General features: G+C 66.4%; 87 protein-coding genes and 1 pseudogene (1 of these 88 cut by a window edge). 36 read left to right on the forward strand and 52 right to left on the reverse strand.

The genetic code is table 11. The annotated features are described in order from the left end of the window. Positions 1 to 82: 82 nt before the first annotated feature. From AC3ITN_RS17485 to AC3ITN_RS17500, 4 genes are all read left to right on the forward strand, one after another. Entirely contained in the window at positions 83 to 736 is a 654-nt protein-coding gene (locus AC3ITN_RS17485) for a hydrolase (protein WP_313344383.1), read from the forward strand. Between the two features lie 186 nt (positions 737 to 922). After that, the gene (locus AC3ITN_RS17490; protein WP_489391330.1) at positions 923 to 1939 is read left to right on the forward strand and encodes a helix-turn-helix domain-containing protein; all 1017 of its coding nucleotides are present in this window, start codon (positions 923 to 925) and stop codon (positions 1937 to 1939) included. Between the two features lie 90 nt (positions 1940 to 2029). Further along, complete coding sequence (locus AC3ITN_RS17495) at positions 2030 to 2848, forward strand: type 1 glutamine amidotransferase domain-containing protein (protein WP_489391331.1); 819 nt, start codon at positions 2030 to 2032, stop codon at positions 2846 to 2848. Positions 2849 to 2896: 48 nt separating this feature from the next. Next, the gene (locus tag AC3ITN_RS17500; RefSeq protein WP_489391332.1) at positions 2897 to 3346 is read left to right on the forward strand and encodes a nuclear transport factor 2 family protein; all 450 of its coding nucleotides are present in this window, start codon (positions 2897 to 2899) and stop codon (positions 3344 to 3346) included. 54 nt (positions 3347 to 3400) lie between these two features. On the opposite strand, the gene AC3ITN_RS17505 is transcribed toward AC3ITN_RS17500, so the two are convergent. The 5 genes from AC3ITN_RS17505 to AC3ITN_RS17525 form a co-directional block, all read right to left on the reverse strand. Next, the gene (locus AC3ITN_RS17505; RefSeq protein WP_489391333.1) at positions 3401 to 4576 is read right to left on the reverse strand and encodes an ATP-binding protein; all 1176 of its coding nucleotides are present in this window, start codon (positions 4574 to 4576) and stop codon (positions 3401 to 3403) included. Between the two features lie 218 nt (positions 4577 to 4794). Continuing rightward, positions 4795 to 5388 (reverse strand): TetR/AcrR family transcriptional regulator, encoded by a 594-nt coding sequence (locus AC3ITN_RS17510; RefSeq protein WP_489391334.1) that lies wholly within the window; start codon positions 5386 to 5388, stop codon positions 4795 to 4797. 14 nt (positions 5389 to 5402) lie between these two features. Next, the gene (locus tag AC3ITN_RS17515; RefSeq protein WP_489391335.1) at positions 5403 to 6002 is read right to left on the reverse strand and encodes an NAD(P)H-dependent oxidoreductase; all 600 of its coding nucleotides are present in this window, start codon (positions 6000 to 6002) and stop codon (positions 5403 to 5405) included. Between the two features lie 344 nt (positions 6003 to 6346). Next, the gene (locus AC3ITN_RS17520; protein ID WP_489391336.1) at positions 6347 to 6658 is read right to left on the reverse strand and encodes a hypothetical protein; all 312 of its coding nucleotides are present in this window, start codon (positions 6656 to 6658) and stop codon (positions 6347 to 6349) included. Between the two features lie 136 nt (positions 6659 to 6794). Continuing rightward, a complete protein-coding gene (locus AC3ITN_RS17525) occupies positions 6795 to 7208 on the reverse strand; it encodes a hypothetical protein (RefSeq protein WP_489391337.1) in 414 nt (137 codons plus the stop codon). Between the two features lie 191 nt (positions 7209 to 7399). Here AC3ITN_RS17525 and AC3ITN_RS17530 point away from each other — a divergent pair, with 191 nt between their 5' ends. Continuing rightward, positions 7400 to 7975 (forward strand): metal-dependent hydrolase, encoded by a 576-nt coding sequence (locus AC3ITN_RS17530; protein ID WP_489391338.1) that lies wholly within the window; start codon positions 7400 to 7402, stop codon positions 7973 to 7975. Here AC3ITN_RS17530 and AC3ITN_RS17535 read toward each other — a convergent pair. After that, the gene (locus AC3ITN_RS17535; protein ID WP_489391339.1) at positions 7959 to 8879 is read right to left on the reverse strand and encodes an AraC family transcriptional regulator; all 921 of its coding nucleotides are present in this window, start codon (positions 8877 to 8879) and stop codon (positions 7959 to 7961) included. The genes AC3ITN_RS17530 and AC3ITN_RS17535 overlap by 17 nt on opposite strands. Positions 8880 to 8977: 98 nt before the next feature. Here AC3ITN_RS17535 and AC3ITN_RS17540 point away from each other — a divergent pair, with 98 nt between their 5' ends. After that, positions 8978 to 9739: an SDR family oxidoreductase gene (locus AC3ITN_RS17540; RefSeq protein WP_489391340.1), complete on the forward strand. Its 762-nt coding sequence runs from the start codon at positions 8978 to 8980 to the stop codon at positions 9737 to 9739. Positions 9740 to 10108: 369 nt separating this feature from the next. Next, complete coding sequence (locus AC3ITN_RS17545) at positions 10109 to 10273, forward strand: hypothetical protein (RefSeq protein ID WP_489391341.1); 165 nt, start codon at positions 10109 to 10111, stop codon at positions 10271 to 10273. A gap of 245 nt (positions 10274 to 10518) precedes the next feature. On the opposite strand, the gene AC3ITN_RS17550 is transcribed toward AC3ITN_RS17545, so the two are convergent. Genes AC3ITN_RS17550 through AC3ITN_RS17560 form a run of 3 tightly spaced genes read right to left on the reverse strand, consistent with a single transcriptional unit; the run spans position 10519 to position 12512 of the window. Further along, positions 10519 to 10950 carry a DUF4279 domain-containing protein gene (locus AC3ITN_RS17550; protein ID WP_489391342.1) on the reverse strand — a complete coding sequence of 144 codons (432 nt, stop codon included), beginning with the start codon at positions 10948 to 10950 and terminating at the stop codon, positions 10519 to 10521. A gap of 58 nt (positions 10951 to 11008) precedes the next feature. Continuing rightward, entirely contained in the window at positions 11009 to 12001 is a 993-nt protein-coding gene (locus AC3ITN_RS17555; protein ID WP_489391343.1) for an aldo/keto reductase, read from the reverse strand. Between the two features lie 10 nt (positions 12002 to 12011). After that, entirely contained in the window at positions 12012 to 12512 is a 501-nt protein-coding gene (locus AC3ITN_RS17560; RefSeq protein WP_489391344.1) for a flavodoxin, read from the reverse strand. Between the two features lie 170 nt (positions 12513 to 12682). Here AC3ITN_RS17560 and AC3ITN_RS17565 point away from each other — a divergent pair, with 170 nt between their 5' ends. After that, positions 12683 to 13576 (forward strand): LysR family transcriptional regulator, encoded by an 894-nt coding sequence (locus AC3ITN_RS17565; RefSeq protein WP_489391345.1) that lies wholly within the window; start codon positions 12683 to 12685, stop codon positions 13574 to 13576. A 3-nt stretch (positions 13577 to 13579) separates the two neighbouring features. Here the strand turns inward: AC3ITN_RS17565 and AC3ITN_RS17570 are convergent, their stop codons facing one another. The 6 genes and pseudogenes from AC3ITN_RS17570 to AC3ITN_RS17595 form a co-directional block, all read right to left on the reverse strand. After that, entirely contained in the window at positions 13580 to 14590 is a 1011-nt protein-coding gene (locus AC3ITN_RS17570) for an aldo/keto reductase (RefSeq protein WP_489392963.1), read from the reverse strand. Between the two features lie 155 nt (positions 14591 to 14745). Next, on the reverse strand, positions 14746 to 15318 hold the full coding sequence (locus AC3ITN_RS17575) for a carboxymuconolactone decarboxylase family protein (RefSeq protein WP_489392964.1): 573 nt from the start codon (positions 15316 to 15318) through the stop codon (positions 14746 to 14748). 96 nt (positions 15319 to 15414) lie between these two features. Further along, a pseudogene (locus AC3ITN_RS17580) lies at positions 15415 to 15900 on the reverse strand ((R)-mandelonitrile lyase); the annotation flags it as partial. Continuing rightward, a complete protein-coding gene (locus AC3ITN_RS17585; RefSeq protein ID WP_489391346.1) occupies positions 15897 to 16955 on the reverse strand; it encodes an alpha/beta hydrolase in 1059 nt (352 codons plus the stop codon). The gene AC3ITN_RS17585 and the pseudogene AC3ITN_RS17580, both read right to left, overlap by 4 nt. A 214-nt stretch (positions 16956 to 17169) precedes the next feature. Then, positions 17170 to 18264, reverse strand: a complete 1095-nt coding sequence (locus AC3ITN_RS17590) for an alpha/beta hydrolase (protein ID WP_489391347.1) — start codon at positions 18262 to 18264, stop codon at positions 17170 to 17172. Between the two features lie 344 nt (positions 18265 to 18608). Beyond that, positions 18609 to 19934: a chloride channel protein gene (locus AC3ITN_RS17595; RefSeq protein ID WP_489391348.1), complete on the reverse strand. Its 1326-nt coding sequence runs from the start codon at positions 19932 to 19934 to the stop codon at positions 18609 to 18611. Between the two features lie 562 nt (positions 19935 to 20496). On the opposite strand from AC3ITN_RS17595, the gene AC3ITN_RS17600 reads away from it, so the two are divergent. Together AC3ITN_RS17600 and AC3ITN_RS17605 are read left to right on the forward strand one after the other, a co-directional pair. After that, a complete protein-coding gene (locus tag AC3ITN_RS17600) occupies positions 20497 to 21225 on the forward strand; it encodes a hypothetical protein (protein WP_489391349.1) in 729 nt (242 codons plus the stop codon). Between the two features lie 894 nt (positions 21226 to 22119). Beyond that, positions 22120 to 22287 (forward strand): hypothetical protein, encoded by a 168-nt coding sequence (locus AC3ITN_RS17605; protein WP_313346013.1) that lies wholly within the window; start codon positions 22120 to 22122, stop codon positions 22285 to 22287. A gap of 101 nt (positions 22288 to 22388) precedes the next feature. Here the strand turns inward: AC3ITN_RS17605 and AC3ITN_RS17610 are convergent, their stop codons facing one another. Genes AC3ITN_RS17610 through AC3ITN_RS17630 form a run of 5 tightly spaced genes read right to left on the reverse strand, consistent with a single transcriptional unit; the run spans position 22389 to position 25411 of the window. Then, on the reverse strand, positions 22389 to 22859 hold the full coding sequence (locus tag AC3ITN_RS17610; RefSeq protein ID WP_489391350.1) for a nuclear transport factor 2 family protein: 471 nt from the start codon (positions 22857 to 22859) through the stop codon (positions 22389 to 22391). A gap of 12 nt (positions 22860 to 22871) precedes the next feature. Continuing rightward, on the reverse strand, positions 22872 to 23879 hold the full coding sequence (locus AC3ITN_RS17615; RefSeq protein ID WP_489391351.1) for a saccharopine dehydrogenase family protein: 1008 nt from the start codon (positions 23877 to 23879) through the stop codon (positions 22872 to 22874). A gap of 18 nt (positions 23880 to 23897) precedes the next feature. Beyond that, on the reverse strand, positions 23898 to 24251 hold the full coding sequence (locus tag AC3ITN_RS17620; protein ID WP_489391352.1) for a nuclear transport factor 2 family protein: 354 nt from the start codon (positions 24249 to 24251) through the stop codon (positions 23898 to 23900). Further along, the gene (locus tag AC3ITN_RS17625) at positions 24244 to 24648 is read right to left on the reverse strand and encodes a VOC family protein (protein WP_313344321.1); all 405 of its coding nucleotides are present in this window, start codon (positions 24646 to 24648) and stop codon (positions 24244 to 24246) included. Before AC3ITN_RS17625 ends, AC3ITN_RS17620 begins: the two co-directional genes overlap by 8 nt. A 19-nt stretch (positions 24649 to 24667) precedes the next feature. Beyond that, positions 24668 to 25411: an SDR family NAD(P)-dependent oxidoreductase gene (locus tag AC3ITN_RS17630; protein WP_489391353.1), complete on the reverse strand. Its 744-nt coding sequence runs from the start codon at positions 25409 to 25411 to the stop codon at positions 24668 to 24670. 222 nt (positions 25412 to 25633) lie between these two features. Between AC3ITN_RS17630 and AC3ITN_RS17635 the strand changes: the two genes are divergently transcribed. Beyond that, positions 25634 to 26446, forward strand: coding sequence for an AraC family transcriptional regulator (locus tag AC3ITN_RS17635; protein WP_489392965.1), 813 nt, complete (start codon positions 25634 to 25636; stop codon positions 26444 to 26446). Between the two features lie 58 nt (positions 26447 to 26504). Here the strand turns inward: AC3ITN_RS17635 and AC3ITN_RS17640 are convergent, their stop codons facing one another. The 3 genes from AC3ITN_RS17640 to AC3ITN_RS17650 form a co-directional block, all read right to left on the reverse strand. Next, the gene (locus AC3ITN_RS17640) at positions 26505 to 26924 is read right to left on the reverse strand and encodes a hypothetical protein (protein ID WP_489391354.1); all 420 of its coding nucleotides are present in this window, start codon (positions 26922 to 26924) and stop codon (positions 26505 to 26507) included. Between the two features lie 214 nt (positions 26925 to 27138). After that, positions 27139 to 27504: a hypothetical protein gene (locus AC3ITN_RS17645; RefSeq protein ID WP_489391355.1), complete on the reverse strand. Its 366-nt coding sequence runs from the start codon at positions 27502 to 27504 to the stop codon at positions 27139 to 27141. Between the two features lie 247 nt (positions 27505 to 27751). After that, positions 27752 to 28621 carry an SDR family oxidoreductase gene (locus tag AC3ITN_RS17650; protein ID WP_489391356.1) on the reverse strand — a complete coding sequence of 290 codons (870 nt, stop codon included), beginning with the start codon at positions 28619 to 28621 and terminating at the stop codon, positions 27752 to 27754. Between the two features lie 97 nt (positions 28622 to 28718). Here AC3ITN_RS17650 and AC3ITN_RS17655 point away from each other — a divergent pair, with 97 nt between their 5' ends. From AC3ITN_RS17655 to accC, 4 genes are all read left to right on the forward strand, one after another. Next, complete coding sequence (locus AC3ITN_RS17655) at positions 28719 to 29651, forward strand: LysR family transcriptional regulator (protein ID WP_489391357.1); 933 nt, start codon at positions 28719 to 28721, stop codon at positions 29649 to 29651. A 77-nt stretch (positions 29652 to 29728) separates the two neighbouring features. After that, positions 29729 to 30172, forward strand: coding sequence for a type II 3-dehydroquinate dehydratase (gene aroQ / locus AC3ITN_RS17660; protein ID WP_313344304.1), 444 nt, complete (start codon positions 29729 to 29731; stop codon positions 30170 to 30172). A gap of 62 nt (positions 30173 to 30234) precedes the next feature. Further along, a complete protein-coding gene (gene accB / locus AC3ITN_RS17665; RefSeq protein WP_489391358.1) occupies positions 30235 to 30729 on the forward strand; it encodes an acetyl-CoA carboxylase biotin carboxyl carrier protein in 495 nt (164 codons plus the stop codon). A 10-nt stretch (positions 30730 to 30739) separates the two neighbouring features. Then, positions 30740 to 32107 carry an acetyl-CoA carboxylase biotin carboxylase subunit gene (gene accC, locus AC3ITN_RS17670; protein WP_313344299.1) on the forward strand — a complete coding sequence of 456 codons (1368 nt, stop codon included), beginning with the start codon at positions 30740 to 30742 and terminating at the stop codon, positions 32105 to 32107. A gap of 84 nt (positions 32108 to 32191) precedes the next feature. Here accC and AC3ITN_RS17675 read toward each other — a convergent pair whose 3' ends face one another. From AC3ITN_RS17675 to AC3ITN_RS17685, 3 genes are all read right to left on the reverse strand, one after another. After that, entirely contained in the window at positions 32192 to 33994 is a 1803-nt protein-coding gene (locus AC3ITN_RS17675; RefSeq protein WP_489391359.1) for a hypothetical protein, read from the reverse strand. A gap of 285 nt (positions 33995 to 34279) precedes the next feature. Then, complete coding sequence (locus AC3ITN_RS17680) at positions 34280 to 34651, reverse strand: hypothetical protein (protein ID WP_313344293.1); 372 nt, start codon at positions 34649 to 34651, stop codon at positions 34280 to 34282. Then, positions 34648 to 35607, reverse strand: coding sequence for a hypothetical protein (locus AC3ITN_RS17685; protein ID WP_489391360.1), 960 nt, complete (start codon positions 35605 to 35607; stop codon positions 34648 to 34650). Before AC3ITN_RS17685 ends, AC3ITN_RS17680 begins: the two co-directional genes overlap by 4 nt. Positions 35608 to 35779: 172 nt before the next feature. Between AC3ITN_RS17685 and prmA the strand changes: the two genes are divergently transcribed. The 3 genes from prmA (at position 35780) to fis (ending at position 37929) form a co-directional block, all read left to right on the forward strand. Further along, positions 35780 to 36700 carry a 50S ribosomal protein L11 methyltransferase gene (prmA, locus tag AC3ITN_RS17690; protein ID WP_313344288.1) on the forward strand — a complete coding sequence of 307 codons (921 nt, stop codon included), beginning with the start codon at positions 35780 to 35782 and terminating at the stop codon, positions 36698 to 36700. 30 nt (positions 36701 to 36730) lie between these two features. Next, on the forward strand, positions 36731 to 37540 hold the full coding sequence (locus tag AC3ITN_RS17695) for a DUF3426 domain-containing protein (RefSeq protein ID WP_489391361.1): 810 nt from the start codon (positions 36731 to 36733) through the stop codon (positions 37538 to 37540). A 113-nt stretch (positions 37541 to 37653) separates the two neighbouring features. Continuing rightward, entirely contained in the window at positions 37654 to 37929 is a 276-nt protein-coding gene (gene fis, locus AC3ITN_RS17700) for a DNA-binding transcriptional regulator Fis (protein WP_038685853.1), read from the forward strand. Positions 37930 to 37962: 33 nt separating this feature from the next. Here the strand turns inward: fis and AC3ITN_RS17705 are convergent, their stop codons facing one another. The 7 genes from AC3ITN_RS17705 to AC3ITN_RS17735 form a co-directional block, all read right to left on the reverse strand. Next, entirely contained in the window at positions 37963 to 38943 is a 981-nt protein-coding gene (locus AC3ITN_RS17705; RefSeq protein ID WP_313344283.1) for a phosphatidate cytidylyltransferase, read from the reverse strand. Next, positions 38940 to 39572, reverse strand: a complete 633-nt coding sequence (locus tag AC3ITN_RS17710; RefSeq protein ID WP_313344281.1) for a lysophospholipid acyltransferase family protein — start codon at positions 39570 to 39572, stop codon at positions 38940 to 38942. Before AC3ITN_RS17710 ends, AC3ITN_RS17705 begins: the two co-directional genes overlap by 4 nt. Before the next feature lie 21 nt (positions 39573 to 39593). Next, the gene (locus tag AC3ITN_RS17715) at positions 39594 to 40019 is read right to left on the reverse strand and encodes a hypothetical protein (protein WP_489391362.1); all 426 of its coding nucleotides are present in this window, start codon (positions 40017 to 40019) and stop codon (positions 39594 to 39596) included. Next, the gene (locus AC3ITN_RS17720) at positions 40016 to 41347 is read right to left on the reverse strand and encodes a phosphatase PAP2/dual specificity phosphatase family protein (RefSeq protein WP_489391363.1); all 1332 of its coding nucleotides are present in this window, start codon (positions 41345 to 41347) and stop codon (positions 40016 to 40018) included. The genes AC3ITN_RS17715 and AC3ITN_RS17720 overlap by 4 nt, the downstream gene beginning before the upstream one ends. After that, a complete protein-coding gene (locus tag AC3ITN_RS17725; RefSeq protein WP_489391364.1) occupies positions 41340 to 43097 on the reverse strand; it encodes a bifunctional alpha/beta hydrolase/class I SAM-dependent methyltransferase in 1758 nt (585 codons plus the stop codon). The genes AC3ITN_RS17720 and AC3ITN_RS17725 overlap by 8 nt, the downstream gene beginning before the upstream one ends. Before the next feature lie 37 nt (positions 43098 to 43134). Beyond that, positions 43135 to 43740, reverse strand: a complete 606-nt coding sequence (locus tag AC3ITN_RS17730; RefSeq protein ID WP_489391365.1) for a CDP-alcohol phosphatidyltransferase family protein — start codon at positions 43738 to 43740, stop codon at positions 43135 to 43137. Between the two features lie 76 nt (positions 43741 to 43816). After that, positions 43817 to 46357 carry a tetratricopeptide repeat protein gene (locus AC3ITN_RS17735; RefSeq protein WP_489391366.1) on the reverse strand — a complete coding sequence of 847 codons (2541 nt, stop codon included), beginning with the start codon at positions 46355 to 46357 and terminating at the stop codon, positions 43817 to 43819. 179 nt (positions 46358 to 46536) lie between these two features. Between AC3ITN_RS17735 and purH the strand changes: the two genes are divergently transcribed. From purH to purD, 3 genes are all read left to right on the forward strand, one after another. Next, the gene (purH, locus tag AC3ITN_RS17740) at positions 46537 to 48120 is read left to right on the forward strand and encodes a bifunctional phosphoribosylaminoimidazolecarboxamide formyltransferase/IMP cyclohydrolase (protein WP_489391367.1); all 1584 of its coding nucleotides are present in this window, start codon (positions 46537 to 46539) and stop codon (positions 48118 to 48120) included. 76 nt (positions 48121 to 48196) lie between these two features. Then, positions 48197 to 49222 carry a RhuM family protein gene (gene rhuM, locus AC3ITN_RS17745; RefSeq protein ID WP_489391368.1) on the forward strand — a complete coding sequence of 342 codons (1026 nt, stop codon included), beginning with the start codon at positions 48197 to 48199 and terminating at the stop codon, positions 49220 to 49222. 50 nt (positions 49223 to 49272) lie between these two features. Further along, positions 49273 to 50559 (forward strand): phosphoribosylamine--glycine ligase, encoded by a 1287-nt coding sequence (gene purD, locus AC3ITN_RS17750; protein WP_489391369.1) that lies wholly within the window; start codon positions 49273 to 49275, stop codon positions 50557 to 50559. Positions 50560 to 51007: 448 nt separating this feature from the next. Here the strand turns inward: purD and rpoH are convergent, their stop codons facing one another. From rpoH to AC3ITN_RS17770, 4 genes are all read right to left on the reverse strand, one after another. Further along, the gene (rpoH, locus tag AC3ITN_RS17755; RefSeq protein ID WP_313344523.1) at positions 51008 to 51883 is read right to left on the reverse strand and encodes an RNA polymerase sigma factor RpoH; all 876 of its coding nucleotides are present in this window, start codon (positions 51881 to 51883) and stop codon (positions 51008 to 51010) included. 843 nt (positions 51884 to 52726) lie between these two features. After that, on the reverse strand, positions 52727 to 56419 hold the full coding sequence (locus AC3ITN_RS17760) for a TonB-dependent receptor (protein WP_489391370.1): 3693 nt from the start codon (positions 56417 to 56419) through the stop codon (positions 52727 to 52729). Positions 56420 to 56423: 4 nt separating this feature from the next. After that, positions 56424 to 68702 (reverse strand): Ig-like domain-containing protein, encoded by a 12279-nt coding sequence (locus AC3ITN_RS17765; RefSeq protein WP_489391371.1) that lies wholly within the window; start codon positions 68700 to 68702, stop codon positions 56424 to 56426. 146 nt (positions 68703 to 68848) lie between these two features. Next, complete coding sequence (locus AC3ITN_RS17770; RefSeq protein WP_489391372.1) at positions 68849 to 70987, reverse strand: hypothetical protein; 2139 nt, start codon at positions 70985 to 70987, stop codon at positions 68849 to 68851. Between the two features lie 93 nt (positions 70988 to 71080). Here AC3ITN_RS17770 and AC3ITN_RS17775 point away from each other — a divergent pair, with 93 nt between their 5' ends. After that, positions 71081 to 71686, forward strand: a complete 606-nt coding sequence (locus tag AC3ITN_RS17775; protein WP_489391373.1) for a helix-turn-helix domain-containing protein — start codon at positions 71081 to 71083, stop codon at positions 71684 to 71686. Positions 71687 to 71760: 74 nt separating this feature from the next. On the opposite strand, the gene ung is transcribed toward AC3ITN_RS17775, so the two are convergent. From ung to rhlB, 5 genes are all read right to left on the reverse strand, one after another. Beyond that, positions 71761 to 72468 carry a uracil-DNA glycosylase gene (ung, locus tag AC3ITN_RS17780; RefSeq protein WP_489391374.1) on the reverse strand — a complete coding sequence of 236 codons (708 nt, stop codon included), beginning with the start codon at positions 72466 to 72468 and terminating at the stop codon, positions 71761 to 71763. Then, entirely contained in the window at positions 72465 to 73307 is an 843-nt protein-coding gene (locus tag AC3ITN_RS17785; protein ID WP_313344241.1) for a response regulator, read from the reverse strand. The genes ung and AC3ITN_RS17785 overlap by 4 nt, the downstream gene beginning before the upstream one ends. 7 nt (positions 73308 to 73314) lie before the next feature. Further along, positions 73315 to 74265 carry a permease-like cell division protein FtsX gene (gene ftsX / locus AC3ITN_RS17790; RefSeq protein ID WP_313344239.1) on the reverse strand — a complete coding sequence of 317 codons (951 nt, stop codon included), beginning with the start codon at positions 74263 to 74265 and terminating at the stop codon, positions 73315 to 73317. Beyond that, the gene (ftsE, locus tag AC3ITN_RS17795) at positions 74262 to 74948 is read right to left on the reverse strand and encodes a cell division ATP-binding protein FtsE (RefSeq protein WP_313344236.1); all 687 of its coding nucleotides are present in this window, start codon (positions 74946 to 74948) and stop codon (positions 74262 to 74264) included. The genes ftsX and ftsE overlap by 4 nt, the downstream gene beginning before the upstream one ends. Before the next feature lie 131 nt (positions 74949 to 75079). Continuing rightward, on the reverse strand, positions 75080 to 76801 hold the full coding sequence (gene rhlB / locus AC3ITN_RS17800) for an ATP-dependent RNA helicase RhlB (protein WP_489391375.1): 1722 nt from the start codon (positions 76799 to 76801) through the stop codon (positions 75080 to 75082). A gap of 577 nt (positions 76802 to 77378) precedes the next feature. On the opposite strand from rhlB, the gene trxA reads away from it, so the two are divergent. The 4 genes from trxA to AC3ITN_RS17820 all read left to right on the forward strand — a co-directional run bounded on the left by trxA (position 77379) and on the right by AC3ITN_RS17820 (position 81245). Further along, the gene (gene trxA / locus AC3ITN_RS17805; RefSeq protein ID WP_489391376.1) at positions 77379 to 77708 is read left to right on the forward strand and encodes a thioredoxin; all 330 of its coding nucleotides are present in this window, start codon (positions 77379 to 77381) and stop codon (positions 77706 to 77708) included. Between the two features lie 225 nt (positions 77709 to 77933). Then, on the forward strand, positions 77934 to 79709 hold the full coding sequence (rho, locus tag AC3ITN_RS17810; protein WP_489391377.1) for a transcription termination factor Rho: 1776 nt from the start codon (positions 77934 to 77936) through the stop codon (positions 79707 to 79709). Positions 79710 to 80218: 509 nt separating this feature from the next. Next, positions 80219 to 80680, forward strand: coding sequence for a hypothetical protein (locus AC3ITN_RS17815; RefSeq protein WP_313344224.1), 462 nt, complete (start codon positions 80219 to 80221; stop codon positions 80678 to 80680). A gap of 34 nt (positions 80681 to 80714) precedes the next feature. Then, on the forward strand, positions 80715 to 81245 hold the full coding sequence (locus AC3ITN_RS17820) for a DUF6036 family nucleotidyltransferase (RefSeq protein WP_489391378.1): 531 nt from the start codon (positions 80715 to 80717) through the stop codon (positions 81243 to 81245). Between the two features lie 238 nt (positions 81246 to 81483). Here AC3ITN_RS17820 and AC3ITN_RS17825 read toward each other — a convergent pair whose 3' ends face one another. Next, positions 81484 to 84015, reverse strand: a complete 2532-nt coding sequence (locus AC3ITN_RS17825; RefSeq protein ID WP_489391379.1) for a glycoside hydrolase family 3 protein — start codon at positions 84013 to 84015, stop codon at positions 81484 to 81486. 327 nt (positions 84016 to 84342) lie between these two features. Between AC3ITN_RS17825 and AC3ITN_RS17830 the strand changes: the two genes are divergently transcribed. The 4 genes from AC3ITN_RS17830 (at position 84343) to AC3ITN_RS17845 (ending at position 91631) form a co-directional block, all read left to right on the forward strand. Beyond that, entirely contained in the window at positions 84343 to 85350 is a 1008-nt protein-coding gene (locus AC3ITN_RS17830; RefSeq protein WP_489391380.1) for a LacI family DNA-binding transcriptional regulator, read from the forward strand. Positions 85351 to 85856: 506 nt separating this feature from the next. Continuing rightward, the gene (locus tag AC3ITN_RS17835; RefSeq protein ID WP_489391381.1) at positions 85857 to 88868 is read left to right on the forward strand and encodes a TonB-dependent receptor; all 3012 of its coding nucleotides are present in this window, start codon (positions 85857 to 85859) and stop codon (positions 88866 to 88868) included. Positions 88869 to 88929: 61 nt separating this feature from the next. Further along, entirely contained in the window at positions 88930 to 89946 is a 1017-nt protein-coding gene (locus AC3ITN_RS17840) for a cupin-like domain-containing protein (RefSeq protein WP_313344209.1), read from the forward strand. A gap of 98 nt (positions 89947 to 90044) precedes the next feature. Continuing rightward, the gene (locus tag AC3ITN_RS17845) at positions 90045 to 91631 is read left to right on the forward strand and encodes a GGDEF domain-containing protein (protein WP_489391382.1); all 1587 of its coding nucleotides are present in this window, start codon (positions 90045 to 90047) and stop codon (positions 91629 to 91631) included. 9 nt (positions 91632 to 91640) lie between these two features. Here AC3ITN_RS17845 and aceK read toward each other — a convergent pair whose 3' ends face one another. The 8 genes from aceK to AC3ITN_RS17885 all read right to left on the reverse strand — a co-directional run bounded on the left by aceK (position 91641) and on the right by AC3ITN_RS17885 (position 99983). Beyond that, positions 91641 to 93377, reverse strand: a complete 1737-nt coding sequence (gene aceK, locus AC3ITN_RS17850) for a bifunctional isocitrate dehydrogenase kinase/phosphatase (RefSeq protein WP_489391383.1) — start codon at positions 93375 to 93377, stop codon at positions 91641 to 91643. Positions 93378 to 93490: 113 nt separating this feature from the next. Further along, complete coding sequence (locus tag AC3ITN_RS17855; protein WP_313344200.1) at positions 93491 to 93850, reverse strand: hypothetical protein; 360 nt, start codon at positions 93848 to 93850, stop codon at positions 93491 to 93493. Positions 93851 to 93876: 26 nt separating this feature from the next. Next, positions 93877 to 94314: a roadblock/LC7 domain-containing protein gene (locus AC3ITN_RS17860; protein WP_489391384.1), complete on the reverse strand. Its 438-nt coding sequence runs from the start codon at positions 94312 to 94314 to the stop codon at positions 93877 to 93879. Continuing rightward, positions 94307 to 94855, reverse strand: coding sequence for a GTP-binding protein (locus AC3ITN_RS17865; protein ID WP_489391385.1), 549 nt, complete (start codon positions 94853 to 94855; stop codon positions 94307 to 94309). Before AC3ITN_RS17865 ends, AC3ITN_RS17860 begins: the two co-directional genes overlap by 8 nt. Positions 94856 to 94857: 2 nt before the next feature. Further along, entirely contained in the window at positions 94858 to 95811 is a 954-nt protein-coding gene (locus AC3ITN_RS17870; RefSeq protein ID WP_489391386.1) for a hypothetical protein, read from the reverse strand. A gap of 931 nt (positions 95812 to 96742) precedes the next feature. Next, entirely contained in the window at positions 96743 to 98968 is a 2226-nt protein-coding gene (locus tag AC3ITN_RS17875; RefSeq protein ID WP_489391387.1) for an NADP-dependent isocitrate dehydrogenase, read from the reverse strand. Between the two features lie 172 nt (positions 98969 to 99140). After that, positions 99141 to 99644: a hypothetical protein gene (locus AC3ITN_RS17880; RefSeq protein ID WP_489391388.1), complete on the reverse strand. Its 504-nt coding sequence runs from the start codon at positions 99642 to 99644 to the stop codon at positions 99141 to 99143. A gap of 42 nt (positions 99645 to 99686) precedes the next feature. Continuing rightward, complete coding sequence (locus AC3ITN_RS17885; protein WP_489391389.1) at positions 99687 to 99983, reverse strand: LysM peptidoglycan-binding domain-containing protein; 297 nt, start codon at positions 99981 to 99983, stop codon at positions 99687 to 99689. 143 nt (positions 99984 to 100126) lie between these two features. Here AC3ITN_RS17885 and queF point away from each other — a divergent pair, with 143 nt between their 5' ends. Next, positions 100127 to 100945 carry an NADPH-dependent 7-cyano-7-deazaguanine reductase QueF gene (gene queF / locus AC3ITN_RS17890; protein WP_489391390.1) on the forward strand — a complete coding sequence of 273 codons (819 nt, stop codon included), beginning with the start codon at positions 100127 to 100129 and terminating at the stop codon, positions 100943 to 100945. A 322-nt stretch (positions 100946 to 101267) separates the two neighbouring features. Here the strand turns inward: queF and AC3ITN_RS17895 are convergent, their stop codons facing one another. After that, on the reverse strand, positions 101268 to 102581 hold the full coding sequence (locus tag AC3ITN_RS17895) for a M20 family metallopeptidase (RefSeq protein ID WP_489391391.1): 1314 nt from the start codon (positions 102579 to 102581) through the stop codon (positions 101268 to 101270). Positions 102582 to 102950: 369 nt separating this feature from the next. Between AC3ITN_RS17895 and AC3ITN_RS17900 the strand changes: the two genes are divergently transcribed. The 5 genes from AC3ITN_RS17900 to yccS all read left to right on the forward strand — a co-directional run. Next, positions 102951 to 104201 carry an efflux RND transporter periplasmic adaptor subunit gene (locus AC3ITN_RS17900; RefSeq protein WP_489391392.1) on the forward strand — a complete coding sequence of 417 codons (1251 nt, stop codon included), beginning with the start codon at positions 102951 to 102953 and terminating at the stop codon, positions 104199 to 104201. A gap of 86 nt (positions 104202 to 104287) precedes the next feature. Then, complete coding sequence (locus AC3ITN_RS17905; RefSeq protein WP_489391393.1) at positions 104288 to 107518, forward strand: efflux RND transporter permease subunit; 3231 nt, start codon at positions 104288 to 104290, stop codon at positions 107516 to 107518. Next, positions 107515 to 110637 carry an efflux RND transporter permease subunit gene (locus AC3ITN_RS17910; RefSeq protein ID WP_489391394.1) on the forward strand — a complete coding sequence of 1041 codons (3123 nt, stop codon included), beginning with the start codon at positions 107515 to 107517 and terminating at the stop codon, positions 110635 to 110637. Before AC3ITN_RS17905 ends, AC3ITN_RS17910 begins: the two co-directional genes overlap by 4 nt. Positions 110638 to 110833: 196 nt before the next feature. Continuing rightward, complete coding sequence (locus AC3ITN_RS17915) at positions 110834 to 112915, forward strand: TonB-dependent siderophore receptor (protein WP_489391395.1); 2082 nt, start codon at positions 110834 to 110836, stop codon at positions 112913 to 112915. A gap of 527 nt (positions 112916 to 113442) precedes the next feature. After that, positions 113443 to 115343 carry the 5' portion of a YccS family putative transporter gene (gene yccS, locus AC3ITN_RS17920; protein WP_489391396.1) on the forward strand. Its footprint extends 277 nt past the window's final position, so only the first 1901 of its 2178 coding nucleotides appear in the window; its start codon is at positions 113443 to 113445; its stop codon lies beyond the right edge, outside the window.

Below are 115343 nucleotides of genomic sequence, written 5' to 3' on the forward strand. Positions count from 1 at the left end.
GGCGCGCGGCGCGGCTACCGCCGTACCGGGCGCGATGACAAGGTCTGTCTTCGCCTCACTCCACCCCACCCAGGATGAATTCATGACATTCCGTAACGGTCTTGACTCGCTGCTTCGCCCCGAAGATTCCGTGCTTGTCCTCATCGACCACCAGCCCTACCAGCTCACCAACCTCAACAGCCACGATCCGCAGACCGTGGTGAACAACGCCACCGCACTGGCCAAGATCGCCAAGGCCTTCAATGTGCCTACCATCCTCACCAGCGTCATCGCCGAGCGCGGCGGCCTCATTTTCCCGCACATCACCGATGTGTTCCCCGGCCAGGAGGTCATCGACCGCACCTTCATCAACACCTGGGAAGACAAGAAGGTGGTGGACGTGGTGAAAGCCACCGGCCGCAAGCAGCTCATCATCGCCGGCCTGTGGACCGAGATCTGCGTGGCCATGCCGGTCATCCAGGCGCTGGGCGAAGGCTGGGACGTCACCGTCATCACCGATGCCTGCGGCGCCGTGTCGGTGGAAGCGCACCAGGTGGCCATCCAGCGCATGATCGCGGCCGGCGCGAACGTGATGACCTGGCTCGCCCTTGCCGGCGAATGGCAGCGTGACTGGGCCCGCATGGAGCACGTGGCTGAGGTGACGGAGGTGTTCAAGCAGCACGCCGCCGGCAGCGGCATTGCCTACCTGTGGGAGCAGCAGCTGCTCAATACGCCGGTACCTGCGCCCGCTGCCTGAGTCCGCTTGAACACCGCTGTGTGGGCGTACGTCGCCCGCACAGCGTGCAGTGGAGCAGCGCCGCTGTCCCGGCGCATGGCCCGGGACAGCCGAACCACTCTGGTGGCCAGATCGGGCACGTGGGTGCATTTGCCGCATGCCAGATGCAAGAATGGCCGCAGCGCCAAGTGTTTCGATGGATCGACCATGCTGAGCCAGCATCTCCTGTTCTTCTTTGCCATGCTCGGCGCCTTCAATGGCATCGGGCTGGCGTCGTATCTCTGGTGGCGGGCCAGCGGCACACCCTCGCTGCGTTGGCTGTCGCTGCTCATCCTGGCCGTGGGCGTACGCACGGGAAAATCCGTGGCGTTCTATTTCTGGCCCGACATCCCCCTGATCGTCCTCCAGCTGGGCCTGACCGCCTGCTTCCTGATCGGGCCCTGCCTGTTCTTCCTGGTGCGTTCCTGCCAGAGCCATACGCCAGGCCCCAGCCGCGTGGACCGCTGGCATATCGCCGCGTTGCTGGCGATTGTCATCGGCGTCAATGTATTCCTGCCCTATACCGGGCACCCCGACCTGTGGCGGCACGTGATCACCCCCGGCATCAACCATGCCTGGCTGGTCTACCTGGTCCTGGCCACCGCCCTGCTGTACCGCCATCGCGCCCGGCTGGTCGGCGCACCCACCGGCCGGTTGCTGCTGGGCGTGCTGGTGGGGGTGTGGATCATCTGGACCGCGTACTTCACCGCCGGCTACACCTCTTACATCGTGGGCGCGCTGTCCTTCACCTTCATCCTCGCGCTGAGCGTGCTGGTCTACCTGCGCCAACGGTCTGGCCAGGCCACGGTTGAGCCTTACCAGGACCGCCGGATTCCCGAGACCGAGGCGGCCACCCAGCTGCAGGCGCTGGCCGACCTGATGGCGCAGGAGCGGTTGCACCTTGACCCCGGGTTGACCCTGCCCCGGGTGGCCCGCCGGCTGGGCATGCCGCAGACCCGGCTGTCGCAGCTGCTCAACGACAACAACCAGACCTCGTTCAAGCAGTACCTGGCGCAACTGCGGGTGGTGGAAGCCAGGACGTTGCTGCGGCAGGTGCCGCCCAAGCCGCTCGAGGTCGTGGCCGAGCAGGCCGGCTTCCAGTCGATGTCCACCTTCTACAGTGCCTTCAAGAAGCACGAGGGCATTACCCCGGCCGCGTTCCGGGCCGCCGCAGCGAACTCCTAGAATCGATTCCAGCAGTCCGGGAATGGCTTCCAACATATTGATTTGAAAGTGATTGGTTAGCGTACTGGCTCCTCCTGCGAGCCAGTATCCATGACCGCCTCCCGCTACCTCCTCTCTCTGCTGCTCCTGCTGGTGTCCAACCTCACCGGCGGTGTCTGCCTGGCCGGCGCCGCAGACGTGCCGGGGCGCCCCGACCCGGCGCGCGTGCTCTTCATCGTCTCCAGCGCCAAGGTCCACGGCGCCTCGTCGCTGCCCGCCAGTGTCAGCTTCGGCGAGGTCGTGCATGCCTGGGACACGTTCCACGCCGCCGGCTACGCCGTGGATTTCGTCTCGCCCGACGGCGGTGACGTGCCGATCCTGGACGCCTATGTCAGCGACGATGTGGAAGCGCGTTTGAAAGACGCGCGCATCATGACCGGCCTGCGCAACACCGCCAGGCCCGACCAGATCGATCCCTCCCGCTACCGCGCCGTGTATTACGTTGGCGGCAGCAACGCCATGTACGGCGTGCCGGAGAACCTCGCCCTGCAGCGCATTGCCCTGCATGTGTACGAGCGCAACGGCGGGGTGGTGTCGGCGGTGTGCCACGGCACGGCCGGCATCGTGAACCTCACCCTTGCCGGTGGCCAGAACCTGATGACCGGCAAGCGCATCACCGGCTTCCCCGAGCAGCACGAGGATGCCGATGCCGCCTACTTCCGCGAGTTCCCGTTCCTGATGGGCAAGACCGTCAAGGCCCGCGGCGGCCTGTTCAGTGCCATCGACAGCGAAGACCCCTATGTCCAGGTGGATGGCCGCGTGGTGACCGGGCAGAACTACGCCTCTGCCAGACCCGTCGCCGAAGCCGTCGTTGAAGTGCTTCGCAAGAGCGCTTCCAAGCAGCCGGCAGACAGCGCGGCCAGCAACTGATCCGCCACGCCACATATCCCCCCGAACCCAACCCAGACCAGGAATTCCATGAAGATCGCAATCCGAACCCTCTGCCTTTCCGCCGCCCTTGCGCTGCTTCCCGCCACCGTCATGGCGCAGACCAATGATCGAGCAGCCGTTGACCAGGTCATGCAAACGATGATGCGCGGCTTCGAAGCCGGCGACCCCACGATCATTCTGCAGGTGCTCAGGAAAGACGGCGTAGTCGTGGGCTACTCGCCGGTCACCAAGGGCATGATGCAGGTCAGCGCGGAAGAATGGGCCAAGGGCTTTCCCGGCGCACCGGCCGCCGATGAGGACAAGCGCCAACGCAAGTACGAGATCCTGGACGTGACCCCGCACGGCGCATTGGTGAAAGTCTCCCTGGACTACCCGCGCTGGGATGGCGTGGACTACCTCGGCCTGGCCAAGATCGACGGCAAGTGGATGATCATCAGCAAATCGTGGACCGGCACAAGCAAGCCGGCTGCGCCGTAAGGCGGTTGCGCACCTGAGAGGACTTGATGCTGAAGGCGCCGTCCAATGGCGCCTTCATGCTGTGGGTGGCCACTCGCCGCGCGCCGTCAACTGTTCGTACCACTCGACCTTGCCCAGGTCGTCAAGGCCATACTCCCCCCTGTTGGACTTCCACACCATGGGCGGGTCCAGCTTGCGTAGCGCCTCCAATGCGCCTTGCACCAATGTAGCGGTCGCCCTCTTTCCCACTACATCGCCAATTGCCTTCAGCGTAGTGGCCCCGTAGGGACTAAACGTTTCGCCGCTCTCCATAAGCACGGTCAGTATCGCTTTCTGCATCGCGGTGCGTGCAATGAAGCGATCCGCATACTGCTCGTACTCGGCCCGTATGATTGCCTGCGCGTGGTCAAGCACTGCCGCCTCAAAGGCCAAGCCTCCACAGGTGACGGGATTCAGGGCGTTGCTGATGGCATCGTCCATCACTTTCGGCCGATGACCGAGGACTTCAAATGCATGGCTTAGTGCGCCGATCTTGATTGATCCGAGCTTCGGATTGCTTTGCGCAAGCAGGCCACTCAGCCAACCGACGTAGTAGCCGTCGAGCAGCGGAAGCAACTTCACCTTTGAGCCGTAGAACGCAGCTGCTTTTGAATTGGTCAATCGGCCGAGTTTGTCGCGGTCAGAGCCGGACATGACAAGCATGAGAACGATGTTGTCAGGTTGATTGAGCGTATCGCGGGCAGCCTTCAGCTCTTTCAGCACATCCTCCCCACGCGGGCTGACCGTCAGATGTTGTGCCTCGTCCAGAATCAGCGCTATGGCCTTTCCCGTCACCTCCGCAAGCTCGCGCAGAGCTGCCATCAGCGACGAGCCGGGCGCCTTGCCGATTCTGGTCGGGTCGAATGCCAGCGATCCGGCGCCAGCGCCGATCTGCACGTTTGACAGCGCGGTGCGCTCGGCCATTCTGGCGACAAAGCCTGCGTTGGCAAGCAGAGCGCGGCTGATCTCGGCGTAGAGCAATTCTGCCGGGTCAAGGCGCAGGTTTGACCAGAAGTCCAGGTAGATCACTTCGGCACCGAGCGCCTCCAGGGCTGGCCGCAAATCGCCCTTGAGAAAGGTGGACTTACCGGTACGCCTCGGTGCGGCGAGGAACAGCCCGTCCGCGTCGCTGTTCCACTTCTGGCGACCTGACACGGAGGCAGCCATCTTTGCCGCAAGCTCAGGGCGCTCAAATCGCAACTTGCCGGTCATTACACACCAATTATTAGGCGGCTTTGTAAATTACAAAGCTGACTAATAATTGGGTAGTAATTCGATGCTCACGCGAAGAGCCGGAGTGACGCATTCGCCCAAATTTGGTGTTTAAGACGTTGATCTCTTTACGGAAGAATCGATGGATGCCAACGACATCCGACAGACCTTCAACCCAGGACATGGGACCGAACGCGTCAAGATGGCCCGATTGCAGGTCAGCCGCGCTTGATGATCGAGACGATCACCCGCTCCAGCTCAGCTTCTGCCACCGCCTGTTCCACCAGCCCAGCGGCAACTGCCTCGGACAGTGATTCAGCGGCGCCCAGCATCGCCCAGAACCCTGCTTCCGGCACATTGCCAGCGGTCGCAAAGTCGCCCAGCCATCCGGCGCATTTTTCAACGAACTCCTGCTGATACCGCCGCTTCACCTCCATCAACTCCGGCGACCCCGCCAGCGCGGCCAGTATTCCCTGGATCTCGCTGCCCTGTGACAGCACGCAGTCGATGTACCCGCCGGCAATCGCCCGCGCGCGGTCCCTCAGCTGCGCCTTCGCCTTGCCGATGCGCTCTTCGAACACCGCCGTCTGGCGCTGGTCGTAGTCCTGATAGAGCGCTGCCAGCAGACCGTTGCGGGTGACGAAGTGGTCGTAGGCCACCGGCTTGGTAACCCCGGCCGCCTCGGCCAGCCGCCCCAGCGAAAGCGCATCGGTGCCCTCTTCGCCCACCAGCGCCCACGCCACGTCCAGCAGTTGGCGGGTACGCTGTTCGCGCGGCATGCGGCGGCGGGGTGGTTCAGGGCGGGCAGGCATCGAAGTGGCAGCAGTCACGCGGCAGCAGAGGTCCCAATGGTACGACCGATATCACCAGCAGTGCGCAGGTTGGCGTCGGCGTTGCCGCTGGCGGACTCCAGCAGCAGCGTCGACGACTGCACGCGCGCGCCGCAGTAGTCGAAGATGCCCATGTCGATCTGCGTCTTCATCGCCGCACCATAGCCACGTCGCTCGATCATGCCGGCATCCGCGCCGCCCAAGCCAACCAGGTGCACCTGCAGGCGTTGGAGCTTCTTTTCCACTTTGCCATCGGCCCCGTCCGCATAGGCCCAGCCCTGGGTGAACACCCGGTCGATCCAGCCTTTCAGCAATGCCGGGAACGACCACCAGTACAGCGGATAGACCAGCACCAGCGTATCGGCGCGATCGATGCGGGCGTGCTCGGCCACAACGTCCGCAGGTGGTGGTGCCGTCATGCGGAACAGCGCGTTGTCGGACTGGTTGAAGCGGGGGTCGAAGCCCTCTGCGGCCAGATCGGCGATTTCGATGCTGTTGCTACCGTGGGCGGCCAGGACGGCATCGCCGATCCGGTTCGCTACCGCATGGGTCAGCGAACCGGGTTCGGGATGGGCTACTACGATCAGGCTGTGCATGGGATGACCCTTTGACTGACATTACCTACCAAAGGTAACATCACACATCCAGGTCACCAGTGCCGCCGCTGGAACGCTGTTTTCGCATCGGCGGCCGTTCAGTACTTCGGGTTCTCCGCCAACGACTCGCACCACCCGCCTTCCTTGCGTGCGACCGTCTCCTCACCGTCGTCTTCGTAGACAAACGCAGACGATTCGGGTGGTATCGCGCGGAGCACCGCGCGGGCGGTGGCGCCGGTGTGATCATCATGATGTCGATGAGACCTTCGCTGGCGTCGACGCACACCTTTGCACCTTGAGACGGCCCGCCACGTCGCGCAACGTAGCCGGGATCACAGCCTGTGCTAACGATATCCGTTACGGAAAAGCACGTGGCTGATTTCCAGCTGTTGAGAGCCTTGGTCCGGCAGCATTCCATCGGCGCCGGGAACGCCCACCTCGAACCCCTCCTCAACGTCCTCGAAGTACATGAGACCCATGGGAAGGTGCGCCACAATCCACACGTCCTCCACGCTCCCTAAGCGATGCAGGCCGACGCGCTGGAACGGGACGCGAAACCGTGAGAAATCTACCCGCTGTTGTGCCGTACAGCGCTCAAGCTGTTCCTGAACTACTTCGTTCAACTCGTCCAGGGTAATGGGCTTCCACGTATTCAATAGTGCACCTTGGATATCCTTGTATGGAGCATCTGGGCCGACTGCTTCCCGGCAACTACCGTCCGGGACGATACCAACGCAATGTAGTCGCGTGTCTATGCTTCGCCAGCCCGCGAGGAAGTCGATACAGGTGCCATCAACCGGGTCCAGTCCACCTGCCGCCAAACACGTTCACGCGCAGGGCCCTGAACTTCCTGGTCATGCACCACTGGAGAATCCGCTCGACGTCAGCGCCAGTAGGTGCGCCCTCGCGCAGTAATACGCGCAACTTTGGACGCAGCTCGATCAAGTGGCCCACCGTCGCTGCACGCTCCGCATCAGGGAACGCGGGGCCGATCACCAGGATGGACCGGAGGCAGCATCCGTGTACGGCCGGGTGTGGATCCGACTGCACTTCAATCACGATATCGAACCCGGTGTCTGGCTGCCATATACGCAGGACGTCCACCGGCTCATCGCCCACGAATTTTCGTCTGAAGGCGTTGAATTCTGTCGTGCTGGAGACAAGCGCCCATTCGAAGGCGTTGCCGCACACTGTTACACGTGCCATCCGACGCCCCTTCCGCGTAATCTGGTGCGGACCCTGAGCCCGGATCTTATGCTGCGTCCGGTCAGCGATCCAGTCCAAGCCGACAGCTGCTACCCGCCCGGCAGGTGCTTCATGCCCGCCACACAATCGCTCCTTGGTCGCCTCACCTCGCGGCAGCACGCTTGCAGCTCTGCCACTGCCGAACTTCCGCCATGTCGTCCATCGCAGGCCATGCCGCCGCAGGCATCACCGCCTACCTCTGCTGCAACAGAGGGCACAGCGCTTCCTCACGCTGGGCGCTGGCGCCGTTCGCCTTCCTGGCCGTCTGCCCGGATCTTGATTACCTTGCCGTCTGGCTGATCCATTACGACGCCACGCCACGGTTCACCCACAGCCTAGCCTTCGGGATGGGGACTGCCTTGCTTGTTCACTGGGCAGCACGCACGTCCACCAACGCACGTCTGCCACTGGGTTGGCTGATGGCGGCCAGCGTGTCGCACCCGGTCCTTGACCTGCTGGTTGGCGCACACCCGGTGCCGTTGCTCTGGCCATTCGGTGCAGAGCTCGCCGTTGCAGTGGGCGTTCTTCCCAGCGCAGGTGCGCCTTCGCTGGGAAACTACTTCCTGTGGCGAAACCTGCTCATCGAACTCGGCGTGTTGTTGCCGGTTTTCGCGTTGACGGTTGCCGTGTCGCGGCGCGTCAGCATGGGTCGGCTCGCTGCCTGGGCGGCGTGCGTCGCGCCGGTGTGGGGGCTGTTGCTTGGCTGGTCGATCAGCCTTGTCCGATGAGCACCGCGTTGGTCTCCCCACGCGCAAACCGCGCCGGTGTCATCCCCACCTGTCGCGCGAAGGCCACACCAAACGTCACTGCGCTGGCATAGCCCGCCCGTTCGGCCACCTGTTCAAGGCTGAGTTCGCGCCCACGCAGCAGGCGCTTGGCCAGCGCCATGCGCCAGGTGAGCAGGTACTCCATCGGTGCCACGCCCACCACCTTGGTGAAGCGCGCAGAGAATGCCGAGCGGGAGAGCGCGGATTCCGCCGCCAGCGTCACTACGCTCCAGCCATGTCCGGGCTGCGCATGCACCGCCCGCAGCGCGGCAGCCAGCCGCTCGTCGGCCAGGCCACGCACCAGGCCGGTGCCTTCCGCAGGACCCGCGCGGCTGCGCAGCGCCTCAATCAACAGCACTTCCAGCAGGCGCTCCAGCACCACCTCGCGCGCCGGCCGCCGGGAGCGCGCCTCCTCGCCGACCATCTGCACCAGTGCCGCCAGCCGCGGCTCGCCGCGCACATGCACCCGCTCGGGCAGCAGGGAGACCAGCAGCGCTGCATCGGGCGAGCCGAACTGGCAGTGGCCAAGCTGCACGCGCACGTCGGCTGGCCCGTCCTGGCGCCCGATGCGGAAATGGTCCTCGCCAATGCGGGTGGGAACGCTGTATTCGGTGTCGGGCGGGGCGTGCGCGCTGGCGTGCTCCAGCGTCTTCGCAGCGGGTATCAGCACGAAGTCACCGGCCTTCAGGAGCAGCGGCGGCCGCCCATCGACCGACAGCCAGCACTCGCCCTCCAGCACGGCCGCATAGAACGGCTCGCCCTGCCCTTCCCGGAAAACACGCCAGTCGCCTGCGCCTTCCACCCGTTTGGAGAACCGCGCCGCCGGCTGCAGCAGGGAAACAACCTCGGAGAGGGGATCGGCCACCACAGGACGCTCTATGAAGAAATGTGGACGTTCGAGTATATCCCGTCCTGCGCGCCGCGCCGATCATGGACGTCCGTTCCGTAGTGAAAGGTGTTGCGATGTCGACCGTATTGATTACCGGCTGTTCCTCCGGCTTCGGGCTGGAGACCGCCGAGCTGTTCCTGGCCCGTGGCTGGAACGTGGTGGCCACCATGCGCACGCCACGCGCCGACGTGCTGCCGCCGTCCGACCGGCTGCGCGTGCTGGCCCTGGATGTCACCGACCCGGACAGCATCGCCCGTGCCATTGCGGAGGCCGGCCCGATCGACGCGCTGGTGAACAATGCCGGCTTCGGTGCACCCGTACCGGTGGAGCTGACGCCGATGGACACCGCACGCGCGCTCTTCGAGACCAACACCCTGGGTACGTTGGCCGTGACGCAGGCGGTGCTGCCGCAGCTGCGCGAGCGTGGCGCAGGCGTGGTCGTCAATGTCACCTCGTCGGTGACGCTCAAGGCACTGCCGCTGGTGGGCGTGTACAGCGCGAGCAAGGCGGCGGTCAACGCGTTTACCGAGTCGCTGGCGATCGAGGTCGAATCGTTTGGCGTGCGCGTGCGGCTGGTACTGCCCGGTCGCGCGCCCACTACCCGCTTCGGCGCGAATGCCGGGGTGCATCTGGGCGGCATGGATCACCCGGCTTACGGGCCGCTGGTGAACGGTGTGATCGCAAGCTTCCGCGATACCAGTGGACCGGTCACGCATGCGCCGGACGTTGCCGAGGCGGTGTGGCGCGCAGTAACCGACCCGGCCACGCCGATGCGCATCGCTGCCGGTGCTGATGCAGAAGCGTGGATGGCCGAAGGACACCAACTCAAGCTCTGACTGAACGTAGCTGTCTGCGTCAACGTACCAGGCGATGTCGCGTATCCGACATCATCGAATCTTTCAATGGAAAATACGCTGGTGTGGCATCGCACGTATTACCGAGTGCGCGTTTCCAACTGTCGCCGCTGGCGCGGCCCACTCAGGTGGTCAGCGTGGCAGACCCGGGAACGGCCTTTTTCTGGTACTTCCGGCTCATTCAAGGCCAAAGGCCCGCCAGTGGCGGGCCCTTCGGAAACTAGATGGCCCCGCAATGCGGGGCCACAACGGACCTAGTGTCTTCACCAGTAATGGTGGCTGGGAGAGGACTGAAGCTAGGGCTGCCGAGGTAGCCTATCAGAACGGTCATTCTGGCGAAAGTGAAGGGTCATGAAGTGGGAAAAGATGGAGCAGCACTTCTCCCCCGCCCGTGTTGGACGGTACAGGGTAGCCCGAGGCGGCGATGCGACACTTGCCGCTGCTGACTACTCGCGCAACATGCTGCTGGCCGAGGCCATGTTGCCGATGCTCAATGTTCTTGGCATGCCCGCGTGATCAACGACAACGACATACGGTCTCCAGTGCACTGAACCGCGTACGTGAACTGCGGAACCGGGTTTTCCATCACGAGCCGTTGCTTTGGTTATCCCCGGACCTCTACGAGCAGCACGGCAAGGGGGTAACACTGGTCCGTTGGCTCGATCCTAACCTTGCAAGATGGCTAGGCCGCCATGATCGCTTGCCTGTGATTTGGGCAACGGAAGAGCTCGCCGCGAAGCGGCTCCCGCTGGAATGAATTGTCACGGCGCCACGATGGACTCTTCTTCACCACAATCATAGACGTCCAGCCCGAGTGCGATACCGCGCTGACCGATGGCGAGCATAGCCTTTGCCGAAATCGAGATGCCGTCATTGCTGCTGCGCATGAAAAGGCCACAGAACAGATTGGGATTGAACCGCGCCAATGACGCCCAGATGGAGAGATCCTGTGTGAGTTGCTCGAGAATCTCGAAAATCTGAGCCTCCAGGTCCTCAGGCCTACGATCAGACGCTCTAAGCCGCCAACTGCCGGTCCTGGCAATGCGCGTGACTCCGGTACGGCTGCCAACAATTTCCTGGCCCTTGTGATGCGCCACCGTTGGGTTGGCTCCCAGCAAGGCACTTATCTCGTCGGGCACGAGCTCGTCCCCGAAGAATCGTAGTGCTGCCAAGGAATGATCGAATGCCGCCATTTGCCCCCACCTACCTTTTGGACCGACGCCGGGTCCGGTGATGCGAATTATCTGAAGCTTACCTCCCCGTCATCTTCAGCGCGACTTCGGGCAGGCGCTCACCGCTGATGCGAATGTTGGCCACCTCTTCGTCGATGCGCATCAGGTCTGCGTGGTCCAGAACCAGATCCACAGCACCCAGGTTCTCATCAAGACGATGCAGCTTGGTGGTACCCGGAATCGGCGAAATCCACGACTTCTGCGCCAGCAGCCAGGCCAGCGCGACCTGCGCCGGCGTGGCGCCCTTCTCAGTCGCCATCGCCCTGACCACGTCCACCAGGGCCATGTTGGCCCGACGCGCCTCAGGTGAGAAGCGTGGCACCACATTGCGGAAGTCGCTCGCATCGAACTGCGTATGCTCATCGATCTTTCCGGTCAGAAACCCCGCGCCCAGTGGGCTGAAGGGTACGAAGCCAATGCTCAGCTCTTCAAGCAAAGGAAGCAGCGCCTTCTCCGGTTCACGCCAGAACAGCGAGTACTCGCTCTGCACCGCCGTCAGCGGCTGCACCGCGTGCGCCTTGCGGATTGTCTGCACACCTGCTTCGGACAGACCGAAATGCGCAACCTTGCCCTCTGCAATGAGGGCCTTCACCGTGTCGGCAACATCCTCGATGGGCACTGCCGGGTCAACGCGATGCTGGTACAGAAGGTCGATGCGCTCGGTGCGAAGCCGCGTCAGACTGGCCTCGACGGCGGCGCGGATGTGTACGGGCTGGCTGTTGGTACCTGTGCCGCGGGCACCGGTCACGGGGTCGATGTCAAAGCCGAACTTGGTGGCGATCACCACCTGGTCACGAACGGGCGCCAGCGCCTCGCCCACCAGTTCTTCGTTGGCAAAGGGGCCGTAGGCTTCGGCGGTGTCGAAGTGGGTGATGCCACGCTCCACCGCCGTGCGGATCAGCGCAATCATCTCCTGCTTGTCTGCGGCCGGGCCATATGCCGCGCTCATGCCCATGCAGCCCAAGCCGAGCGCGGAAACTTCAAGGCCTTGGCCAAGGGTACGGATGTTCATGGTCGAATCCTCATCGGGCAGCGTGCGGAGCGGCCAACCAGGCGTTGACGCTCTCCATGGTTTTACGTTCCTGGTCGGCCTGCATCACGAAGGCATCCAGGATGCGTGCGTTGGGTGCGTGGCTGGCGACGACGCGCAGGCTGTTGCCCACGCCGAAGCCGCCGTGGGTGATGAACGGCACGATCGTCTTGCCGCTCATGTCGTGCTGCGACAGCAGCGCTCGAATGATCGGCGGCGCGGTCTCACCCCAGATTGGAAAGCCCAGGTAGACGGTGTCGTAGCGGGCAATGTCGGCAATGGGGGTGCGCAGCGCCGGCTCGATGCCCTCGTCGCGCTCCTGCCGCGCCTGCGCCACCGTTTCCAGGTAGTCGGCCGGATAGTCCTTCGCGGGCTGGATCTCGAACAGATCGCTGGGCATGCTGCGATGGATCAACCCGGCAATCACCCGGGTATTGCCCGAGCGCGAGAAGCAGGCGACCAGCGTCCGCGCATTCGACGGTGCAACAGCCACCTGTGATCCGGGCTCCGCAGCGGAGCATCCCAGCGGCAGCGACGCCAGCGCCGCAACGACTGCCCGGCGACCGTGATTGGGGATTGGAATCGTCATGGGGCCAATCTACGCCCCCCAAACACATTCTTGCAGAGGCATAATCGGATATCGCTTATATCCGGTGCGCATCAATGAGCGTAGAGAACTACGACCAGTTGGCCATGTTCGTTCTGGTGGCGCGGGAGCGCAGTTTTACCCGTGCTGCCGCCCAGCTGGGCATGTCACAGCCTGCCCTGAGCCGATCGATGCGTCAGCTGGAAGAGCGATTGGGTGTGCGCCTGCTTGCCCGGACCACGCGCAGTGTTTCGCCCACCGAGGCCGGAGAGCAGCTGCTGCGGGTCATTTCACCGCGCTTCGAGGAGATCGACACGGAGCTCGCGCAGCTCAATGCATACCGCGACAAGCCTGCCGGTCGCCTCCGCATCACGGCGGGTGAGCATGCCGCGCTCACCGTGATGCAGCCCGTACTGGGCAAGCTGTTGCCGGCCAACCCAGACCTGAACATCGAAGTGATCGTCGACTACGGACTGACCGACATCGTGGCCGAAGGCTTCGACGCCGGTATTCGCATGGGTGAGCAGGTGGCCAAGGATATGATCGCCGTGCGCGTCGGGCCGGACCTGCGCATGGCAGTCGTCGGATCGCCTGCCTATTTCCAGCACCATCCAAAGCCGAAATCACCGCACGACCTCACCCGGCACAACTGCATCACCATCCGCCTGCCGACCCACGGTGGCATTTTCGCGTGGGAGTTCGAAAAGAAGGGCCAGGAGCTGAAGGTGCGGGTGGAAGGCCAGCTGGTGTTCAACAACATCGCCCTGCGCCTGGGCGCCGCACTGGAGGGCCTCGGGCTTGCGTACATGCCCGAGGATCTGGTGCGCCCCCATGTGCAGGCAGGCACCCTGGTCCACGTCCTGCAGGACTGGTGCCCCTCCTTCCCCGGCTACCACCTGTACTACCCCAGCCGCAGGCAGTCATCGCCGGCGTTCACCGTGCTGCGCGATGCACTGCGTTATCGGGATTGAGCGCTAACGCAACGGCGCCTCCACGCCGCTGTAGGCCTGCACCGCTGGCGGAAGGCGCTCGCCCTGCACTGCAACCGCGGCAACTGCAGCGTTGAGTTCCCGCAGCTCAGCTGCGCTGAAGATCACCTCGCCTGCGCCCAGGTTGTCCAGCAGATGCGCCATCTGCGTGGTACCGGGAATCGGCACTATCCAAGGCTGCTGCGCCATCAGCCAAGCCAATGCGGTCCGTGCAGGCGTGGCCTGCTTTCGCGCGGCCCAGTCACTGAGCAGGCGCACCAATGCCAGGTTGTGTTCGATGTTCTGCGGCGTGAAGCGCGTTTCGATGCCCCGAATGTCGCCCTCGGCAAACCGTGTCCTGGTATCGATCGCACCGGTCAGGAAGCCTACGCCCAGTGGGCTCCACGGCACGAATCCGATGCCCAGCTCGGCGCACGCAGCAAGCACGTCCTGCTCCGGTCCTCGCCAGAGCATCGAGTACTCGCTTTGCACAGCGGCAACGGGCAGGGCGGCGTGCGCGCGGCGAAGCGTCTTCAGGCCCATCTCGCATAGGCCCCAATGCAGCACCTTGCCATCGGTCATCAGGTCCTGGATCGCACCGGCCACGTCTTCGATCGGCACCTGCGGGTCCACGCGATGCTGGTACAGCAGGTCGATGCGGTCGGTACGCAGCCGCTTGAGCATGCCCTCTACCGCCCGCTTGACGTGCGCGGGCCTGCTGATCAGGCCCGGGCCACGCGCACCGGTCTCAAAGTCGATGTTCCAGCCGAACTTGGTGGCGATCACCACTTCGTTGCGGAACGAGGCAACCCCTTCTCCCAGGATCCGTTCCACTTCATGCGGACCGTAGGCCTCGGCGGCATCGTAGAACGTCATCCCGCGATCAAAGGCGGCGCGGATGATGCGGTGCATCTCGGTGCGCGAGGGGATGGTGGTCTGGTAGGTGCGGCTCATGTTCTGCACGCCCAACCCGATGCTGGAAACCTGCAGCTTTCCGAGCATGCGGCGGCCGTCCATTCTCGGCGCTGCAGCTGCGGGGGAGGCGTTTGCCGTGGAAGTGGCCAGCGCGCCGGCCAGCGGCAGCGCCGCCAGCGTAGCCGCGCCCTTCAGAAGCGAGCGGCGTTGGGCGTTGGTAGGCGGGGTGTTCATTGCGGTCTCCATGTGGGGCGCTGTCAGGGCCCGGGCGCAGGCGTCTGTGCCAGTGCCTCAACTGCGCGGTTGGACGCGGCCGCGTAGCCGCTGTACGCCAGCAGTTGGGCCAAGTGTTGCAACTGTGCGCGGCTGATGCCCACGCGCTGGCTGGCGGCCATGTGCGAGCGCAACTGCGCCTCCACGCCGGGCATCGCCGCCAGCGCGCCAACCGTGGCCAGTTCACGGCTCTGCCAGTCCAGGTTGTCGCGCTCGAAGATGTCACCGAACAGGTGCGTCTGCAGGTACTGATTGATGATGGGGGCGAAGTCCATGACCGGCCCGGTCACCGGCGCACCGGAGATCCGGGTCTGGTTGGCGGTGCCCACCGAGCGCAGCGCATCGCCCACGGGAACCTTCCTGGTGGGAGGCTGCCCGGGTACGGTGACGATGCCCTGCGCCTCACGCGCGCGCACCACGTTCATCAGCTCGCCCAGGGCATTAAGGCTCTTCGGGAACCCCGCATAGGCATACAGCTGCACGAGTACTTCCTTGGCCTCACTCAGCGTCAGGCCAGCATCCAGTCCTTGGTTCAACGCGGCATTGAGCTGCGGCATGTCACTGCTGGCGGCGGCAGCCGCAATCAGGGGGATCGCCTGCTGCCTGGCCGAGAGCGGCCCGGCAACAGGGGCGTCGATGCCTGCTGCCGCCTCGCGATACTGGTCATCACTCACCTGCTCCAGCCACGCCACCGATGTGCCGTCTGCCACCCCGGTCACTGCAAGGTGGGTCATTGCGCTGTGGGGCGCGGCGCCGTGCCAATGCTTGACCCCGGCAGGACACACCACCACATCCCCGGCATGTATCTGCTGCACCGGCTTACCCCATTCCTGGGTCAGCCCAACGCCGGAGGTAACCACCAGTCGCTGACCGGAGGGGTGCGTGTGCCAGGCCGAGCGCGCACCCGGCTCGAAGCTGACGTATGCGGAAGAGACGTGCACCTGCTCGTCCGCCGGGAACAGCGGATCTACCCGCACCTTGCCGACGAAGGTCGCTGCCGGACCGGCAACGGAGGACTGCGTTCCCGCTCGGGTGATCTGCTGCATGGGTGATTCGGCGGCGCCAGCGAACGGTGCCGCCACGCTCAATGCCGCACCCAGCAGCGCAGTCTGCGCGGTTGATTTACGAGGCGCGCTCATGGCGCAAGCGTCCGGGCGTAGAACGTGGTCAGCGAGGCGACGGCGGCATCCACGTACTTCGGCACCCAGTACGTCTCGATATGCGTGGCACCCTCCAGCAGCACCAGCTGCTTGTCGGTGGTACCGGTTGCCTTGGCGAAAGCGTCCTGGGTCATGTACAGGCTGTCCGCCTTGCTGCCGGCAATCATCAGCAGCGGCTGGTTGATCAGTTCGATCTGGTCGGTGGCGTCCCAACGCATCAGGTCCAGAAGACTGCTGGTCGTATAGCGGAAGGTAGAGTTGGGATGGGCGTGTGTCTTCCAGTAGTACGCATAACCTTGCCGATACAGATCGAAGGGCAGATTGGCGATCTGCGCGTCGGTGAGGTTGGCGTCGCCGGCGTACAGCACTTCGCCGCCGGCGGATTCCTGTGCGCGCGCATTGGAAGCCTGCTGCAGGCGCTGCTGGATCGTGTCGAGCTGCGAGTCGGCATAGCCGTTGCGGCGTACACGGCCAGAGTTGAACATGCTGATCGTGGCCACGGCCTTGAACCGCTTGTCAGTCTGCGCGGCCGCCAACGAATAGCCACCGCCGCCACAGATGCCCAGCAAGCCTAGCCGCGAGGTGTCCACCCAGGGGAATCGACTGATGAAGTCCGCCATGCCGTGGATGTCTTCGATGCGGTGGACCGGCTTGTCCACGCTGCGTGGCTGGCCGCCGCTAGCGCCCTGATAGGCCGCATCAGCGGTAATGGCGATGTAGCCCTGCTCGGCCAGACGCTGCGCGTAGAGACCGGCCACCTGCTCTTTGACCCCACCGTTGGGGTGGGCAACCACGATGGTGGGGTACTTCCGCGTGGCATCAAAGTTGGCGGGCGTGTAGAAGTTGGCCGCGATCTCGATTCCATTCAGCGGATAGGACACCGGATGAATGTTGACCTCGCTGGGCACATTGCGCGTGATCGCACCTTCGTAGGCCAACGTAAAAGGGTTGAGCGTGTAGTCGGCAGCGGAGGCGTTGCCTGCCGCCAGGCCAAGGGACATCGCCAACAGCGTGGCGTGCACGATGTGCTTCATTCAACTGCTCCCAGTCTGGAGGTTACCCCTGCCAGCGCACGCGGTGCGCCGGTGTTGGCAGAGGGTCAGAGGTAAACCTAACCCCCGTGCACTGATAGAAACAGGGCATCAGCTGGATATCACTCATGCACGTACGATATGAATGATGGGCGACGGGCAACGCGGCGCTCACAGCGCCCCTTCATGGCGCGATCAATGCACGACGGGTGTCGGCTCAACGATCCAGATTCTTCTTCGCCAGAAACTCACTCACCAGATCGGCGATCTGGACGTTGTTGAGGTCCGAGAACAGGAAGTGGCTGTTGCCGCGAATACCGATGTCCGGCAGATGGACCAGGGTGACATCCCCGCCGTGCCGATTGACGGCGTCGCGCCATGCGCGGGCCATTTCCAGGCGTGCCCGCCAGCTGTCCTGCGCCGGCTGGCGAATGGGTTTTTCGGGGATGTTGTCGCCGTACAGCACCAGAATGGGGATCCGCGTCAGTGCCTTGAACTCCTCGGGCGACACCACGACGGGCGCGACGGTATCGAAGGCGCTGGGGATCGGTGCCGGCGCATCGTCTTTGGCGAACACGAAGCTGCTGCCCGGCTCGAAGGCAACGATGGCGCGCACGTTCGGACTCTTTATCGCCGTCATCCAGCCTGGGCCGCCCGCCTGCGAATGCGTAAACAGTATCGCCGGGCCGGTCTTCTGCAACACAGCAACGACCCCGTCAGAGACTACCCCGAGGTCGTACGGCCCCGTATTCGGGGTGATAGAGCGGAAGAACTGATCCAGCACCGCCTCCCCTCTGGGGAACTGGCTGCCGCCGAAGTATTCCGGCCAGTGGCCAATCCGGAACTGGTTGAACCACATCTGATCGTCTGCGACCGGCTTCAGCGTGGACTCGACCGTGCTTCGACCGGCCTTGCCTCGCCTTGGCTGATCGATGAGGTATGTGCTGAAACGACGACGCAGGAACAGGTTCTGGAAGCCCTCGCGGCCATCTGCAGTCGTTTCCCAACTCTTGGACGACTGGCCTGCGCCGTGCCACATCACGATCGGCAGCGGGCGCGCATTTACAGGCGTCTGGTAGAAGACGTAGACATGATCCCCGTGATAGCTCTGGCCGTCCGGCTTGGCGGGATTCAACGGATCGAAGGCGCCTGGCTGCTGCTGCACCGTGCCGCCGGCGGCGAAACTTCCCTGCGACTCGATCTGCAGGGGCGCGTTGGCCAGGGCAGCCGTGGAATAGAGAAAAGCCGCAATGCAGAGCACTCTGGACGCCAGCCCCTGCAGTGGGGCTCGGGGGATGATGCGAGTCTGCATGGGCCACTCCGTGTCGGATTCTCAGGAGAATCTACCCCCGTACTCACGCGGGAAGAAGAGCACAAATGCATATGACTAATGCATGGAAGATATATATGGCTACGTACGATGGAGCGTTGACCAACACGTGTGGACCTTCACGCGCGCTCTCCGATAAGAACCGCGCGGTGCTCGAAGAAGGCGCGTGTCCGCTTCCGGCCGGAAGCGGCCACTGGCAGCCTGAGTTGGTGCTGCTGCCCGTACCAGGGACCGGCGGCTTATAGGCGAAGTGGAGATTCTGACGCGCAGCAATTGTGTACAACCTCCCGGCAGTTCTATCGGGGAGATCCCGGCAGAAAAAATAGTTACGTTCTGCTGCTCGGCTGTTGCAAACCCGGCGACAGCAGCTGCTCTGCCAGTCCCTTATAGATTGGAGTCCTGCACACCAGCCCGGACATCCCACGGGCGATCAGTACCGTTGCCAGAATGGGCAGCAGCAGGTCGCCACTGTCGGTTAGTTCCAGCGAAATGACCGCCGAGGTCAATGGCGCTTGGGTGACACCGGTGAGGTAGGCGCACATGCCCAGCAGCACGAATGCACGCGGGTCCACGCCGGGCATCATCACGGCCAGGTTGTGGCCCAGACCGGCACCGACGGCCAGCGCCGGCGAGAACAGCCCGCCGGGAATGCCGGCCACATAAGAGGCCAGGTTCGCCAGCAGCTTCATCAGCCCAAACTCATGCCCAACCGTCGGCTGACCCTGCACAAGACTGCGCGCTTGCTCATAGCCGGTGCCAAAGGCCCCATCGCCGCACAATGCCGCCAGGGCAACCACCACCAGCCCGCAGCCCGCAGCCAGCAACACCGGATGCCGCTGCCGCACGTTGCCCAGCCAGCGCGGGCGCCCCGCAGCGCTTGCCAGCACCATGCGGGCAAATACCCCGCCCAGCAGACCCGCCACCACCCCGCACAGCAGGATGGCCAACCACCCCTGCCCCAACGGCAGGCCCGCTGTCACATGGCCGAAGTAGGTGTAGTTCCCCAGAAGGCCCAGCGACACTACGCCGCCGACGATGACCGCCGTCAACAGCGTGCCCGAGAAGCGATGCTCGAAGCGCCCGCTGAGTTCTTCAATAGCGAACACGATGCCGGCCAGCGGCGTGTTGAAGGCCGCCGCGATACCGGCCGCACCGCCCGCCAACAGGAAGTGCGACAGCTCCCGCGGGTCTTTGAAACCGAACCAGCGGCCAAACAGGTACATCAGGCTCGCGCCCACATGCACCGTTGGCCCCTCGCGACCCACCGATGCACCTCCCAGCAGCGACAGCGAGGTCAGGAGCAGCTTGCCTGCCGAGACCGCCGGTGAAAGGTTGGTTTTCCGGAACGCTTCATCGGGCTTGTCCAGCGCCGCGATCACCTGGGGAATGCCACTGCCCCGGGTGGGACGAAGCACCCCGCTGGTCAGCCACGCCAGCAGGGCGAAAATTCCCGGCGTGAGCAGCAGCGCCCACCAGGGCGAGTGCTCGATCGCGCGTCGAAACAGGGCAAAAGCCGCATCGCTGGCCTTGGCAAAAAGGATCGCGACGAGCGCAACCACCACCGCGCCCGTCCAGAGGGCGGCACGGCGCCGCCATGCCTCGCTCCGCACCTGGCCGGCCAGGTGCATCTGGATTCGGCGGAAATAGGTCATGACCTTAGTATGGCCAACGTCGCCGGGGACGAAAAGCCGGCTGCTTGGCGGGTGACCTTGCCTGATGTGGCCGGCAAGGACCGGACATCTGCCCTTCACCCGATGAACATCGCCCGGCCTTTCCCCTCCCAAGGTCCGCTTTCGGCCAAATGCGGACAAACAGATGAGCAGTAGCTGTTCAGAGTCCCCTGGGCGACTCACCTATCTCTGTGGCGCTCAGAAGAATGCCTGATTCGCCGAAGCTGACTAGCGGCTCGACTCGGCCCCCTATCGAACGACGTCGGAAACGTCCCGATTCGGGAGCATGATCACAAGTCGAAAATCATCTCAGTGTTACGGTCAGCCTTCCTCATGGACGAGTGGTACTGATGAACGCATGACGCGCAGTCCAAACCTCATTCGCTGCCACGACAGCCGTTCTCTCTTCCGACTGCCAACACTGGGATCAGATGGTCCAGGTGCATTCCTTTCGCCCGAGATTGCCAGCGCTGGCGGCTGGCGGCTGGCGGCGCTAACTGGTACCGCTAGTTCGTCTGCAAGATGTTGACTACAAGGAAACGTAATGAGAAACGGAGCACTGCTACTACTCTCGATATCGCTTCTACTGGCGGCCAACGTGGCGGCCGAGCCTGCCCACCGGTCCGCTTACCTTGAGCATGAGGCATCTCTGTCTTCGATAGAGGTGAAGACGTATGCGCAGGAAACCGGTCTCAGCGCCGAAGAAGCAAGACTGGCTTTGGCAAGAGAAGATTTGGCTGATCCGCAGATCAGCGCATTGAGAGAAGAGTTCGCGGCTCGGCTTGCAGGACTCTTCTGGGCGCGCTTGCCCGCGCAGCATATCGTGGTGCGCCTTACTGGTTCCGGGCACGTACCGGACAGGAAGATCCAGACAGATGCTGGTGCCGTGCCAGTCAAGTTCATAACCGGAGCAGCCGCCACTACCAAACAGTTGGCCGCTGCTCTTTCTGAAGCTGGTCCGAATCTTCGCAGTACAATCCCGGAACTCCACGGCGCATGGGTGGATGAGACTACTGGGAAGATCGTCCTGGACATCGCGTCGTCCCCGGCTTCCAAGCGCGCTTACGAAACGGAACGCGCAGACATTGAAAGAATGATGGGCTTCCCGGTGGAGTTCAGGTTCATGCCTGCGCCTCAAGACTTGATGTCGCCGCCTGCTGCTCCCAAGCCGGCTGATCAGCCAGGCGCTTCAGCACGAGCGCTACCAAACGTGGGGGGGGGAGGCAACTATCGGGCGGAGCGGGACAGTTCTGCACCGCCGGCTTTGCAGTAAAACACGCGATCACGGGTGTCAGAGGAGTTCTGACCGCAGGGCACTGCTTCAACGATGCGACGTACACCAACTACCCAGTGCCACCAGAAATCTTGCCTACAGTTATTGCCCCAACCGAGATGGTCATGGAGGCATGGGGCGGCATTGTGGACTTCCAGTGGCATACATTCCCGCCAGGACAGCCCGTAACTTCCGCTTACTGTGTTTCATTTACTGACTGCTCCAACGTGGTGATCTATAGACCCACTCATACCGTTGGCAGAAGTGTGTGCCACATGGGGCTCACTACAGGAAGAAGCTGCGGCATTGTGACCTCTGTTGAATACACGTTTCCGGGTGTCTGTCCAAATGAAGACCAGGCGACGTGCCCGTCAGGCTTCTGGACACGTGTTGAAGGCCCGAATCTGGCTTGCGCTGGTGGCGACAGTGGCGGGCCGGTCTTCAACGGCTATAACGCGTTCGGGTTGGCGAAAGCAGCTATAGGCACAGGGACTTTTCCCGGCGGATGCAATTTCATGATCGTAATGCCGATTGGAAGAATCGCTCCGTATAGCTTGCTGCTTCTCTGAGATGGTTTCACATGCCAGCGCAGCGAGCTTGGAATGTCTGCGCTCAGGTCTACGCGAATATTGCACAGCGGCCCGTAATCGGACTGGATCGGCATTGGCTTTTTGATCGGCACGCTGGCGTGGGCGCTGCTAGCAAGTCACTGCTTCATGGCATCACATGCAGTATGTTTGATCGCGTCAGGCGTCAGCTTGATGGCACAACTGGTGCGTTGGTTAGCCTTGGGTTATGAATCGCCAAGGGTTCCGTGGACACCTCGCAGCCATAAACTATGGCTTAGGCGGAGGTGGTTATTAGTACGAAGCGGTCTACCAAAAGCTAAAGATCATGGACCAGTCACTGAGTCGTGCTTCCCGTGAGTTGAGCGAAGCCGGTTGCGATGTACCTCAATACGTGCAGCGGGACGGCACCGTCAGCGATGGAAGCGCGGAGCCACGCTGGTGGCTGGGCCAGCAGGTTCCGGCCATTGCCCAGCTTCGCGCGTCCGAAGTCTGAGCGACGTAGATGGGCCCGTCCGCCACTGGGTGGCCTTTCCTGACGATCTTTGGTCAACGTCCGCTTACGGCCAGAAGCGCACCATTGGCCGCCCAATCTGCTCAGATTCCGGCGAGCACGCTCGGATCACCCGTCCGCCAAACGTTGTCCACGATCACATGCTTGATCTCCCACCCCGCGTCGCGGCGGGCCAAGACAACGTCATAGCGGTTCTTCATCAGGTAGTGGCGTGCGCCGTCCACACTCGATACGTGCTGCGCTTCGACCAACACATCCACCCGGGCCGTATCACCGTCCACCGCCACCCTCGGGTTGCTGAACGAGTGGGAGGTATCGAGCCCGTTGAGCGAAGTGGACAGCGCCTCGACGATGGTTTCCCGCCCCTGCAGCACCGGGTATTCGAAGCCCGCCTTTGCGCCGGCTAGGCGGAAGTCGGAGGTGGCGTCCTCTGTAAAAGCCGACGAGAGCAGCTTGCGGTCGCGCAGATCGATACCTGCGGCGAAGCGGTACAGCGTGTCGACCACGGCATGTGTGTCGTGAAGCGTATCGGGAGCGTTGAGGTGCAGTGACATGAGGTGGATTCCTTAGCGAGACGTGGGAGTGGCGGGGTCAATGAAGGTGATACGGGTGTCGGCGATGGTCTCTGCGAAGCCGCTGCCGAATACCCCTACAGGCGTCTGGAAGCCTGGGCGCGCCTCCCCTGCCAGCACACGGCGCGCAGCCACGACCGCCGCCAGGGGCGTGAAGCTGTAGCCGTTTACGGTATCCAGCACTGCGCGGGTGATGGCGCCTTCTGCGCTCACTACCTCTACCGCTGCCTGGTACCGGTTGTCGGTGCGCTCTTGCGCGGTAGGTCCATCCGGCAGTGCATCGATGCCGCCTTCGGGGAACGCGTTGCCAGACACATGCACGTAGGTTTCGATATCGCCAACGCCGGTCTGCCTGGCGATGGTGATCAGGTCGGGGAGCGTCACCGGGAAGCAGCTCAAGGGGCCCTTGCCGAAATCGAGGTCGCGCAGCGCGTCCGGCGCACGCGGCGTGAGCACATCATCCTTTCGCATCAGGCATGTGGCCGTGACGTGCTGGCCGGCACTGAGCGCCGATCCGCGCGACATCGAACCCGCTACATGCAGGCCGATACGGATGGCCACCGGTGACGGCACACGCTCAACCGCACGCGCGGCCAGGCTGCCGAGCATCGCCACGCTGCCGCCGCTACCCGGCATCAGCATTACCCCGGCCTCAGTGGCGCTCAGGTCATGGCGCTCGGCCAGCTGGTAGCTGTCCAGCTCGGCGGCAATATCCAGGTAGTGGACGCCGCCCCCCAAGCATGCCTCCACCAGCGCTCCCGCGGTATGCGCGAACGGCCCGGCGCAGTTGAGCAGGACCGTGATGTCCTTCAGCCCGTAGTCCACATCGCCAGCATTATCCAGCGCAAACACGCGGTACTCCACGCCAAGGCGTGTGGCCAGCGCCTGCAGCGGAGCTTCGTCGCGCCCTGCCAATACCAGCTTCAGCCCAGCTTCCTTCGCGTGCGCCGCAGCCATGCGCCCGGTGTAGCCGGATGCACCGTAGATCATCAGTGTTTTCATGGTGTGTTCCTCGCCACCCTATTCGAGTGAGGCGTCAATGCGGGAGATGCGGCCTGCGGAATCCACGGCCACTAGAAGCAATCCGATCTCGTGACCGAAATCGCCAGTGAAATCGACCCGGGCTCGTGCACGTGCATCGCCAAGGCCTTCCAGCGAAAGCAGCCGGGTAACCGTGTGGTAACCCACGAAGTACTTTTCCAGATAGTCCCGCACGCCGGCGTGCTTGTTGAAGGTGCATCCGGTGGACGGGTCATCGATCACTGCCGTCGTGCTGAACAACGCCAGGGCCCGTTCGATATCGAAGGCGTTCGTGGCGTTGATGAACGCCACCACCGTCGCCTGCAGGGGGTGCGACTGGGCGCCGTCATTCATGGCCGTGCTGCCAGCTCTTGTAGACGAACTCCAGGCTGTAGCCATCCGGATCGCGCACCTGCGCGGCGTAGTAGCGCGGGTCGTAGTGCAGCTGCGGGCCAGGCGGATGGATCTCGCTGGCGCCGGCGGCCATCGCGGCGGCATACGCTGCATCGACCATCGCGCTGGAATCCGCCACGAAGCCAACATGTGCCGCCTGCGCCGCCGCCACGCCCTGCCGCAGCCAGAAGAAGACCCGGCCGCCCGCGCCGAAGCCCTTCAGGTCCGGGTGGCCGGGTGGGCCCTGCCGGCCGTCGTAGTCGAGCCGGTTGACGATGCCCAGCGGGGCCAGCGCGGCCGTGTAGAACGCGACCGAACGGGTGGTGTCGGTGACAGTGAGGAAAATGTGGTCGAGCATGTCGTACTCCCGTTGCGAACTAGATGTTGTAGCCGCCTGCAACTTCAAGGGTCTGCGCATTGACCCAGGCCTGCTCATCACCGAGCAGCCCGGCAATGACGCGGCCCACGTCGTCCGGCTCGCCTACCCGGCCCAGCGCCGTCTGCGCGGCCAGCAGGGCTTCGAACTCATCATTGAGGCCGCCGCCCAGTTCGGTACGGATCGCCCCGGGTGCGACGGCGTTGACGCGGATGCGGCGCTCGCCGAACTCCTTTGCCATGTAGCGGGTGAGCACCTCCAGCCCACCCTTGAAGGCGGCGTATGGCGCCACCCCGGCGGTGGCCACACGCGTGGTGGCACTGGTGACGTTGACGATGCTCGCGCCAGTACCCAGCAGCGGCAGCAGTGCCTGGGTAAGGAAGAACGGCCCCTTCAGGTGCACGTTGAACAGACCGTCGAACTGTTCCTCGGTCACGGTCTCGATGGGATTGAACAGCCCGAACCCGGCGTTGTTCACCAGGCCACCCAGCGCGGAGGCGCCCCAGGTGCCCTGCAAGGTGTCCTTCACCTTCGCGGCGAATGCCGCAAAGCTTCCGGTGTTGCCCACATCCAGCTGCAGGGCCACTGCCGTACCGCCCTCTGCCTGGATGCGCTCCACTACCTGCTGCGCAGCATGGGGCTGGGCGTTGTAGGTGAGGAGGACGCCCATGCCGCGCTGCGCGCAGTGCAACGCGGCGCTGGCGCCAATGCCACGGCTGCCGCCGGTGATCAGTACGTGTTTCATGCAGGTGATCCTGTGCAGTGAGGGGAGATGCACAGCCTAGGGTCGCCGGCCGCGGCGCGCCGATCTGATCCTCGCCAATTCCTGCCTATTCCTGCTTTCCGCCTTGCCAGCCCTCTGCGGCGGGTGTCCAATGTGGTCATGGACAACGCACTGGATGAACTGCGCCGCCTCGCGGCGCATGCCGAAAATCGCCGTACCGATACGGGCATTCCCCGCGTTGCCATGGTGCAGGGCGAGATCCCGGAGCATGCCCTGGCGGCCGTATACGAGCCGATGATCAACCTGATCCTGCAGGGAAGCAAATCCATGACGGTGGGTGATAAGACCCTCGAATACGACCCTGCCACGTACTTCATCATGTCCGTGGACCTGCCGGCGGTGGGTGCCGTGCACCCGGCCAGCACCGGCGAGCCCTACCTGGCGGTGAGCCTCACGCTGGACCTTGGCATCATCGCAGCGCTGCTGTGCGACACCACCGATACCGCCACCGGGCGCGGCGAGCCCTCCACCCAGACCGAGGCCTTCAACGTCGCTGCCGTCACCCCCGAACTGATGGATGCGTGGGTACGCATGCTGCGCCTGATGGAACGCCCCGGTGAGATTCCTGCGCTGGCCCCGGCCTACGAGCGCGAGATCCTGTACCGCGTGCTGCAGGGACCACACGGATGCATGCTGCGGCAGTTGGCCACGCCGGATTCGGCGCTGGCGCGTATCAGCAGCGCAATCCAGCGCATCCGCAGTGACTATGCCAAACCGCTTCGCATCGCCGCCTTGGCCGAACAGGTGGCAATGAGCGAGTCGGCCTTCCACCGCCACTTCAAGTCCGCCACCGCACTTAGCCCGCTTCAGTACCAGAAGCAGCTGCGCCTGCTGCAGGCCCGCCAGATTCTGGCGACGCGGGGAACAAGCGTTACGGCAGCCGCGCTCGATGTCGGCTATGAGAGTCCCACCCAGTTCACCCGCGAATACGCGCGTGCCTTCGGTTTACCACCCTCGCAGGATGCGGCGCGCATGTTCGCAAGCCGACGTGGGTAAGTGGCACGGGATTGCTGCCTTCCATGAATCAGCGCCAGGCAGAGTTTCGTTCTACGCTCTACTTGTACTTTTTGAAATCAACAACACGGAGGCTTTCCTTGGATATCTTGTACTCGCCTCCCCCACCGTAGATAGTCTCACCGTCAATCAGCAAAGGATCGATCGTAACGATATAGAGATCGGGGGTTTGACGCAGGGTGAGCTGATAGTTTTCCATCCGAGAGAGGAACGCGCCCAGCTTTGTAGTCTTATCGTCGCAAGACTGCAGTTCTTTGGAAAAATGCGCGTATGCAATTCTCCCCGCTTCGATCAAAGGGTAGTCAACTTGGCTTTCTCTTGCGGAAGCAGTTGGCATTCCGGTGGTAGCAGTGAGAAGGCCTATCATCAGGATGTTCCAAAGGCGCATCACCATGATGTTAACTCCACGATTGACAGCCACATGCGTCGCTGTTGTTGGGGCTGGGATTTGGTAGAACATTGATCTGACCTGTTGCGGGCGCGCACTTCTTGAGCGCGCCAAGTAACCAGTGAAGCCTGGTAGTGCCAAAGAGCTCTCGGACGTCATCGCGCGAATGTCTTGACCTCAGAATGTCTCATTGTTGAAACCCGGATCGTTTGCGCCGTGAGCATGGTATATCCCGACTGTGTTCCAGTGAAGCGGGCTGGGCTTGAATGAATCGTTGGGCCGAACCCTACTCGAACACGGTCAACAGATCCTTGTCTTCATGATGCCGTTCCCACGTGGAGAGCCAGCAGAAGCTCACCCCGCTGCGCATGGCAACCGCTTGGAACGCGGCGAGTTCTTCCTTCGTGACCGGGTACTCGACCGGATCAAAGTGCAGAAGCGCCCACGGCCTGAGGAATGAGAATCCGGACCTGAGTTCCGAGAAGATTGCCTTGAACTGAAGCCGGATGGTGGAGAAATCCCTGATCGAACCCGCGCGATTACCAAGGGCATGGCACTGCCGACGAATTGTTCTATCTCCACCAACAACGCGAGCGATGAGGTGGTCTTGGTGCACCTGCACGTAGATCAATTGACGGCGAAAAAATTTCATCCCTGCCTGACTCCGTAATCAATCCGAGCCGCGAAGCCCACGTGCTGCCAGCCGGTGTTCCGATTCACTAATCCCAGAGCTTGCACGGGCCGACTCAACCGTCGGCCACTGCATAGCTGCGGCGCCTTCGCCCGAGGATACCTATTTCGCCAGGAGCGCACACTGCGAGCCACGATCCAAGCGGCAAATCCTTCGAAGGCTGCAAATAACACCGGGAAGCCGCTCGACCGCTGCCATGGCTCGGCCCTCAGTCCGCTGACACATGCTCCGCCGCAAACGCGCCGTACGTACGCAACGGCCGCCCCAGCAACTGCATCAGCCGCTCCACGTCACCCGCGCCCGGCAGCATGCCGTCGCTGATGAAGCGTTCGGCCATCTGCCGCATGTCGTACGCCATCCACGCCGGCATGAACTGGCGCAGGTTCTGTTCGAAGGCGGACGTGTCATCGCCGCCGTAGGCGATCGGGCGGTTCAGCGCCTTGCTCCAGATGGCGGCCACCTGTTCGCCGGTGAGTGCTTCCGGGCCCACGAGGTTGAGGCGGGTCAACGCGCTGTTGTCCGGCGCCTGTTCGCGGTTGAGCAGTTCGAGGGCGGCAATCTCGCCGATGTCGCGGGTGTCGATCATCGCCAGCCCCTTGCTGCCGATCGGCATGGGGTACACGCCGTGGCCCTGCACCACGTCTTTGACGGTGAGATCGTTGTCGATGAAGTACGCCGGGCGCAGGATCGTGGCGCTGAAGCCCATCTGTTCGATCATGCGCTCCACGCCGAACTTGCCGGCGAAGTGCGGCACGTTGACATAGCGGTCGCTGTGGATCACCGAGAGGTACACCACGCGCTTCACCCCGGCCTCGCGGGCCACGTTGAGGGTGATGAGCGCCTGGGTGAATTCGTCGGCGACCACGGCATTGAGCAGGAACAGCGTGGAGACGCCCTGGAAGGCGTGGCGGAGAGCGTCCACATCCAGCAGGTCGCCCTGCACCAGCTCCACGGTTGCGGGCAGGTTGGCGGTGGCGGGGCTGCGGACCAGTGCGCGAACATTCGCGCCGCGCTGGGTGAGGTGCTGGACGACCTGACGGCCGATGGTGCCAGTGGCGCCGGTAACAAGAATGCTCATGGGGTACTCCGGGTGGGTGGTGAGGCCTCATGGTTGTTGATCCGCGTGCGGGCCGATAGCCCATATACTTGGACCACCCGTCTCGCTGGTGGAACACATGGACCTGCTGGCCCTGGCCGACTTCAACCTGGTGGCGCGCCACGGCGGCTTTGGCCGTGCAGCGCGCGCGGCCGACCGCCCCAAGGCGACGCTGTCGCGGCGCGTGGGTGAGCTGGAGGCCAGCCTGGGGGTGCGGCTGTTCGAGCGCGGCTCGCACACGCTGAAGCTCACCGAGGAAGGCCGAGCGCTGTTCGAGCGCACGGAGACGCTGCTTACCGAGCTGGATGAGGCGGCCACGTCCATTGCCTCGGGCGGCGACACACCCCGTGGCCGGCTGCGCGTGAGCGCACCGATGCTGTTCTCGCAGATGGCGCTGGGCAGGATCGCCGCCGAGTTCGTGAAGCGCTACCCGCAGGTGCGGCTCGATGTCACCACCGAAGACCGCGCCGTGGATATGGTGGAAGAAGGCTATGACCTGGTGATACGGGTCAATCCGGATCCGGATGAGCGGCTGGTGGGGCGGGTGCTGATCCGGGACCGGCTGGTGGCGGTGGCGCCCCCGGACCTGCCCCTGCCCGCGATGGGCGCGACGGCACCCGCCGTGTTCCGGCCGACCAGCGATGCCACCGGTTGGGACCTGGTGACGCCGCGTGGCGAGATGCGGATCGCGGTGCAACCGGTGCTGCGCCTGGGCGCATTGACCATGGTGCGCGATGCCGTACGCGCAGGCACCGGCGCGGCGATGCTGCCCTTCTCGCTGGTTGCCGACGATCTCAGGGAGGGCGCATTGGTGCTGTGGGGACATGCGAAGGCCCCGCCCATCGAGATATGGGCGTTGTACCCGTCGCGGCGCCTGCTCAGCTCACGGGTGTCGGCGCTGCTGGACCTGCTCAAGGAATCCTTCCCGGAGGGTCAGGCGGAGGAGCTGGCCGCCTTCGCCCATAAGCCTGTCACTCCAAGCCCTCGCCCCAAATTTCAAACGACCGATTGAAACGCGCGTAACTTCGCCGAACTGGACACCATCCACCGGTTCCGCCAGACTTCGCCCTTTCCCGCTCCGTGGTCCCCATGGCGAAACTGCTGGTCCTGCATGGCCCCAACCTCAACCTGCTCGGTACGCGCGAGCCGGGGGTGTATGGGCACACCACGCTGGCGCAGATCGACCAGGCCCTGCTGGCCCAGGCGCAGGGCGCCGGGCACGCGGTGGAAAGCCTGCAGTCCAACGCCGAGCATGTGCTGGTGGACCGGGTGCAGGCCGCCCGTACCGACGGTACCACCTTCATCCTGATCAACCCGGCCGCATTCACCCATACCTCGGTGGCCCTGCGCGATGCGCTGGCCGCGGTGGAGGTGCCGTTCATCGAAATCCACCTCTCGAACCCGCACGCGCGCGAGCCGTTCCGCCAGCACAGCTATTTCAGCGACAAGGCCGTGGGCGTGATCTGCGGCTTCGGCGCGGACAGCTACCGCTACGCGATGGACGCAGCGCTGGCGCGGTTGGCAACTGCCTGAACCCTATTGACCCGAGCGCTACGCGCTTCCCACCACACTGACATCAAAACCCAGAGGCCCCTATGGATCTCCGCAAAATCAAGAAGCTGATCGACCTGCTTGAAGAGTCGAACCTTGCCGAAATCGAAATCAAGGAAGGCGAAGAGTCCGTGCGCCTGTCGCGCGCCCCGGTGTCGGGCTACGGCATGATGCAGGCCCCGCAGATGATGATGGCCCCGGCACCGGCCCCCGCCGCCGCCGCCGCCGCACCGGCGATGCCGATGCAGTCGCCGACCGAAGCCTCCACCGGTGGCACCGCCAAGCCGGGCCCGGTACTGCCGGAAGGCCACGTGCTGCGCTCGCCGATGGTGGGCACCTTCTACACCTCGTCCGCGCCGGACAAGCCGGCCTTCGTGTCGGTGGGCCAGCAGGTCAAGGCCGGTGAAACGCTGGCGATCATCGAAGCGATGAAGATGTTCAACCCGATCGAAGCCGATGCTTCCGGCACCATCGTGGCCATCCTGGGTGAAAACGGCCAGCCGGTCGAATTCGACCAGCCGCTGTTCGTGATCGGCTAAGGATCCGTCCATGCTCGACAAAGTCGTTATTGCCAACCGAGGGGAGATCGCGCTGCGCATTCTGCGCGCGTGCCACACCCTGGGCATCCGCACGGTGGCCGTGCATTCCACGGTCGACCGCAACCTCAAGCACGTGGCCATGGCCGACGAGTCGGTCTGCATTGGTCCGGCACCGTCGCCGGAAAGCTACCTCAACATTCCGGCGCTGATCGCAGCGGCGGAAGTCACCGATGCCCAGGCCATCCACCCGGGCTACGGCTTCCTGTCGGAGAACGCCGACTTCGCCGAGCGCGTGGAAGAGTCCGGTTTCATCTTCATCGGCCCGAAGGCGGACACCATCCGCATGATGGGCGACAAGGTGGAAGCGATCCGCGCGATGAAGGCCGCCGGCGTGCCGTGCGTGCCCGGCTCGGGCGGTCCGCTGGGCGAAGACATCGTGGCCAACACCAAGATCGCCCGTGAGATCGGCTACCCGGTCATCATCAAGGCGGCCGGCGGTGGCGGTGGTCGCGGCATGCGCGTGGTGCATGCCGAGGCGTCGCTGAAGACCTCCATCGAAACCACCAAGAGCGAGGCCAAGGCCGCGTTCGGCAATGGTGAGGTGTACATGGAGAAGTTCCTGGAGAATCCGCGCCACGTGGAGATCCAGGTGCTGGCCGACGGCCAGGGCAACGCCATTCACCTGGGTGAGCGCGACTGCTCCATGCAGCGCCGCCACCAGAAGGTGGTGGAAGAAGCACCGGCACCGGGCATCAGCGCCGAACAGCGCGAGCAGATCGGCAAGGTATGCACCGAGGCGTGCGTGCGCATCGGCTACCGCGGCGCAGGTACGTTCGAGTTCCTCTACGAGGACGGCCACTTCTACTTCATCGAAATGAACACCCGTATCCAGGTGGAGCATCCGGTGACCGAGATGGTGACCGGCATCGATCTGGTGGTGGAGCAGCTGAAGATTGCCGCGGGCCAGAAGCTGTCGATCAAGCAGAGCGACATCGTGCTGAACGGCCACGCGATCGAATGCCGCATCAACGCCGAAGACGCTGAAACCTTCGTGCCGAGCCCGGGCCAGATCACCGCCTTCCATCCGCCGGGTGGTCCCGGCGTGCGCGTGGATACCCACATCTATGCGGGTTACCGCGTGCCGCCGAACTACGACTCGATGATCGGCAAGCTGATCGTGCACGGTCCGGACCGCGAAACGGCCATTGCGCGCATGCGCGTGGCGCTGAGCGAGATGGTGGTGGACGGCATCAAGACCAACGTGGCGCTGCAGCAGCGCATCATGCGTGACAAGGGCTTCCAGGCCGGTGGGCAGAACATCCACTACCTCGAAAAGCGCCTGGCCGAGCGCAAGACCAAGTCGATCGCGTTGACCTGATCCACCCGGCAGCCATGCATGGCTGCCCTGCCCCATCTGGACGCCCGGTGCTTTGCGCCGGGCGTTCTGGTGTGTGGCCAGCGCTCATGACAGATCGAGAATGTGCGCGCCGGCCTGCCCGAACGCCTGGCGCACCGAGCCGACCTCCTCCAGCTCCAGCTCGCCTCCGCCCACGCGCACGACCTTGAACACCCGACCGAGGTCGATCAGCACTTCCGCCTCGTCCTGCACGGTAAACAGGCCGATCGGGTGCGCGCCGCGGGTCATGCGCAGCGTCACCAGCAGCGGCACGTGGCCGGCGGGTACGGCGCGTGCGTCCAGCTGCCGCACGGCGACGTCGCGCTCGCCTGACGCGCGCACGAACGTATGGAAGTACACGGTGTGCCCGGCGCTGAGGCCCTCCAGCGCGTCGGCCTGCACCATCGCGCCCCGGTATACCGCTCCGGCATGCGGTGCTATCTGGGCCAGTCCGCTGCGGATGTCCTGGGTCTGCTGCACGAACGCCTGGCGCTGCCAGGGGTACGTTGCACCGTGGCGATGGAAGTCGTCCAGTGCCGGGTGCTCCGCAGTGGCATACCCCAGGATCGCGCGATGCTCGGCCTGGGTAAGGTGCACATTCGGCGCATTGCGCACCGCCTGTTCGTAGACCTGTGCACCGTCGAGACTGCTGAAACCGCGGAAGCGTACGTTGAATTCAGCCTGGGTCATGAACTGCGGACCGTGGGTGGCCGGCGACTCGGCGACGTCGACCAGGCGCTCGCCGCCCAAGGGACGTGCCAGGCGCACACCGGCAATGTGGGAGACGCGGGGCACGTGCACGGCCAGGCGCTCGCAGGTGCCAAGCCGGTACGGTCTGACGCGGAAGTAGCGGTCCTGGAAGCGCAGGAACGGTTTGCGCTGGCCCTCATGCACGCGCACATACCACCCTGGTCTTTCGGGATCGGGGTGGATGCCGCGCCGCAGCGCCTGTGCCGAGGAAAGTCCTTGCCCATGATGCGCCTGGAGCAGTGATTCAAGCTCGCTGGAGTACACGGATGCCGGCACCGCACAGGCAGCACCGGGGGCTCGCCGGCAACGCAGGCTGCGCGCTTCGGCCGTTTCGTCATGGACCTCTTCGGTCGTCTCCCGGCGTCGCGGCCAATAGAGGCCATCCTGGGCCTCAAGTGCGGTACCTGCCACCGTGAGGCCTGGGCCATGCAGATCCTGCACGGCGTGGAAACGTCCGGCCGACGCCAATGCAAGGCCCGTTTCACCGGTCGCCGGATCGCGGTAGCGCAGCAGGCCGCGTGCGTCGTGCAGGTCGGACTGGATCCACGCAGGGTCCAGCGCCGGTCCTTCGCCGACAGCCTGTGCCGCGCGGCTGGAGAGGCGGATCTCACCCGGTGTGCCGGCACCCCACAGGCCGCCCCCGGATGCCTCCGGCTTGAGGCCACCCTGCGCCATCAGCATCTCCTCGAGAAGGCCTTCGTCCAAGGGCTTGTCCTCAAGCGCATTGCCCAACGCGTCCAACGCGGCTGCGCCCTCATGCAACGCGACGGGGACTTCCGGCCCGAACAAGTCGATCTCCAGCTGCGTGAACGCCATGTCGACCAGTTGCAGCGCGATCTGCTCACCGCGGCTTTCCGGTGGCGGGCAACGACGGTCGGTGAGTTCGTAGTACGCGTTGCGGCCCGCTTCATAGGCGGTCTCCGCCGGTGCCCGGGCCCATTGGGCGACGTCGTGCAACACCACCGGCCACGTCAGCGGCGGCGTTGGCGGGCACGGAACGGTGGCCACAGTGTCGTTCGCCGCCGCAGGCACCGTGCGGGTCATGCGGCGTGGCGTGGCGGCGGCAGTGGTAGTGGTGGCGACATTGGTGGCGACATTGGTCACCAGCAACAGCACCACGAACAGCTGCGCCTTTGTTGCCGTCGCGCCCGTGCCGCGTGCAACGCACCGCCCTTTATTGCTGTCCAGCCGGAAGGTGCCGCAGGTCCGGCGTATCTGTTCGGGGCATTTGGGCAAGACAGGCTCCTGGTGAGTCGCCCATGAAAGGCGCACACCGCGTACCTGTCCAGTTGATGGTTGCAATGGCGCAGAACGCAACGGCTGCGCCGGTGCGAGCTGCGCCGGTTACGTCAGAAGCACGACAACGACACCACGTGCCCGGCGCCGCAGCGCCAGGCAGGCGCTTCAGCGCGGGGCATCGGCAGCGGTCACCTGCGTGTTCTTGATCGGGGCCACGCCAAGCGACGAGGTCGGGTCCACGATGACCATGGTCTCGGTCGAACCGTCCGGCCACACCACCTGGAAGGTGCTGCCGGCCGGCAGCGCGGCGAACGGCATGCCGCTCTGCGCGCGGTACACCGCGGCCACCTGGCTGGCACCGGCGCGACGCACGTCTTCCTGCGCCTTTACCGAGGTCAACTGCACCTTGGACAACTGCCGGTAACGGTCGTCGTAGGTATCGATCATGACCAGACCCACCGCACCGGCCGAGTACGCCACGAACAGCGCTACCCAGAACCAGAACTTGGCGCCATGCAGGAATCGACGGTAATTCATCGCCCGTTGCTCCGCTTGATCAACTGTTCCACCAACGTCTTCATTTTCCCCGCACCTTGCCGCGATACCGCAGCGTCATACACGAAAGTGGCAAAGTCCTGCCCACCGTCCTGCGAACAGATCCCTCCGTTCGCGCAGAAATTGTTCATCAACACACTGTCGGCGCCGCACGCCATGCCCAGCTCGCAGGCGGCCAGCCGCCACGCGAGCTCGCTGAACTGGTCGCCGGCAACCATGCCTTCCATCGCCTGGTCACCGCTGGCACGTTGACCCATGGCGGTGGACAGGGCCATGAAGGCCTCCGGATCACGCGAATCCATGACCCGTTCAACCAGCCCACGCCGGTAGTCGGGGCTGTCCTGCAAGGGCTGGCCATCGGCCAGCAATGCCGCTTCGGCCGCCAGGTTGCCGGCCTTGGCCGCCAGCAGGCGCTGGGTCAGGATCAGCTGCCGGCCCAGCCCATCGCTGGCCACGAAGCCACTGCAGCGCCGGGCCACGCGCTCGCGCGCCTGCACCATCGGCGAGGAGGCACTCATGCCCAGGCCGGTCAGCACGTTGTTGTCGAGCTGGTAGCCGCCTGGATCCATCGCGTAGATGGCGCAGTAGTCGTAGACACGGCTGACCATCCAACCCGCTTCGGCATTGCCGTTGGCCGCCTGCAGGCGCAGCCGCTGCGCGTACGCGAACAGGTCGCTGTCGCCTTCGATGTCGGCGCGGAGGTCAAGCGGCAGCCCCGAAGGCACGGCCGTGCCGGGCTCGCGCGCGAGCAGCTGGCGGGCCAGTTGCTGCGGCTGCGGCGGCGCTGCGGCAAGGGTGCCCATCGGCACCTCGTTCATCGTCGCCGCCGGATGCTCCACCTGCAGCGCGCGGCCACCGGCGCGGTAGCCCACCACCCCCAGCAACGCCAGGGCCGGTACCACCAGCAGCCAGGTTTTGACGGTAGGCACGAGCGCCATGCGCAGGACCGGAAAGGAAGGAGGGACAACAGGTGGGGCGCAGTTTATCAATGCCGGCCGCCCCTGTCTGAACAAGCGGCCGCCTGAATTCTCAACCAGCGGCGAGACCGGTGCAGCCGCGCGGCGCCACAATGGTCTAGCATTCACGTTTTTCCGCAGGTTCTTTCCGCCCATGCCGTTCCTGGAACTCACCCTCCACTGCACCGAAGCCACCCAGCCCCGCTACGAGAATGCGCTGGACGACGTCGGCGCGCTGGCGGTGACCCTGCTCGACGCCGATGCCGATACCAGCAACGAGCGCGCCATTCTGGAGCCCGGCGTGGGCGAGACCCCGCTGTGGAATGATCTGGTGCTCTCGGCGCTGTTCCCGGCCGACACCAATGCGCTGGCCCTGCTGGCGGCGCTGGAAGCCTTCGACCCCGGCCTGGAATGGAGCAACGCGAGCTTCCGCACCGTGCAGGACGAGGACTGGGAGCGCGCGTGGCTGGACCAGTTCCAGCCGATGTCGTTCGGCGAACGCACCTGGATCGTGCCGTGGAACCATGAACTGCCGGAGGCGGCGCAGGCCGCCAACGCGGCGGTGGTGCGCCTTGATCCGGGCCTGGCCTTCGGCTCGGGCACGCACCCCACCACCGCGCTGTGCCTGCGCTGGCTGGATGGCCTGTCCGCCGAAGGGCTGCTGGTCGAGCAGACCGTGCTCGATTTCGGCTGCGGCTCGGGCATCCTTGCCCTGGCTGCGGTGAAGCTGGGCGCGGCCGGTGCGGTGGGCGTGGACAATGACCCGCAGGCGCTGATCGCCACCGGCGACAACGCCGAACGCAACGGACTGCAGGACCGCGTGCAGGTCTACCTGCCGGCCGACGAACCGCAGGCCACCTACCCGGTGGTGGTGGCCAACATCCTGGCGTCGGCACTGGACGCGCTGGCCGAGGTGCTTGCCGCGCGCGTGGCGCCAGGTGGCCGCATCGCCTTGTCGGGCATTCTGCACGGACAGGAAGACGAATTGCTGGTGCGCTACGCGCCCTGGTTCGAACAGCTTGAGGTTGCCCGCGACGACGACTGGATGCGCATCACCGGCGTCCGTCGTGCTTGAATGGCGTGACCCTCGCCCGAGCGTGACGCGATGACCGAGCCGACCCCGCCACCCCGCCGCCCGCTGGCCACCTTCCTGCGCGCCTCGACCGAGGACACGCCGGCGGTGGACGATGCGCATGCATTGCCGGCGTCGGAGACGGCGGCGCGACCGGATGACGCAGGCGACGCGTTGGCAGATGTACGCGTCACTGAACCGGACGCGGCGACCGAGGCCGTGGACGCGGCCGTGACCGGGGACGCACACGTTGAAGTAAATGACGCACCGGCGCCCGTGGATGCCGTCGACCGCGACCGCGACACTCCCACGACAGCAGACGAGCCGGCCGCAACGCCTGCCCCCAGCTTCCTGCGCCTGCCGGGCGCGCGGCTGCATACCCCGCGCTGGCAGTGGGGACTGGTGGGCGGGCTGGTGGTGCTGTTGTCCCTGCAGATCGCCGTGGCCGACCGCGCCCGCCTGGCCGCCGACGCGGGCAGCCGGCCGTGGATTGCCGGGCTGTGCGGCGTCCTGCGCTGCAGCCTGCCGGCCTGGCAGGAACCCACCGCCTTCAGCATGATCAGCCGCGACGTGCGGCCGGTCCCCGGGCAACCCGGGGCGCTGCAGGTGCAGGCCAGCTTCCGCAACGATGCGCGCTGGGCACAATCCTGGCCGTCGCTGCGCCTGTCGCTGTCCGACGCCGATGGCCGCGTGATCGGCACCAGTGTGTTCGCGCCGCGCGACTATCTGGACCCGGCTGCCGATGCCGCAGCCCTGCTGGAACCGGGCCAGAGCACGCAGATCGCGTTCCGTGTCCGCGAGCCTGCCGCGTCCACCGTCGCATTCACCTTCGACTTCCTGTAACCCGGCGTCCTGTCGACGAGCGTGGCGGTCCGGCGACCCACGCGCTAGACTGGCCCCCTTCCAATTTTCAGCCAGGGCTGTGGTCCGCCCTGGCTTCCGCACCGGGAACCTCCTTGAACGCTGTCCTTTCTCGTCCTGACAATAGTCGTGGCGCGCCCAAGCCACCGCTGCGCGAACACGTGGCCCAGTCGGTCCGGCGCTACCTGCGGGACCTGGATGGATGCGATGCCGACGACGTGTACGAGATCGTCCTGCGCGAGATGGAAATTCCGCTGTTCGTGGAAGTGCTCAACCATTGCGAAGGCAACCAGAGCCGCGCCGCGGCGATGCTGGGCATCCACCGCGCCACGCTGCGCAAGAAGCTGAAAGAGTACGGCATCGCTACCTAGCGTAACGGCATTGCATCGACCAACGGTCGATGCCTACCCCCAGAAATACCGGACCAGGTGGAAGAATACCGGTGCGGCGAAACACACCGAATCCAACCGGTCGAGCATGCCGCCATGGCCCTCGATCATGTGGCCCCAATCCTTGATGCCGCGATCGCGCTTGATTGCCGACATCACCAGGCCACCCCAGAATCCCATCAGATTGATCGCCAGCGACATGCCGAACGCCTGCCACGGCGTGAACGGCGTCAGCCACCACAGCGCCGCGCCCAGCGCGCTGGCCGACAGCACCCCGCCGACGAACCCTTCCACCGTTTTCGACGGCGACAGCTTCGGCGCGATCAGGTGGCGACCCAGCAGCTTGCCCCAGATGTACTGCAGCACGTCCGAGGACTGCACCACGATCACCAGGAAGGCGAACAGCAGCAGGTTGCGCGCCGGCTCCACGCCGTCCAGCCGCAGGTTCAGCAGCGCGGGCACGTGCGAGATGCAGAACACGCAGATCATCAGCCCCCACTGCACCTTGGACGTGCGCTCCAGGTAGTCGGTGGTGTCACCGCCGATGGTGGCCAGGATGGGCAGGAACAGGAACGCGTACACCGGGATCAGCAGGGTGTACATGCCGTACCAGTCGGTCCACACCAGCCAGTACTGCCAGGGCAGCACGATGTAGAACGCCGCCAGCAGCGCGTAATAATCGCCGGCGCGGGTCGGGGTCAGGGTGATGAATTCGCGCAGCGCGAACAACGATACGCCGGCAAACAGGATGATGACGCCGGTACGACCGAAGAAGAACGCCACGGCCACCACGGCGGCCATCACCCACCACGCGCGGATGCGCGACACCAGGTTGGCCAGCACGCTGCTGGGCGCATGCCGCGAACGCCAGCGCAGTGTCTCGGCGATGACCGTGGCCACCACCAGCACGCCGGCGATGCAGGCAAACAGCAGCCGCGTCTGCGCATGCGTGGACAGTCCCGCGACCTGCGTGGCCACGCCCTGCAGCGCGTTCATGCGCGCCCCCGGCGCGGCTGCGGATCCAGCGCCAGCAGCGCGTCGCGCGCGCGTTCGAGGAAGTGCTGCTTGTCTTCATCGGCCTTGAGCCGCAGCGGCTCACCGAAGGTGGTGGTGCACAGCAGCGGCAACGGCAACCAGCGGCCCTTGGGCATGACCCGCTTGAGGTTGTCGATCCACACCGGCACGAACTCCAGTTCCGGGCGTTGCCGCGCCAGGTGGTAGATGCCGCTCTTGAACGGCAGCACGCCTTCGTCGGTATTGCGGGTGCCTTCGGGGAACAGGATCAGCGAATTGCCTTCGTCCACGGCCTGGCACAGGCATGCGATCGGATCCTGCTGGCGGGCGCTGGCGTCGCGTTCGATCAGCACGCCGTTGAACACCGCGTGGATGAGATACCGGCGCAGCCCGTCGCGCTGCCAGTAGTCGGCCGCGGCCACCGGCCGCACCTGCCTGCGCAGGCCCGCAGGCAAGGACGACCAGATCAGCACGAAGTCGCCGTGGCTGGCATGGTTGCCGTAATAGACGCGGTGCTCGCTGGACGGGGCGCAGCCCTGCCACAGCGCGCGGGCGCCGGTGAGGGTACGGATTGCACCGCTGCAGCCGCGTGCCACCAGATCAGCCAGCATGAACGTGTCTCCTGTCCTGCCTCATGCCTGCCACCGCAACCACAAGGCCAACCCAAGCAGCAGCGCCTGCACAAGCAGCGCCAGCAGCTGGCTGCGCAGCAACGCGCGCATGCCCCGCCAGCACGCCGGCCAGTCGCGGCAGGTGGCACCGGCAGGCCGCAGCGACAGCGCGTCCAGCGCGGCGTCGATCGGTGCCGGCGAGGGATCGCTCTGGGTGGCCGCGAAGGCCTCCAGCAGCGCCTGGTCGAAGCCCACCCGCACCGCGAAATACGCCTGCACGCTGCCGGCCAGCAGCGACAGCGCCGCCAGCAGCACGGACACCGCCGTCATCGGCGGCAGGCACAGCAGCGCCAGTGCGGTGGCACCCAGCACTGCCGACACTACCGACGCCACCCTGCCCTGGCGCAACAGCGCCGCCATGATGCGAACCTGCAACATCCCGCTCATGCGTTCACCTTGAACGGGCCGTTGGCGGCCTGCAGCTGCACCGCCTGCTCGATGGCGCGGCGATGCCGCGCCTTCAACACCACCCAGGGGCAGTCCTGCGCCAGCAGCGTGATCGCTTCATCTGCGCTGCCGGCATGCCCGCTGCGGCACAGCCAGGTGGCCACCGCCGCGGCACTGCGCGAATAGCCCAGCGCGCAGCACACCAGCACCGCACCCCGGCGGTGCCCGTGGGCGATGGCGTCGGCGGCCTGGCGCAGTGATTCCGGGGTGGGCGTGGCCAGGTCCAGCATCGCCACGTGGCGGTAGTGGCGCGCGCGGCCGCGGAACGGCAGCTCGGCGCAGACATCCACCACGGTGGGCATCTGCAGGGGTGCACCTGCGTCGGGCATGCGCCCCAGCCACACCCCGTCGATCACCAGCTGCGGCTGCGGCGCGCGCCGCGTCCACCAGCGCGAGTTGGCCCACGCGGCCCACAGATACGGGGCCAGCAGCCAGCTGGCGGCCATGCTCAGGCGGCCATCTTCCTGCTTCTGGAATACCGCCGTGCCCAGGCCGGCGTAGGCCAGCGCGACCAGCAGCAGCGAAAGCGCCGGCCAGGCCAGCCACAACGCCCAACCGCCGAACACCACGGCAACGGCCGCGCAGCCCGCGCTGCCCAGCGCGTACAGCAGTGCCAGCCGCCAGCGCGTGGGCTCGCGCGCCCAGTGCCACTGCGGCAGGGGCGAAGACCCCTGTGCCGGCCACAGCCACACGCACAACCAGCCCACGGCCACACCGGTGGGAACATCGATGAAGTGATGCTGCCAGGTGGTGAGCACCGACAGCCCGATCAATGCGAACCAGACGTGCAGCGCGGTACGCCACATGCCGTGCAGGTGCTGCTGGTAACGCACCCACAGCACCACCAGCAGCACGATGTGCAGCGATGGGGCCTGGTTGAACGGCTTGTCGAAGCCGAGCAGCACATCGAACAGCCAGCCGAACACGCCGCCGGTTTCCGGCCGCTCCAGGCTGAAGCGCAGCGGCCACAGCAGGAAGCAGCCCACCGACAGCAGCTGCGCACTCAACAGCCGGCGCGCATGCATGTCCAGCTCGGCGCGGTGGGCGCAGATGAAGAACGAAGCCACGTAGAACAGGTCGATGGACCAGTACGGCACGATGGTCCACGCCTGGAAGGGGATCTTCGCCTCCCAGCCGAACACGATCGAGGGCACGAACGGCAGCCGTGCGGCCAGTGCATTGGCCATGCCGTAGCTGAGGAAGAAGAACGGCCCCAGCAGCGCCAGCCACAGCAGCGCGCGCCGCCACGGACGGCCCAGCTCAGTCATGCCGCACCCGGCGTGCCAGCGACACGGTGAAGATGCCGAAGCGATCGATACGCTGGGTCACCTTCTCGAAGCCGGCCAGCCGCACCAGTTCATCCATCTCCTGCTGGGTACGGCGCCGCATCACCCACGCCGCGCCTTCGCGATGGCTGGTCAGCGCGCGGGCGATGAACTCCAGCTGCGGGTGCCACGGCTGCCCGGTGTACACCAGGTAGCCGCCGTCGCGCATGGCGGCGGCAATGCCCTGCAGCGAGCGCGATACGGCATCGTTGTCGGCGAACAATTCGTACAGGCCCGATACGATCGACAGCGTGGGCGCCACCGGCAACGCGGCCAGGGCATCGGCGTCGAACGCATCGCCCTGTTCGAAGGTGGCGATGTCGGCCGCGCCGAACGCGTTGATCAGGGCGCGACCCTGCACCACGTTGATCTCGCTGAAATCACGCAGCTGGATCGATTCGGCGCGCTGCTCGCCCTGCGCAAGCGCGTCCAGCGCATAACGCCCGTGCCCGGCCGCCACGTCGAGTACGCGCACCGCACGGCCTTCGCCATGCAGGTGCAGTGCCGCCAGCTGCAGCAGCTCGCGCACATGGCTGCGGCGTATGCGGATGCCACGCCAGCCGATCGCATCGAGATAGTTGCGATCCACCATGCGCCCGAGCGGACCACGCCCGCGTGCTTCATCACGGTAGATGTAATCCAGCGTGCTGCCGGAATCGAAACCGGTACTCAAGCCCAGCGCGATGCCCTCGGAGAGCGTGCCGCCGAAGCGCAGCCCGGCGCGGGTGAAGCGCCAGTACAGGTCCTGCAGGCTGTTGCGCTGCGGGGGCCAGGCCAGTACGTCGGCCTCGTTGAAGGTGGGGCCCTGGCGGTGTGCGTCGCGCAGGCTGGGCCGCACCAGCGGCGCGGCGAAGCGGGCGCTGATGAAACGGCGTACGGCGGCGATGGCCGGCGCGCGGTCGCGCTCGCCCAAGGTGTCGTGGAAGAAGCCGGGCAGCAGGTGGCGTTCCTTCAGCGGCGACGACAGGCGCTCGTAGAAGCGGTCCTGCGGCGCGCGGTGCACCACGAAGTCGGCACCGGACACCAGCAGCTGGGTGGGCACGGTGATGGCTTGCGCATCCCCCACCACACGCGCCGCCGCTTCGTACAACCCCAGCAGCACGCGTACCGAGATGGGCCGGGTGATCAGCGGGTCAGTGCGGTAGCTTGCGACGCGTTCGGGGTCATGCGTCAGCCACTGCGGCTTGACGTAGCTGTTGACGAAGAAGTTGCCGCGCAGTTTCTGCATCAGCTTCAGGCCGGGCACCGCAAGCGGCACATACAGCTTCACCTTGAACGCCGGCGAGGCCAGTACCAGCGCGCGCAATGGCGGCGCATAGTCGTGCACCCACGTCGCCGCCACCACTGCACCCACGCTCTGCGCGACGATGGCGATGTCCTGCACGGCAATGCCATGCTGCTGGCCGATATGCGCGATGAAGCTGTCCAGGTCGCGCACCAGCGCCTCGAACCCGGGTGCATCGCCGCGTTCGCCCGGCGACTGGCCATTGCCGCGCGCATCCCAGGCGAACATCGCGGCATCGGGCAGGTCGAGTTCGTCGACCAGGTGCGCCACGCGGCCGGAATGTTCGTGGCCACGGTGCAGCAGCACTACCGCCCGCCGGGAGGTGCCCGGGGTGGGTGCAGGCCAATGGCGGTAGAACAGCGGTTGTCCGTCGAAACCATGAAACTGCAGGTGTTCCTGTCCGCGCATGCATCACTCCGTTGTGCATCCGGCGGGGCAAGCCAGGTCAGCCGGCCTCCGCCAATCCATTCCGTACCCGCCGCCAGGCGGTCAGCACGCACAGTGCCGCTGCGGCGCATGCCACCCCGGTCACCACGCTGCCACCGATCCAGCCCGGCGCGAGTACCACCCCCAACACGCCAATCACGAAGGCGCGATCGCTCTTGCCCATCGGACCGTCGTAGCGCCGGGTCGCTCCCACCATCAACCCCAGGACGCCAGCGTACTCGCAAACGGCGGCCAACCACGCCAGCGCCCACAACGCGGCCGGGTTGACCCCGGGCACGCTGAGCAGGCTGAGGTACAGCGCGGCGTCGGCGAACAGGTCGCACAATTCATTGAGATACGCGCCCAGCCTGGACTGCTGGCCGAACTCGCGTGCCAGCATGCCGTCCACGGCGTTGAGCGCCATGCGCAGCAACATCCAGCCCGGCAGCGCCAGGTACCACAGCGGCTGCGCCGGGGCCCAGACGTAGACCGCGGCGGCGACCGCCAGCGATACCACGGCAGCCGCCACGGTCACGGTGTTGGCGGTGATCCCCATCCGGTACAGGCCGCGTACGACCGGCCGCAGCAGGTCCTGGAAACGCCCCTTCAATGCATAGATCGACATGCCGCACTGTCCTTCTGATCGTCGTTGGTCCAGCCAGCCCTGCCGTTGCAGGGCATCGCACCCGGGCGCTTCGCGCTCACCCGGCCGCCATCAGTTGCCGCCAGAGCTGCACGAAGCGATCGGAGTACCAGTAGCCTTCGGTGCGCATCAAGTGCGTGGGCAGTTCGTCGGCCAGCCGGTAGCGGCCGTTGAAGCGCTGGCCGAACTGCTGCTTCAACCGGGCCAGGTGGGTGGGGTCACTGTCCAGCATCGCGCAGGCCAGCAGCCCCATCCAGCCATCCACTTCGTCCGGCTCACGGGTGAAGGCCTGCTCGAACAGCTGCCGGGCATCCTGCGGGCGGCCCAGGTCCAGCAGCATGAAGCCGTAGTTGCGCTGCGCCTCGATGTTGTCCGGCTGCGCCTGCAGCAGCTGCTGCATGTGGGTGGTCGCCTCGCCGGTGCGCCCCAGGTGGAACAGCAGGTAGCCGGCATGCTCCAGCTGCGCCGGGTCCGGCTGCGCCTGCGGCGGTTGCGCGCGTTGCAGTGCGTCCAGGCGGGTCCACGCGGCGTCGAAGTCGGGCCTTGCCGCTGCCGGGTCGCCCGCCGACAACGCCATCCCGGCACGGTTGAACCAGGGCCGGTAGTCGTCGGGTGATTCGTCGATGGCGGCCTGCAACGCAGCGCGTGCGGCGCTTGCATCGCCGCTGTCGGCCAGGGCGCTGGCCAGGTTCAGATGGATGCTCATGCGCCGCTCGCGCTGTTCGTCGGCGTCCACCTCCGGGTCCATCTGCAGCTGCAGCGCGGTGCGGTATTCCTGCACCGCCTTGCGCGGCGCGTTGAGCTGCTGCAGGTACAGGTTGCCCAGGTTGAAGTGGGCGTCCAGGCGCTTGGGCTGCAGCCGCATGGCGTCGCGGTAGGCGTCCACCGCCTGCGCATGCTGCCCGCTGTCGCCCAGCGCATTGGCAAGGTTGAGGCGCAGGCCGTAGTTGTCCGGGAAGCGCGCCACGCCCGTGGCCGCCACCACCGCCGCTTCACGGGTGTCGCCCAGCTCCAGCAGCATCGCCGTGTAGTTGATGAAGGCATCGGGCGCGACGTTGCCGGGCAGTTTCACCAGTTGGGCATAGTAGCGGCGCGCCGTGTCGGTCTGGCCGGTGCGGCTGTAGTGGCGGGCCACGCGCTGCTGGATGTCCAGATTGCCCGGCTCCAGCTGTGCGGCCCGCAGCAGATCCTTTTCGGCCGCGCTGTCGTCGCCGAGCGCGTGCAGCACGTCGGCGCGGTTGACCAGGCCGATGCTCTTCAGCGGTGCGCGTTTGATGTAGTCGTTGAGGGTATCGAGCGCACGCTGGTGCTGCCCCAGCCTGGCCTGCATCACGCCGAGGTTGAGCCATGCGGTGTCCAGGCCCGGATCGAGACGCACCGCCTGTGCGAACAGATCGGCGGCAGCCTGCCACTTCGATGCCTTGGCCTGTACCAGCCCCTGGTTGAAGAGCAGCTGCGCCTGGTTTTCGGCGGGCAGCGCGGCGGCCTGCGCCGCGGCGGCGGCAGCGCCCTTGCCGGTCCGCTGCAGCAGCGACAGCCGGTTGGTCAGCACCTGCGGGTTGGCAGGCTCCTTCAGCAGCGCCCGGTCGTAGGCCGCCACCGCTTCGCGGGTTCGGCCCAGCCGGTCTTCGGCCACGCCGATGTTGAGCCAGTTCGCGGCATCGTCCTTGCCCAGTGCCAAGGCCGCCTTGAAGTCCTCCAGTGCGCCGGCCGCGTCGCCCATGTCCAGCCGGGTCACGCCGCGGTTGTACGGGTACTGCGCTTCCTTCGGGTCCAACCGCATGGCCTGGGCATCGTCGGCCAGCGATTGGCTGGACCGGCCCAGCGCGTGCTGCGCCATGGCGCGATTGCCGTAGTAGCCGGCGACCTTCGGCGACTGCGCGATGGCCTGGTCCAGCAGTTCCACCGCGCGGCGCGGCTGGCCCAGGTGGACGTACGCCTGCGCGGCGTGGAACGGAATGTCCGCCTCCTGCCCGGTGCCTTCAGGGTCGTCGCGGTACGCCGCTTCGTACGCGGTATGGACCTCGATCATGCGGGCGTTGTCGTGCGCTTGGTTGAGCAGGAACAGGTAATTGCGGAACAGGCTGCTGGTATGCCCGCCGGCCTGCAGGGCGGCGGCGTAGTCCGACAGCGCGCCCTGCGTGTCGCCCTGCTTCGCCCGGGCGGTGCCACGCAGCTGCAGGGCTTCGGCATCGTCCGGGGCAAGCTGCAGCGCCTGCGCGGCGGCCGCCAGCACGCCGGCGTTGTCGTCCGTGGCACCGGCGATGTACGCCTTCAGCCGATACAGGCTGCCCTGGCGCGGGTCCAAGGCGATCGCCGCATCAATCCGCTGCCGGGCCAGCGCCCAGTCCTCGTCCTGGTAGGCGGCGTAGGCCTGCTGCTCCAGGTCGTCGCTGCTGGACCCGTTGTCGTCGGCGGGGTCGTCAGCCCCCCGTTCGGGCGCCGGCGAGGCGGTCCTGGCCGCCACCGCCACATCCACCACCACGGCCGTCGCGTCCACCGCCGCACGGGCCGCGTCCTGGGCCTGCGCGGCGGTACCGAAGGCGGCGCACGCCACGACGCTGGCAAGCAGCCGCACATTCCATGTTGCTGTCGACACGATGAAGACCTGCAGATCCTTGGCTGAACGCGCAGCCTACCCCAGCACCCCGGGCTTGCGGTGGTCCGACGGATGTGCCGGATCCGGTCGCCAGGGGCAATATCGCCGGTGCGGCGCCCGCCACCGGCCCCCACCGCCTACAATATTGGCCCCGCTCCGCTGCCGATTGCCCTGTCCCCATGACTGCTGATCTGTTGCCCGTTCGCCGGGCCCTCCTGTCCGTCTCCGACAAAACCGGTCTGATCGACCTGGCCCGTGCCCTTGCCGCCCGCAACGTGGAGCTGCTGTCCACCGGCGGCACCGCCAAGGCGATCCGCGAGGCCGCCCTGCCGGTCAAGGACGTGTCCGACGTCACCGGCTTCCCGGAAATGATGGACGGCCGGGTCAAGACCCTGCACCCGCTGGTGCATGGCGGCCTGCTTGGCCGCGCCGGGCTGGACGAGGCGGTGATGGCCGAACACGGCATCGGTGCGATCGACCTGCTGGTGCTGAACCTGTACCCGTTCGAGTCGGTCACCGCCAAGGCGGACTGCACGCTGGAAGACGCGGTGGAAAACATCGATATCGGCGGCCCGGCCATGCTGCGCTCGGCGGCCAAGAACTTCGCCCGCGTCACGGTGGCCACCGACCCGGCGCAGTACGCCGAGCTGCTGGCCGAGCTCGATGCCAACGACGGCAAGCTCTCCGCTGCGAAGCGGTTCGCGTTCTCGGTGGCCGCGTTCAACCGCGTGGCGCAGTACGACGCGGCGATCAGCAACTACCTCTCGGCCGTGACCGCCAGCGATGCCGCCGTGCCGGTGCGCACCGAGTTCCCGGCGCAGCTCACGTCCAGCGTGGTGAAGGTGATGGACCTGCGCTACGGCGAGAACCCCCACCAGGCTGGTGCGTTCTACCGCGACCTGTACCCGGTGCCGGGCACGCTGGCCACGTTCCAGCAGCTGCAGGGCAAGGAGCTGAGCTACAACAACCTGGCCGACGCCGACGCCGCATGGGAATGCGTGCGCCAGTTCGATGCGCCGGCCTGCGTGATCGTCAAGCATGCCAATCCGTGCGGTGTGGCCGTGGGTGCCGGTAACGGCGATGCCTACGAGCTGGCCTACGCGACCGACCCGACCAGCGCCTTCGGCGGCATCATCGCCTTCAACACGCCGCTGGACGCCGCCACCGCCAAGGTGATCCTGGACCGCCAGTTCGTGGAAGTGCTGATCGCCCCGGATTACGAGCCGGCCGCGCTGGAGTACGCGCAGAAGAAGGCCAACGTGCGCGTGCTGCGCATTCCGCATGGCGAAGGCCGCAACAGCTACGACACCAAGCGGATTGGTTCTGGCCTGCTGGTGCAGAGCGCGGACAACCGCGGCATGACCCGCGATGAACTCAAGGTGGTCAGCAGGCTGGCCCCGACCGAGAAGCAGTTCGCCGACCTGCTGTTCGCCTGGAACGTGGCCAAGTTCGTGAAGTCCAACGCGATCGTCTACGCGAAGGACAACCGCACCATCGGTGTGGGCGCCGGCCAGATGAGCCGGGTGTACTCGGCCCGCATCGCCGGCATCAAGGCCGCCGACGCGAACCTGGTGGTGGAAGGCTCGGTGATGGCCTCCGACGCGTTCTTCCCGTTCCGCGACGGCATCGACGCCGCCGCCGCCGCCGGCATCAAGGCGGTGATCCAGCCGGGCGGTTCGATGCGCGATGCGGAAGTGATTGCCGCCGCCGACGAGCACGGCCTGGCCATGGTGTTTACCGGCGTGCGTCACTTCCGGCATTGATCGTTGGGCGTAAGGTGGGTGCCGACAGGGCGTCGGCACCAACCGGCGGTTCTTGACCTGAGCTAAGGGTGATCGCATGACGGACAACCACGGCGAGCTGATTCTGTACCGCACCGAAGACGGGCGGACGGACGTTCATCTGCGCGCCGAGGGGGGGACCGTCTGGCTGACGCAGGGTGAGATGGCTGAGCTGTTTGATACGACGAAGCAGAACATCAGCCTGCATGTCCGCAATGTATTCGCCGAGCAAGAGCTGTCCGAGGAAGCAGTAGTCAAGCAACACTTGACAACTGCTTCTGACGGAAAACGCTATAAAACAATGAGTTACCGTCTGGATCTGATCCTGGCGATTGGTTTCAGGGTGCGTTCCCCTCGAGGCGTGCAGTTCAGACGCTGGGCAGGATCCGCATTGGCGGAGTATCTGGTCAAAGGCTTCCTGCTCAACGACGAGCGGCTCAAGGACGCCGAACGCGCAGACTATTTCAAAGAGCTGCTTCGCCGCATCCGCGACATCCGCAGTTCGGAGAAGCGGTTCTACCAGACGCTGCGCGACCTGTTCAAACTCAGCAGCAGCGATTACGACGGTACGGCCGCGACCGCCAAGACCTTCTTCGCCACCATCCAGAATAAGCTGGTCTATGCCATCACTGGCTGCACTGCCGCGCAGTTGATCGTTGAGCGTGCCGATCCCGGCGCGGCCCAGCTGGGCTTGACGAACTGGTCGGGCGACAAACCCCGCAAGTCCGACGCAGTAGTGTCCAAGAACTATCTGTCGCAGCCAGAACTCGAACAGCTCAACCGGCTGGTCACGATGTTCCTCGACTTTGCCGAAGATCGCGCCGAGCGCCGCATCGAAACCCGCATGGCCGATTGGATCAAGCAGACCGACCGTTTTCTGGACTTCAACGAACGCGCCATTCTCGACGGCCCAGGACGCGTTTCGAACCAGCAGATGGAAGCGATCATCACCGAGCGCTACAAAGCGTTCGATGCGTCGCGCCGTGCACAGGAGAAGCTTGCCGCGGATTCGGACGCCGAGCTCGACATGCAACTGCTGCAGGCCGAAGCAAAGCGCCTGACTTCCCGTGAACAACCCGTCTGACACCCGGTCTCACCACCACTTTTTCTTACTGTTACCCAGGATCGCCCTCAATGAAAATCCTCGTCATCGGCTCCGGCGGCCGTGAACATGCCCTGGCCTGGAAGCTGGCCCAGTCGTCCCGCGTTACCGAGGTGCTGGTTGCGCCGGGCAATGCAGGCACCGCTACCGAGGCGGGCTGCCGCAACGTGCCGGTCAAGGTCACCGATCTGGATGGGCTGCTGGCGCTGGTGCAGGCCGAAGGCGTCGAGCTGACCGTGGTGGGCCCGGAAGTGCCGCTGGTGGCCGGCGTGGTCGATCGCTTCCGTGCGGCCGGGCACCGCATCTTCGGGCCGACCGCCGCGGCGGCACAGCTGGAGGGCAGCAAGGCCTACGCCAAGGACTTCCTGGCCCGCCACAACATTCCCACCGCGTTCTATGCGGTGCACACGGAGGTGGACGCGGCGCTGGCCTACCTCCGCGAGAAGGGCGCACCGATCGTGGTCAAGGCCGATGGCCTGGCCGCCGGCAAGGGCGTGATCGTGGCGATGACGCAGCAGGAAGCCGAAGACGCGGTGCGCGACATGCTGTCGGGCAATGCGTTCGGCGATGCGGGCGCGCGCGTGGTGATCGAAGAGTTCCTGGACGGCGAAGAAGCCAGCTTCATTTCCATGGTGGATGGCACCACCGCGCTGCCGATGGCCACTTCGCAGGACCACAAGCGCGTGGGCGACGCGGACACCGGCCCGAACACGGGCGGCATGGGCGCTTATTCGCCGGCACCGGTGGTGACCGACGAGGTGCATGCCCGCGTGATGCGCGAGGTGGTGAACCCCACCGTGCAGGGCATGATTGCCGATGGCATTCCGTTCACCGGCTTCCTCTATGCGGGCCTGATGATCGATGCCAGCGGCGCGCCGAAGGTGATCGAATTCAACGTGCGCTTCGGCGACCCGGAAACCCAGCCGGTGATGCTGCGCCTGCAGTCGGACCTGGTGGAGCTGGTGGAAGCGGCCATCGATGAACGCCTGGACAGCGTGCAGGCGCAGTGGGACCCGCGTCCATCGCTGGGCGTGGTGATGGCGGCGGCGCCGTACCCGGAGACCCCGATCACCGGCGATGTGATCCAGGGGCTGGATCAGGTGCCCGCCACGGCCAAGGTGTTCCATGCGGGCACTACGCTGGATGCGCAGGGCCAGGTGCTCACCGCCGGCGGCCGCGTGCTGTGTGTGGCGGCGCTGGGCGACAGCGTGGGCGATGCGCAGGCCAATGCGTATGCGGGTGTGGCGAAGATCTCGTGGGAACACGAGTTCCATCGCAACGACATCGGCTGGCGCGCGATTGCGCGCGAGAAGGCGTAGGAACCAACATACAGCGAGCCCGATGGGTTAACCGATGGGGTCACCACCTGGGTAACCGACGGGTTGACCGACTGGGTTGACCGACTGGGTTGACCGACTGGGTAACCGACTTGGTTAACCGACTGGGTAGAGCCGACTGTTAGTCGGCTGCCGTAGGCGCGAACGTGTCAGGACACCCAGCAAGAGCAGCCGACTAACAGTCGGCTCTACCCAGTCGGCGCATCCCAGTCGGTGCATCGCGTTCGGCGCATCGCGGTCGGTGCATCCCGGTCGGTGCATCGCGTTCGGCGCATCGCGGTCGGTGCATCCCAGTCCGTGCATCCCGGTCGGTGCATCGCGGTCGGTACATCGCGTTCGGTGCATCGCGGTCGGTACATCCCAGCCGGTGCATCCCGGCAACAAAAAACCCGGCGATGCCGGGTTTTTTGCTGGACACATGGCCACCGGGTTACGCGGTGAACAGCGCCTTCATCTTCTTCAGCGCGTTCGCCTCGACCTGGCGGATACGCTCGGCCGACACGCCGTACTCATCCGCAAGCTCCTGCAGCGTGACCTTGCTGTCCGCGTCCAGCCAGCGACGACGGATGATGTCGCGCGAGCGGGCGTCCAGTTCGGCCAGGCCTTCGCGCAGCAGTTGCAGCTGGTTGTCTTCGCTGTCGGCGCGCTCGTAGGCCATGGACGGATCTTCGTCCTGTGCCATCAGGTAGGCGGCCGGCGACGGCGGTGCACGCTCTTCGTCCTCATCGGCGGGCGCGTCGAAACCGATATCGCGACCGGACAGACGCGACTCCATTTCAAGCACTTCACGTTCGGAGACGTTGAGATCCTTGGCGACCGCGCTGACTTCAGCCGCGTTCATCCAGCCCAGGCGGGTCTTGGACTTGCGCAGGTTGAAGAACAGCTTGCGCTGCGCCTTGGTCGTGGCGACCTTGACGATGCGCCAGTTCTTCAGGATGAACTCGTGCATCTCGGCACGGATCCAATGCACGGCGAACGACACCAGGCGCACGCCCATTTCCGGGTCGAAGCGCTTCACGGCCTTCATCAGGCCGATGTTGCCTTCCTGGATAAGGTCGCCCAGCGCGAGGCCGTAGCCGTTGTAGCCACGGGCAACGTGCACCACAAAGCGCAGGTGGGAATGGACCAGTTCGCGCGCGGCGTCCAGGTCCTGGTCGTCGCGGAAGCGGCGCGCCAGGTCCTGCTCGTCATCGACCGTCAACACCGGGATCTGGTGCACGGCGCCGATGTAGGCGTCCAGCGAACCGAGCGCACTGGGAATCGGAAGATTGTTTGCCACAAGGGCAGTAGACATGTTCTGGCTCATAGTCGTCATCTTAGCAGTCCCGGATTTGGACTGCTAAAGGGTTAAAAAGTTCCAGCATCCCATCAGTGCAACGCTGGCGCAGATCACACCTATAACGTACCGCGAAATGGTGACAGTGGCGAGTTTCCCGCCGGGCCAACAATTCCATTGCAATTCAATAACATATCGTGCAAAACGTCATGGCCGTGTGGTTTTGGGCTGGACAATCCCAGATCGCCGGGCCCATTCAGCATGAAAACGTTGCCAGGCATTCAGCCCTGCGGCCCCGCCGACATGAACGATGGCCCAAACAAGGGGCCTGCGGCCCCCAGCCAGGCGTGGCCAGGCTCTATCCAGCAGGTGTCCGATCTGCCCGGTGATCCGCCAGCCACGCAGGGCGTGGCTCTACCCCGCAGAAGCAAAGCCAAACCAACCGAAGCAAGAGCGGAATGCCCCGTAGCCAGCCACGCAGGGCGTGGCTCTACCCCGCGGAAGCAAAGCCAAACCAACCGAAGCAAGAGCGAAATGCCCGGTAGCCAGCCACGCAGGGCGTGGCTCTACCCCAGCGGAAGCAAAGCCAAACCAACCGAAGCAAGAGCGAAATGCCCGGTAGCCAGCCACGCAGGGCGTGGCTCTACCCCGCAGAAGCAAAGCCAAACCAACCGAAGCAAGAGCGAAATGCCCCGTAGCCAGCCACGCAGGGCGTGGCTCTACCCCGCGGAAGCAAAACCAAACCAACCGAAGCAGAAGCGAAATGCCCGGTAGTGCCACGCCCTGCGTGGCAGGCCCGACAATGACGAAGGAGGTGCTTCGCACGCCAGACAATAACGAAGCCAACGGCCGGCAACCCCGACAAAACCAGATCTAATAATACCCAGCCATATTCAAGAAGAACCCCTGCTGGTCATACCGCAGCTCGGTCATGTCATCACTGAACTCGGTGAAGTTGTACCCCACCCCGACCTTGAAGTTCTCACCCACCCGGCGGTCCACACCCAGCAGCCAGCCCTTGCGGATGCCGCCGTCGCGCACCTTCAACCAGCGGTGCTCGGCCAGGCCTTCCCATTGTGCGAACAGGCGGTAGCGCAACTGCAGCGCGGCGAAGTCGGCGCGGCTGTCCAGCCAGGCTCCCTCGCCTCGCCCGGTGCGGTAGTCGCCCCAGCGCGATGCCAGCTTCGCAGCCAGTTCCCAACGCACGCCGATCTGGCGGATGCCTTCCAGCGACAGCACCTGCGAGCGCTGGTCATACAGGTTGCCGCCTTCCTGGCCCAGCGATGCCACGTCATAAAGATAGGTGTACTTGCCGAAGCCCGCCCAGCGCGTGTTGTCATGCGGTCGCCAGGCGAAGCCGACGTTGGTCTCCACCAGTTTGGCGTCGGCCACCGGATTGATGCGGTCGTCGGTGTCGGCGTAGTTGGCACGCAGGGCGAAGCGCCAGTCTTCGTTGAGCTTGTACAACAGGCGGTTGGTGGTGACCCACTGTTCGCGCTGCTCCGCGCCGCTGTCGTGGCGATATTCCAGCTTGCTGCTCCACTGCGTCACCGCGTCGGTGCGGCCGCCGCTGACGCTGTAGGCGCGGCGGTCGATGCGGCCTGCGGTGGAGTCCAGCTGGCCGTCCATGAGGGTGAAGCCCAGGTTCCAGCCCTGCGCGGGATAGAAGTCCATGCCGAAGGTGTGCACCAGGCCGGCGCTGTCCTGGCGGCGGTCCTTCAGGTACTGGCTCTCGTTGTAGACATTGACCTGGTTGCTCAACCGCCAGCGCTGGCCCACGGTCCAGCCGCTCTGCAGGCCGGTGTCGAACAGCGGGTCGGTGCCGGTGCGGTCGGTGCTGTAGCTGTAACTGCCGTACAGGCTGTGGTCGGCGGCCATGCGGTACTCCGCGTCGACCTTGGCTCCGTTGCCACGACTGCCGCTGCTGACTTCCGCACCCACGCTGCTGCGGTCGCCGAACAGATAGCGCGCGCCAAGCGTCAGCAGGTCGTTCTTCTCGTAGGCGCCGCCATCATCGTCCAGGGTCACCTGGCCGGTGCTGTACAGCTCCCACGAGGAACCGAAGCGCTGGCGGTAGCCGATGGCGGCGAGCAGTGCATCCACGTCCTGCAGCTCCTGCTCCTCGCGCACGCGGCGCAGCTCACCGGTGAGCTGGCCATCGTTGCCCAGCCGCCATTCGGCCGTGAGCTGGCTCTGCTCCAGCGCCAGTTCGCCCTGTTCGGTGCGGGTATGCCGGCCATACAGGCTGAAGTCGTCATTCAGATAGCCAAGGAACTCCGCGCCATATTCCTGGATCGGCTGGCCGGTGTCCTGGCGCGCCACCGAGAAGCCTGCGTCCACGTCGCGCCACCAGGCGCCCAGGCTCCAGTCCTGGCTCGTCCACCCCAGTTCACGCAGGTTGGCACGCGCTTCCACCGCGCTGGCCGTGCCGGAGCGACGGCCTTCGTATGGATTGCGGCGGATGAAGCTGAGGCCGCCGTTGTCCGAATAGAACACCGGCGCAGCGGTGGCGTCCGTGCGGGTCTGTTCCATCTTCAGATAGGTGCCGCGACCTGCCTGCAGGGTGAGGTCAGCACCCTTGAGGCTGTAGTTGTCGCCGCTGCGGTTCTCGTCGATCCAGGTACCGCCAATGGCCACGTGGTCGCCCAGCCATTGCCGGCCGCGCGCACCGTAGGTGACGTCATCGCTGCTGAAGCCCAGCGGCACGTATTCGTAGTCCACCAGCAGCAGCTGGTCGTAACCATCCAGCGGCATGTCGCGGGTGATGCTGCGGACGTTCTCGCGGGTCAGCTGCGCCAGCGGGCGGGTCAGGATCAGGCGCCCCTGCAGGTCGTCGATCTCGTAGTCCACGCCTTCCTGCAGCGTCGCGCGGGTTTCGGTGCGGCCGGTGGTGCGGTCGCGCACTTCCAGCACGACCTGCTCCGAGCCGGGCAGCACGTCAGTGTGGCGCAGGTAATAAAGGCTGCCACCGGTGCCGAGGAATTCGCTGTGACCCGGTGCGGACTGCGCCTCGGACCCGAACACCTTCAACTGCGAGCGCGCTTCACCCAGCGGGGTGGCGTCCAGCGAGCGCCAGTTCAACGCGCCGCCGTACAGCGAGCGCACGTACTGGCCGTATTCGGTGCCGGTGATGCCGGTGGCGTAGTTGCCCCACAGTGCCTGGCTCTGGTCCCAGTCCACCCGCAGGTACAACCGGCCCTGGGTGTCCACGTCGCGGTAGGTGGTGGAGTCGTCACCGTACACGGGGTAATACAGGTCCGGGTCCAGGCGGCGGAACACGTCCTGCGCATCGGCTTGGGTGAAATCGCGGAACAGGTACTTCAGCTCGCGGTCCTGGGTGTCGGCCTGTGCGGTCACCAGGTACTTGCCGCGCATTTTTCCCTTCAGGTAGAACGCCAGCCGTCCTTCGCTGAGGAAGCTGTCGTCGTCGCGGTTGTCGGCCGCCAGCGGCTGCACGTTGCCGCTGGCACTGTTCCTGGACAGGGTGACGTCGGCGATGGCCACCAGGAACAGGTAGCGACCGGTGACATCCACGTCCAGCTGCCGCTGCGCACCCGGCGCATCGCGCGACTCGACGCTGACATCGTAGCGATGCTGGCCGACCGGTTCGAGGAACTCGGCGGCGAACTTCTGTTCCAGGTCGACCGGGAAGTCCTGGCCATTGATGCGCACGCGGCTGTTGGGCTCCAGGCCACGTCCGTACAGACGCACGCGCGAGCCATGGATGGGAATGTTCTGCAGCCGCAGCATGCTCTGGCCGTAGATGCTGTTGCTGACCTGCAGGTCCTGCGCGCTTTCGCCATCCAGGGCCTGGCCAAGGGTCTTCTGCACGTTGTCACGGGTGAGCTGCAGGCCGCGGTCGAAGTCCTCCGGGGTGACCAGCTGGATGCGCTGGATGCGGGTTTCATCGAAGGCCCCGCCGGCGCCATACGCACGGGCGACGTAGATCAGGTCATCGCCGGTGCGCAGCTTGATCTGCGCCGGCACCTCGCCATTCCACTCCGCATCACCCACGTAGTCGGCCGGCAGTTCGATGCGTGCCAGCGGGGTGACCAGGTCGGTATCGGTGCCCCGGTACAGGGTGACCTCCAGCTTCTGGATGAAGGAGGCGTAGTTGTTGTAGCTGTGGAAGCGCAGCGGACGCACCACACGCCCATTCTCGAACGGCACGGTGGCGGCGGCCTGCACGCTCAGGCTGGGCGGCACCATGGTCGGGTCTTCGGTCGCCCACACCACGCCGCCACTGGGCAGCTCGGCCATGAACTGGCCACCAGGCGCGGCGACATCCGGCGTGGTCGACGGCGCCAGCGGAACGGCGTCCCCGGCAGAGGCATCGGCACGACCGGTGAGCGGCAGCGCCGCCGGCTCGGCATCGGCATCGTCGCGGATGCGCAGCAGCAGGCCGTCATCGCTGCGGCAACTGTCGGCCTCGCAGCGCACCGTGGCGGGCGGATCGGCGGGCAGGGTCTGCTGGGCGAAGGCCGGCGACGCGGCCAGCAGCAGGACGCCCGCCAGGCGGACGGCGAAACGGCGGGGAATCGGTGTCGGGCTCAGGGTCATGTCCATGCTGTCAGCGCCCCTCCCTGAGCGAGCTGTTGGTACCGGCAGGAGACGCGGGAGGATCATCCAGGCGCAGCGAATGCAGGGTGCTGCCATCGGCGGCGAGCACATCGATGGTGGTGGCGGCGGCAACGGCGCCGCTCACCAGGGGACGCAGCGCGGCCTGCAGCGCGGACGCACGCTGTCGTGCCAGCGCGGCCCCGTCGGCGGTGGTCGCCAGCGTCAGGCGCCCCCCCGCGTGCGTCTCCAGTGCCTGCGCAGCCTTGGCCAGCACCGCCGTGCGGTCGGCAGGCAGGCGTGCGCTGCCCGGGACGAACAGGGCATCGCCGAGCTCGATGCGAGCCGGTCGGGGCACGGCGGCACCCGAGGACGGCGCGCTGCGCAGCGCCCCTTCGGGCATCTGTACGCCGAAGTCGAAGCGTGCCGGCAGCCCGGGCGTGATCCGGCGGACCAGCGGATTGGGCGTGGTGAAGCGCGCACCGGCCGGCACGGTGGAGGGATCGACCTTGAGGATGAAGTTGCGCCCACGTGCCTGGCCGCCGGGAATGCCGACCAGGTGATAGCGACCGAACGCGTCCGTTTCCATCAGCAGGCCTTCGACCGCCGCGACGCGCACGCCGGGGATGCCGCGCTCGCCATCGTCCTGGATGCCGTTGCCATTGCGGTCATCGAACACGCTGCCCACGATCAGGCTTTCATCCAGCAGCGGGTCGGTGATGATGTCCACGTCGGCCGAGGCAACGTTGCCGATGGTGCGGTTCTCGCCGTCGATGGCGGTGATGCGGTTGGTGTGCACACCGGTGCCGGTGCCCGCACCGACGCGCAGGTAGTACACCACCGTGGCGCGCTCGCCTACCGGGATGTCGATGCCGTCGATGCGCAGCGGCTGTACGCCGCTGGTGCGCGCATCGTTGTCGGCGTCCTGCACCGCGAAGCCACCGCTGACGAAGGTGAAGCCCGGCGGCAGCGTATCCAGCAGCGTTGCGCCGTTGGCATCGACTTCACCGACGTTGTCGATGGTGACCGTGTAGCGCACCAGGTCACCGATCTGCGCGCTGCGCTTGGCCGCACTCTTGGTCAGGCGCAGCACGGCCTGCTGCCCGGCCACCGTCACCGACACGTTCGCCTCGGCGCACATCGGGGTCGGGATGGACACATCGCAGACGCGGTAGCGGAAGCTGTCGGTGCCGGCGAAGGCCGCTGCCGGTGTGTAGGTGCACAGGCCGTTGGCGCACTGGACGGCGCCGTGGGTGGGTGCCACCACCCGCTGCAGGCTGGCCGGGTCCAGCGGCGCGGCGCGGGTGCTGTCATTGGCCAGCACATCGATCACCAGCGGCGCTGCCGTATCCGCGGTGGCGGCATCGTCCACCAGGCTCAGCACATTCTGATCCACCATGACGGTGACGGTGGCCCTGGCGCACATGGCCGGATCATTGACGTCACATACCTGGTAGTCGAAGGCCTGCTCTCCGGAGAAATTGGCCAGCGCCGCAAAGCGGATGCGCGCACGCGGCAGCACGGTGGCGGTGCCATACGGCGGCGGCGACACGATGCTGAGGGTGACGCTGTCCGGATCGATCGGGGTGCCATTGACGCGGTCGTTGCCGAGCACATCGATTTCGATCACGCCGTCCTGCGGCAGCGCCACGCGGTCGTTCTCGGCGTCCACACCGGGTTCGGCCGCGATGATGGTCACGCTGACCGTGCCGCTGTCGCAGACGGTGGGCTGGTTGAGCAGGCACAACGTATAGGTGGTGGTGTAGCTGCCCGCCGGCAGGCCGGCAGCAACGTCCACCCAGCCATCCGCGCTGAAGGTCAGCGCAGTGGTGGCCACCGGGGTGAAGCTCACCTGCGCCGGGTCCAGCGGTGCGGTATTGAAGGTGTCGTTGGTGAACACGTTCAACAGCCGCGCGCGCCCTGCCGGGCCCACCGGGCCACCGCTGTCGTCTACCGCCAGCAGTGCCCCGACCGGGCCCTGCACCCGCACCGTGGCGATGGCGGTGGTGCAGTTGGTCGGCACGCCGTTTTCGCAGAGCTGGTAGGCCAGCTGGACCTGCCCCGCCTGCACGCCGGCCGCCACCATGATCTGGCCCTGGTTGTTCATGGTGTAGCCGGGGGTGCTGCCGGTCAGACTGGCGATGACACTGCCGACCGGCGGCGGCGAGACGTTGTTGAACGTGTCGTTGTCCAGCACCGAGCGGGCGATGGTGCCGCCTACCGACGGGTCCACCGGCGTGCTGCTGAAGTCGTCGTTGACCGCCAGCACCACGTTGGCCGAACCGGAAAGGGTCAGTGTGACGCTGGCATCGCCGCACTGTGCCGCATAGGGAGCGGGCAGGCAGACGCGATAGGTGAAGCTCACCTGCCCGGTCGTGCCCGACGGCGGCGTGTAGGTGAACCCGCCGCTGCCATCGAAGAACAGGCCCGCCACCGCGCCGCTGGTGAGGGTGTACGCCGCCCCTGCCGGCACGTTGTCGTTGATGGCGACGCTGCCGGTAAACGGCACCCCGCCCGGGACGGTGAACGCATCATTCTGTGGCGCCGGGGTGACCACCACGAGGGCGCTGGCGGTGGTGCAGTTGGCCGTCGCGGCCGCTTCGCAGATCTGGTACGTGAGCGTGGTGGCACCCGAGAGGATGCCGGTGCCGACCGCGACCGTGCCGTCGGTGTTCAAGCTGAAGCCAGTCGGAGCGCCCACCAGGCTGAGCAGCACCGTGGCGGGTGCCGGCGGGCTCACTCCGTTGAGCTGGTCGTTGACCAGCACGCTGGTACCCGAGCTCGTCCCGGGCAACACGTTGGTCAGTACGTCATCACCGGCCACCAGGGTGCCGTTGTTGATGTTGATCGTCGCGGTGGCGGTCGCGCACACCGTGGCATACGGCGCCGGCAGGCACGTCTGGTAGGTGAAACCGACCGGGCTGGGCGTGCCACCCGGCGGGGTGTAGGTGAACGCACCGGTGCCCGCCAGCGACAGGCCCGGCACGGTGCCCTGGAGCGTGTACAGCGCGCCCGCCGGCATGTTGTCGTTGCTGGCCACCGTGTTGCTCAGCATCTGCCCGACCTGCACGGAGAACGCATCGTTCAGCGGCGCCGGGCTGACCACCACGGTCACGCTGGCGGTATCGCAGTTGGTCGGCGCCGCCGCTTCGCAGATCTGGTAGGTGATGGTGGTCGCGCCGGAGACGACGCCGCTGGAGACGGTGATCCGGCCGTCCGGGGTGATGGTGAAGCCGGCTGGCGCCCCCACCAGGCTCAACGCCACCGTGGCCGGCAGCGGCGGCGTGACGCCGTTGAGGCTGTCATTGGCCAGTACGCTGGCAGTGGAGATGGTGCCCGGTGCCACGCCGGTGATCGTGTCGTCGCCGGCCACCAGCTGGCCGTTGTTGATGCTGATGGTGAGGATCGCCCGGCCGCACAGGCTGGCGTTCGGTGCGGGCAGGCAGACCTGGTACGCCAGGGTGATCGGGCCCACCGCGCCCACCGCCGGCGTGTAGGTGAACGCACCGTCTGCAGCGAAAGCGAAGCCTGCCGGCGCCGTGTCCTGCAGGGTATGGATCGCACCGGTCGGGGTGCTGTCGTTGGCGACCACGGTGTTGGCCAGGGTCTGGCCCGCCTGCACGGCATAGGCGTCGTTCTGCGGCGCCGGGGTCACCACGACGGTGACGCTGGCGGTATCGCAGTTGGACGGCGCGGCCGCTTCGCAGATCTGGTAGGTGATCGTGGTCGGGCCGGAGGTCACACCGGTGCCGACAGTGATGGTGCCGTCGGGATTGATGGTGAAGCCACCCGGTGCGCCGACCAGGCTCAGCAGCACGTCGGCAGGCAGCGGCGGGCTGACGCCGTTGAGGCTGTCATTGGCCAGCACGCTGGTGCCGGTGGCCGCGCCCGGCAGCACACCCACCAGGGTGTCATCGCCCGCGCTCAACGTGCCGTTGTTGATGTTGAGCGTCACCGTGGCCGTGCTGCACAGGTTGTTGTCCGGTGCGGGCAGGCAGGTCCGGTAGGTGAAGGCCGCCGGACTGGGCGTGCCGATGGGCGGCGTGTAGGTGAAGCTGCCATCCTGGTTGAACAGCAGGCCGGTCGGCGGGGTGCCCTGTACCGCCCAGCTCGAGCCTGCCGGCATGCGGTCGTTGCTGGCCACGCTGTCGCTCAGGCTCTGCCCGGCCATGACCGAGAACGCGTCGTTCTGCGGCGTGGGCGTCACGATCACGGTCACGCTGGCGGTGGCGCAATTGCCGGGGGCCACGGCTTCGCACACCTGGTAGGTGAAGGTGCTGGGGCCCGCATCGACGCCGCTGGACACCGTGATGGTGCCGCTGGGCGTGATCGCGAAACCACCCGGTGCGCCAATCAGCGTCAACACCACGTTGGCGGCCGCCGGCGGCGATACGCCGTTGAGGCTGTCATTGGCCAGCACGCTGGCTGCCGACGTGGTGCCCGGAACCACGCCACTGAGGGTGTCGTTGCCGGCGGCCAGGGTGCCGTTGCTGGTGTTCAACGTGACGACGGCGGGCGCGCACAACGCCGCGTTGGGCGCCGGCAGGCAGGCCTGGTAGGTGAAGGTGACCGACGCCGGGGCACCGGGCGGCGGCGTGTAGGCAAACGAGCCGTCCACATTGAAGACCACACCGGCAGGCAGTGCGCCCTGCACGGTGAACCTTGCCCCTGCCGGCAGGTTGTCATTGGTGGCCACGCTGTTGGACAGGGTCTGCCCGGCCTGCACGGTGAATGCATCGTTCTGCGGCGTCGGGCTGACCACCACGGTGACGCTGGCGGTATCGCAGTTGGTCGCGGCCGCGGCTTCGCAGATCTGGTAGGTCAGCGTGGTCGGGCCAGACACCGTGCCGATCGCCACGCTGATGGTGCCAGCCGGCGTGAGGGTGAAGCCGGCAGGCGCGCCGACCAGGCTCAGGATCACGTCGCCGGCCAGCGGCGGAGTGACGCCGTTGAGCGCATCGTTTGCCAGCACGCTGACACCGGTGGTGCCACCTGCGGCGACGCCGCTGAGGACGTCATCCGTGGCGACCAGCGTGCCGGTGTTGACGTTCAAGGTGACGCTGGCGGTGGCGCACAGCGCCGCATTCGGGGCCGGCAGGCAGGTCTGGTAGACGAAGACGAGCGGGCTGGTGGTACCCGGGGGGGTGAACGTGAACGTGCCATCGGGGTTGAACGACACGCCATCGGGCGGAACGCCCTGCACCGCCCAGGTGGAGCCGGCCGGCATCCAGTCGTTGGCAGCCACGTTGCCGTTGCTGATCGTGCCGCCGGCCTGCACCGAGTACGCATCGTTCTGCGGCGACGGATTGATCACCAGCGACACCGTTGCGGTATCGCAGTTGGCCGGCGCGGCCGTTTCGCAGATCTGGTAGGTCAGCGTGCCCGGACCGGCCATGGTGCCGACCGGCACGGCGATCGTGCCGTCGGCAGCGATGACATAGCCGATGGGCGCGCCCACCAGGGTGAGCTGCACCGTGGCCGCAGGCGGGGGGCTGACGCTGTTGAGGACGTCGTTGCCCAACACGCTCGGCGTGGAGGTGCCGGGAGCAATGCCGGTGAAGCTGTCATCGCCCGCCACCAGGGTGCCCTGGTTGACGTTGAGGGTGGCGGTGGCATCGCCGCACACGGCGGCATTCGGCGCGGGCAGGCAGGCCCGGTAGGTAAAGGTCACCGCACCCGTGGTGCCCACCGGTGGGGTGTAGCTGAAGGTGCCGTTGCCATTGAACACCAGTCCGGCAGGCGCGGTGCCCTGCACTGCCCAGCTCGACCCGGCAGGCATGCTGTCATTGGTGGCCACGCTGGCATTGGCGATGGTGCCGCCGGCCTGCACGGCGAAGGCGTCGTTCTGCGGCGCCGGGGTGACGATGAAGCGGATGGCCGCTGTGTCGCAGTTGGTCGGCGAGGCGCTCTCGCACAGCTGGTAGGTGAGCGTGGTGGCGCCGGCAGTGGCATCGGACGGGATCTGAACGGTGCCGTCGTTGTTGATCACGAAGCCGGCGGGCGGCGCCACCAGCAGCAGCTGCACGGCGGTGGATGCAGGCGGGGTGACACCGTTGAGCGAATCGTTGACCAGCACGCTGGGCGTGACCGAACCGGTGCCCAGCGGCACCGCGAAGGTATCGTCGCTGGCCACCAGCGCGTTGATGCCGATGTTCAACGTCGCGTTGGCGGTACCGCACACGGTTGCATCCGGTGCAGGCAGGCACGCCTGGTAGCTGAAGGTCACCGGACCCACGGTGCCCGCCGGCGGGGTGTACGTGAAGCTGCCGTTGCTGTTGAACACCAGGCCCTGCGGCGGCACGCCCACGCTCCAGGTGGAGCCGGCGGGCATGGTGTCGTTGCCGGACACGTTGCCGGTATTGGGCTGGCCGGACTGCACCGCAATGACATCGTCAACGGGCGTGGGACGCACCACCAGCGCGATGTTGGCGGTGGCGCAGTTGTTGGCGGCCGCCACTTCGCAGATCTGGTAGCCCAGCGTGATCGCACCGGCCGGTGCGGCGGCACCCACCGAAACGGTGCCGTTGGGATCGAGGCTGAACCCGGTCGGCGCGCCGACCAGCGCCAACGATACGGTGGCCGCCGCAGGCGGACTCAGCCCGTTGAGCACATCGTTGCCCAGCACGCTGGGGGTGACACCACCGGGAGCCACCGCGCCGAATGCATCGTCGACAGCAACCAGTGCACCGTTGTTGATGTTCAACGTGGCCGTGGCCGTCGCGCAGACGGCACTGTCCGGCGCCGGCAGGCAGGCCTGGTAGACGAAGCTGGTGGGGGTGGTGGTACCCGCCGGCGGGGTATAGCTGAAGCTGCCATCGGCGGCGAAGGTGACGCCCGTGGGCGGCGTGCCCTGCACGGTGTAGATCGAACCGATCGGCATGCTGTCATTGGTCGACACGTTGCCGTTGACGGTCTGTCCCGCCTGCACGGCGAAGGCATCATTGGCCGGCGCCGGCGCGACGATCAGGCTGATCGCAGCGGTATCGCAGTTGGTCGACGCCGCGGCCTCGCAGATCTGGTACGTCAGCGTGGTGGCACCGGACAGCGTACCGGTGGCCACATTGATCGTGCCGTCGGCGGCGATGGTGAAGCCGGTCGGTGCGCCGACCAGCGACAGCACCACATCGGCCGGCAGCGGTGCGACGGCGTTGAGCGTGTCGTTGCCGATCACGCTGGGCGACACGCCACCGGGTGCAACGGGCGTGGCGAACGTGTCATCGACCGCGACCAGCGTGCCGGTGTTGACGTTGATGGTCGCATTGGCCGTGGCGCACACCGCCCCATCCGGCGCGGGCAGGCAGACCTGGTAGGTGAAGCTGACCGGACCGCTGAAGCCCACCGGCGGCGTATAGGTGAGCGTGCCATTGGTGCCGAGCACCAGACCGGCCGGTGCGGCCCCGGACACGGTGAACTGCGCATCGGGAACGGCATTGTCGTTGGTGGCGACCGAACTGTTGAGCGGCACGCCGACCGGCGTGGACAACGCATCGTCCACGGCAGAGGGCGCTACCACCAGGCGCAGCGTGGCGATGGCGCAGTTGCCCGGTGCCGCGGCTTCGCACAGCTGGTAGTTGAGGCTACGGGCCCCCGCGGGAGTGCCGGCGGCCACGCTCACGGTGCCATCGGCAGTGATGCTGATGCCGGCGGGCGCGCCGGGCAGCGACAGCAGCACATCGGCAGCGGCCGGCGGGGTGGCGCCGTTGAGCGAATCGTTGAGCAGAACCGACGCGGTGCTGCCACCACCCACCGGGCTGATCGGGGCGGCGCTGAAATCGTCGTTGACCGCCGCCAGCGTGCCGACGGTGATGGCGATCGCGGCGTTTGCCGTGGCGCACAGGGCACCGTCAGGCGCAGGCAGACAGACCCGATAGCTGAAGTTGACCGGACCGACGGTGCCGGTCGGTGCGACATACAGGAAGCTGCCGTCGGCGTTGAACGTCAAGCCGGCCGGCACGGCGCTGGTCAGGGTGAACAGCGCGCCGGCAGGTGCGTTGTCGTTGCTGCCCACGTTGCCGTTCAGTGCCTGCCCGGCCGGCGTCGAGAACGCATCGTCGGTGGCCGACGGCGTAACCACCAGCCGGATGGTCGCGCTGGCGCAGTTGCTGGGCAGGACCGCCTCGCAGACCTGATAGGTCAGCACGGTGGCGCCACCTGCGGCACCGCTGGGCACCTGCAGGATTCCGCTGGCATCCAGCGCATACCCGGCAGGCGCGCCGACCAGGCTGAGGATGACGCTGGGCGAGGCCGGCGGCGTGACGCCATCCAGGGTGTCGTTGGCGAGGACGCTTGCAGGGCTGCTGCTGCCCGGCGCCAGCGGCGACGCGCTGAAGTCGTCGTCGCGTGCGACCAGGGTCCCCGCATTGACATTGATGGTCGCCGCAGCGGTGCTGCACTGTGCGGTGTCCGGTGCCGGCAGGCAGACCTGGTACGTGAACGCGACAGGGCCGGTGAAGTTCGCCGGCGGCGTGTACAGGAAGCTGCCATCCGGTCCGAACTGCAGGCCCGCCGGCGCCGTGGTGGTGAGGGTGAAGACGGCGCCGACCGGCGCGTTGTCGTTGCTGCCGACGTTGCCGGCCAGCAGTTGGGCCGCCGGGGTGGAGAACACGTCCGCGCTGGCGAGCGGCGCGACGAGCAGCTGCACCTGCGCCGAATCGCAGTTGGTATCCAGCGCCGTTTCGCACAGCTGGTAGGTGAGCGTGATGGCACCGGCGGGCACGCCGGCGGCAATGGCCAAGGTGCCGTCCGCAGCCAGCGTATAGCCGGACGGCGCGCCCACCAGGCTCAGCAGCACCTCCGCCGACGCCGGCGGCGTGGTGCCGTTGAGACTGTCGTTGGCCAGCACCGAGACGGTGCTGCCGCCCACGACGGGATTGATCGGGGTGCCACGGAAATCATCGTCGTTGGCGACGAGCGTGCCGGCGTTGACGTTGAGCGTCACCGTGGCCCCGGAGCACACGGCGGTGTCCGGTGCGGGCAGGCAGGCCTGGTAGGCGAACGTGATCACGCCCTGGGTGCCCACCGGCGGCGTGTAGGTGAAGCTGCCGTTGGGGTTGAACACCAGGCCTGCGGGCGCCGCGCCGCTGAGGGCGAAACTGCCAGTGGCAGGCACGTTGTCGTTGGCGGCCACGCTGCCGGTCAGGACCACGCCGGCCGGCGTGCTGAAGTTGTCGTTGACCGCGACCGGTGCAAGCAACAGCTGCACGGCCGCCGTGTCGCAGTTGGTCGGCAACGCCGCTTCGCACAGCTGGTAGCTGAAGTTGACCGCGCCTGCATCCGCCCCACCCGGCACCGAGATGGTGCCGTTGCTGTTGAGCACGTAGCCGGCCGGTGCGCCCACCAGGCTCAGGATCACCTGCGCCGGTGCGGGCGGGACTGCACCATTGATGGTGTCGTTGGCCAGCACGCTGTTGGTGGTGCCACCGCTTGCCGGGTTGATGATGGCGCTGCGGAAGTCATCCGGCGTGGCGACCAGCGTGCCGGCGTTGACGTTGAGGGTGACCGCGGCGGTATCGCACACGCCCACCAGCGGCGGCGCCAGGCAGGCCTGGTAGTTGAAGGGGGTGGTCCCGGTGAACTGCGCCGGCGGGGTGTAGGTGAAGCTGCCATCGGCATTGAACACAAGGCCGGGCGGCGTGGGGCCGGTGACGGCATAGGTGGTGCCGGCCGCCACGTTGTCATTGACCGACACGTTGCCGCTCACCGGGGTGGCCACCTGGGTGGCATAGGCATCGGCCACGGCATCGGGCGCAATCACCACCGCGACGGTCGCGGTGGCGCAGTTGCCCGTGCCCGCCTGGCACAGCTGGTAGGTCAGGCTGATCGGCCCGGCGGGCGCACCGGCCGGGACCACCAGCTGTCCGTTGCTCTCCAGCGTGTAGCCGGCCGGCGGTGCATTGATCAGCGACAGGGACGCCTGGGCCGGCGTGATCGGCGCGCCGTTGAAGGTGTCGTTGGCCAGCACGCTGGCGGTCAGGCCACCGGCGCTGGTCAGCGGCGCGGCAGTGAAATCATCGTTGTTGGCGACGATCGAGGCAGCGCCGACGTTCATGGTGACGGTGGCCGCGTCGCACACGCCGGTGTTCGGCGCCGGCAGGCACAACTGGTAGCGGAAGGTGTCGGGGCCGGTGTACGCCGCCTGCGCGGTGTAGGTGAAACTGCCATCAGCATTGACGGTGACAGTGCCATGCGCGGCCACGGCCAGCAGGCTGAACTGCGCGTTGGGACCGGCGTTGTCGTTGCCGGTCACGTTGCCGTTGAACACGACACCGGCGGTGGCGGCGAAGGCATCGTCCACGGCATCGGGTGCGACCACGAGCTGTACATCGGCGGTGGCGCAGCTGGTCGGCGTGGCCACCTCGCAGATCTGGTAGCTGAAGCTCACCGCCCCGGCCGTGGCACCGGCCGGGATCGACAGTTGTCCACCCGCGGTCGCGGCATACCCCAGCGGTGCGCCGCTCAGGGTCAGCGTCACCGCGGCCGGAGGCACCGCCGCGCCGTTCAGTGTGTCATTGCCCAGCAGGCTCACCACGGTGGTGGTCCCCGGCTGCAGCGGTGTGGCGAACAGGTCGTCCACCGCCAGCAGCTGGTTCGCCGCGACATTCACGCTGACGGTGGCGGTATCGCACACGCCGGGATTCGGCGCCGGCAGGCACACCTGGTAGGTGAAGCTGTCCGGCCCGGTGTTGCCGTTGAGCGGGGTGTAGCTGAAGGTGCCGTCGGCGTTGACCACGGCGGTGCCGCGGGTCGCCGGGCTGCCCAGCACGTAGGTGGAACCACTGGCGATGTTGTCGTTGGTGGCCAGGCTGCCGGTCGCGGGCTGGCCGCCGCCGGGCGTGCTGACCGTGTCGTTGACGGCATCGGGGCTGACCACGAGGTTGGCGGTGGCCGTGGCGCAGTTGGCCGGCAACGCGTTTTCGCAGAAGCGGTAGGTGAGCGCGAGCGGACCGGCCGCCGCGGTGGCAGGAACTTGAACGGTGCCGTTGGCATTGATGACGAAGCCGGTCGGTGCGCCGACCAGGCTCAGCGTCACCTGCGCCTGGGGCACGGCACCGCCGTTGAAGGTGTCGTTCTGCAGCACGCTTGTGGTAACGCCGCCCGCACCGGGCGCGATGGCGGGGGTGAGCGTGTCATCCACGGCGACCAGCGCGTTCGCATTGACCACGATCGACGCGGTTGCGGTGGCGCAGACCGTTGCGTTGGGCGCCGGCAGGCAGACCTGGTACTGGAACGAGGTCGGGGTTGCGATGCCGCCAGGCGGCGCATAGGTGAAGGTGCCGGCGCTGGTGACGGTGAGCCCGGCCGGCGGCGTGCCGATGGCACTGAACACGGCACCGGCCGGCGCGTTGTCGTTCGCCGCGACGCTGCCGCTCAGCGACGCGCTGCCGCCGACGGCGTTGAAGCTGTCATTCACCGCGGTCGGCGCGATGACAACACTGGCCGTGGCAGTGGCGCAGTTGGTCGGCGATGCGTTCTCGCAGATCTGATAGCCCAGCGTGGTGGCACCCGCCGCGGCGCCCGCCGGCACCGCAATCACGCCTGCGGCATTGATGGTGAAGCCGGCCGGTGCGTTCTGCAGCGCGATGATCAGGTTGGCCCCGTTCACCGGCGCACCGTTGAGGGTGTCGTTGGTGAGCACGCTGGGCGTGTTGCCCCCGATGGTCGAGGAAAGGGGCGTCGCAAAGGTGTCGTTGTTGGCGACCAGTGCGTTGGCCTGTACCGGCACCGCCGGGGTGGTCGCGCTGTTGTCGCCCGGGGTCGGATCGGTGGTCCCGGGCGGCAGCACCAGCGACACCGTGTTGGCCGGCACCGTGGCGGGCGTGGAGGTGGGCGCGGTGCCGTTGACCAGCAGCACGACGCTGTCGCCCACACCCACGTTGACCTGCACGTTGACCGCGTTGCCGGTGCCGTTGGCCAGCGCGCAGGACGATGCGGCGGTGGTGGGCTGGCAGCTCCAGGTGACATTGGTGAGCAAGGCGGACACGGTATCGGCCACGCCAACCGCGGTGGCCGCCGAGGGACCGGCGTTGCTCACCTGGATGCGGTACTGCACCGCACCGCCTGCGGCCACGGGCGTGGCGCTGAGCAGCGTCTTGGTCACGCTCAGCTGTGCCTGCAGGGCCAGCGCGTTGGTGTCGATGGCGGTGTTGTTGCCCAGCGCGGGATCGCCGACATCCACCGGCGCGGTGACCGTGGCGCTGTTGTTCAACGGATTCGGGTAGCTCTGTGCGAAGACCGATGGCGACAGCAGCAACGCCAACAGGGCCATCGCGTGCGCGATGCTGGCCGAAGCCATGCGTGCCCTGCCGTGTTTGCCGGTTGCTGCCATGCGTTCCTCCTCGAATGCGGCCGCCAGGCCTGTGCGGCCCGTTCGGCAACGGTGCGTCTGTCGATCCCCGGCGCGGGGTCATTCCCTCGCCATCGGCGCTGCTGCCCGGCGCGCTAGTACGCGCCGGGGTTGTTGCTGAAGCTCACGGGCACGCTGATCGTTGCCTGGCCCCCATTGACCAGGTTCACCCCCACGCTGACCGCACTGCCGCCGACGGCGCCGCCACTGGCTGCCGCGCAGGCGCTGCCGCCGGTGGCACTGCACGTCCAGGCGGCGCGCAGCGTGGTGCCGTTGGGCAGCGTGTCGGCGACGATGGCGTTGGTGACCGCGTCGGGGCCGTCGTTGCGCACCACCAGCGTGTAGGTCGCCGTGCCACCGGGCGTGTAGCTGCTGCTGCCATCGCTCTTGGTGATCGACAGATCCGCCTGGCGCGTTCGATTGGTGATGCTGCACACCAGGGTGACCGCGGTGGCGGTCATCGCGGGCGCCTGCAATGTGAACGTGCCGCCGGTGCCGGAAGACACCACCGTGTTGGTCTGGTCCACGCACTGCCAGGTGCTGGCGTAGCGCGCCAGCGTGCCGCCCGCTGCGGCGGCCTCGGCAAGTGCGTAGCTGCCGCCGGGCACGGTGATCACCGCGGCGGTTGCGCCGTTGTTGCCCACGTTGCTGGCCGAGCCGACGGTGCTGCCGTTGTAGGTGATGGACAGATTGAAGCGACCGGTGTCGCTGGTGGGTTGCAGCAGCTTGACCAGCTGCAGCGTTGCCGCGCACGCCTGGGTGATGCCTTCCACGGTGAACACCGCCTGGCCGATGCGGATGCCGAGCAGGCCCAGCAGGTTGTCCACCACCCCGCCCAGCAGGGTCGTCAGTACCGGGGTGACCAGCCCGTTGACCAGAGTGCGGATCGGCGTCAGCAGCGTGCTGACGACGCCATTGACCAGATCGGCCACCGGCAGTGGCAGGGCGATGCCGCCGAGCAGCGTCACCACCGGATTGCCGCTGGTGACCTGGATGTTGAGCGAGTTGACCAGCGTGGAGACCAGCGTTGCCGCACTCACCGTACCCGCGGTCAGGGTGCGCGTCTGTGGATAGGGGCCGGTGAAGCTGGCGCTCTGCAGGCCAGGGGTTGCAGTGGCGTAACCGCTGATGCTGACCGTCAGGGGAATGGTGACGTCGGCGATCGGGGTGAGGATGCCGAGGATGTTCGCCGACACCCGCACCTTCACGCTCAGCGAGGTCAGCGCTGCAGGGCTCAGCGCCGTGCTGGTCAGCACCGTGCTGCGGTTGAAGAAGGTGGCGTCGCTGATCTGGCCGACATAGAGGTTGACCAGGCCCGGACGCGCCTGCAGGGTGACCGCGTTGCCGACCAGGTTGATGGCGGAAATCGAGCCCTCGGCGCGTGCGACATCCGCGTACACCTGCAGGTGCAGCACGTCGGCGCTGATGCTGGTGTTGGACAGCGAGATGCCGAGCAGGTTGAGCCCGCTGAGCGCGGCGGTGAGCGTGCCGGTATTGAGGCCCTGCACAAGATCCAGGTCGAGCTTGATGCGGATGGCTGCGCTGTGGAACGCCGCGCCGACCGCGCCGCAGGTGTAGACCGGCGGTTCCACCACCTGCGCCCACATGCGCACGTTGGCCACACCGTTGAGCCCCAGTGCCGCCGTGTTGACGGTGATCGGCGTCGGCGTGGTCAGCACGTTGCGGAAGTTGTACAGCTGCACCCCGCCGGTGAGCAGGTCCAGCACGTTCAACCGCACCGTGGTGAGCGAGCCGGTGGGCAGGGCGATCTGCAGGATGTCGGCCAGGCGGATGCTGCCCGACGTGCCGGCCACGCCCAGCGGCAACGCGTTGAGCACGTTGGCCGCCGCCGTCTGGCCGTCGGCCTGCAGCACCTGCACCATCGCCGCGCGCAACTGGCCCAGGGTGATGTTGGTGTTGAGCACCTGGCTGGGGTCGCTGACCACCACACCCCCGTTGAGCTGGGTCAGCAGTGCATTGAGGTTGATGTTGGCGCCGGCGAGGTTGTTCCAGTCAACCGCGCTCAGGTTGAGGGTGGTGCCGGGCAGCAGCGCGCCGAACAGCAGATTCAGGATCGGGCTTTGGGTGGAATCGACCGAGGCCAGGCGCGGTCCGGCGCTGACGCAGGCACCGGCCGTGCAGGCCGACTGGGCATGGGCCCGGCCAAGGCAGGAAAGCACCGCCAACACGGCCAGCAGTACCAGCGACTGCCACCGCGATGACGAAGCGTTCACGCCTTTCACATTAACCATACGTTCGTCTCCCCCGCTTTTTGGGCAAAGCTCGACCGTAACGATGGATTTACTCCGTCGCCGCCCTGATCTCGCTTGCCGTTGTCCGTTTCCCGACGTGATTTACGTTCAGGCCCGGTTTTGGCGATTAATGCGGGGCTGCGGAATTTTCGTCAAACAAGACGGCGTGAAAATGGGGGGCAGTACCGCTTGCTGGCGCGTGTTTATCCAGCTATAAGCCTTGTTGCAGAAGTGGGCGAAAGCAATTCTGTACACAGAAGAAAAGAATCGCTTTCAGGGAAGCAATACTTACTAAACAGGGAAAGGGGGAGTGAAATGCAGGCTATGTGCGACAGAATCAGGCGAGCACGCCTGACCGCAGGCCTATCGCAATCGCAGCTGGCGCTGGAGGCCGGCGTGCGCCGCAGTGCAGTGGCGCAGTGGGAACGCGAGGGAGGCACGTTTCCCAGTGTTCAACACCTTGCCTGCATCGCAATTGTGACGCAAGTCTATTTTGAATGGCTGGCGACGGGACGCGGACCGGGACGACCGGAGGCAGAAAACGACATTCCGCTGTCGGAAGAAACTCGCGTCGAAGCGGAGCGCACGAGCCAGGAAACCGAGATTCTCGCCCTGCTGCGTCGGATGCCGCCACGGAAACGTCAGGTGGCCCGCGCAATCATTGAAATGCTGACTGATTAAATCGATTCAATGGATCGATCAATTAACACTGAATGCACAAAACGTGCGGCCCGCCGACGGCTGACCGGATCGATTCAGAGCGTGGCGCGCGGCGGCAGCGACCAATCGATGCGACCCAGGCCGCGCCGGTCCAGATACTGGTTGGCCGTGGAAAAATGCTGGCAGCCCAGGAAGCCGCGATGCGCCGACAGCGGCGACGGATGCGGTGCCTTGAGCACGCGGTGGCGGCCGGTGTCGATCACCTTGCCCTTCTGCTGCGCGTAGCTGCCCCAGAGCAGGAACACCAGGCCCTCGCGCTCGCGGTTGAGGGTATCCACGACATGGTCGGTGAATCCCTCCCAGCCGCGCTTCTGGTGCGAGCCCGGCTTGCCTTCCTCCACGGTGAGCACCGCGTTGAGCAGCAGCACACCGCGCTGCGCCCACGGCAGCAGGCAGCCGTGGTCTGGCCGGGGAATGCCCAGGTCGGATTCGATTTCCTTGTAGATGTTCAGCAGCGACGGCGGCACCGGCACGCCGGGCATCACCGAGAAGCTCAGGCCATGGGCCTGTCCGTGGCCGTGATAGGGATCCTGCCCGAGGATCACCACCTTCACCTGCTCGAACGGTGTGGCGTCGAACGCGGCGAACATCTGCGGGCCCGGCGGGAACACGTGGGCACCGGCGGCCTTGCGCTGGCGCAGGAAGCCGGCGAGCTCACGCATGTCCGGCCGCAGCAGATAGTCACCAATATGCGCCTTCCAGCTCGGTTCGAGCTGGATGCTGGGCTGTACGTCGTCGTTCATCGCACCGCGGGTTTGTCGTTGAGTCGCGCCAGGCGCAGCTGGAACAGGACCTTGGTGACCAGCAGCCGTTCTTCGATCGGCTTCTGCACCAGGTCATTGGCACCGGCCTGCAGCAGGCTGGACTGGTTGAGCGGGTTGCCGTCGCCGGTCATCACCAGCACCGGCAGGCGGCGCTTGCCGTAGCCGAAGTCCACGCGCACGCGCTCCACCACATCGCGGCCACTGAGTTCGCCCTTCAGCGTGACGTCGGTCAGCACCAGGTCGATGCGGTGGCTGCTGCGGCCCAGCGATTCGGCGGTGAGCAGCGCGAAGGCTTCTTCCGCGGTCATCACGTGCAGCACGTTGAGGCTCTGCCGTTCCAGCATGCGCTTGGTCGCCTCGGCCACCACGCGGCTGTCTTCGACATACAGAATGGTGGCGCCGGGAATCGTCTCCGGCTGCACATAGCCACGGATGAAGGTGGCCAGCGCCTCGTGGCCCAGGGCCTTGTCGAAATAGTCGGTGACGTAGTCGGTGAAGCGGCGCTGCTCCAGGTGCTGCTGCGCGTCGCCGGAGACCACGATCACCGGCACGTAGGCCTGGCCCGCGGTCTCGCGCACCAGCCGTGCCAGCGCCAGCCCGTCGCCATCACTCAGCGTGAGCGAGGTGGTGACCAGGTTGACCGGGCCGGCTTCCAGTGCGGTGCGCGCCTCTTCGATGCTGGCGCAGCCCACCACTTCCACCGCCGGCAGTTCGCGCTTCAGCACGTCGGCGATCAGGCGGCGGACCAGCTTGGAACCATCGACCACCATGACGCGCGGTGCATCGTCGACCAGGTGCTTCAGTACTTGCGGACGCATGCGGGCCTCAGGTTTCGGTCGGACGGGTCTGGCGCAGGAAATGTCCCGTCACCAGCCACGCGCCCAGCCAGCCCAGCACGACAGTGCCGACCAGCACGAGCGATGAATGCAGCAGGTCCAGCCCATGCAGCACGAACGGGCTGGCGTAGCTTTGCGAGAGCGCGGCCAGCGGCGGGCGCAGGGCCAGCCCTGCCACGCCGATCAGTGCCAGTGCCAGCGCACCGGCCCCCAGGCCATACCAGGCGCCAAGGTACAGGAACGGGCGACGGATGAAGCCGTCGCTGGCACCCAGCAGCTGCAGCACGCCGATTTCCTCGCGGCGCGCCTGGATGTCCAGCCGCACCGTGTTGCCCACCACCAGCGCTGCGCCAAGGCCGAGCAGGACCGACAGCACCTGCACCAGCCGCGTGCCGAAGCCCAGCCAGGCATCCAGGCGCTTGCGCCACAGGGCGTCATGCTGCACCAGGTCGGCCTGCGGCAGGCCTTCCAGCGACTGCGCCAGGCGGGCGTCATCGGTGCCGTTGGCCGGGGTCACGATCAGCAGCGACGGCAACGGGTTGTCGTGCAGCGCGTCGATGGCTTCGCCCAGCCCGGCGCTGTCGCGCAGCTCGGCCAGGCCTTCGTCCGGCGAACGCAGGGTGACGCCGGCCACGTCGGCACGGCCGCGCAGCGTGTCGGCCACCTGTTTCGCCGCAGCGGCATCGACCGTGGTCTTGAGGAACAGGTTGATGTCGCGCGACTGCTGCACGCTGCCGGCGAAGTGCTTGAGGTTGTCCAGCGCGATCGACAGGCCCAGCGGCAGGGCCAGCGCGAGCGCCATCACCATCACGGTGAGCAGGGTGGCCCACGGCTTGCGCCAGGCGCGGCCCAGGCTGAACACCACGCTGTGGCCATGGTGGTGCAGCCACACGCCGAAGCGCGAGGGTGCCACGGCATCCTTGTTGGTGGCGGTACTCATTCGGCCAGGTCCTGCGGCGAGATGTCGTCGATCAGCTTGCCGTGGTCGAGGATCAGCACGCGCTTGCGCATGTGGCGCAGCAGCGCCAGGTCATGGCTGACCACCAGCACGCTGGTGCCGCGCTCGGGCAGTTCGGCGAACAGCGCCATGATTTCCGCCGCCAGGGTGGGGTCGAGGTTGCCGGTGGGTTCGTCGGCCACCAGCAGCTTGGGTTCACCGACGATCGCACGGGCGATGCCCACGCGCTGCTGTTCACCCGCCGAGAGCTGCGACGGCAGCGCCTTCTCGCGGTGGCCCAGGCCCATGCGTTCCAGCACCGAGCGCACGCGCTTGGCGATGTCGGCACGGCGGGTGCCACGCAGGATCAGGGGCAGCGCCACGTTCTCGGCAATGCTGCGGTCCATCAGCAGGCGATGGTCCTGGTAGACCGCGCCCACCGTGCGCCGATGCCGGGGGATATCGCCACCACGTACCTTGAGCAGGTTGCGGTCGTCGAACACCACCGCGCCGCGGCTGGGCCGCTCGTCGAGGTGGATCAACTTGAGCAGGGTGCTCTTGCCGGCGCCGGAATGCCCGGTGACGAACAGCATCTCCCCGGGCGCGACGTCGAAGCTGACGTCCACCAATGCCTGGTGGCCGCCCGCATAGTGTTTGCTGACATTGTCAAAACGCAGGACGCTCATCCCTCCGATTATGCCGGAGGAGGATGGCGAGGTGGGGATGCCTGTTCGCCCGACCAACGGTAGGGAGCTACCGTTGATCGGGTTTGCCCTGCCGCCCCGCCAACAGTGGGGCGCTACCGATCAGGCGCGGATCAGCTGCCCGACAGCATCCGGCGGATCTTGCGGCCGATGCGGGTCAGGAAGCCGGCGCCCGGGTCGGCAGACGGTGCGGTGTTGCGCATCGGCTTGGCGGTGACCTGCACGGGCGTGACCTGCTGTGCCGTGCCTTCGGCGCCTTCAACCGGGCGACCGTGGCGACGACGACGGCGCTTGCGCGGTGCGCGCTCGCCGTCCACTGCTGCGTCCGGCGCGCCTTCGGGACGCGGCGCCTCGACAGCCTGCACGGCGGCCGCGGGGACGGCACCTTCCACGGCGGCGGCGGCGGCGGCGGCGGACTGCTCGCCTTCCACGCGCGGCTTGCGCGGGCCACGCGGACGGCGTTCGCCGCTGCGCTCACCACTGCGTTCACCGCGACCACCCGCGGAACGGCTGCCACTGCCACTGGAACGACCGCCGCCACGACGCTCTTCCTCGGCCGCACGCGCTTCGCGTGCCTCGCGGAAGATCTGGCCAACGCTTTCGTTCGCGTCCGGGTCCACCTCGCCGTCGGCCGGCGGGGCGCGCTCGGGGCGCGGCAGCGAGGTCAGGATCTCGCTGGTGACGGGTTCCACCGGGATCTTCTGCTCGATGTACGCCTCGATGTCCGGCAGGCCCATCGCGTAGCGCTCGCACGCGAAGCTGATGGCATCGCCTTCCTCGCCCAGGCGGGCGGTACGGCCGATGCGGTGCACGTAGTCTTCGGCGTCGAACGGCAGGTCGTAGTTGTAGACGTACTTGATGCCGTCGATGTGCAGGCCGCGCGCGGCCACGTCGGTGGCGACCAGGATTTCCAGCTGACCCTTCTGGAAGCGGTTGAGCAGGCTCTCTCGCTTCTTCTGCGGCACGTCGCCGGACAGCACGCCGACACGGTAGCCGGCCTTTTCCAGCGAGCGCGCAACGCGTTCGACGAACACCTTGGTGTTGACGAAGACCATGGTGCGCGCGCCTTCGCTGCGCGACAGCAGGCCCAGCAGCAGCGGGATTTTTTCTTCGTCGGCCGGGAAGTAGATGCGCTGGCGCACGCGGGCGGCGGTGATCGACTCGCTCTCCACCACCAGCTTCTGCGGCTCGTTCATGTGCTCATAGGCCAGTTCCAGCACGCGGTGGCTGAGCGTGGCGCTGAACAGCAGGGTCTGGCGCGTGGCGCGCTCGGGCATGCGGCGCAGCAGGAAGCGGATGTCCTTGATGAAGCCCAGGTCGAACATGCGGTCGGCTTCGTCAAGCACGCAGATCTCGCAGGCATGCAGCGAAACCACCTTGTGCTGCTTGACGTAGTCGATCAGGCGGCCGGGGGTGGCGATGATCACGTCCACGCCCTGCTGCAGGATTTCGCGCTGCTTGTCGTAGTCCACACCGCCGTAGACCAGCGCGAAGCGCAGGCCCAGGTCCGAACCGAACTTCACCGCATCCTTGTGGATCTGGATGGCCAGTTCGCGGGTCGGCGCCAGGATCAGCGCGCGCGGGTCTTCCGGCTTGCGGTCGGCCAGGGCCGGGCGGGTCAGCAGGCGGTTGACCACCGCGACCAGGAAGGCCAGCGTCTTGCCGGTACCGGTCTGGGCCTGACCGGCGACGTCGCCGCCAGGCAGTGCCACCGGCAGGGTCAGCGCCTGGATCGGGGTGCAGCGGGTGAATCCAGCTCCTTCCAGACCGGCCTGCAGGGCCGGATGCAGATCAAAGGAGGAGAAGGTCAAATCGGTCAGCGGTTTGTCGCTCATGAGTCCGTCTTGGTAAGGCCAGCCCGGCAGCGTGCACGGATGGCTTGCAATCTTGGGGGCACCGTCGCCATTGAGGGCCCTGCGCCAGGGAAGGCGGAGGCCGGACCAACCGGTCCTCGGGCGCCGCACAATGACCCAGTTTAGCGCAAAGCGGCCGGCAAACCGGGATGGCCGGTCTCACGACCCCAAGCGACAACGTGTGAAGGCGCATCGATCGGGTAGAGCCACGCCCGGCGTGGCTGGCCATCGCAGCCCGTCAACTGACCCTTCACCGCCCCGACCCTCAGTTGAACGCCCCGCCTTTAGTGGCTGGAACCGCCACCACCCCACCCGCATATCAGTCTCGCCAGCCCCGGCAAAGCGCGATGGCAGTCACAGGACGAATCTTTCCAACCGGTGTCTGCCACCCCGCGACGATAGGGGTACACTGCCGGCCGTGAGCGTCCAGGCATCCATCGGACGCACCGCTGGCCGCCTCCGCGGCCACGAGGCAGCAGACGGGGACGGGGCCTGCGGGCACCGTCCAGGTTCAACCTCCTCCGGCCCGGCCGGGTGCACTCCAAAACGAGAGACCAAGATGAGCGACAAGGTTGTACATGTCAGCACGGCTGACTTCCAAAGCACTGTGCTGGATTCCAAGGAACCCGTGCTGGTCGATTTCTGGGCCGAGTGGTGTGGCCCCTGCAAGATGATCGCCCCGGCACTGGACGAGCTGGCCGACGCCTATGACGGGCGCGCCAAGATCGCCAAGGTCAACGTCGACGAGCAGCGCGAATTGGCCGTGAAGTACCACGTGCGCTCGATTCCGATGCTGCTGGTGTTCAAGGACGGCGAAGTCCAGGCCCAGCAGGTCGGCGCAGTGGGCAAGGCCCAGCTGGCCGGCATGCTCGACAAGGCTCTGGCCTGATCGCAGCAGGCAGCCGGCCCAGGTTGGCTGCCCCAAGGGCCCCCACGCCCGCATGAATGACCCTGCCCCACCCGGCTTGCGCACTGCCGCGAGCCGGTGTTAGTGTCGGCATATCCGGCCGCATTCGCGCGCCGCATCTTCTGGACGTCGTCTCTTTCCAGAATCCCTTCCCAACGTTCGCCGCCCCTGCCGGGCGCTCGCACCTTCCAGCGAGGAATTCAGCACTTGTCCGATATCACTACTTCCGAACCCGGGAGCGCCGACGCGCCCGCCGAGAAGCGCGTGCGCAAGCCGCGCGTCGCCAAGGCCGCTGCCAGCAGCGCCGACACCGGTTCTTCTCCTTCCCAGAACGCCCTGCCCCTGGCTGCCGCGCCTGACGCGCCGGCGCCGGCTGCACCCGCAGCCCCGCAGCAGGCGCCCCAGGCACCGGCCGCGGCCAGCGGCGATGCCCCGCCCCCCCAGGGCGGCGGCCAGGACGCCGGCGACGGCGGCCAGCGCAACAACAACAACCCGCAGGGCGGCCAGAATCCGTACCAGCAGGGCCAGAACCAGGGCAAGGGCCAGAACGACGGCCAGGGCCAGGGCAACCGCCGCGACCGTTTCCGTAACCGCCGCGACCGCGACCGCAATCGTGGCGGCGGCGGTGGTGGCTTCCGCGACGACGGCATGCCGCAGGACACCGGCGAGCAGCAGCCCTTCGTGCGCAGCCAGCAGGCCAACGTGCCGGAAGGCTTCCCGGTCTATTCGCTAAGCGACCTCAAGCGCATGCCGGCACAGAAGCTGCTGGACATCGCCGAGCAGCTGCAGATCTCCGAAGGCGTGGCACGTGCCCGCAAGCAGGACGTGATCTTCGCCCTGCTCAAGGTACTGACCCGCCACGGCGACGGCGTTGCCGCCGACGGTGTGCTGGAAATCCTGCCGGACGGCTTCGGCTTCCTGCGCGCGGCCGAGGCCAGCTACCTGGCCGGCCCGGACGACACCTACATCTCGCCCAGCCAGATCCGCCGCTTCAACCTGCGTACCGGCGACCACCTGTCGGGCCGCATCCGCTTCCCGAAGGACGGCGAGCGCTACTTCGCGCTGTCGATCGTGGACACCATCAACGGTGAGCCGCTGGAAGCGTCGAAGAACAAGGCGCTGTTCGAAAACCTCACCGCCCTGTTCCCGCGCAAGCGCTTCACGCTGGAGCGCGGCAACGGCTCGTCGGAAGACATCACCGGCCGCATCCTCGATCTGATGGCACCGCAGGGCAAGGGTCAGCGTGCGCTGATCGTCTCCCCGCCGAAGGCCGGCAAGACGATGATGATGCAGCAGGTTGCTACTGCCATCACGACGAACCATCCGGAAGTGCACATGATCGTGCTGCTGATCGATGAGCGTCCGGAAGAAGTGACCGAAATGCAGCGCACCGTGCGCGGCGAAGTCATCAGCTCCACGTTCGACGAGCCGGCGGCCCGTCACGTGCAGGTGGCCGAAATGGTGATCGAGCGGGCCAAGCGCCTGGTCGAACACAAGAAGGACGTGGTGATCCTGCTCGACTCGATCACCCGCCTGGCGCGCGCCTACAACAACGTGGTGCCCAGCTCCGGCAAGGTGCTCACCGGTGGTGTGGACGCCAATGCCCTGCACCGTCCGAAGCGCTTCTTCGGCGCCGCGCGCAACGTTGAGGAAGGCGGCAGCCTGACCATCATCGCCACCGCGCTGGTCGAAACCGGCAGCAAGATGGACGAGGTGATCTACGAAGAGTTCAAGGGCACCGGCAACAGCGAAGTGCACCTGAACCGTCGTATCGGCGAAAAGCGCGTCTACCCGGCCATCGACATCAACCGTTCGGGCACCCGCCGCGAAGACCTGCTGATCGAACCGGAGCTGCTGCAGAAGATCTGGATCCTGCGCAAGCTGCTGCATCCGATGGACGAAATCGCCGCGATGGAGTTCCTGCTCGACAAGATGAAGAACACCAAGTCCAACGACGAGTTCTTCGGTTCGATGAAGCGCTGATCCGCGCAGACATCGAAACAGAAAGAGGCCCCGCACTGCGGGGCCTTTTTCGTTGTGGCGGCGGCCGTCGGCGCCACCGGCAGGTACCGACCGTTGGTCGGTACTGCCTGGCGCTCGGCCCGACGCAACATCCCTACGGACGCAGCCGATCCCGCAACGGACCAGACTGCGCAGGCACCGCCATCCCCAACAATTCTTCGACGGCTACCGCGCCTGCCTCAGCGCGGCGCTCAGCGGCATCAGGAACTGCTACGTCATACGCGTGGCCCACCCCCAATCCCGCCCGCACCACCGTCGACACCGCCACCAGTATCAGAAGCGACGCCCCACCCAGGACATGTAACAGCGTCACATCCACCTCCCCGCATGCATGTGCCCCGCACACTACGCGTGACGCGGATGGCTTCCTTTGAAACTGCTCCTATTTGCAGCATCCACTGAATGGGTCTGGTTCGCGCCCGCCCCACATGCCGCTCTACCCCTGCCGGCACGTTTAGCGGCATCGCAGCATGGACCAGGCCCTTGACCCTGTTGTCCAAGCCCTTATTCTTGAATGCATGGCCAGTCCGAAGCCCCTGCCCCAGCCATGCCCCCCAGTGGTCGCCTCAGCGTCCGTTGATCGTGTGGCTGCCCGACTCGCGGCGCTGAAGCTGGCGAAGGCACGCTACGCGGCCCTGCGCAAAGTTCACCGCACCCTTGCGGCCGAGTTTGCAACGCTGGATGATGAAAAGGCAGCCCGCCTTGTAAAGCGTGCGCTTCGAAACGTGAAGGTCTGGGAACATGGCGGAGTAGCCAGCCCATACTATGTGCGCGCTTGGCGTAGAATTCTGCAGGATCCTGCAAACAGCATTCCCAAGATGCTGCGTGGCCACAACGCCAATGCGCTGGTCCAGAACTCCCCCTTCGGATTCATCTACCGGGAACCGAAGTATCGCGAGGAGCTTCGCGTTGGCGCCCCCGAAGAGGCCTGACGTCCCAGCGGACCTCGCGCGTGTCGGCGAATTGTTGGTCGAGGCCAGCAAGCTGAGCAACCACAAAGAATTCGTGATCATCGGCAGCCTGTCAGTACTGGCATCGTCGATTCCGGCGCCGGATGCCATGCTGATGTCGGTGGACGTGGACTTCTATCCACGACTGGACCCTGGCCGCGCCAGTGAGATCGCTCGCGAGCTAGGCCCCCATTCAAGGTTTGCCGAGAAGATGGGGCTTTACGCAGATGCCGTAAGCCCGCACCTGGCGGCCCTCCCTGATGGGTGGGAGGATCGCCTAAGGCGCGTAGAGCACCCACACGGCGTTGTTGGCCTCTACCTCGACCCAAATGATTGCGCGATTGCAAAGCTTGCACGCAATGAGCACCGCGACCAGCAATGGGTTCGCCAGGGAATCCGCGCAGGAATCGTCGATCCAGCAATCGTTGAACAGCGAATGGGCACGGCGCCGTTTCTTGACATGAAGGAACGCGAAAAAGCACACAAGAGTCTGAAACAGCAGAGTGCCTTGGCAGGCTCCGTCAATCGCGGGACCAGTCGCAGCTGATCCGCGAGCAACGAGGCCGCCGAACTGGCCATTTCATCCACGCTCCGGACTCTGGCGATGCGTCAGGAACTTCAGCTGACCAGAGCGCATCGCATCCCGCGAAGCCCTGAGAGGCCAGCTGATTCCCCTGACTGTCATCCTTCTGGGACATCGCTATCGGGGCCAGTGCACCCATTGCTGCGAAGCAAAGTGTTCTGCAGACGCACTCCGGTAGCGCCGGCCGTTGGCCGGCCTCATGTCACCTGCAGTCCACCACGCCCTCCGCCTTGTCCGCCTTCGCCGCGATCCGCACTTGGGTGAACGCCGCCGCGAACGGCGTGTCGGCGCTGACCACGAACGGGGCTTCCACCGCGCCCAGGTCGACGCCCTTGCTGGCGAAGCAGGCCAGCGGAATGGTCACGGTGCGCTTCTGCCCCGGTGACAACGACGACAACGCCGACGCGATGTCCACGCCGCCCTCGCAACCGGTGCCGCACTGCATGGTCACCTTGACCGGCGAGGCGGGCGGGTGCTGCACCATCACGTCGAACTGCAGCGCGCCATGGCTTCTGGCCAGTGCGCCGAGGTTGCGCCGCGAGCTGCTGCGCGCGATGAGCTGCGCCGGGGCCAGCCAGGTCACCTCACGGGCATCCTGCTGGGTGTTGATCTGCACCGTGCGCACGTCGGCAACCGGCGCCTCCTTCGGCCAACGCAGGGTTGCGTTGAGGTCGCTGCCCAGCGGCTGGGTAGCGCCGTTGGCGGCGATGTGCAACGCGAACGGTGCGCTGTCGATGCGGTTGAAGATCGGCAGCGTGGTTACCTCGCCGCAATGATCCGGGTTGGCTTCCGGTAGACGCGCGACCTGCGTGGCCTTGGCATAGCTCAGGCCGTACCCGAACGCGAACAGCGGCGGCCGCCTCGGGTCCGGGCGGTCGATCGGTGCCGGACACGGTACGCCCGGCCACGGGAAGCTCAACCGGCCGCGGAAGTCATGCGCAGGCGCGCCGTCCTTGCCGGCCAGCAGCACATCGGTGATGCCCTTGCCCTCGGTGCCCGGCAGCCACGCAGCAACGAAGCCCTGGGACAGGTTGAGCAGGTCGTTGGTGTACATCGGGCGGCCGGAGAAGTACACCGTGACCAGCGGCTTGCCGGTGGCGGCAGCCGCCTTGAGCACCGCCAGGTCCTGCGGCTGCGCGCGGCTGTGGCTCATGGTGTCCGAGGCCAGGATGTCACCGTTGGTCTCGGCATACGGCGTTTCGCCGATCACAGCCACCACCACGTCGAAGGTCGCCGCATCCACGCCCGTTGCATCGGCGCTGAAGGTGACCTGCTGCGTGCCCAGCTCGGCGCGCAGTGCCCCCAGCACGGAGTCTGCATTCGGGAAGTCGGCATTGCGGTTTTCGGTGCCCTGCCAGGTCAGCGACCAGCCGCCGGCCTGGTCGGACAGGCTGTCGGCACTCTTGCCCACCACCAGCACGCGCGCATCGCGCTTGAGCGGCAGCACGCTGTTCTGGTTCTTCAGCAGCACCAGCGATTCCCGTACCGCCTCGCGCGCCAGCTCGCGGTGCTGCACCGCGCTGTTGTCCCCCGCGAAACGGCTGTCGGAGGGCCTGTGATCGAACAGGCCGGCGCGCAGCTTGACCCGCAGGATGCGGGTCACCGCGTCGTCGATGCGGGCCATCGGAATCTCGCCGCTCTCGACCTGGGCCATGGTGTTGGCGATGAACGCCTTCCAGTCGTCAGGCACCATTACCATGTCGATGCCCGCATTGATGGCCTGCGCGCAGCTGTCGTTGCGGCAGCCGGGCACCTGCGCGATACCGTTCCAGTCGGAGACGACGAAGCCGTCGAAGCCCATCTTCTCCTTCAGCGCCCCGGTCAGCAGCGGCTGGCTGCCGTGCATCTTGCCGTAGTCCACGCCACCGGCGCGGTCGTTCCAGCTGTTGAACGAGGCCATCACGGTCTGCACGCCTTCACCCAGCGCGCCGTAGTAGCCCTGGCCGTGCACGTTCACCATGGTGGCCTTGTCGACCAGCGCCTCGCCCTGGTCGCGCCCGTTGTCGGTGGCACCGTCGCCGATGTAGTGCTTGGCGGTGGCGACCACGTTGCCATCGGTGCTGAAGCGACCCTGCGCACCCTTGATGTAGGCGCGCGCGTAATCGTGCACCACCGATGGGTCGGACGAGAAGCTCTCGTAGGTGCGACCCCAGCGCGGGTCGTGCGCGACCGCGAGCGTGGGCGCGAATACCCAGCCGATGCCGGTGGCGCGGGTGGCGCGGGCGGTGGCCGCGCCGATGCGCTCTATCAGCGCCGGATCGCGTGCGGCACCCAGCCCGATGTTGTGCGGGAACAGCGTGGCGCCGTACACGTTGCTGTGGCCGTGCACCGCATCGGTGCCCCAGATCACCGGCACCGGAGTGCGCGCATCCGTGGCGAGCGAGGCCGCGTGATAGGCGTCGGCCAGCGTGACCCAGTCCGCCACGCTGGCGTGCTTGTCCATGCCGGGCCAGGAGCCGCCGCCGTTGAGTACCGAACCGATGTAGTAGGTGCGCACCTGCTCCGGCGTGATCTGCTTGATCTCGGCCTGGGTCATCTGCCCCACTTTCTGCGCCAGGGTCATCTGCGCGAGGATGCTGCGCACCCGGGCTTCAATGGCCGGATCGGTGCCGATGGCGCTGGTGATCCGCGGCCAGTCCTGCAGGCGCTCGCCGGGTGCAGGCGCGGCATGGGCGTGCGCGGTCAGTGCGCTCAGGACACAGACGGCAAGTAGAGTCTTTCGGGCGCTGCTCACGGACATCTATCTCCAATCGAACACACGGATGGGGAACCGGACGCAGCGCGTGCCGCCGCGATCTTGACAGCGCTGTCATATAAGTCACCTCCCGTGATGTCAACCGTTACGTCGCTCCCTCTCACCCTGCTCCCGTGCTTGCTGGGCTGACAGCGCAACCGGCAGCACCGCGAAGTCAATTGCTGCTGCAGCGCCGCATGGAATGCACGCCCCTGCACGCACGCGCCACGCCGTGGCACCATCGCCCTGCATCGGCAACCCCGACGCGACGCTGGCGCATTACCATCGGCAGCGGCCGACCTGCCCTCCAGAAGGATCCATCGCCCCATGCGTAGTCGTATCGAGGATGTCGCCGCGGTGGCGGGGGTTTCGATCAAGACCGTGTCCCGTGTGCTCAACCATGAGCCCAACGTGCGCGTGGAAACCCGCGACCGCGTCATGGCGGCGGTGACCCGGCTCGGCTACAAACCGAACCTGTCCGCACGCAGCCTGGCCGGGCAACGTTCGTATGCGCTGGCACTGGTCTACAACAATCCGTCGCGCAACTACCTGATGGAAATCCAGAACGGCATGCTGGAGGCCTGCCACGCCCACCACTACAACCTGACCTTGGGTCCGGTGGGGATTGGCCGGCGCACCCTGCCCGACCTGGCGGCGCTGTTCGAGAACTCACGCCCGGACGGCGTGGTGCTCATTCCGCCGCTGACCGACGATGAGGTGGTGCTGGCCTATCTGGATGAACACGAGATTCCGTTTGCCAGCATCGCCCCGCGGCATCCGGAGGGTCGCATCGGCGTCCGCATGGATGAAACCACCGCGGTGGTGGAACTGATTGGCCACCTGGTCGCGCAGGGGCATCGCCGCATTGCCCATATCAAGGGACCGCGCACGCACGGCGCGTGCCAGTGGCGCCTGGCCGGCTATCGCCAGGCGCTGCGCGAGGCGGGCATCGACTTCGATCCGGCGCTGGTGGTCAGCGGCCAGTTCTCGTTCGAGTCGGGCATTGACGCGGCCAACGCGCTGCTGGATCTGCCCGAACCCCCGACGGCGATCTTCGCCGCCAACGACGATATGGCCGCTGCGGTCTTCCGCGTTGCGGGCCAGCGCGGGCTGCGCGTGCCGCGCGACCTGTCGGTGTGCGGGTTCGATGACACCCCCATTGCCGGGCACATCTACCCGGCGCTGACCACCGTGCGCCAGCCGACGTCGACCATGGGCACGCTGGCCACCGAACAGCTGCTTGAACGCATCCGCACGCCTGGCGCCGGCCGCATGGTGACCGTGGATCACGCCTTGCTGGTACGCGAGTCGACCCAGGCCCCGCGACGGCGCTGAGGCGCACACGCGTCTTTGCGCCCGCCTGCTCCGGTCGGCGCCGGGTGCCGCCGGGTGCCGCCAGCGCGCCCCTACGGCGCTGTCCCACTGCTGTCCGCCCAACGCCGTGTGCAGACATCGCGCGCGCACTGCAGCGATGCGCATGACCCATTCTGTCCAGCGCTGTCAGACAACCGGTCAGCGCGCGCGACATCCTGATTGCGTGACGGAAAATGCGTTCTGCGCAGTTTCGTTCTGCACTGCACAACGCTCCACCCGTTTTGAATCGGGCGCTTCACGTGCCCTCAAAAATGCCCTGAAAGGCCCACACTGCTGGGTTTGATGCGCATACGTCACGTCCGTTTCGGCATACCTCGGCACGCGCGTGCCTCGCAGTGTTACCGCTACCAAGGATCGGTTTGTTGACAACGCTGTCAACCGCACGCTCAATCCGCCCACATTCGCTGTTGCATCGTGCCAGACGCCGTAGGACTGCCATTTTCGAATTCCCTGGGGAGGGAGCTTCCATGAAGACGTACAAGGCCGTACCCCGCAAGGCAATGCTCACGTCCGCGCTGCTCGCCGTATTGGCAGGCCCGGCATGGGCCCAGGACCAGACCCGTGACGGTGCCGCATCGTCGGTGGAAGGACTGGACCCGACCACGCTTGATGCGGTGCAGGTCACCGGTATCCGCGGCAGCCTCACCTCGTCGATGAACCTCAAGCGCGACAGCCAGGGCGTGGTGGATGGCATCGTGGCCGAGGACATCGGCAAGTTCCCCGATACCAACCTCGCCGAGTCGCTGCAGCGCATCAGCGGCGTGTCGATCGACCGCACCTCCAGCGGCGAAGGCTCCAAGGTGACCGTGCGCGGCATCGGCCCGGACTTCAACCTGGTGCTGCTCAATGGCCGCCAGATGCCCGCCTCCAACCTGGGCAACGGCGGCGCCGGCCTGTCGAGCTCACGCTCGTTCGACTTCGCCAACATCGCCTCCGAATCGATCTCGGCGGTGGAAGTCTTCAAGACCACGCGCGCCGACAACCCGACCGGGGGCATCGGCGCCACCATCAACGTCAAGACCCTGCGCCCGCTGGAATCGGCGCCGGTGGTCAGCGTTGGCCTCAAGGCGGTCAACGACACCTCCAACGACAACCTGCCGCGTACGCTCAAGGGCTCGGACTTCACTGGCGAGCTGTCGGGCATCTTCAGCGATACCTACGCAGACGGACGTGTTGGCGTGATGCTCAGCGGCAGCTATCAGGAGCGCGATTCCGGCTTCAACCAGGCCACGGTGGCCGAGGGCTGGGCCACGTTCGAGGGCGACAACACCACCGATTGGCGCGTGCTGCCGCAGCCTGGCCAGGGCTATGCGGACCGCATCCAGAACCGTCCCGGTCCCAACGACGTGTACGGCCGCCCGCAGAACACCGCCTACAACGTCAACGGCGTGCAGCGCCAGCGCACCAACGGCCAGGCCACCCTGCAGTGGAAGCCGGTCGATAATGTGACCACCACGCTGGACTACACCTATGTCGAGAACAAGGTGCAGCAGCAGCGCAGCGAATTGTCGGTGTGGTTCAACTATGGCCCTGGCGACAGCATCTGGACCAATGGCCCGGTCGCCGCACCGATCATCTACAGCGAGGACATGACCAACTCGGACGTGTCGATGGGCGGCGCACAGCTGGCGACCAAGAACGAGATGGATTCGCTGGGCTTCAACGTGGAATGGGAGGTCAACGACGCGCTGACCCTGTCCTTCGACGCACATAACTCCAGCGCCGAATCCAAGCCGGACAGCAAGTACGGTTCCGCCGGCGTGCTGGGCGTGGCCGCCTTCGTGCGCGGAAAGACCACCGTGGACTACAGCGGCGACCTGCCGATCATCAACATCGCGCTGCCGCCGAGTGGCGTGCAGGCGGCCGATGCGCTGGTCACCGGGTCGGTGTTCCAGAACAGCTACAACAAGTCGGACGTGGATCAGTACCAGGGGCGCGGTACGTTCACCTTCGCCGACTATTCCGCGCTGGACTTCGGCGTGGGCTATACCGATGTGAAGAACCGCTCGGCCTCGGCGATCATGCAGCGCGACAGCTGGGGCGGCGTGGGCACGCCTGCCGATTACGATGACAGCATCTGGTACGCCGATGACATGGCCAGGTACTTCGATGCGTTCTCCGGACACAACGATCCGCGCCTGACCGGTCAGTTCCTGGTGTTCGACTTCGACCGCCTGATCGAACGCGCCGCCCAGGTCGGCAGCGCCGGCAGCCCGGCCTGCCCGACCTGCTATTACGCGCCCACCGAGTACTCCGAAGACATCCGCACCAACGAAACATCCAAAAGCGCCTTCCTGCAGTACCGCACCACCTTCGACTGGTCGATGCCGCTGAACGTGGCGGTGGGCGTGCGCTACGAGCAGACCGAGGTGGATTCCACCGCGATGGTGCGCGTGCCCAGCGGCATCAGCTGGAGCTCGGCCAACGAGCTCAACATCGATTACGCCAGCGAGCGGGGCTACATCAGCGACAGCGGCAAGTACGACTATGTGCTGCCCAACCTGGACCTGAAGCTGGACATCAGCGACACCCTCGCCCTGCGCGGCAGTTACAGCCGCAGCCTTGGCCGCCCCGGCTGGACCCAGATCCAGAGCGGGCAGAGCCTTGCCGGCATCGTGCGTACGCAGGGGGGTACAGGGTCGCGCGGCAATCCGTCGCTGGAACCGCTGCTGTCGGACAACTTCGACCTGTCGCTGGAGTGGTACTACGGCGAATCCAGCTATGCCTCGGTCGGCTTCTTCCGCAAGAACATCAAGAACTTCATCAGCGACACCATCGTGCGCGAGAACACCGGCAACCTGCACACCCCGGTGGGCGGTGCGTACTGGAACGCGGCGCTGTCGGCCGGCGCGTGCGGGGTCACCGACATGCCCTGCATCCGCGACTACATCTTCACCAACTTCAACGGCCAGCCCGGCGTGACCGCCACCGGCACCAACTCGGCCGGCCAGCTCACCGGCACCATCGTCGGCCAGCCCGGCGACCCGGTGGCCGGGTTCGACATCACCCTGCCGGCCAACCAGCGTTCGGATCATCTCGATGGCTGGGAAGTCGCCGTGCAGCACCTGTTCGGCCAATCGGGCTTCGGCGTGGCGGCCAACTACACCAAGGTCAAGTCGGGGCTGACCTTCGATGACCTGAGCCTGGGCGACCAGTACCCGATGGTAGGCCTGAGCGATTCGGCCAACCTGGTGGTGTTCTATGACAAGAACAGCTGGCAGATCCGCGCGGCCTACAACTGGCGCGAGAAGTTCCTCAACGGCATCGGCGGCCAGGGCCCCAACCCGAACTACACCGATGATTACGGCCAGCTCGACCTCAACATCAGCTATGCGGTCAGCGACCAGCTGTCGTTGAGCCTGGAGGCGATCAACCTTACCGACGAGACCATGCGCACCTACGCGCGCCATACCAACATGCTGCGCTATGCCACGCAGACCGGCCCGCGCTACATGTTCGGCGTCCGCTACAAGTTCTGAGTCACGGCGGTCTGGCGGGTCTACACTCGCCAGACCGCCATCGCCCTGCGTGCGCCCCCTCATGCCTGCCACTCCCGGCCCGATCGACGAAGTCCGCGACCTCGACCGCAGCCGGCTGCCCGAGCTGCTGCCCACCTGGACGACGCCGAAGGTGCTGCGCGGGCTGGTGGCGGACTGGCCGATGGTCATCGCCGCGCGCGATTCGGCCGACGCCGCTGTCGCCCATCTCAAACAGTACGATCACGGCACCCTGCCCGTGACCGCCACCACCGCGCCGCCCGAGGCACAGGGGCGGATCTTCTACAACGCGGACATGAGCGGCTTCAACTTCCGCCGTGAGCAGATTCCACTCAAAGTGGTGCTCGACACCCTGCTCAAGTACCGCGTCACTGCCGCCCCGCCCACCATCTACGTTGCGTCCACCACGCTGGACAGCTTCCTGCCCGGTTTCCGCCAGGACAACCCGCTGGCGCTGGGCGTGGACGCGCCGCTGGCCAGCATCTGGATCGGCAACCGGTCGCGGATCGCCGCCCACCACGACGTGCCGGACAACCTGGCCTGCGTGGCGGCCGGGCGCCGTCGGGTCACCCTGTTTCCGCCGGACCAGATCGGCAACCTGTACGTCGGGCCATTGGACTTCACCCCGGCGGGTCAGGCCGTGAGCCTGGTCGACTTCGCCGCGCCCGACCTGGAGCGCTTTCCGCGTTTCTCCCGGGCGATGGCCAGTGCCCAGGTGGCCGAGCTGGGCCCAGGCGACGCGGTGTTCATCCCTTCCTTGTGGTGGCACCACATGGAGGGGCTCGACGACTTCAACGTGCTGGTGAACTACTGGTGGCGGCCGGTGCCGGCGTGGACGGACGCGCCGATGAACGCATTGATGCTGTCGCTGCTCGCGCTGCGCGGCCTGCCACCGGCACAGCGCAGGCATTGGCAGGCGCTGTTCGACCACTACGTCTTCACCGCCGGCGCCGAGTCCAACGCGCATATCCCCGATGCCGCACGCGGGGTGCTCGGGCCACTGGATGAGGCCATGGCGGGCAACGTGCGCAGCGTGCTGCGCAAGCGGCTGGAACGCTAGGTCCTGCCCAGGCCGTACTGCGGCCTGCGCCGGTTTCCCCACATCGCTCGGGAATCCGTGATAATCCGCGCCGTGATCCGCCGCCGGCCCCCCCTTTCATGCCCCTGCTGTCCTCCCGCCTGAACCTGGGCAAGCTGATCCTGGCCCTGGCCCTGCTCAGTGCCGTTGTTGCCCTGGCCAACACCCTGCACGCCAGCTACCGGGTGCAGCGCGAACAACTGATCGGCAACACGCTGGAGGCCAACCGGGTGTACGCCAGCAAGCTGGCCGAGACCACCCAGAACTTCGTCCTGTCCGCGCAGCAGCAGCTGGCCTACGCCGCCACCGGGCTGGGGCAGCGCGCGCACGACCGCAGCCAGCTGGAAGCCGAGGCGGCGCGCCTGCAGCTGCAGACCAACAGCTTCAACTCGGTGCTGATCGTGGACCCGGCCGGCACCGTGCTGGCGACCTCGCCGCAGAGCCTTGCCCTGCAGGGCGTGGTGCTCAAGAGCCAGGGCAATGCCGAAGCCCTGCAGCGGCGCGAGCCCTACATCAGCGACCCGTACCAGTCGGCCACAGGGCGGCTGCTGGTGGCGATCTCGCACCCCATCTTCAATGCGCAGGGCCAGTACCAGGGCTACGTCAGCGGCACCATCTACCTGCGCGAGCGCAGCATCCTGCAGACCCTGCTGGGCAAGCACTACTACCGCGACGGTTCGTACCTGTACGTCGTCGATCGCAACGGGCGCATCCTCTATCACGTCGAACCGGGCCGGGTGGGCCAGTTCGCCCTGGAGAATCCCGCAGTGAAGGCCGTCAGCCAGGGACATTCGGGCGCGCAGCAGGTCCGCAACAGCCACGGCGTGCTGATGCTGGCCGGCTACGCGCCGGTGCCCAGCATCGGCTGGGGGGTGGTCGCGCAGCGCCCCACCGAGGCCACGCTGGCGCCGCTGTCGCGGTTGATGTCGGCGGTGATCTGGAATGCGATCCCGCTGGGCGTGCTGTCGCTGCTGGTGACATGGTGGTGCGCACGGCGCATCTCGCTGCCGCTGTGGCAGTTGGCGCGCAACGTGCAGAACCGTGACACCGGCATCGCCATCCGCCATGTCACCGGCATCCGCGCCTGGTACTACGAAGCCGCGCACCTGAAGCAGGCGCTGCTGTACAGCTTCAACCTGCTGCAGGACCGCATCGGCAAGCTCAACCGCGCCACCATGACCGACCCGCTGACCGGCCTGCAGAACCGGCGTGGCCTGCAGGAAGGGCTGGAAGACTGGCAGGCGCGCGGCCAGCCGTTCGGGATCATCGCGATGGACATCGACCGCTTCAAGACCATCAACGACCGCTTCGGCCACGCGGTGGGCGATGCGGTCATCCTGCGCATCGCCCAGCTGATGCGCGACGACTCGCGTGACACCGACCTGCTGTGCCGCAATGGCGGCGAAGAGTTCCTGATCCTGCTGCCGGGTATCGACGCCACCGCCACCGCCGGCATCGCCGAGCGCCTGCGGCTGCAGGTGGAAGCGGAAGTATTCGAACAGGTGGGCACGGTAACGGTGTCGCTGGGCGTGGCCCACTACCCGTCCTACCACGAAGACCCGCAGCAGGCACTGCGGCTGGCCGACAAGGCGCTGTACATGGCCAAGGAACAGGGCCGCAACCGCACGGTGATGTACCCGGCGCCGGAGGGTACCGGCGCGCCGTAGAGACCGCAGTCAAGCCAATCTATGGCTTCCCGCATAAGGCGGCGTATCCGGATAGTCGCCTGCCGCGAAGCGGGCCTGCAGGCCCTGCCACCACGCCGGGTCGAACAGGTGGGCATGATGCTCGCGCACGGCAACCAGTTCCGCCGCCGGCAACCCCATGAACGGCGCGAAGCGTTCCGGGAACACGTCGCGCGGGCCGACATGGAACCACGGCTCGTCGGCCATCGCTTCTTCTGCATTGCGCGGCTGCGGCCATGTGCGGAACACGCAGTCGCTGACCAGGCAGAGTTCGTCGTAGTCGTAGAAGACGGCACGGCCATGGCGTGAGACACCGAAGTTCTTCGGCAGCATGTCGCCGGGGAAGATGTTGTTGCGGGCCATGTCGGTGATCGCCTGTGCGTAGTCCAGCGCGGCGGCGCGGCGCGCCTCCGCCGTCTGCTCGCGCAGGTACAGGTTGAGCGGACGGAACCGACGCTGCACGTAGCACAGCGCGATCACCAGCGCATCGCCGTCCACCCGCACGCTGCCGGCGCACTGGCCCAGCAGCTCGTCCAGCAGCGCCGGTGCGAAGCGCGCCAGCGGGAAGCGCAGGTGGCGGTAAGGCTGCGCATCGAGCAGGCGGCCGACGCGGTCAAGGTTGAACACCAGTGCGTACTTCTCCTCGACCTGGTGGCGGGTCATCGTCTTGGGCCAGGCGAAGCGGTCGCGGATCAACTTGAACACCAGCGGATAGCTGGGCAGGGTGAACACCGCCATGACCATGCCGGGGGTGCCGTCGGCGTGTACCAGCAGCTCGTCCGGATGGGCCTGGAAATGCCGGAAGAAGGTGCGGTAGCGCTCGGTCTTGCCCTGCTTGGCGCGCCCCAGCACGGTGTAGATCTCATCGATCGGCTTGGCCGGCAGCAGACTGCGCAGGAACACCACCGCGTCGCCGACCGTCGCCAGGTCGGCCTGGAAGTAGCTGCGCGAAACACCGAACAGGTGCGCCACATCGCGGCGCCGCGTCAGCACGGCTTCCGCGCGCAGGCCCTTGTCGTCGTTCACCAGCGCGATGATGCAGGGCGAGAAGCGATGCTCGCCGAACACACGTCCGACCAGGTAGGCGCGGCGCTCGCGGTAGAACACGGTGTCCAGCAGTTCGATGCTGCGCACCGGCGCGTCGCCCCAGTGCTGCAGGTCGTCCTGCAGGCGCACGGCGATGGCGGCCGCGCAGCGCAGCTGATGTGCATAGGGAATATCGAAGCGGAAATCACCCAGCACCCGCATGAAGGCTTCGGCCGGCCGCGTGGCCGACAGTGCGTAGGCATGCCGCGCCACCGGGTGGGTGATGGCATCGGACGGCTCCATGTCCAGCGCCATGAATTCCACGGCCGCATCCACGCCTTCGATCCCGAACAGGCGGCGTGCCAGCGTGTTGTAGAAGGTCTTGTAGAGTTCGGCGTCGATCAGGCCCTCGACCAGCCCGGCAAAGGCACTACGCACCTGCAGCCAGACCGCACGCTGCCCGATCGCGTCGCCAGCGGCACGGCGCAGCGCGTCGACCCTCTCGCCGATGCAGCGGTCGTACAGCGCGATGCGCTCCACCGCATCCTGGCGTGCCCCAGCCCAGTCACGGCCCTCGAAACGGACGCGCGCGCGCCGGGTGATCACGGCAAAGCGCGCGTGGTAGTCCTCGAAGCCATCGTGGATGCACGCGGCCAGGCGGGAGGCAAGCGCGTGAGCGTCAGTAGAATCGACAACGGGCATGCGGCGCTACCAGGAAGACCCACCGCCACCATAGTAGTGCCGGCCCATGTCCGGCAACCCCGGATGAAAAAAGCCGCCAGCCACCCCGCAGGGCAGCCGGCGGCGGAGGGAAACTACAGCTTCAGGTTGGCTTCCACGTCCTGCACCTTGCGCCGGGCGAGCGCCAGGTTGGCCTTGTTGCGGTCCAGCACCAGGTACAGGAACAGGCCCTGCTGCTTCGCGACCGGGCGCATGATGTGGTACGCCTTGCCCAGCGAGATCAGGATGTCCTCGATGGTGTCGTTGAGGTTCAGCGATGCGGCCGTCTTCATCTTGGCGCGGATCACCTCGGTATTCCCTGCGGCGGCCACTTCCATGTCCATGCCCGAGCCGGCTTCGCCTAGCAGCATGCCGCTTTCGTAGTCCACCAGCGCCACTGCCTGCGCGCCGTCGATGGACATCAGCGCGTTCAAAGTATCGTCGAGTCCTGCCATGTTGCTCCCCGTTGGTTGTCGAGCCCCTAGTTGCCCTGCGGATCGGCTCGTGATCCGCTGAGTTCGGCCATGATGTTGCGGCCACATTCCTTGGCATTCCAAAGCACCTTGCCGATCACACAGCGGCTGTCGCACGCGGTCATCAACAGCAGCGGTGCCGGCGTGCACGGCAAAGCCAGCATCAGCACCTTGCCCTCGCCGGCCTCCAGCATCAGCACTTCCAGTTCACCCAGCGCCAGCTCGCGTCCCACCGCCGCGGCCAACGCCAGCATTGCGCTGGTCATTGCCGCCAGCCGCTCGCCATTGCCATGGGTGCCTGCGGCCGGCACCAGCGCAAAGCCATCCACGCTGGCCAGCACCACGCTGCGCACGCCGTTGATGTCGTCGGCGAAGGCCTGCAGGTGGTGGACCAGGCGCTCATGCAGCTGCGGTTCGAAGCGGCGGGCGTCGTGTCCGTCAGCCATCGGCAAGCACCAGGTCGCGGGTTTCCATCTCGCTCATCAACACATCCATCAGGCGCAGCCCCTGATCGCGATCACGCGTATCGACCGGCACGACCGGCAGCACGCGCTGGTCCCAACCGGCCAGGGCCACGCAGGCGTCCAGGTCGAAGTCCGGCGCCAGGTCCAGCCGCGAGATGCCGATCACCGCCGGCACCTGTGCGGCATGCTGGCGCAGCACGGCCAGGTAGGCATCCAGTTCATCGGCTGCGGCGCGGCGGGTGGCGTCGACCAGCAGGACCACGCCGCTGGCGCCCTGCAGCAGGATCGGCCAGAGGAAGTCGAAGCGCTGCTGGCCCGGGGTGCCGTACAGGCGCAGCCGGTCGCCGTTGGGCAGGTCGATGTCGGCGTAGTCCATCGCCACCGTCGTAGACGCCTTGTCGGCACCCTGGCGATCGCTGTTGAGCACGTCGGTATCCACGACCGCCCCCTCTGCGATGGCCCGCACCAGGGTGGACTTGCCGCTTCCCATCGTGCCCAGCACCACGATCTTGTGTTCGCGCATGCTCAGCCCCCACCGCGCTGGCGCACGCTGCGCCACATGCGTGCCAGCAGCGTGCCGCCACCGCTGCCCGGGTGCGGCAGCGGTGCGGCGGTGGCGGTGTCTTCCAGCGCGGCATAGCCACACAGGTAGGCGGGGTGTACGAAGCTGCGCACCGCTTCGGCAGGAACATCGAGCAGGCGCGCGCATTCGTCCACGCTGCACGCGCGCTTGAGCAGCAGCGAACACAGCCGGAAGCTGTCGTGCTGGTGGCCCAGTACGCGGAAGTCCGGCCAGCGCAGCAGCTTCACCCGTGCCTGGCACTGCAGGCGTGCGTCGAGGTCGTGCCAGTGTGCGGGCCGTTGGCCCCACTGCCACAGCAGCGGGCGCAACGGCTGGCGCGGCAGCGCGCCGGCCAGCTCGTGGTAGCGCTTGGCGGAAATGCCGTGTAGCGACAGCAATTCGAACGTATCAGACAGATGCTGTGCCAGGTCTGCGGCATCCACACCGGCCGGCACCACCATCTGGTCCTGCACGAAATCCAGCAGCACGCGCGGCTCGCCATTTAAGGCCAGCACCGCGTGGCCCTGGCGTGCCGGCAGGCTCTCGCGCAGCGCACGGGTGATCGCCTTGGCGCCGCGGGCGGTACAGGGTTCGTCGATGCAGGCCGGCACTTCGGGCATGTGCCGCAACGCGTGCTCGATGGCGTGGTCGTCCAGCACACCGCGGTTGTCGCCCTGCCCCTGGCGCAGGTGGCCGTCCTGGTCTTCCACCCAGAACTGGATGCGGGGGCGCTCGCGCACCATGCGCAATGCCGCGTTGCGCAGGGCCGGTGTGTCTTTGATGACGAGCAGGTCGCAGTCGTCCAGATCGCGACAGCTGCGTACTGTATCCGGCGGCAATGAAGCGGCCACACGCAGCCGCTGCAGCAACGCACGTTCTCCCTGGACATCCGATCCGACCACCAGCACCCTGGCCATCGCCTTCCCCTGGGTTGTGAGAGATCACAGCTGTTGCTGAAATATCGTCGTTAGCCTATGCCATGGTTCTGGCCGCCATGGGTGATGGATTGCACACTTTGAGTGTGGACATCTCGCCAAAAATCGCGCTCCGCTACGCGCTGCCCACAGGCAAGTTTCATGCCGCTTTTACGAACCTAGGTGCCTGCTCCGATCGAAGAAGGTGGCGACGGAGTTCACAGAATTACCAGGAACACAGTCCAAAAAAGGTTCGTCTCGCAGCTGAGTGAAGGGGGCTCATTCCAGGGGCGGAGAAGCTTGGCGCCCGGTCTTCGATCGGATCTGCCGCGAGCGTTGAGGGCCCCGCCGCGGCCGGCAGGCCCCTATGCAAATGTCCCCCGGCGTCGGCATGCGCCGCCGCCTCCTCCTTTACTTTGCCAGGGACCTACCGGCCGCGACGGGGCTCGGCTTGCGGTCCGCAGGAAAAGGCAAAAACCGGGACGGAGGACGTTAATCGGGGACGGTGAGGCTTAACCTCCTCCGTCCCCTTTTTAGGCAACGGGGCTCGGCTTGCGGTTCGCGATGGAAAAGCGGATGTCACGGTGCCAACGCCGGTGGGGCGAGTGCGGGGCCGCCATGCCCTTGCGGCGAAGTAAAGGAGGAGGGGGCGGCCGCAGGCCGACGCCGGGGGACATTCGCAGGCAAGGGCATGGCGGCCCCGCGCTCGCCCCACCGGCAGTCGCTGTTGAGGGACATTCGCAGGCAAGGGCGCGGCGGCCCCGCGGTCGCACCACCGGCAGCCGCTGTTGAGGGACATTCGCAGGCAAGGGCATGGCGGCCCCGCGCTCGCCCCACCGGCAGCCGCGCCTGATTCAGCGCGCGCAGAACCAAAAAAAACCCGCGCCGAAGCGCGGGTTTTCATTCTCGATCGCCACGAGGGCGGAATCGAGCCTTACAGTGCGGCCAACGCCTGGTTGAACGTGCTGCTCGGGCGCATCGCCTTGCTGGCCTTGGCCACGTCCGGACGGTAGTAGCCGCCGATATCGACCGGCTTGCCCTGCACTGCGGCAAGCTCTTCAACGATGGTCTGTTCGTTGTCGGCCAATGCCTTGGCGAGCGGGGCGAAGCGGGCCTTCAGCGCGGCATCGTCGTCCTGCGCGGCCAGGGCCTGGGCCCAGTACAGCGCGATATAGAAGTGGCTGCCGCGGTTGTCGATGCCACCGAGCTTGCGCGACGGCGACTTGTCGTTGTCCAGGAACTGGCCGTTGGCCTGGTCCAGGGTCTTGGCCAGCACGGTGGCACCGGCGTTGTCGTAGCGGTTGCCCAGATGCTCCAGCGAGGCCGCCAGCGCGAGGAACTCGCCCAGCGAATCCCAGCGCAGGTAATCCTCTTCCACGAACTGCTGCACGTGCTTGGGTGCCGAACCGCCTGCACCGGTCTCAAACAGGCCGCCGCCGGCCATCAGCGGCACGATCGACAGCATCTTGGCGCTGGTGCCCAGCTCCATGATCGGGAACAGGTCGGTCAGGTAATCGCGCAGCACGTTGCCGGTCACCGAGATGGTGTCCTCGCCCTTGCGGATGCGGTCCAGCGAGAACGTGGTGGCCTCGACCGGCGCCAGGATGCGGATATCCAGGCCGCTGGTGTCGTGGTCCTTGAGGTAGGTGTCGACCTTGGCGATGACCTGGGCGTCGTGCGCACGCGCGGCATCCAGCCAGAACACGGCCGGCGTGCCGCTCAGGCGCGCGCGGTTGACGGCCAGCTTGACCCAGTCCTGGATCGGCGCGTCCTTGGTCTGGCACATGCGCCAGATGTCGCCGGTCTGCACGGCGTGCTCGAACACCACGGTGCCGGCTTCGTCGGTGACCCGCACGGTGCCGTCGGCGGGAATCTGGAAGGTCTTGTCGTGCGAGCCGTACTCTTCCGCCTTCTGCGCCATCAGGCCCACGTTGGGCACCGAGCCCATGGTGGCCGGATCGAACGCGCCGTGAGCGATGCAGTCGTCGATGACGGCCTGGTACACGCCGGCATAGCAACGATCCGGAATGACGGCCTTGGTGTCCTGCAGCTTGCCTTCGGCATTCCACATGCCGCCGGAGTCGCGGATCATCGCCGGCATGGACGCATCGACGATGACGTCGCTGGGCACGTGCAGGTTGGTGATGCCCTTGTCGGAGTTGACCATTGCCAGGCCCGGGCGCTTGCCGTACTCGGCAGCCAGGTCGGCCTTGATGGCGGCCTGCTCGGCTTCGGGCAGCTGCGGCAGGCGCGCGAACAGGTCGCCGATACCGTTGTTGGGATCGAACCCGGCCTGCTTGAGCACGTCGGCGTGCTTGGCCAGCACGTCCTTGTAGAACTCTTCCACCACCACGCCGAACATGATCGGGTCGGAGACCTTCATCATGGTGGCCTTGAGGTGCAGCGAGAACAGCACGCCCTTGGCCTTGGCGTCGGCGATCTGCACCTGCACGAAGGAGGCCAGCGCGTTGCGGCTCATCACGGCCGCGTCGACGATCTCACCGGCCTTGACCGCGGTCTTTTCCTTCAGCACCACGGTCTTGCCGTCGGCCTGCTGCAGTTCGATCTTCAGGGTGCCGGCGGCAGCCAGCGTGGCCGACTTTTCGCTGCCGTAGAAATCACCGCCGTCCATGTGCGAGACGTGCGACTTGGATTCCTTCGACCACTTGCCCATGCGGTGCGGGTGCTTGCGGGCGTAGTTCTTGACCGACAGCGGCGCGCGGCGGTCGGAGTTGCCTTCGCGCAGCACCGGGTTCACCGCACTGCCCTTGACCTTGTCGTAGCGCGCCTTGATGTCGCGCGACACGTCGTCGCTGGGCACGTCCGGGTAGTTCGGCAGGGCGAAGCCCTGGTCCTGAAGTTCCTTGATGGCCGCCTTCAGCTGCGGCACCGAGGCGCTGATGTTGGGCAGCTTGATGATGTTGGCATCCGGGGTGGTCGCCAGCTGGCCCAGTTCGGCGAGGTGGTCGGCTTCCTTCTGGTCGTCCTTCAGGTAATCCGGGAACAGGGCCAGGATGCGGCCGGACAGCGAGATGTCACGGGTTTCAACCGCGATGCCGGCGGTGGCGGTGTACGCCTCGACGATCGGCAGCAGCGACTGGGTCGCCAGGAACGGGGCTTCATCGGTAAGCGTGTACAGAATCTTGGGCGTGTTCGACATGGGGGACTGTGCTCTCCGGGTTAACCCCCGCATTGTCGCGGTTTCAGACCCGGGGAGCAAAGCCGGACCATACGCGCACGTACTGCAACACTGCGATCCGCGCACATGAAAAAAGACGCAGCCTCGCGGCTGCGCCCATCGTGAGTCCGTGCCGGGAGAGAGTCGGCGGGACTTACTTGACCTCAAACTCCTGCGGCGTTCCGGCCGCCTTACCATCTACCGTGACTTCCGCGCGGTACTTGCCCGCCGGCCAGCCATTGGCATTCGTGAAACTGATGTTGGTGGTCTCGGCGCCGGTGGTGTTCAGCGCCTGGCTCTGTTCGCCCGCCACCTGGCCATCCTGGTAGGTCAGCTTGGCGCCGACATTGGCATTGCTGGCACTGCCATCGGTGCGGATCGAGACGATGATGATGTCCTTCGGCGCGAACAGCGCGGCCTGGGCCACGGACTTGTCGGCGGCGGCGGTCTTGCCGACGGTGACGCCGGCGACGTTCACCGCAGAGGCGGCCGCGGTCATCGGCTGCGGTGCAGGCTCGGCCGGGGTCGTCGCTGCCGGGGTCATGGCCGCCGGTTGGGCGTTGGTGTCGGCGGTGTCATCTTTCTTCTTGCAGCCCGCCAAGGCCACGGTGGCCAGAAGGGCGGCGAGTACGGCAGTACTGATGGACGTCTTCTTCATGGAATTCCTCCCTGGGAATAAGTGGTTTTCGCGTGGAACGGCTCAGCCTTTGGCCGGCAACTTGAGGGTCTGGCCCGGGAAGATCTTGTCGGGGTCATCCAGCACGTCGCGATTGGCCTCGAAGATCTGCGTCCAGGCATTGGCATCGCCCAGTTCATTCTTGGCGATCTTGGAAAGTGAGTCGCCGGACTTTACGGTGTAAGAGCTTTCCCCCACCTTTTCGGCGGTGGTATCCACCGACGAAGTGACGCCGGAGAAATCGGCTTTTTTCACCTTCTGCGCGGTGGTATCCACGCTGGAGGTGACACCGGAGAAATCGGCCTTCTTGTCGGTACTCATCCACACGCTCCCGTTTTGAATATGACGACCTGGATCGCAAGGTGTCACAGCCCTTGTTAATGGGGCATGGCGCAGGCGTGAAGGCTTCGGAAGGTTTTCTGAACAGGGCGGCCGGCAGCCGCCTCCCACGTTAAAATGGCGGCATGAATACCCCCCAGGACTCCAGCCTCGGTCGCGAGGTTGCTTACCCGTCGCAGTACGACCCCAGCCTTCTGTTCCCCATCCCCCGCCGCGCCGCGCGCGAGGAGATCGGGGTGGATGACGCCCACCTGCCGTTCGTCGGCCACGACCGCTGGCAGGCGTACGAGCTGAGCTGGCTGGACCGGCGTGGCAAGCCACGGGTGGCGGTGGCCACCATCAGCGTGCCGTGCACCTCGCCCAACCTGATCGAATCCAAGTCGTTCAAGCTCTACCTCAACTCGCTCAACAGCACCCGCTTCGACGATGACGAGCAGGCGCGCCAGCAGATAGCGGGCGACCTGTCGGCATGCGCGGGTGCGGTGGTCAACGTGGTGTTCGGCGTGCCGGTGCTGGTTGACGATGCCGAAGGCGAGTCGCTGGATGGGCTGGACGTGGCGATCGAACGCTACGGGCCGCCGGCGCCGGAGTACCTGTCGGCCAACGCCGGCCAGGTGGTGACCGAGACGCTCAGCTCGGCCCTGCTCAAGTCGAACTGCCCGGTGACCGGGCAACCCGACTGGGCCAGCGTGAGCGTGCGTTACCGTGGGCCGCGCATCGATCGTGAGGGTCTGCTGCGTTATCTGATCAGTTATCGCGAACACGCCGAGTTCCACGAACAGTGCGTGGAGCGCATCTTCAACGAGATCACGCTGCGCTGTGGCCCCGAATGGCTGGAAGTGGAAGCGCGTTACACCCGCCGTGGCGGGCTGGACATCAACCCGTGGCGGGCCACGGCCGGCATCGAGCAGCCGGCGCGGACGGTGCGGGACCTGCGGCAGTAGTGCCGGCCGCTGGCCGGCTCCAGGGATCGCCGGCCATGCGGGGAGCCGGCCAGCGGCCGGCACTACCGGGTTGTTTCGGCCATGCGGGGAGCCGGCCAGCGGCCGGCACTACCGGGTTGTTTTGGCTATGCGGGGAGCCGGCCAGCGGCCGGCACTACCGGTTGTTTTGGCCATGCGGGGAGCCGGCCAGCGGCCGGCACTACCGGTTGTTTTGGGCATACGGGGAGCCGGCCAGCGGCCGGCACTACCGGTTGTTTCGGCCATGCGGGGGGCCGGCCAGCGGCCGGCACTACCGGTTGTTTCGGCCATGCGGGGGGCCGGCTCAGCTCTTCGGCGCGTTGAGGAAGTCCAGGCTCACCTGCAGCAGCGCACGCAGGCCCACGTCCAGCGCCTTCTCATCGAGCAGGAACTTGGGCGAGTGGTTGGCCGGGGCCTTTGCCGGGTCGATTCCCTCGCTGGTGGAGCCGACGAAGAAGAACATGCCCGGCACCTGCTGGGCGTACAGCGAGAAGTCTTCCGCGCCCATCTGCAACGGCGGCTCGTACACGTTGGCCTCGCCCACCACGGCCTGCAGGCTGGGCAGCATGCGCGCGGTCAGCGCCGGGTCGTTGACGGTGGCAGGGTTGCCCTCGGACTCGTAGATCTCGGTCTCTGCCTTGGCACCATGCGCGGCGGCGGTGTGCTCGGCCACGTTGCGCAGGTCGGCGAAGATCTGCTGGCGCATGCCCTCGTCGAAGGTGCGGATGGTGCCCACCATCTCCACTTCATCAGGGATGATGTTGTAGCGGATGCCGCCCTTGATCGCGCCGAAGGACACCACCGCCGGCTGCTTGGAGATGTTGGAGCGGCGGCTGACGATGGTCTGCGCGGTGCCCACCAGGTCGGCGGTGGCCACGATCGGGTCCACCCCGTTCCACGGCGCCGAGCCATGGGTCTGTCGGCCGATCACCTTGATCCCGAACCGATCCGAGGCCGCCATCAGCGGGCCGCCACGCACCGCGATCTGCCCGGCCTGGACACTGGAGAACACGTGCAGGCCGAACACGGCGTCCGGCTTGAAGTCGGCGAACAAGCCTTCCTTGAGCATCAGTGCGGCGCCGCCCTCTTCCGGCGACGGCGCGCCTTCTTCGGCGGGCTGGAAGATCAGCATCACTTCGCCGGGCAGGTTCTCGCGCATCTTCACCAGCGCGTCGGCCACGCCCAGCAGGGTGGCGGTATGCGCGTCATGGCCACACGCATGCATTACCCCGACCGGCTCGCCACGGTAGGTACTGGTGGCCTTGGAGGCGAACGGCAGGCCGGTCTGTTCGGTCACCGGCAGCGCGTCCATGTCGGCGCGCAGCGCGATGCGCGGGCCAGGCTTGCCACCCTTGATGATGGCCACCACGCCATGGTGCGCAATCCCGGTCTTCGGCTTGAGCCCCATCGCGCGCAGCTGCTCGGCGACCTTGGCCGAGGTGCGCTCCTCGCGGTTGGACAGCTCCGGGTGCTGGTGGAAATCGCGGCGCCACTGCACCACCTGGGCCTGGAGACGGGCGGCCGCGGCGGTCACTTCCGGGCGTTCTGCAGGGGCGGCCGCGGCCAGCGCGGGCGAGGCGAGAAGCAGGGCGGACAGCAGCAGCGACAGACGGGGCATTCGGGTCTCCACAAGGGGGTTCGAGAGCGTTGAACCTGAATGTAGGGCATCAGGGCGGTTTTCGCTGTAACTTTCGGCGGCGCCGAACGTTGTGCGGGTGGGGCAGCCGACTAACAGTCGGCTCTACCCGGTCGGCTCTACCCGGTCGGCTCTACCACCCGGTCGGCTGTATCCAGTTGGCTCTACGCCGTCGCGTGCGCAGTGGACCCTGTTATCGGGTCTGCCCGTCGGTTTCACCTGTTGAACCTTGTGGGCCGCGGGTGGTCTGACCGCCCGTCCCATCCGTCATGCATGAAAGGTCACGGCTGCCGGGTATGCTTTGTGCCTGCCAACCGGGCCCTGCCCTTCGCCAGCCTCAGGAGTTTTTGAATGTCGCGTTTCTGGAAGATCGTGCTGCTGGTGATCGCAGTGCTGGTGGTGGGCTTGATCGGCATGCATATGCTCCGTGGTGGCAGGTCCAGCGACGCCAAGGGTGGCCCGCAGGCCGAGGCCGGCAAGGACGTCCAGCGCGATAACGGCCCGGTGCCGGTGACGGTCATCGATGCGGCCCGCCAGGACGTGCCGGTGTACGCCAGCGCGCTGGGCACGGTGAGCGCGATGAACACCGTGACGGTCAGCCCCCAGGTGGGCGGCCAGCTGATCAGCCTGAACTTCAAGGAAGGCCAGGAAGTGAAGCAGGGCGACCTGCTCGCGCAGATCGACCCGCGCTCGCTGCAGGCCAGCTATGACGAGGCGGCCGCCGCCAAGCGCCAGAACGAGGCGCAGCTGGCCACGGCCCGCTCGAACTACCAGCGCTCCAATTCGGCCGAGTACCGGCAGTACGTGGCCAGGACGGATCTGGACACCCAGCGCAACCAGGTGGCCCAGTACGAAAGCGCCGTGGCGGCCAACGAGGCCAGCATGCGCGCCGCCCAGGTGCAGCTGCAGTACACCCGCGTGACCGCACCCATTTCGGGTATTGCCGGCATCCGTGCGGTGGACGCCGGCAACGTGGTCAGCGCCGGGACCGCGCTGGTCACCCTCACCCAGATCCACCCGATCCACGTGGTGTTCAACCTGCCCGAACGCCAGCTGCCGGAGGTGCGCCAGGCGCAGCAGGCCGGTCCGGTAACCATCGCCGCGCTGGACCGCAACGATTCGCACGTGCTCACCGACGGCGGCACGCTGGACGTGGTGGACAACCAGATCAGCAGCGACAGCGGCACCTTCCGTGCCCGCGCCCTGTTCAACAACACCGACAACAGCCTGTGGCCGGGCCAGTTCGTCAACGTGCGGATGCAGCTGCGCATGATCGCCGGGGGCGTGGTGATCCCCACCCAGGCCGTCATGCGCGGTCCGGACGGCGAGTACGTCTACATCGTCAAGCCGGACAACACCGTGGCCATGCAGACGGTGAAGAGCGGCGTGGAAGTGGGCGACAGCAACATCCAGATCACCGAAGGCCTGAAGGGCGGCGAGCGCGTCGTCAGCGAAGGCCAGTTCCGGCTCAAGCCGGGCAGCAAAGTCACCGCACTGAAGCCGGGCGAAACCCCGGCCGCACCGACCGAGGCCGAACTCAAGGCCGCCCAGCAGAAGCAGGGCGATGGCGGCGGTGGTCGCCGTGGCGGCGGACCGCGCTGACCGCGCGCGCCGCACCCGCGCTGCCGGCTCCCGGGCCGGCGCGCGTCCCCTGCCACTCCGCTTGATGTAACAGCAAGGATCCGCCCGTGGGCTTTTCGACGATCTTCATCCGCCGCCCCATCGCCACCTCGCTGCTGATGGCGGGCCTGCTGCTGCTCGGCATCCTGGGCTACCGCCAGCTGCCGGTGTCGGCGCTGCCGGAAATCGATGCGCCCAGCCTGGTGGTGACCACCCAGTATCCCGGTGCCAACGCCACCACCATGGCCTCGCTGGTGACCACGCCGCTGGAGCGCCAGTTCGGGCAGATCTCCGGGCTGGAACTGATGACCTCCGACTCGTCGGCGGGGTTGTCCACGATCATCCTGCAGTTCGCGATGGACCGCGATATCGACATCGCCGCGCAGGACGTGCAGGCCGCGATCCGCCAGGCCACCCTGCCCTCGTCGCTGCCCTACCAGCCGGTGTACAACCGGGTGAATCCGGCCGACGCGGCGATCATCACCCTCAAGCTCACCTCCGATACGCGCCCGCTGCGCGACGTCAACAACTACGCCGACTCGATCCTCGCCCAGCGCCTGTCGCAGGTGCAGGGCGTGGGCCTGGTCTCGATCGCCGGCAACGTGCGCCCGGCCGTGCGCATCCAGGTCAATCCGGCGCAGCTGTCCAACATGGGCCTGACCCTGGAAGACCTGCGCAGCGCGCTCACCCAGGCCAACGTCAACGCGCCGAAGGGCTCGCTCAACGGCAAGACCCAGTCCTACAGCATCGGCACCAACGACCAGTTGACCAGTGCGGCCGACTACCGCGCCACCATCATCAGCTACAAGAACGGCGCGCCGGTGCGGCTGTCGGACGTGGCCAACGTGGTGGACGGCGTCGAGAACGACCAGCTTGCCGCCTGGGCCGACGGCAAGCCGGCGGTGCTGCTGGAGATCCGCCGCCAGCCCGGTGCGAACATCGTGCAGACCGTTGAACGCATCCGTGCGTTGATGCCGCAGCTGCAGAACGTGCTGCCGGCCGACGTGCACCTGGAGGTGTTCTCCGACCGTACCGAAACCATCCGCGCCTCGGTGCATGAAGTGCAGTTCACGCTGATCCTGACCATCGGCCTGGTGGTCGCGGTGATCTTCGTGTTCCTGCGCCGGCTGTGGGCCACCATCATTCCCTCGGTGGCGGTGCCGCTGTCGCTGGCCGGTACGTTCGGGGTGATGGCGTTCGCCGGCATGTCGCTGGACAACCTGTCACTGATGGCGCTGGTGGTCGCCACCGGGTTCGTGGTCGACGATGCGATCGTGATGATCGAGAACATCGTGCGCTATATCGAACAGGGCAAGAGCGGTCCCGAAGCGGCCGAGATCGGCGCGCGCCAGATCGGCTTCACCGTGCTGTCGCTGACCGTGTCGCTGGTGGCGGTGTTCCTGCCGCTGCTGCTGATGCCCGGCGTGACCGGCCGCCTGTTCCACGAGTTCGCGTGGGTGCTGAGCATCGCGGTGGTGTTGTCGATGCTGATCTCGCTGACGCTCACTCCGATGATGTGCGCCTACCTGCTCAAGCCCGATGCCCTGCCCGACGGCGAAGACGCGCATGAGCGTGCAGCGGCCGCCGGCAAGCAGACCGTGTGGAGCCGCACCGTGGGTCTGTACGAGCGCAGCCTGGACTGGGTGCTGGACCACCAGCCGCTGACGCTGGCGGTGGCCGCCGGTGCGCTGGTCCTCACCGTGGTGCTGTACATCGTCATTCCCAAGGGCCTGCTGCCCGAGCAGGACACCGGGCTGATCACCGGCGTGGTCCAGGCCGACCAGAACATCGCCTTCCCGCAGATGGAGCAGCGCACCAAGGCCGTGGCCGAGGCACTGCGCAAGGACCCGGCGGTGACCGGCGTGTCGGCCTTCATCGGTGCCGGCAGCATGAATCCCACCCTCAACCAGGGCCAGCTGTCGATCGTGCTGAAGGAGCGCGGCGACCGCGACGGGCTGGACGAGATCCTGCCGCGCCTGCAACAGGCGGTGGCCGGCATTCCCGGCGTGGCGCTGTACCTCAAGCCCGTGCAGGACGTGACCCTGGATACGCGCGTGGCCGCCACCGAGTACCAGTACTCGCTGTCGGACGTGGACAGCGCGCAGGTCGCGCTGCAGGCCGCGCGCCTGACCGAGGCGCTGCGCCAGCGCCCGGAGCTGGCCGACGTGGACAACAACCTGTCCAACCAGGGCCGTGCGCTGGAGCTGAACATCGACCGCGACAAGGCCAGCGTGCTGGGCGTGCCGATGCAGACCATCGACGACACGCTGTACGACGCGTTCGGCCAGCGCCAGATCTCCACCATCTTCACCGAGCTCAACCAGTACCGCGTGGTGCTGGAAGTGGCACCGGAATTCCGCACCAGCACCGCGTTGATGAACCAGCTGGCCGTGGCCTCCAATGGCAGTGGCGCGCTCACCGGCAGCAACGCCACCAACTTCGGCCAGGTCACCTCGTCCAATTCGTCCACCGCCACCGGCATCGGCGCGCAGAACACCGGCATTCCGGTCGGTGCGGGCAACATCATTCCGCTGGCCGCGCTGGCCGAGGGCAAGGTCACCAGCACGCCGCTGGTGGTCAGCCACCAGCAGCAGCTGCCGGCGGTGACGGTATCGTTCAACATCGCCCCGGGGTATTCGCTGTCCGATGCGGTCAAGGCCATCGAGGAGACCCGCGACAGCCTCGACATGCCCTCGCAGGTGCATGCGCAGTTCATCGGCAAGGCGGCTGAGTTCACCGGCAGCCAGACCGACGTGGTGTGGCTGCTGCTGGCCTCGCTGGTGGTGATCTACATCGTGCTGGGCGTGCTGTACGAGAGCTACATCCACCCGATCACGATCATCTCGACCCTGCCGCCGGCCGGCGTGGGCGCGCTGCTGGCGCTGATGGTGTGCGGGCTGAGTCTGTCGGTGGACGGCATCGTCGGCATCGTGCTGCTGATCGGCATCGTCAAGAAGAACGGCATCATGATGGTGGACTTCGCGATCGAGGCGCGCCGTGCCGGCGCCAACGCGCATGAAGCGATCCGCCGCGCCTGCCTGCTGCGCTTCCGCCCGATCATGATGACCACCGCCGCCGCCATGCTGGGCGCGTTGCCGCTGGCGCTGGGCACCGGCATCGGCTCGGAGCTGCGCCGCCCGCTGGGCATCGCCATCGTGGGCGGGCTGCTGCTCTCGCAGCTGGTCACGCTGTACACCACGCCGGTGATCTACCTGTACATGGAGCGCTTCTCCGAGCGGATGCGCGTCCGCCGTGAGCAGCGTGCGCTGCGCCACGCGGCCACGCAGGACCGCGCGTGAACATCTCCGGCCCGTTCATCCGCCGCCCCATCGGCACCGCGCTGCTGGCCATCGGCCTGTTCGTGATTGGGTTGATGTGTTACCTGCAACTGGGGGTGTCGGCCCTGCCGAACATCCAGATTCCAGTGATCTTCGTGCATGCCAGCCAGTCCGGCGCCGATGCCACCACCATGGCCTCCACGGTGACGGCGCCGCTGGAACGCCACCTGGGCCAGTTGCCCGGGGTGGACCAGATGCGCTCGTCCAGCTCCGAAGGCAGCTCGCTGGTCTTCATGATCTTCCAGAGCGGGGTGGACATCGATTCGGCGGCGCTGGACGTACAGACCGCCATCAATTCCGCGCAGGCCGACCTGCCCTCGGGGCTCGGCTCGCCGATGTTCCAGAAGGCCAATCCCAACGACGATCCGGTCATCGCCATCGCGCTCACCTCGCAGACCCAGTCGGCCGACGAGCTGTACAACGTGGCCGATTCGCTGCTGGCCCAGCGCATCCGCCAGATCAGCGGTGTGTCTTCAGTGGATATCGCCGGCGCCTCTACCCCGGCGGTACGGGTGGACGTCAACCTGCGCCTGCTCAACGCGCTGAACCTCACGCCGGACGACCTGCGCAACGCGGTACGCGCGGCCAACGTGACCTCGCCCACCGGCTTCCTGACCGACGGCAACACCACCACCGCGATCATCGCCAACGACTCGGTGGCGCGCGCGGCCGACTTCGCCAACCTGGTGATCAAGACCCAGGACGATGGCCGGGTGATCCGCCTCAAGGACGTGGCCAACGTCTACGACGGCCAGCAGGACGCCTACCAGGCCGCCTGGTTCGACCACAAGCCCGCAGTGGTGATGTACGTGTTCACCCGCGCCGGCGCGAACATCGTGGAGACGGTGGATCGGGTCAAGGCGCAGATCCCGATGCTGCGCGACTACCTGCAGCCGGGTACCACGCTCACCCCGTATTTCGACCGTACGCCGACCATCCGTTCCTCGCTGCATGAAGTGCAGATCACGCTGCTGATCAGCCTGGCGATGGTGATCCTGACCATGGCGCTGTTCCTGCGCCGGCTGGCACCCACACTGATCGCGGCCATCACCGTGCCGCTGTCGCTGGCCGGTGCCGCGCTGGTGATGTACGTGTTCGGCTTCACCCTGAACAACCTGAGCCTGCTGGCGCTGGTCATTGCGATCGGCTTCGTGGTGGACGATGCGATCGTGGTGATCGAGAACATCATGCGCCACCTCGACGAGGGCATGCCGCGCATGCAGGCGGCGTTGAAAGGCGCGCACGAGATCGGCTTCACCATCGTCTCCATCACCGCCTCGCTGGTGGCGGTGTTCATTCCGCTGCTGTTTGCCAGCGGCATGGTCGGCGCGTTCTTCCGCGAGTTCACCGTCACGTTGGTCGCGGCGATCGTGGTGTCCATGATTGTCTCGCTGACGCTGACGCCGGCACTGTGCAGCCGCTTCCTCAGCGCGCACACCGAACCGGAGAAGCCCTCGCGGATCGGTCGCTTCCTGGATGCCACGCACGACCGCATGCTGCGCGTGTACACCGTGTGCCTGGACTTCTCGTTGCGCCACGCACTGCTGCTGTCGCTCACCCCCATCCTGCTGATCGTGGCCACGGTGATGCTGGCCGGTGCGGTCAAGAAGGGCTCCTTCCCGGCACAGGACACCGGCCTGATCTGGGGCCGCGCCAACTCCAGCGCCACGGTGTCCTTCGAGGACATGGTCAACCGCCAGCGCCGCATCACCGACATGCTGATGGCCGACCCGGCGGTGAAGACCGTGGGCGTGCGCCTGGGCAGTGGCCGCCAGGGCTCCAGCGCGCAGTTCAACATCGAGCTGAAGACGCGCAAGGAAGGCCGCCGCGAGACCACGGCGCAGGCGCTGGCACGGTTGAGCGCCAAGGCCGACCGCTACCCGGACCTGGAGCTGCGCCTGCGCGCGATCCAGGACCTGCCCAGCGACGGTGGTGGCGGCAACAGCCAGGGCGCGCAGTACCGCGTCTCGCTGCAGGGCAACGACCTGGCCCAGCTGCAGGAGTGGCTGCCCAAGGTGCAGGCGGCACTGAAGAAGAACCCCATGCTGCGCGACGTCGGCACCGATGTGGACACCGCCGGGCTGCGCCAGAACGTGGTGATCGACCGCGCCAAGGCCGCACGCCTGGGCGTGTCGGTGGGTGCGATCGATGGTGCGCTGTACGGCGCCTTCGGCCAGCGCCAGATCTCGACCATCTACTCGGACATCAACCAGTACAGCGTGGTGGTGAACGCACTGCCCGAGCAGACGGCCACCCCGCGCGCGCTCGATGAGATCCATGTCAGGGCGGGCAATGGCGAGATGATTCCGCTGACGGCCGTTGCCCGCCAGGTACCCGGGATGGCGCCGCCGCAGATCACCCATCAGAACCAGTACACCACGATGGACCTGAGCTACAACCTGGCACCGGGCGTGAGCACGGGCGAAGGCGAGGCGATCATCAAGGCCACCGTGGACGGGCTGCGCCTGCCGGGCGACATCCGCATCAGCGATGGCGGCGGCTTCAATGTGCAGCTCAACCCCAACTCGATGCTGATCCTGGTGTTGGCGGCGATCATCACCGTGTACCTGGTGCTGGGCATGCTGTACGAGAGCCTGGTGCACCCGGTGACGATCCTGTCCACGCTGCCGGCGGCCGGCGTGGGCGCGCTGCTGGCGCTGTTCGTGACCAACACCGAGCTGTCGGTGATCTCGATGATCGCGCTGGTGCTGCTGATCGGCATCGTCAAGAAGAACGCGATCATGATGATCGACTTCGCGGTGGTGGCCCAGCGCGAGCACGGCAAGAGCGCGCTCGAGGCCGTGCGCGAGGCCAGCATCGTGCGTTTCCGCCCGATCATGATGACCACCATGGTGGCGATCCTGGCCGCGGTGCCGCTGGCCATCGGGCTGGGCGAAGGTTCCGAGCTGCGCCGCCCGCTGGGCATCGCGATGATCGGCGGCCTGCTGTTCTCGCAGAGCCTGACCCTGCTCAGTACGCCAGCGTTGTACGTGATCTTCTCGTGCCTGCAGCAGCATTGGCGCGCATGGCGCGCGCGCCGCCGCGAGAAGGCGATGATGAAGCGCGCCGCACGCGCGTAACGGACCCGATCCGTGCGGCATTTGACGCAGGACACGCAAAAGAGAACAATTCGCACCAGCCACGGTCCTGCCGCGCTCCGCGCACCGCGCTGCATCCGCCTTCCGCGGGCAGTGCCCCGACTCAGCCACGCCCTCTTCTCTCCGCTTTCAACCGATCGCGGACGGTGTGCTGCTGTCCGCAGAGGACCCCTACGACATGCATGTTTCTGTACGTCCGCGCCGCGCCCTGCGCCCGGCCCTGCTTGCGCTTTCGCTGTCACTGGCCTGCACGGCCCATGCCCAGTCCGCCACGGATGCCCCGGCACGTGGCCGTTCGGCCACCGAACTGGATGCGGTCAAGGTCACCGCCGAACGTACGCATAGCGAAACCGGCGCGCTCGGCGACCGCGCGGTGCGCGATACCCCGTTCGCGATCTCCGTGGTCGGCCGCGAAGACATCGAGAAGCGCCAGGTGGTGTCGCTGGGCGAAGCATTCCTGACCGACCCGTCGGTGGTCACCCAGGTCAGCGCCTACGCCAGCGGCTGGAGCTCGCCGATCCGCAACCGCGGCATCGACCTGAGCTACGACAGCTACCGCGTCAACGGCCTGCAGGTCTCGTCCTGGGGCACCGAGTGGCCGCTGGAAGTGATGGAACAGGTGGAACTGCTCAAGGGCCCCGGTGGTTTCATGTACGGCTTCGGCCAGCCGGGCGGCATCGTCAACTACGTAACCAGGAAGCCGACGGACACCACGACGTTCTCCGCACAGGTGGGCTGGCGCGAGCAGGGCATCGTCAGCGGCCAGGTCGACGTGGGCGGCCGCGCGGGCAACGACGACATGTTCGGCTACCGCTTCAACGCGTACCAGGAGAAGGGTGAGACCTTCAACGGCGGCGAGGTCAACCGCAAGGTCGGCGCGCTGTCGCTGGATGCACGCCTGAGCGATTCGCTCACCTGGACCTTCGATGGCGTGTTCCAGGAGCGCGACCTGAGCGAGGAATCGCCGCAGTACTACTTCATCGGCCTCACCGAACTGCCGCGCCCGATTGCGGGCGATGTGAACAACGCCATCCCGGGCACGTACTACGACACGCGCTCGAGCCTGCTCTCCACGGCGTTGAACTGGCAGATCAACACGAACTGGAAAGCGAGCCTGAGCTACGGCTACACCTCGTCGTGGAACGACGTGAACAAGATCTTCGCCTACATCGACGACGTGAACGGCGACTACGACGTCAACGTTTACGAGCTGGGCGGCAAGAGCGAGTGGAAACTGGCCCAGGCCATCGTGCAGGGCCGCGTCCAGACCGGCCCGCTGTCGCACCAGCTGGTGGCCGGCGTCTCGCACCAGACCGGGCTGGGCTGGGACCGTCCCTACGAGTGGAGCACCATTGGCCGCGGCAACCTCTACCAGCGCCCGACGCTGCGCCATGACGCCGTCGGCTCGCGCGAGATGACACGCGGCAGCGAAACGGTACAGCAGGCGGTGTTCGTCAGCGACACGGTGGACGTCGGCCACGGCTGGTCGGTGTTGGCCGGGGCGCGCTACAACGATTTCGAGAACAAGGGCAGCTACCACACCTATCCGGTCACCCCGACCTACGCGGTGATGTTCAAGCCGGCCGATGCCGTAACGCTCTACACCAGCTACGTCGAATCGCTTGAAGCGGGCAGCCGCGTCGGCAGCGACTACATCAACGCCGGCGACGTGCTCGACCCGACCATCAGCAAGCAGTTCGAGATCGGCGCCAAGATCGAGTATTCGCGCTGGAACGCCAACGCCGCCGCCTTCCGCCTGGAGCGCGGCGCCAACATCGACCGCCTCACCAGCGCCGGCAAGCTGCTGGTACAGGACGGCATCACCCTGTACGAAGGTGTGGAAGTCAGCGGCGACGTACGCCTGACCGATGCCTTCACCCTGGGCGGCGGCGTCACCTGGCTCGACCCGACCTACGACAAGCTCTCTCCCGACAGCAGCACCCAGCAAGGCAACCGCACCACGGGCGCCGCCCGCTGGAACGGCGTCGTGCACGCCGACTACAGCGTGCCGCAGGTGGAGGGCCTGAGCCTGTACGCGCTGGCGCGCTACTACGGCGATGTCTATTACGACGCCGACAACACGCTGAAGCTGCCGGATTACACCCTGGTCAACGCCGGCGTCGGCTACCGCATGCAGGCCAGCGGCCACCCCATCACCTGGCGCGCGAGCGTCGAGAACCTGACCAACAAAAAATACTGGTCCAACGCCGGCATCGGGCTGCCGCGTACGTTTGCGGTGAGCGTGCGGTTTGATCTGTAAGCGCAGGGCGTAGAGCGTAGCGTTTCAGTTTTCCGAGCAGGGAGGCCGACGGGCAGCCCCGACAGTTGGCTGCGTGGGGTGGGAGGGAGCAGCCAGGCAGGGCCTGGCTCTACGGCTTTCCATGGCCGCCGGCACACTGTCGAAGGGTCGGCGGGGGTGGATTTGCGGGACTGTAGAAAACATGGGCACGGCGCATGCGCCGGGCGGGTTGGGCAGGACGCCCAACCCAGGCCTTGCCGTGTACGCGGGATTGCGTACACGAGCAAGTTTTCTACAAGCCTACATGGACGTATTCACGGCGTGTCCCGCAAAGCCACACCCGCCGGCCCAAACCAGGACCGTTCGCAGACCAAGGCCGTTGCGGTTGCCGTTGCCGTAACGACCAACGGTATGCCGGCCGCTGGCCGGCTCCTCGCACCTGCGACAGTGCAGCATGAGGAGCCGGCCAGCGGCCGACACTACCAACCGGCTATGTCGGCTTCACTGCGATGACGCAATAATGAGGTGACCCCGCACCGCGAGCCTGCATGTCCGCCCGAGAATCCCGCCTGAGTCGCCTGTGGGCACATGAAAAGGCCAGCTATGGCCTGCGGGTGTTCATCGCGCTCTCTGTCGCAATGGGCCTGTGTTGGCACCTCGGCCAGCTGCCCGCGCTGCCTGGCGTGTTCCTGGGCATCATCGCCAGCGCCATCGCCGAAACCGACGACAACTGGTGGGGCCGCACCAAGTCCGTTGCGCTCTCGCTGCTGTGCTTCGTGGCCGCCGCTGCCGCTGTGGTCGAATTGTTCGCCTGGCCCTGGCTGTTCATCGCCGCACTGGCACTGTCCACCTTCGGCCTGACCCTGCTCGGTGCCCTGGGCGAACGCTACGCCTCCATCGCCCAGGCCACCGTCACCCTCGCCATCTACACCATGATCGGCCTGGAACAACACGGCGCCGCCGACCGGGCCCAGGCACTCAATGCCGTCAGCCACCTGCTGGCCGGCGCGCTCTGGTATGGCCTGCTTTCCATTCTCTGGACCGCCCTGTTCGCCAACCGCCCCGTGCGCGAGCGCATCGCGCGCCTGTTCGTTGAACTGGGCCGCTACCTGCAGCTCAAGGCCGACCTGTTCGAACCGGTGCGCGAAGCCGATGTGCAGCAGCGCCAGCTCGCCTTGGCCGAACAGAACCGTCGCGTGGTCGAAGCCCTCAACATCGCCAAGACCGCCATCCTCGCCCGCTTCGGCCGATCCGGCCGGCCCGGCGTGCAGTCCGGCCTGTACCTGCGCCTGTACTACATGGCCCAGGACTTCCACGAGCGCGCCAGCTCCTCGCACTACCCCTACGGCGCGCTCACCGAAGCCTTCTTCCACAGTGACGTCCTCTATCGCTGCCAGCGCCTGCTGGCCCTGCAGGGCGAAGCGTGCGCCAACCTCGGCACCGCCATCCGCCTGCGCCGCCCCTTCCAGTACGGCGATCGCACCCGCCAGGCCACCGCCGACCTGACCGACTCGCTCACCTGGCTGCGTGCCCAGCACAACCCCCAATGGCAGCGCCTGCTGTCCTCGCTGGAACTGCTGGGCCACAACCTGCAGAGCATCGAGCGCAGGCTGTCGGAGGCCGCCCAGTCCGAATCCACCCTGGACAACGTCGACACCCGCCTGCGCGATACCAACCCGCACACCCTGCGCGAAATGGGTGTACGCATCCGCCAGCAGCTCACGCCCGGCTCGGTGCTGTTCCGCCACGGCCTGCGCATGGCGCTGGCGCTGGTGGTCGGGTTCGCAGCCATCCGCCTGTTCAACACCCAGAACGGCTCCTGGGTGCTGCTCACCATCGTGTTCGTGTGCCGCCCCAACTTCGGCGCCACCCGCCAGCGCCTGGCGCAACGGATTGCCGGCACCCTGATCGGCCTGGTGCTGACCTGGGCGCTGATGCAGCTGTTCCAGGACCTGCGCATCGAACTGCTGATCGCCCTGCTGTCGGCCCTGCTGTTCTTCTTCACCCGCAACGACCGCTACCTGGTCGCCTCGGCCGCCATCACCGTCATGGCGCTGACCTGCTTCAACCTCATCGGCGATGGCTTCCTGCTGATCTGGCCGCGCCTGGTGGATACCCTGATCGGCTGCGCCATCGCCGCCGCGGCCGCGTTCCTGATCCTGCCCGACTGGCAGGGACGGCGCCTGAACCTGGTGATGGCGCGCGTGCTCGAGCGCTGCGCCGGTTACCTGCAGGCCGTGCTCGGCCAGTACGGCAGCGGCATGCAGGACGACCTCGCCTACCGCATCGCACGGCGCGACATGCACAACGCCGACGTGGCCCTGTCCACCGCCCTGTCCAACATGCTGCGCGAGCCCGGCCACGTGCGCCGCAACCTGGACGCCGGGTTCCGCTTCCTGGCCCTGTCCAACACCCTGCTCGGCCACCTGTCCGCGCTGGGCGCCCATCG

It is taken from the genome of Stenotrophomonas sp. KH_036_B, from assembly GCF_057839485.1.

Coding starts and splice junctions, on each gene's coding strand:
- AC3ITN_RS17485 (WP_313344383.1), top strand. CDS start 83: ATGACATTCCGTAACGGTCTTGACTCGCTGCTTCGCCCCGAAGATTCC.
- AC3ITN_RS17490 (WP_489391330.1), top strand. CDS start 923: ATGCTGAGCCAGCATCTCCTGTTCTTCTTTGCCATGCTCGGCGCCTTC.
- AC3ITN_RS17495 (WP_489391331.1), top strand. CDS start 2,030: ATGACCGCCTCCCGCTACCTCCTCTCTCTGCTGCTCCTGCTGGTGTCC.
- AC3ITN_RS17500 (WP_489391332.1), top strand. CDS start 2,897: ATGAAGATCGCAATCCGAACCCTCTGCCTTTCCGCCGCCCTTGCGCTG.
- AC3ITN_RS17505 (WP_489391333.1), bottom strand. CDS start 4,576: ATGACCGGCAAGTTGCGATTTGAGCGCCCTGAGCTTGCGGCAAAGATG.
- AC3ITN_RS17510 (WP_489391334.1), bottom strand. CDS start 5,388: ATGCCTGCCCGCCCTGAACCACCCCGCCGCCGCATGCCGCGCGAACAG.
- AC3ITN_RS17515 (WP_489391335.1), bottom strand. CDS start 6,002: ATGCACAGCCTGATCGTAGTAGCCCATCCCGAACCCGGTTCGCTGACC.
- AC3ITN_RS17525 (WP_489391337.1), bottom strand. CDS start 7,208: ATGGCACGTGTAACAGTGTGCGGCAACGCCTTCGAATGGGCGCTTGTC.
- AC3ITN_RS17530 (WP_489391338.1), top strand. CDS start 7,400: ATGTCGTCCATCGCAGGCCATGCCGCCGCAGGCATCACCGCCTACCTC.
- AC3ITN_RS17540 (WP_489391340.1), top strand. CDS start 8,978: ATGTCGACCGTATTGATTACCGGCTGTTCCTCCGGCTTCGGGCTGGAG.
- AC3ITN_RS17545 (WP_489391341.1), top strand. CDS start 10,109: ATGAAGTGGGAAAAGATGGAGCAGCACTTCTCCCCCGCCCGTGTTGGA.
- AC3ITN_RS17550 (WP_489391342.1), bottom strand. CDS start 10,950: ATGGCGGCATTCGATCATTCCTTGGCAGCACTACGATTCTTCGGGGAC.
- AC3ITN_RS17555 (WP_489391343.1), bottom strand. CDS start 12,001: ATGAACATCCGTACCCTTGGCCAAGGCCTTGAAGTTTCCGCGCTCGGC.
- AC3ITN_RS17565 (WP_489391345.1), top strand. CDS start 12,683: ATGAGCGTAGAGAACTACGACCAGTTGGCCATGTTCGTTCTGGTGGCG.
- AC3ITN_RS17570 (WP_489392963.1), bottom strand. CDS start 14,590: ATGGACGGCCGCCGCATGCTCGGAAAGCTGCAGGTTTCCAGCATCGGG.
- AC3ITN_RS17575 (WP_489392964.1), bottom strand. CDS start 15,318: ATGCCGCAGCTCAATGCCGCGTTGAACCAAGGACTGGATGCTGGCCTG.
- AC3ITN_RS17585 (WP_489391346.1), bottom strand. CDS start 16,955: ATGAAGCACATCGTGCACGCCACGCTGTTGGCGATGTCCCTTGGCCTG.
- AC3ITN_RS17590 (WP_489391347.1), bottom strand. CDS start 18,264: ATGCAGACTCGCATCATCCCCCGAGCCCCACTGCAGGGGCTGGCGTCC.
- AC3ITN_RS17595 (WP_489391348.1), bottom strand. CDS start 19,934: ATGACCTATTTCCGCCGAATCCAGATGCACCTGGCCGGCCAGGTGCGG.
- AC3ITN_RS17600 (WP_489391349.1), top strand. CDS start 20,497: ATGAGAAACGGAGCACTGCTACTACTCTCGATATCGCTTCTACTGGCG.
- AC3ITN_RS17605 (WP_313346013.1), top strand. CDS start 22,120: ATGGACCAGTCACTGAGTCGTGCTTCCCGTGAGTTGAGCGAAGCCGGT.
- AC3ITN_RS17610 (WP_489391350.1), bottom strand. CDS start 22,859: ATGTCACTGCACCTCAACGCTCCCGATACGCTTCACGACACACATGCC.
- AC3ITN_RS17615 (WP_489391351.1), bottom strand. CDS start 23,879: ATGAAAACACTGATGATCTACGGTGCATCCGGCTACACCGGGCGCATG.
- AC3ITN_RS17620 (WP_489391352.1), bottom strand. CDS start 24,251: ATGAATGACGGCGCCCAGTCGCACCCCCTGCAGGCGACGGTGGTGGCG.
- AC3ITN_RS17625 (WP_313344321.1), bottom strand. CDS start 24,648: ATGCTCGACCACATTTTCCTCACTGTCACCGACACCACCCGTTCGGTC.
- AC3ITN_RS17630 (WP_489391353.1), bottom strand. CDS start 25,411: ATGAAACACGTACTGATCACCGGCGGCAGCCGTGGCATTGGCGCCAGC.
- AC3ITN_RS17635 (WP_489392965.1), top strand. CDS start 25,634: ATGGTGCAGGGCGAGATCCCGGAGCATGCCCTGGCGGCCGTATACGAG.
- AC3ITN_RS17640 (WP_489391354.1), bottom strand. CDS start 26,924: ATGTTCTACCAAATCCCAGCCCCAACAACAGCGACGCATGTGGCTGTC.
- AC3ITN_RS17645 (WP_489391355.1), bottom strand. CDS start 27,504: ATGAAATTTTTTCGCCGTCAATTGATCTACGTGCAGGTGCACCAAGAC.
- AC3ITN_RS17650 (WP_489391356.1), bottom strand. CDS start 28,621: ATGAGCATTCTTGTTACCGGCGCCACTGGCACCATCGGCCGTCAGGTC.
- AC3ITN_RS17655 (WP_489391357.1), top strand. CDS start 28,719: ATGGACCTGCTGGCCCTGGCCGACTTCAACCTGGTGGCGCGCCACGGC.
- aroQ (WP_313344304.1), top strand. CDS start 29,729: ATGGCGAAACTGCTGGTCCTGCATGGCCCCAACCTCAACCTGCTCGGT.
- accB (WP_489391358.1), top strand. CDS start 30,235: ATGGATCTCCGCAAAATCAAGAAGCTGATCGACCTGCTTGAAGAGTCG.
- accC (WP_313344299.1), top strand. CDS start 30,740: ATGCTCGACAAAGTCGTTATTGCCAACCGAGGGGAGATCGCGCTGCGC.
- AC3ITN_RS17680 (WP_313344293.1), bottom strand. CDS start 34,651: ATGAATTACCGTCGATTCCTGCATGGCGCCAAGTTCTGGTTCTGGGTA.
- AC3ITN_RS17685 (WP_489391360.1), bottom strand. CDS start 35,607: ATGGCGCTCGTGCCTACCGTCAAAACCTGGCTGCTGGTGGTACCGGCC.
- prmA (WP_313344288.1), top strand. CDS start 35,780: ATGCCGTTCCTGGAACTCACCCTCCACTGCACCGAAGCCACCCAGCCC.
- AC3ITN_RS17695 (WP_489391361.1), top strand. CDS start 36,731: ATGACCGAGCCGACCCCGCCACCCCGCCGCCCGCTGGCCACCTTCCTG.
- AC3ITN_RS17705 (WP_313344283.1), bottom strand. CDS start 38,943: ATGAACGCGCTGCAGGGCGTGGCCACGCAGGTCGCGGGACTGTCCACG.
- AC3ITN_RS17710 (WP_313344281.1), bottom strand. CDS start 39,572: ATGCTGGCTGATCTGGTGGCACGCGGCTGCAGCGGTGCAATCCGTACC.
- AC3ITN_RS17715 (WP_489391362.1), bottom strand. CDS start 40,019: ATGAGCGGGATGTTGCAGGTTCGCATCATGGCGGCGCTGTTGCGCCAG.
- AC3ITN_RS17720 (WP_489391363.1), bottom strand. CDS start 41,347: ATGACTGAGCTGGGCCGTCCGTGGCGGCGCGCGCTGCTGTGGCTGGCG.
- AC3ITN_RS17725 (WP_489391364.1), bottom strand. CDS start 43,097: ATGCGCGGACAGGAACACCTGCAGTTTCATGGTTTCGACGGACAACCG.
- AC3ITN_RS17730 (WP_489391365.1), bottom strand. CDS start 43,740: ATGTCGATCTATGCATTGAAGGGGCGTTTCCAGGACCTGCTGCGGCCG.
- purH (WP_489391367.1), top strand. CDS start 46,537: ATGACTGCTGATCTGTTGCCCGTTCGCCGGGCCCTCCTGTCCGTCTCC.
- rhuM (WP_489391368.1), top strand. CDS start 48,197: ATGACGGACAACCACGGCGAGCTGATTCTGTACCGCACCGAAGACGGG.
- purD (WP_489391369.1), top strand. CDS start 49,273: ATGAAAATCCTCGTCATCGGCTCCGGCGGCCGTGAACATGCCCTGGCC.
- rpoH (WP_313344523.1), bottom strand. CDS start 51,883: ATGAGCCAGAACATGTCTACTGCCCTTGTGGCAAACAATCTTCCGATT.
- AC3ITN_RS17760 (WP_489391370.1), bottom strand. CDS start 56,419: ATGGACATGACCCTGAGCCCGACACCGATTCCCCGCCGTTTCGCCGTC.
- AC3ITN_RS17765 (WP_489391371.1), bottom strand. CDS start 68,702: ATGGCTTCGGCCAGCATCGCGCACGCGATGGCCCTGTTGGCGTTGCTG.
- ung (WP_489391374.1), bottom strand. CDS start 72,468: ATGAACGACGACGTACAGCCCAGCATCCAGCTCGAACCGAGCTGGAAG.
- AC3ITN_RS17785 (WP_313344241.1), bottom strand. CDS start 73,307: ATGCGTCCGCAAGTACTGAAGCACCTGGTCGACGATGCACCGCGCGTC.
- ftsX (WP_313344239.1), bottom strand. CDS start 74,265: ATGAGTACCGCCACCAACAAGGATGCCGTGGCACCCTCGCGCTTCGGC.
- ftsE (WP_313344236.1), bottom strand. CDS start 74,948: ATGAGCGTCCTGCGTTTTGACAATGTCAGCAAACACTATGCGGGCGGC.
- rhlB (WP_489391375.1), bottom strand. CDS start 76,801: ATGAGCGACAAACCGCTGACCGATTTGACCTTCTCCTCCTTTGATCTG.
- trxA (WP_489391376.1), top strand. CDS start 77,379: ATGAGCGACAAGGTTGTACATGTCAGCACGGCTGACTTCCAAAGCACT.
- AC3ITN_RS17815 (WP_313344224.1), top strand. CDS start 80,219: ATGGACCAGGCCCTTGACCCTGTTGTCCAAGCCCTTATTCTTGAATGC.
- AC3ITN_RS17830 (WP_489391380.1), top strand. CDS start 84,343: ATGCGTAGTCGTATCGAGGATGTCGCCGCGGTGGCGGGGGTTTCGATC.
- AC3ITN_RS17835 (WP_489391381.1), top strand. CDS start 85,857: ATGAAGACGTACAAGGCCGTACCCCGCAAGGCAATGCTCACGTCCGCG.
- AC3ITN_RS17840 (WP_313344209.1), top strand. CDS start 88,930: ATGCCTGCCACTCCCGGCCCGATCGACGAAGTCCGCGACCTCGACCGC.
- AC3ITN_RS17845 (WP_489391382.1), top strand. CDS start 90,045: ATGCCCCTGCTGTCCTCCCGCCTGAACCTGGGCAAGCTGATCCTGGCC.
- aceK (WP_489391383.1), bottom strand. CDS start 93,377: ATGCCCGTTGTCGATTCTACTGACGCTCACGCGCTTGCCTCCCGCCTG.
- AC3ITN_RS17855 (WP_313344200.1), bottom strand. CDS start 93,850: ATGGCAGGACTCGACGATACTTTGAACGCGCTGATGTCCATCGACGGC.
- AC3ITN_RS17860 (WP_489391384.1), bottom strand. CDS start 94,314: ATGGCTGACGGACACGACGCCCGCCGCTTCGAACCGCAGCTGCATGAG.
- AC3ITN_RS17865 (WP_489391385.1), bottom strand. CDS start 94,855: ATGCGCGAACACAAGATCGTGGTGCTGGGCACGATGGGAAGCGGCAAG.
- AC3ITN_RS17870 (WP_489391386.1), bottom strand. CDS start 95,811: ATGGCCAGGGTGCTGGTGGTCGGATCGGATGTCCAGGGAGAACGTGCG.
- AC3ITN_RS17875 (WP_489391387.1), bottom strand. CDS start 98,968: ATGTCGAACACGCCCAAGATTCTGTACACGCTTACCGATGAAGCCCCG.
- AC3ITN_RS17880 (WP_489391388.1), bottom strand. CDS start 99,644: ATGAAGAAGACGTCCATCAGTACTGCCGTACTCGCCGCCCTTCTGGCC.
- AC3ITN_RS17885 (WP_489391389.1), bottom strand. CDS start 99,983: ATGAGTACCGACAAGAAGGCCGATTTCTCCGGTGTCACCTCCAGCGTG.
- queF (WP_489391390.1), top strand. CDS start 100,127: ATGAATACCCCCCAGGACTCCAGCCTCGGTCGCGAGGTTGCTTACCCG.
- AC3ITN_RS17895 (WP_489391391.1), bottom strand. CDS start 102,581: ATGCCCCGTCTGTCGCTGCTGCTGTCCGCCCTGCTTCTCGCCTCGCCC.
- AC3ITN_RS17900 (WP_489391392.1), top strand. CDS start 102,951: ATGTCGCGTTTCTGGAAGATCGTGCTGCTGGTGATCGCAGTGCTGGTG.
- AC3ITN_RS17915 (WP_489391395.1), top strand. CDS start 110,834: ATGCATGTTTCTGTACGTCCGCGCCGCGCCCTGCGCCCGGCCCTGCTT.